This is a genomic window from Amycolatopsis sp. CA-161197 (assembly GCF_050942255.1).
Lineage (GTDB): Bacteria > Actinomycetota > Actinomycetes > Mycobacteriales > Pseudonocardiaceae > Amycolatopsis.
The window spans coordinates 7,540,784-7,652,751 of sequence record NZ_CP192059.1 but is presented as its reverse complement, the minus strand read 5'-3'; the positions used below and the strand labels follow the sequence as shown (position 1 = coordinate 7,652,751).

At 70.8% G+C, this 111,968-nt stretch carries 123 protein-coding genes and 1 tRNA gene (1 of these 124 cut by a window edge); 98 read left to right on the top strand and 26 right to left on the bottom strand.

Annotated elements, in window-relative coordinates; genetic code table 11:
- Positions 1-74 precede the first annotated feature (74 nt).
- The 18 genes from ACQPXB_RS36080 to ACQPXB_RS35995 all read left to right on the top strand — a co-directional run bounded on the left by ACQPXB_RS36080 (position 75) and on the right by ACQPXB_RS35995 (position 11,754).
- Entirely contained in the window at positions 75-413 is a 339-nt protein-coding gene (locus ACQPXB_RS36080; RefSeq protein ID WP_432846015.1) for a hypothetical protein, read from the top strand.
- The gene (locus ACQPXB_RS36075; protein WP_432846014.1) at positions 410-1,288 is read left to right on the top strand and encodes a DUF2303 family protein; all 879 of its coding nucleotides are present in this window, start codon (positions 410-412) and stop codon (positions 1,286-1,288) included. The genes ACQPXB_RS36080 and ACQPXB_RS36075 overlap by 4 nt, the downstream gene beginning before the upstream one ends.
- An 86-nt stretch (positions 1,289-1,374) precedes the next feature.
- On the top strand, positions 1,375-1,716 hold the full coding sequence (locus ACQPXB_RS36070; RefSeq protein ID WP_432846013.1) for a hypothetical protein: 342 nt from the start codon (positions 1,375-1,377) through the stop codon (positions 1,714-1,716).
- Positions 1,717-2,523, top strand: coding sequence for a hypothetical protein (locus ACQPXB_RS36065; protein ID WP_432846012.1), 807 nt, complete (start codon positions 1,717-1,719; stop codon positions 2,521-2,523).
- Positions 2,520-2,732, top strand: coding sequence for a hypothetical protein (locus ACQPXB_RS36060; RefSeq protein WP_432846011.1), 213 nt, complete (start codon positions 2,520-2,522; stop codon positions 2,730-2,732). Before ACQPXB_RS36065 ends, ACQPXB_RS36060 begins: the two co-directional genes overlap by 4 nt.
- Positions 2,729-3,103 carry a hypothetical protein gene (locus ACQPXB_RS36055; RefSeq protein WP_432846010.1) on the top strand — a complete coding sequence of 125 codons (375 nt, stop codon included), beginning with the start codon at positions 2,729-2,731 and terminating at the stop codon, positions 3,101-3,103. The genes ACQPXB_RS36060 and ACQPXB_RS36055 overlap by 4 nt, the downstream gene beginning before the upstream one ends.
- Positions 3,100-3,960 carry a hypothetical protein gene (locus ACQPXB_RS36050; RefSeq protein ID WP_432846009.1) on the top strand — a complete coding sequence of 287 codons (861 nt, stop codon included), beginning with the start codon at positions 3,100-3,102 and terminating at the stop codon, positions 3,958-3,960. Before ACQPXB_RS36055 ends, ACQPXB_RS36050 begins: the two co-directional genes overlap by 4 nt.
- Entirely contained in the window at positions 3,953-4,135 is a 183-nt protein-coding gene (locus tag ACQPXB_RS36045) for a hypothetical protein (protein WP_432846008.1), read from the top strand. Before ACQPXB_RS36050 ends, ACQPXB_RS36045 begins: the two co-directional genes overlap by 8 nt.
- 101 nt (positions 4,136-4,236) lie before the next feature.
- Complete coding sequence (locus tag ACQPXB_RS36040; RefSeq protein ID WP_432846007.1) at positions 4,237-6,234, top strand: DNA cytosine methyltransferase; 1,998 nt, start codon at positions 4,237-4,239, stop codon at positions 6,232-6,234.
- Positions 6,235-6,246: 12 nt separating this feature from the next.
- A complete protein-coding gene (locus ACQPXB_RS36035; protein ID WP_432846006.1) occupies positions 6,247-6,633 on the top strand; it encodes a hypothetical protein in 387 nt (128 codons plus the stop codon).
- Positions 6,630-6,791: a hypothetical protein gene (locus tag ACQPXB_RS36030; protein WP_432846005.1), complete on the top strand. Its 162-nt coding sequence runs from the start codon at positions 6,630-6,632 to the stop codon at positions 6,789-6,791. The genes ACQPXB_RS36035 and ACQPXB_RS36030 overlap by 4 nt, the downstream gene beginning before the upstream one ends.
- On the top strand, positions 6,788-7,150 hold the full coding sequence (locus ACQPXB_RS36025; RefSeq protein ID WP_432846004.1) for a hypothetical protein: 363 nt from the start codon (positions 6,788-6,790) through the stop codon (positions 7,148-7,150). Before ACQPXB_RS36030 ends, ACQPXB_RS36025 begins: the two co-directional genes overlap by 4 nt.
- Positions 7,147-7,644: a DUF6011 domain-containing protein gene (locus ACQPXB_RS36020; protein ID WP_432846003.1), complete on the top strand. Its 498-nt coding sequence runs from the start codon at positions 7,147-7,149 to the stop codon at positions 7,642-7,644. The genes ACQPXB_RS36025 and ACQPXB_RS36020 overlap by 4 nt, the downstream gene beginning before the upstream one ends.
- Before the next feature lie 200 nt (positions 7,645-7,844).
- Positions 7,845-8,318, top strand: coding sequence for a hypothetical protein (locus ACQPXB_RS36015; RefSeq protein WP_432846002.1), 474 nt, complete (start codon positions 7,845-7,847; stop codon positions 8,316-8,318).
- Positions 8,315-9,313, top strand: coding sequence for a hypothetical protein (locus ACQPXB_RS36010; RefSeq protein ID WP_432846001.1), 999 nt, complete (start codon positions 8,315-8,317; stop codon positions 9,311-9,313). The genes ACQPXB_RS36015 and ACQPXB_RS36010 overlap by 4 nt, the downstream gene beginning before the upstream one ends.
- Positions 9,310-10,152, top strand: coding sequence for a DNA adenine methylase (locus ACQPXB_RS36005; protein WP_432846000.1), 843 nt, complete (start codon positions 9,310-9,312; stop codon positions 10,150-10,152). Before ACQPXB_RS36010 ends, ACQPXB_RS36005 begins: the two co-directional genes overlap by 4 nt.
- On the top strand, positions 10,149-10,739 hold the full coding sequence (locus tag ACQPXB_RS36000) for a hypothetical protein (protein ID WP_432845999.1): 591 nt from the start codon (positions 10,149-10,151) through the stop codon (positions 10,737-10,739). Before ACQPXB_RS36005 ends, ACQPXB_RS36000 begins: the two co-directional genes overlap by 4 nt.
- A gap of 277 nt (positions 10,740-11,016) precedes the next feature.
- The gene (locus tag ACQPXB_RS35995; protein ID WP_432845998.1) at positions 11,017-11,754 is read left to right on the top strand and encodes a DNA-methyltransferase; all 738 of its coding nucleotides are present in this window, start codon (positions 11,017-11,019) and stop codon (positions 11,752-11,754) included.
- A gap of 55 nt (positions 11,755-11,809) precedes the next feature.
- On the opposite strand, the gene ACQPXB_RS35990 is transcribed toward ACQPXB_RS35995, so the two are convergent.
- Entirely contained in the window at positions 11,810-12,367 is a 558-nt protein-coding gene (locus ACQPXB_RS35990) for a hypothetical protein (protein WP_432845997.1), read from the bottom strand.
- Between the two features lie 129 nt (positions 12,368-12,496).
- Here ACQPXB_RS35990 and ACQPXB_RS35985 point away from each other — a divergent pair, with 129 nt between their 5' ends.
- The 38 genes from ACQPXB_RS35985 to ACQPXB_RS35800 all read left to right on the top strand — a co-directional run bounded on the left by ACQPXB_RS35985 (position 12,497) and on the right by ACQPXB_RS35800 (position 39,784).
- Positions 12,497-13,030 (top strand): hypothetical protein, encoded by a 534-nt coding sequence (locus ACQPXB_RS35985; RefSeq protein WP_432845996.1) that lies wholly within the window; start codon positions 12,497-12,499, stop codon positions 13,028-13,030.
- 489 nt (positions 13,031-13,519) lie between these two features.
- A complete protein-coding gene (locus tag ACQPXB_RS35980; RefSeq protein ID WP_432845995.1) occupies positions 13,520-13,777 on the top strand; it encodes a hypothetical protein in 258 nt (85 codons plus the stop codon).
- A gap of 13 nt (positions 13,778-13,790) precedes the next feature.
- On the top strand, positions 13,791-13,961 hold the full coding sequence (locus tag ACQPXB_RS35975) for a hypothetical protein (RefSeq protein ID WP_432845994.1): 171 nt from the start codon (positions 13,791-13,793) through the stop codon (positions 13,959-13,961).
- A 19-nt stretch (positions 13,962-13,980) separates the two neighbouring features.
- Positions 13,981-14,355, top strand: a complete 375-nt coding sequence (locus ACQPXB_RS35970; protein WP_432845993.1) for an HNH endonuclease — start codon at positions 13,981-13,983, stop codon at positions 14,353-14,355.
- Between the two features lie 16 nt (positions 14,356-14,371).
- Complete coding sequence (locus ACQPXB_RS35965; RefSeq protein WP_432845992.1) at positions 14,372-14,656, top strand: hypothetical protein; 285 nt, start codon at positions 14,372-14,374, stop codon at positions 14,654-14,656.
- A 360-nt stretch (positions 14,657-15,016) separates the two neighbouring features.
- Positions 15,017-15,292, top strand: coding sequence for a hypothetical protein (locus ACQPXB_RS35960; RefSeq protein ID WP_432845991.1), 276 nt, complete (start codon positions 15,017-15,019; stop codon positions 15,290-15,292).
- Complete coding sequence (locus ACQPXB_RS35955) at positions 15,292-15,537, top strand: hypothetical protein (protein ID WP_432845990.1); 246 nt, start codon at positions 15,292-15,294, stop codon at positions 15,535-15,537. The genes ACQPXB_RS35960 and ACQPXB_RS35955 overlap by 1 nt, the downstream gene beginning before the upstream one ends.
- Positions 15,537-16,019, top strand: a complete 483-nt coding sequence (locus ACQPXB_RS35950) for a phage terminase small subunit P27 family (protein WP_432845989.1) — start codon at positions 15,537-15,539, stop codon at positions 16,017-16,019. Before ACQPXB_RS35955 ends, ACQPXB_RS35950 begins: the two co-directional genes overlap by 1 nt.
- The gene (locus tag ACQPXB_RS35945; protein WP_432845988.1) at positions 15,991-17,796 is read left to right on the top strand and encodes a terminase large subunit; all 1,806 of its coding nucleotides are present in this window, start codon (positions 15,991-15,993) and stop codon (positions 17,794-17,796) included. The genes ACQPXB_RS35950 and ACQPXB_RS35945 overlap by 29 nt, the downstream gene beginning before the upstream one ends.
- Positions 17,793-19,280 (top strand): hypothetical protein, encoded by a 1,488-nt coding sequence (locus tag ACQPXB_RS35940; protein WP_432845987.1) that lies wholly within the window; start codon positions 17,793-17,795, stop codon positions 19,278-19,280. Before ACQPXB_RS35945 ends, ACQPXB_RS35940 begins: the two co-directional genes overlap by 4 nt.
- Entirely contained in the window at positions 19,255-20,271 is a 1,017-nt protein-coding gene (locus ACQPXB_RS35935; RefSeq protein ID WP_432845986.1) for a hypothetical protein, read from the top strand. The genes ACQPXB_RS35940 and ACQPXB_RS35935 overlap by 26 nt, the downstream gene beginning before the upstream one ends.
- An 8-nt stretch (positions 20,272-20,279) precedes the next feature.
- Entirely contained in the window at positions 20,280-20,705 is a 426-nt protein-coding gene (locus tag ACQPXB_RS35930) for a hypothetical protein (protein ID WP_432845985.1), read from the top strand.
- A gap of 100 nt (positions 20,706-20,805) precedes the next feature.
- The gene (locus ACQPXB_RS35925; RefSeq protein WP_432845984.1) at positions 20,806-21,552 is read left to right on the top strand and encodes a hypothetical protein; all 747 of its coding nucleotides are present in this window, start codon (positions 20,806-20,808) and stop codon (positions 21,550-21,552) included.
- A gap of 16 nt (positions 21,553-21,568) precedes the next feature.
- On the top strand, positions 21,569-21,973 hold the full coding sequence (locus tag ACQPXB_RS35920; RefSeq protein ID WP_432845983.1) for a hypothetical protein: 405 nt from the start codon (positions 21,569-21,571) through the stop codon (positions 21,971-21,973).
- A 14-nt stretch (positions 21,974-21,987) separates the two neighbouring features.
- A complete protein-coding gene (locus ACQPXB_RS35915) occupies positions 21,988-23,007 on the top strand; it encodes a major capsid protein (protein WP_432845982.1) in 1,020 nt (339 codons plus the stop codon).
- 13 nt (positions 23,008-23,020) lie between these two features.
- Positions 23,021-23,332, top strand: coding sequence for a hypothetical protein (locus ACQPXB_RS35910; protein ID WP_432845981.1), 312 nt, complete (start codon positions 23,021-23,023; stop codon positions 23,330-23,332).
- Positions 23,333-23,338: 6 nt separating this feature from the next.
- Positions 23,339-23,737 carry a Gp19/Gp15/Gp42 family protein gene (locus ACQPXB_RS35905; RefSeq protein WP_432845980.1) on the top strand — a complete coding sequence of 133 codons (399 nt, stop codon included), beginning with the start codon at positions 23,339-23,341 and terminating at the stop codon, positions 23,735-23,737.
- A gap of 10 nt (positions 23,738-23,747) precedes the next feature.
- Positions 23,748-24,113 (top strand): hypothetical protein, encoded by a 366-nt coding sequence (locus ACQPXB_RS35900; RefSeq protein WP_432845979.1) that lies wholly within the window; start codon positions 23,748-23,750, stop codon positions 24,111-24,113.
- A complete protein-coding gene (locus tag ACQPXB_RS35895; RefSeq protein WP_432845978.1) occupies positions 24,085-24,348 on the top strand; it encodes a hypothetical protein in 264 nt (87 codons plus the stop codon). The genes ACQPXB_RS35900 and ACQPXB_RS35895 overlap by 29 nt, the downstream gene beginning before the upstream one ends.
- 9 nt (positions 24,349-24,357) lie before the next feature.
- Positions 24,358-24,684: a hypothetical protein gene (locus ACQPXB_RS35890; protein WP_432845977.1), complete on the top strand. Its 327-nt coding sequence runs from the start codon at positions 24,358-24,360 to the stop codon at positions 24,682-24,684.
- Between the two features lie 3 nt (positions 24,685-24,687).
- A complete protein-coding gene (locus ACQPXB_RS35885; protein WP_432845976.1) occupies positions 24,688-24,996 on the top strand; it encodes an HK97 gp10 family phage protein in 309 nt (102 codons plus the stop codon).
- The gene (gene gp17 / locus ACQPXB_RS35880) at positions 24,993-25,457 is read left to right on the top strand and encodes a tail completion protein gp17 (RefSeq protein ID WP_432845975.1); all 465 of its coding nucleotides are present in this window, start codon (positions 24,993-24,995) and stop codon (positions 25,455-25,457) included. The genes ACQPXB_RS35885 and gp17 overlap by 4 nt, the downstream gene beginning before the upstream one ends.
- A gap of 134 nt (positions 25,458-25,591) precedes the next feature.
- Complete coding sequence (locus ACQPXB_RS35875; protein WP_432845974.1) at positions 25,592-26,146, top strand: hypothetical protein; 555 nt, start codon at positions 25,592-25,594, stop codon at positions 26,144-26,146.
- Between the two features lie 14 nt (positions 26,147-26,160).
- Complete coding sequence (locus ACQPXB_RS35870; RefSeq protein WP_432845973.1) at positions 26,161-26,592, top strand: hypothetical protein; 432 nt, start codon at positions 26,161-26,163, stop codon at positions 26,590-26,592.
- Positions 26,593-26,678: 86 nt separating this feature from the next.
- Positions 26,679-27,095: a hypothetical protein gene (locus tag ACQPXB_RS35865; protein ID WP_432845972.1), complete on the top strand. Its 417-nt coding sequence runs from the start codon at positions 26,679-26,681 to the stop codon at positions 27,093-27,095.
- Positions 27,096-27,120: 25 nt separating this feature from the next.
- Positions 27,121-31,164 (top strand): phage tail tape measure protein, encoded by a 4,044-nt coding sequence (locus tag ACQPXB_RS35860; protein ID WP_432845971.1) that lies wholly within the window; start codon positions 27,121-27,123, stop codon positions 31,162-31,164.
- Positions 31,165-31,175: 11 nt separating this feature from the next.
- Positions 31,176-31,910: a hypothetical protein gene (locus ACQPXB_RS35855; protein ID WP_432845970.1), complete on the top strand. Its 735-nt coding sequence runs from the start codon at positions 31,176-31,178 to the stop codon at positions 31,908-31,910.
- Between the two features lie 3 nt (positions 31,911-31,913).
- Complete coding sequence (locus tag ACQPXB_RS35850; RefSeq protein WP_432845969.1) at positions 31,914-33,326, top strand: hypothetical protein; 1,413 nt, start codon at positions 31,914-31,916, stop codon at positions 33,324-33,326.
- A gap of 18 nt (positions 33,327-33,344) precedes the next feature.
- A complete protein-coding gene (locus tag ACQPXB_RS35845) occupies positions 33,345-34,454 on the top strand; it encodes a DUF5047 domain-containing protein (protein WP_432845968.1) in 1,110 nt (369 codons plus the stop codon).
- Between the two features lie 12 nt (positions 34,455-34,466).
- Entirely contained in the window at positions 34,467-34,691 is a 225-nt protein-coding gene (locus tag ACQPXB_RS35840) for a hypothetical protein (protein WP_432845967.1), read from the top strand.
- Between the two features lie 111 nt (positions 34,692-34,802).
- Positions 34,803-35,198 carry a hypothetical protein gene (locus tag ACQPXB_RS35835; protein ID WP_432845966.1) on the top strand — a complete coding sequence of 132 codons (396 nt, stop codon included), beginning with the start codon at positions 34,803-34,805 and terminating at the stop codon, positions 35,196-35,198.
- Positions 35,179-36,030: a hypothetical protein gene (locus ACQPXB_RS35830; RefSeq protein ID WP_432845965.1), complete on the top strand. Its 852-nt coding sequence runs from the start codon at positions 35,179-35,181 to the stop codon at positions 36,028-36,030. Before ACQPXB_RS35835 ends, ACQPXB_RS35830 begins: the two co-directional genes overlap by 20 nt.
- 3 nt (positions 36,031-36,033) lie before the next feature.
- Complete coding sequence (locus ACQPXB_RS35825) at positions 36,034-36,981, top strand: DUF1906 domain-containing protein (RefSeq protein WP_432845964.1); 948 nt, start codon at positions 36,034-36,036, stop codon at positions 36,979-36,981.
- On the top strand, positions 36,968-37,243 hold the full coding sequence (locus ACQPXB_RS35820) for a hypothetical protein (protein WP_432845963.1): 276 nt from the start codon (positions 36,968-36,970) through the stop codon (positions 37,241-37,243). The genes ACQPXB_RS35825 and ACQPXB_RS35820 overlap by 14 nt, the downstream gene beginning before the upstream one ends.
- Positions 37,244-37,246: 3 nt before the next feature.
- Positions 37,247-37,873 (top strand): hypothetical protein, encoded by a 627-nt coding sequence (locus ACQPXB_RS35815; RefSeq protein WP_432845962.1) that lies wholly within the window; start codon positions 37,247-37,249, stop codon positions 37,871-37,873.
- 18 nt (positions 37,874-37,891) lie between these two features.
- Positions 37,892-39,118, top strand: coding sequence for a LamG-like jellyroll fold domain-containing protein (locus tag ACQPXB_RS35810; RefSeq protein ID WP_432845961.1), 1,227 nt, complete (start codon positions 37,892-37,894; stop codon positions 39,116-39,118).
- Positions 39,115-39,429 (top strand): hypothetical protein, encoded by a 315-nt coding sequence (locus ACQPXB_RS35805; RefSeq protein ID WP_432845960.1) that lies wholly within the window; start codon positions 39,115-39,117, stop codon positions 39,427-39,429. The genes ACQPXB_RS35810 and ACQPXB_RS35805 overlap by 4 nt, the downstream gene beginning before the upstream one ends.
- Before the next feature lie 13 nt (positions 39,430-39,442).
- Positions 39,443-39,784, top strand: a complete 342-nt coding sequence (locus ACQPXB_RS35800; RefSeq protein WP_432845959.1) for a hypothetical protein — start codon at positions 39,443-39,445, stop codon at positions 39,782-39,784.
- 77 nt (positions 39,785-39,861) lie between these two features.
- On the opposite strand, the gene ACQPXB_RS35795 is transcribed toward ACQPXB_RS35800, so the two are convergent.
- The 3 genes from ACQPXB_RS35795 to ACQPXB_RS35785 form a co-directional block, all read right to left on the bottom strand.
- Positions 39,862-40,182, bottom strand: a complete 321-nt coding sequence (locus ACQPXB_RS35795) for a hypothetical protein (RefSeq protein WP_432845958.1) — start codon at positions 40,180-40,182, stop codon at positions 39,862-39,864.
- A 908-nt stretch (positions 40,183-41,090) separates the two neighbouring features.
- A complete protein-coding gene (locus ACQPXB_RS35790) occupies positions 41,091-41,279 on the bottom strand; it encodes a hypothetical protein (protein ID WP_432845957.1) in 189 nt (62 codons plus the stop codon).
- Positions 41,276-41,461 carry a hypothetical protein gene (locus ACQPXB_RS35785; RefSeq protein WP_432845956.1) on the bottom strand — a complete coding sequence of 62 codons (186 nt, stop codon included), beginning with the start codon at positions 41,459-41,461 and terminating at the stop codon, positions 41,276-41,278. The genes ACQPXB_RS35790 and ACQPXB_RS35785 overlap by 4 nt, the downstream gene beginning before the upstream one ends.
- A 520-nt stretch (positions 41,462-41,981) precedes the next feature.
- Between ACQPXB_RS35785 and ACQPXB_RS35780 the strand changes: the two genes are divergently transcribed.
- Genes ACQPXB_RS35780 through ACQPXB_RS35770 form a run of 3 tightly spaced genes read left to right on the top strand, consistent with a single transcriptional unit; the run spans position 41,982 to position 43,551 of the window.
- A complete protein-coding gene (locus ACQPXB_RS35780; RefSeq protein ID WP_432845955.1) occupies positions 41,982-42,188 on the top strand; it encodes a hypothetical protein in 207 nt (68 codons plus the stop codon).
- A complete protein-coding gene (locus tag ACQPXB_RS35775; protein WP_432845954.1) occupies positions 42,185-42,715 on the top strand; it encodes a DUF6879 family protein in 531 nt (176 codons plus the stop codon). Before ACQPXB_RS35780 ends, ACQPXB_RS35775 begins: the two co-directional genes overlap by 4 nt.
- A complete protein-coding gene (locus ACQPXB_RS35770; protein ID WP_432845953.1) occupies positions 42,712-43,551 on the top strand; it encodes a helix-turn-helix domain-containing protein in 840 nt (279 codons plus the stop codon). The genes ACQPXB_RS35775 and ACQPXB_RS35770 overlap by 4 nt, the downstream gene beginning before the upstream one ends.
- 289 nt (positions 43,552-43,840) lie before the next feature.
- Here the strand turns inward: ACQPXB_RS35770 and ACQPXB_RS35765 are convergent.
- From ACQPXB_RS35765 to ACQPXB_RS35755, 3 genes are all read right to left on the bottom strand, one after another.
- Positions 43,841-43,914 (bottom strand) — tRNA-Arg (locus ACQPXB_RS35765).
- Between the two features lie 1,782 nt (positions 43,915-45,696).
- The gene (locus ACQPXB_RS35760) at positions 45,697-46,248 is read right to left on the bottom strand and encodes a peptidase inhibitor family I36 protein (protein WP_432845952.1); all 552 of its coding nucleotides are present in this window, start codon (positions 46,246-46,248) and stop codon (positions 45,697-45,699) included.
- A 168-nt stretch (positions 46,249-46,416) separates the two neighbouring features.
- Positions 46,417-47,484 carry a LacI family DNA-binding transcriptional regulator gene (locus ACQPXB_RS35755; RefSeq protein WP_432845951.1) on the bottom strand — a complete coding sequence of 356 codons (1,068 nt, stop codon included), beginning with the start codon at positions 47,482-47,484 and terminating at the stop codon, positions 46,417-46,419.
- Positions 47,485-47,567: 83 nt separating this feature from the next.
- Between ACQPXB_RS35755 and ACQPXB_RS35750 the strand changes: the two genes are divergently transcribed.
- Positions 47,568-48,749, top strand: coding sequence for an MFS transporter (locus tag ACQPXB_RS35750; RefSeq protein ID WP_432845950.1), 1,182 nt, complete (start codon positions 47,568-47,570; stop codon positions 48,747-48,749).
- Here ACQPXB_RS35750 and ACQPXB_RS35745 read toward each other — a convergent pair.
- Positions 48,723-49,361 carry a histidine phosphatase family protein gene (locus tag ACQPXB_RS35745; protein WP_432845949.1) on the bottom strand — a complete coding sequence of 213 codons (639 nt, stop codon included), beginning with the start codon at positions 49,359-49,361 and terminating at the stop codon, positions 48,723-48,725. The genes ACQPXB_RS35750 and ACQPXB_RS35745 overlap by 27 nt on opposite strands.
- A gap of 63 nt (positions 49,362-49,424) precedes the next feature.
- On the opposite strand from ACQPXB_RS35745, the gene ACQPXB_RS35740 reads away from it, so the two are divergent.
- The 8 genes from ACQPXB_RS35740 to ACQPXB_RS35705 all read left to right on the top strand — a co-directional run bounded on the left by ACQPXB_RS35740 (position 49,425) and on the right by ACQPXB_RS35705 (position 63,445).
- Complete coding sequence (locus ACQPXB_RS35740; RefSeq protein WP_432845948.1) at positions 49,425-51,443, top strand: cytochrome c oxidase assembly protein; 2,019 nt, start codon at positions 49,425-49,427, stop codon at positions 51,441-51,443.
- A 100-nt stretch (positions 51,444-51,543) separates the two neighbouring features.
- Positions 51,544-53,220, top strand: a complete 1,677-nt coding sequence (gene ettA, locus ACQPXB_RS35735; protein ID WP_366586672.1) for an energy-dependent translational throttle protein EttA — start codon at positions 51,544-51,546, stop codon at positions 53,218-53,220.
- A 14-nt stretch (positions 53,221-53,234) separates the two neighbouring features.
- The gene (locus ACQPXB_RS35730) at positions 53,235-55,817 is read left to right on the top strand and encodes a hypothetical protein (protein WP_432845947.1); all 2,583 of its coding nucleotides are present in this window, start codon (positions 53,235-53,237) and stop codon (positions 55,815-55,817) included.
- A gap of 495 nt (positions 55,818-56,312) precedes the next feature.
- Positions 56,313-61,298: an NAD-glutamate dehydrogenase gene (locus ACQPXB_RS35725; RefSeq protein WP_432845946.1), complete on the top strand. Its 4,986-nt coding sequence runs from the start codon at positions 56,313-56,315 to the stop codon at positions 61,296-61,298.
- Positions 61,295-61,717 (top strand): acyl-CoA thioesterase, encoded by a 423-nt coding sequence (locus tag ACQPXB_RS35720; RefSeq protein ID WP_432845945.1) that lies wholly within the window; start codon positions 61,295-61,297, stop codon positions 61,715-61,717. Before ACQPXB_RS35725 ends, ACQPXB_RS35720 begins: the two co-directional genes overlap by 4 nt.
- Positions 61,710-62,354: a hypothetical protein gene (locus ACQPXB_RS35715; protein ID WP_366586663.1), complete on the top strand. Its 645-nt coding sequence runs from the start codon at positions 61,710-61,712 to the stop codon at positions 62,352-62,354. Before ACQPXB_RS35720 ends, ACQPXB_RS35715 begins: the two co-directional genes overlap by 8 nt.
- A gap of 185 nt (positions 62,355-62,539) precedes the next feature.
- Positions 62,540-62,809 (top strand): hypothetical protein, encoded by a 270-nt coding sequence (locus ACQPXB_RS35710; protein ID WP_432845944.1) that lies wholly within the window; start codon positions 62,540-62,542, stop codon positions 62,807-62,809.
- Between the two features lie 231 nt (positions 62,810-63,040).
- On the top strand, positions 63,041-63,445 hold the full coding sequence (locus ACQPXB_RS35705; RefSeq protein WP_366586657.1) for a DUF6292 family protein: 405 nt from the start codon (positions 63,041-63,043) through the stop codon (positions 63,443-63,445).
- On the opposite strand, the gene ACQPXB_RS35700 is transcribed toward ACQPXB_RS35705, so the two are convergent.
- Positions 63,432-64,328: an acyl-CoA desaturase gene (locus tag ACQPXB_RS35700; protein WP_386955887.1), complete on the bottom strand. Its 897-nt coding sequence runs from the start codon at positions 64,326-64,328 to the stop codon at positions 63,432-63,434. The genes ACQPXB_RS35705 and ACQPXB_RS35700 overlap by 14 nt on opposite strands.
- 348 nt (positions 64,329-64,676) lie before the next feature.
- Positions 64,677-64,880, bottom strand: coding sequence for a cold-shock protein (locus ACQPXB_RS35695; RefSeq protein ID WP_366586653.1), 204 nt, complete (start codon positions 64,878-64,880; stop codon positions 64,677-64,679).
- A gap of 459 nt (positions 64,881-65,339) precedes the next feature.
- Here ACQPXB_RS35695 and ACQPXB_RS35690 point away from each other — a divergent pair, with 459 nt between their 5' ends.
- Complete coding sequence (locus ACQPXB_RS35690; protein WP_220242999.1) at positions 65,340-65,528, top strand: hypothetical protein; 189 nt, start codon at positions 65,340-65,342, stop codon at positions 65,526-65,528.
- Between the two features lie 19 nt (positions 65,529-65,547).
- Here the strand turns inward: ACQPXB_RS35690 and ACQPXB_RS35685 are convergent, their stop codons facing one another.
- From ACQPXB_RS35685 to ACQPXB_RS35675, 3 genes are read right to left on the bottom strand one after another with little or no spacing between them, the layout of a single operon-like run.
- Positions 65,548-67,146, bottom strand: a complete 1,599-nt coding sequence (locus ACQPXB_RS35685) for a glycoside hydrolase family 13 protein (RefSeq protein ID WP_432845943.1) — start codon at positions 67,144-67,146, stop codon at positions 65,548-65,550.
- On the bottom strand, positions 67,146-67,535 hold the full coding sequence (locus tag ACQPXB_RS35680) for a globin (RefSeq protein ID WP_360608026.1): 390 nt from the start codon (positions 67,533-67,535) through the stop codon (positions 67,146-67,148). The genes ACQPXB_RS35685 and ACQPXB_RS35680 overlap by 1 nt, the downstream gene beginning before the upstream one ends.
- A 33-nt stretch (positions 67,536-67,568) precedes the next feature.
- Positions 67,569-68,549 carry a mechanosensitive ion channel family protein gene (locus ACQPXB_RS35675; protein WP_366586647.1) on the bottom strand — a complete coding sequence of 327 codons (981 nt, stop codon included), beginning with the start codon at positions 68,547-68,549 and terminating at the stop codon, positions 67,569-67,571.
- Between the two features lie 398 nt (positions 68,550-68,947).
- Between ACQPXB_RS35675 and ACQPXB_RS35670 the strand changes: the two genes are divergently transcribed.
- The gene (locus ACQPXB_RS35670) at positions 68,948-69,400 is read left to right on the top strand and encodes an HNH endonuclease (RefSeq protein ID WP_366586692.1); all 453 of its coding nucleotides are present in this window, start codon (positions 68,948-68,950) and stop codon (positions 69,398-69,400) included.
- A gap of 144 nt (positions 69,401-69,544) precedes the next feature.
- On the opposite strand, the gene ACQPXB_RS35665 is transcribed toward ACQPXB_RS35670, so the two are convergent.
- On the bottom strand, positions 69,545-69,688 hold the full coding sequence (locus ACQPXB_RS35665) for a hypothetical protein (RefSeq protein ID WP_366586645.1): 144 nt from the start codon (positions 69,686-69,688) through the stop codon (positions 69,545-69,547).
- Positions 69,689-70,228: 540 nt separating this feature from the next.
- Here ACQPXB_RS35665 and ctaJ point away from each other — a divergent pair.
- Together ctaJ and ACQPXB_RS35655 are read left to right on the top strand one after the other, a co-directional pair.
- A complete protein-coding gene (ctaJ, locus tag ACQPXB_RS35660; protein ID WP_220242995.1) occupies positions 70,229-70,483 on the top strand; it encodes an aa3-type cytochrome oxidase subunit CtaJ in 255 nt (84 codons plus the stop codon).
- Positions 70,470-70,964, top strand: a complete 495-nt coding sequence (locus ACQPXB_RS35655) for a DUF5130 family protein (RefSeq protein WP_366586642.1) — start codon at positions 70,470-70,472, stop codon at positions 70,962-70,964. The genes ctaJ and ACQPXB_RS35655 overlap by 14 nt, the downstream gene beginning before the upstream one ends.
- A gap of 99 nt (positions 70,965-71,063) precedes the next feature.
- Here the strand turns inward: ACQPXB_RS35655 and pepN are convergent, their stop codons facing one another.
- Positions 71,064-73,628 (bottom strand): aminopeptidase N, encoded by a 2,565-nt coding sequence (pepN, locus tag ACQPXB_RS35650; protein ID WP_366586640.1) that lies wholly within the window; start codon positions 73,626-73,628, stop codon positions 71,064-71,066.
- A 181-nt stretch (positions 73,629-73,809) separates the two neighbouring features.
- Between pepN and ACQPXB_RS35645 the strand changes: the two genes are divergently transcribed.
- A complete protein-coding gene (locus ACQPXB_RS35645) occupies positions 73,810-74,430 on the top strand; it encodes a mycothiol-dependent nitroreductase Rv2466c family protein (RefSeq protein WP_386955890.1) in 621 nt (206 codons plus the stop codon).
- 4 nt (positions 74,431-74,434) lie between these two features.
- On the opposite strand, the gene ACQPXB_RS35640 is transcribed toward ACQPXB_RS35645, so the two are convergent.
- Together ACQPXB_RS35640 and ACQPXB_RS35635 are read right to left on the bottom strand one after the other, a co-directional pair.
- A complete protein-coding gene (locus tag ACQPXB_RS35640; RefSeq protein WP_432845942.1) occupies positions 74,435-75,238 on the bottom strand; it encodes an MBL fold metallo-hydrolase in 804 nt (267 codons plus the stop codon).
- The gene (locus ACQPXB_RS35635; protein ID WP_432845941.1) at positions 75,235-75,981 is read right to left on the bottom strand and encodes a 2-phosphosulfolactate phosphatase; all 747 of its coding nucleotides are present in this window, start codon (positions 75,979-75,981) and stop codon (positions 75,235-75,237) included. Before ACQPXB_RS35635 ends, ACQPXB_RS35640 begins: the two co-directional genes overlap by 4 nt.
- A gap of 45 nt (positions 75,982-76,026) precedes the next feature.
- On the opposite strand from ACQPXB_RS35635, the gene ACQPXB_RS35630 reads away from it, so the two are divergent.
- Both ACQPXB_RS35630 and ACQPXB_RS35625 read left to right on the top strand, forming a co-directional pair.
- The gene (locus ACQPXB_RS35630; RefSeq protein ID WP_432845940.1) at positions 76,027-76,500 is read left to right on the top strand and encodes a ribose-5-phosphate isomerase; all 474 of its coding nucleotides are present in this window, start codon (positions 76,027-76,029) and stop codon (positions 76,498-76,500) included.
- On the top strand, positions 76,500-77,309 hold the full coding sequence (locus ACQPXB_RS35625; protein WP_432845939.1) for an Fpg/Nei family DNA glycosylase: 810 nt from the start codon (positions 76,500-76,502) through the stop codon (positions 77,307-77,309). Before ACQPXB_RS35630 ends, ACQPXB_RS35625 begins: the two co-directional genes overlap by 1 nt.
- A 1-nt stretch (position 77,310) precedes the next feature.
- Here the strand turns inward: ACQPXB_RS35625 and ACQPXB_RS35620 are convergent, their stop codons facing one another.
- Positions 77,311-77,880: a TetR/AcrR family transcriptional regulator gene (locus tag ACQPXB_RS35620; RefSeq protein ID WP_386955894.1), complete on the bottom strand. Its 570-nt coding sequence runs from the start codon at positions 77,878-77,880 to the stop codon at positions 77,311-77,313.
- A gap of 71 nt (positions 77,881-77,951) precedes the next feature.
- On the opposite strand from ACQPXB_RS35620, the gene ACQPXB_RS35615 reads away from it, so the two are divergent.
- Positions 77,952-78,716, top strand: coding sequence for an SDR family NAD(P)-dependent oxidoreductase (locus ACQPXB_RS35615; protein ID WP_432845938.1), 765 nt, complete (start codon positions 77,952-77,954; stop codon positions 78,714-78,716).
- A gap of 445 nt (positions 78,717-79,161) precedes the next feature.
- On the opposite strand, the gene ACQPXB_RS35610 is transcribed toward ACQPXB_RS35615, so the two are convergent.
- On the bottom strand, positions 79,162-80,004 hold the full coding sequence (locus ACQPXB_RS35610; protein WP_432845937.1) for a hypothetical protein: 843 nt from the start codon (positions 80,002-80,004) through the stop codon (positions 79,162-79,164).
- A 142-nt stretch (positions 80,005-80,146) separates the two neighbouring features.
- Here ACQPXB_RS35610 and ACQPXB_RS35605 point away from each other — a divergent pair, with 142 nt between their 5' ends.
- A complete protein-coding gene (locus tag ACQPXB_RS35605) occupies positions 80,147-81,031 on the top strand; it encodes a TIGR03619 family F420-dependent LLM class oxidoreductase (protein WP_366586623.1) in 885 nt (294 codons plus the stop codon).
- 1 nt (position 81,032) lies between these two features.
- Positions 81,033-81,473 carry a nuclear transport factor 2 family protein gene (locus ACQPXB_RS35600; protein WP_432845936.1) on the top strand — a complete coding sequence of 147 codons (441 nt, stop codon included), beginning with the start codon at positions 81,033-81,035 and terminating at the stop codon, positions 81,471-81,473.
- Positions 81,474-81,488: 15 nt separating this feature from the next.
- Here ACQPXB_RS35600 and ACQPXB_RS35595 read toward each other — a convergent pair whose 3' ends face one another.
- Positions 81,489-82,100 (bottom strand): DUF6000 family protein, encoded by a 612-nt coding sequence (locus ACQPXB_RS35595; RefSeq protein ID WP_432845935.1) that lies wholly within the window; start codon positions 82,098-82,100, stop codon positions 81,489-81,491.
- A gap of 88 nt (positions 82,101-82,188) precedes the next feature.
- Here ACQPXB_RS35595 and ACQPXB_RS35590 point away from each other — a divergent pair, with 88 nt between their 5' ends.
- Both ACQPXB_RS35590 and ACQPXB_RS35585 read left to right on the top strand, forming a co-directional pair.
- Positions 82,189-83,316 carry an acyl-CoA dehydrogenase family protein gene (locus ACQPXB_RS35590; protein WP_386955896.1) on the top strand — a complete coding sequence of 376 codons (1,128 nt, stop codon included), beginning with the start codon at positions 82,189-82,191 and terminating at the stop codon, positions 83,314-83,316.
- Complete coding sequence (locus tag ACQPXB_RS35585; protein ID WP_432845934.1) at positions 83,309-84,700, top strand: NtaA/DmoA family FMN-dependent monooxygenase; 1,392 nt, start codon at positions 83,309-83,311, stop codon at positions 84,698-84,700. Before ACQPXB_RS35590 ends, ACQPXB_RS35585 begins: the two co-directional genes overlap by 8 nt.
- On the opposite strand, the gene ACQPXB_RS35580 is transcribed toward ACQPXB_RS35585, so the two are convergent.
- A complete protein-coding gene (locus ACQPXB_RS35580; protein ID WP_432845933.1) occupies positions 84,648-85,373 on the bottom strand; it encodes a maleylpyruvate isomerase family mycothiol-dependent enzyme in 726 nt (241 codons plus the stop codon). The two genes, ACQPXB_RS35585 and ACQPXB_RS35580, sit on opposite strands and share 53 nt — an antisense overlap.
- Before the next feature lie 42 nt (positions 85,374-85,415).
- Here ACQPXB_RS35580 and ACQPXB_RS35575 point away from each other — a divergent pair, with 42 nt between their 5' ends.
- The 4 genes from ACQPXB_RS35575 to ACQPXB_RS35560 all read left to right on the top strand — a co-directional run bounded on the left by ACQPXB_RS35575 (position 85,416) and on the right by ACQPXB_RS35560 (position 90,164).
- Positions 85,416-86,324: a MerR family transcriptional regulator gene (locus ACQPXB_RS35575; RefSeq protein ID WP_432845932.1), complete on the top strand. Its 909-nt coding sequence runs from the start codon at positions 85,416-85,418 to the stop codon at positions 86,322-86,324.
- A 15-nt stretch (positions 86,325-86,339) separates the two neighbouring features.
- Complete coding sequence (locus tag ACQPXB_RS35570) at positions 86,340-87,239, top strand: glycoside hydrolase family 6 protein (protein WP_432845931.1); 900 nt, start codon at positions 86,340-86,342, stop codon at positions 87,237-87,239.
- A 78-nt stretch (positions 87,240-87,317) separates the two neighbouring features.
- Positions 87,318-88,502: an LLM class flavin-dependent oxidoreductase gene (locus tag ACQPXB_RS35565; RefSeq protein ID WP_432845930.1), complete on the top strand. Its 1,185-nt coding sequence runs from the start codon at positions 87,318-87,320 to the stop codon at positions 88,500-88,502.
- A gap of 81 nt (positions 88,503-88,583) precedes the next feature.
- The gene (locus tag ACQPXB_RS35560) at positions 88,584-90,164 is read left to right on the top strand and encodes a cytochrome c biogenesis protein CcdA (protein WP_432856915.1); all 1,581 of its coding nucleotides are present in this window, start codon (positions 88,584-88,586) and stop codon (positions 90,162-90,164) included.
- Here the strand turns inward: ACQPXB_RS35560 and ACQPXB_RS35555 are convergent.
- Positions 90,151-91,128, bottom strand: a complete 978-nt coding sequence (locus tag ACQPXB_RS35555; RefSeq protein ID WP_432845929.1) for an ArsR/SmtB family transcription factor — start codon at positions 91,126-91,128, stop codon at positions 90,151-90,153. The two genes, ACQPXB_RS35560 and ACQPXB_RS35555, sit on opposite strands and share 14 nt — an antisense overlap.
- A 156-nt stretch (positions 91,129-91,284) precedes the next feature.
- On the opposite strand from ACQPXB_RS35555, the gene ACQPXB_RS35550 reads away from it, so the two are divergent.
- Positions 91,285-94,860 (top strand): helix-turn-helix domain-containing protein, encoded by a 3,576-nt coding sequence (locus ACQPXB_RS35550; protein WP_432845928.1) that lies wholly within the window; start codon positions 91,285-91,287, stop codon positions 94,858-94,860.
- Positions 94,861-95,025: 165 nt separating this feature from the next.
- Here the strand turns inward: ACQPXB_RS35550 and ACQPXB_RS35545 are convergent, their stop codons facing one another.
- Both ACQPXB_RS35545 and ACQPXB_RS35540 read right to left on the bottom strand, forming a co-directional pair.
- A complete protein-coding gene (locus tag ACQPXB_RS35545) occupies positions 95,026-95,541 on the bottom strand; it encodes a nitroreductase family protein (RefSeq protein ID WP_366586599.1) in 516 nt (171 codons plus the stop codon).
- A 239-nt stretch (positions 95,542-95,780) separates the two neighbouring features.
- Positions 95,781-96,398, bottom strand: coding sequence for a TetR/AcrR family transcriptional regulator (locus ACQPXB_RS35540; protein WP_366586597.1), 618 nt, complete (start codon positions 96,396-96,398; stop codon positions 95,781-95,783).
- A 124-nt stretch (positions 96,399-96,522) separates the two neighbouring features.
- Between ACQPXB_RS35540 and ACQPXB_RS35535 the strand changes: the two genes are divergently transcribed.
- The 10 genes from ACQPXB_RS35535 (at position 96,523) to ACQPXB_RS35490 (ending at position 108,817) form a co-directional block, all read left to right on the top strand.
- Positions 96,523-97,185, top strand: a complete 663-nt coding sequence (locus tag ACQPXB_RS35535) for a peroxiredoxin-like family protein (protein ID WP_366586594.1) — start codon at positions 96,523-96,525, stop codon at positions 97,183-97,185.
- Between the two features lie 365 nt (positions 97,186-97,550).
- Entirely contained in the window at positions 97,551-97,934 is a 384-nt protein-coding gene (locus tag ACQPXB_RS35530; protein WP_366586591.1) for a hypothetical protein, read from the top strand.
- Positions 97,935-98,006: 72 nt separating this feature from the next.
- Positions 98,007-99,014 (top strand): phosphate ABC transporter permease subunit PstC, encoded by a 1,008-nt coding sequence (gene pstC / locus ACQPXB_RS35525; protein WP_432845927.1) that lies wholly within the window; start codon positions 98,007-98,009, stop codon positions 99,012-99,014.
- On the top strand, positions 99,011-100,210 hold the full coding sequence (gene pstA, locus ACQPXB_RS35520; RefSeq protein ID WP_432845926.1) for a phosphate ABC transporter permease PstA: 1,200 nt from the start codon (positions 99,011-99,013) through the stop codon (positions 100,208-100,210). Before pstC ends, pstA begins: the two co-directional genes overlap by 4 nt.
- Positions 100,207-101,814 carry a phosphate ABC transporter substrate-binding protein PstS gene (pstS, locus tag ACQPXB_RS35515; RefSeq protein ID WP_366586584.1) on the top strand — a complete coding sequence of 536 codons (1,608 nt, stop codon included), beginning with the start codon at positions 100,207-100,209 and terminating at the stop codon, positions 101,812-101,814. The genes pstA and pstS overlap by 4 nt, the downstream gene beginning before the upstream one ends.
- Positions 101,811-104,204, top strand: a complete 2,394-nt coding sequence (locus ACQPXB_RS35510; RefSeq protein ID WP_432845925.1) for a hypothetical protein — start codon at positions 101,811-101,813, stop codon at positions 104,202-104,204. Before pstS ends, ACQPXB_RS35510 begins: the two co-directional genes overlap by 4 nt.
- A 150-nt stretch (positions 104,205-104,354) precedes the next feature.
- Positions 104,355-105,338 (top strand): hypothetical protein, encoded by a 984-nt coding sequence (locus tag ACQPXB_RS35505; RefSeq protein ID WP_432845924.1) that lies wholly within the window; start codon positions 104,355-104,357, stop codon positions 105,336-105,338.
- Positions 105,339-105,358: 20 nt separating this feature from the next.
- Positions 105,359-106,939, top strand: coding sequence for an Ig-like domain repeat protein (locus ACQPXB_RS35500; protein WP_432845923.1), 1,581 nt, complete (start codon positions 105,359-105,361; stop codon positions 106,937-106,939).
- An 83-nt stretch (positions 106,940-107,022) separates the two neighbouring features.
- Entirely contained in the window at positions 107,023-108,099 is a 1,077-nt protein-coding gene (locus ACQPXB_RS35495; protein WP_432845922.1) for a DUF916 domain-containing protein, read from the top strand.
- The gene (locus ACQPXB_RS35490) at positions 108,083-108,817 is read left to right on the top strand and encodes a hypothetical protein (RefSeq protein WP_432845921.1); all 735 of its coding nucleotides are present in this window, start codon (positions 108,083-108,085) and stop codon (positions 108,815-108,817) included. The genes ACQPXB_RS35495 and ACQPXB_RS35490 overlap by 17 nt, the downstream gene beginning before the upstream one ends.
- Before the next feature lie 496 nt (positions 108,818-109,313).
- Here ACQPXB_RS35490 and ACQPXB_RS35485 read toward each other — a convergent pair whose 3' ends face one another.
- Positions 109,314-109,838, bottom strand: a complete 525-nt coding sequence (locus tag ACQPXB_RS35485) for a hypothetical protein (protein WP_432845920.1) — start codon at positions 109,836-109,838, stop codon at positions 109,314-109,316.
- 4 nt (positions 109,839-109,842) lie between these two features.
- Here ACQPXB_RS35485 and ACQPXB_RS35480 point away from each other — a divergent pair, with 4 nt between their 5' ends.
- From ACQPXB_RS35480 to ACQPXB_RS35470, 3 genes are read left to right on the top strand one after another with little or no spacing between them, the layout of a single operon-like run.
- Positions 109,843-110,052, top strand: a complete 210-nt coding sequence (locus ACQPXB_RS35480; protein WP_366586563.1) for a hypothetical protein — start codon at positions 109,843-109,845, stop codon at positions 110,050-110,052.
- Entirely contained in the window at positions 110,046-110,933 is an 888-nt protein-coding gene (locus tag ACQPXB_RS35475) for a class E sortase (protein WP_366586560.1), read from the top strand. Before ACQPXB_RS35480 ends, ACQPXB_RS35475 begins: the two co-directional genes overlap by 7 nt.
- 10 nt (positions 110,934-110,943) lie before the next feature.
- The gene (locus tag ACQPXB_RS35470) at positions 110,944-111,747 is read left to right on the top strand and encodes a phosphate ABC transporter ATP-binding protein (protein ID WP_366586558.1); all 804 of its coding nucleotides are present in this window, start codon (positions 110,944-110,946) and stop codon (positions 111,745-111,747) included.
- 3 nt (positions 111,748-111,750) lie between these two features.
- Here ACQPXB_RS35470 and ACQPXB_RS35465 read toward each other — a convergent pair whose 3' ends face one another.
- A protein-coding gene (locus tag ACQPXB_RS35465; protein WP_432845919.1) for a cupin domain-containing protein crosses the window boundary here: on the bottom strand, positions 111,751-111,968 show its 3' portion. The gene runs 262 nt beyond the window's last position; only the last 218 of its 480 coding nucleotides appear in the window; its start codon lies beyond the right edge, outside the window — the gene reads right to left on this strand; it ends in the stop codon at positions 111,751-111,753.

Sequence of the window (111,968 nt, the reverse complement as noted above, 5' to 3'; positions counted from 1 at the left end):
GGGCTCACCCCCTTGCCTGGAGCCCTCGGCCGGCCACACCCCGAGACCTGGCACCACAACCGAAAGGAAGCCAGTTGTCCAACGAAACGTCCACACAGGACAAGGACGCGCCGAAACCGTTCGGCACGTTCCTCCTGCAGCACGCCAAGGGCCGCACCCACGACGAGCTCTCGCAGGCGCTGCAGGATGTCGTGCTCGCCTGCCGGGAGACCGGCAAGGCCGGCTCGATCACGCTCAAGCTCACGGTGAAGGCGCTCGACGACCAGGCGTTCGAAGTCGTCGACGCCATCTCCATCAAGGCCCCGCAGGGGGCACGCCCGAAGTCCATCTGGTTCGCCACCGACGACGGCGAACTCACCCGCGACAACCCGCACCAGCTCGCCCTGATGCAGACCGAGGAGAACGCCAGATGACCGCCCCCGACATCGAGAACCTCGTCACCACTGCAGCCGACCTCGGTCGCCGCGACGCCGAGCGCAAGCCGGAGCCGTACGAGCTCGACGACGAAAGCTCGATCGTCGTCGCCCGGGTGCGCAACGACGAGAGCGTCCAGGTTCATGACCTGGAGGTGCACCTGTTCGAGCCGCGCCAGCCCCGTGGCCGCGCCATCGTGCATGACCCCGGCGACTTCGCCGGCTACGCGATCCGGCTCGCCGACGAGGACACGACCACGGTCTGGGCAGACCTCAACGCCGGCACGGTGACTGCCGTGCTCGACGACCACGCGCACTCCGACCGCGCGGGTTGGCGCCGACACACGGTGACTCTGGACCTGCAGCCTGACCCCGACTGGCAGGAGTGGGAAGCGGCCGACAAGAAGTTGATGGGGCAGGCCGAGTTCGCCGAGTTCCTCGAGCAGCGGCTGCACACCATCGCTAGCCCTCCGGCGGCCGACCTCTACGAGGTGGCCGTGTCGCTGCAGGCGACCCGGTCGGCGTCGTTTCGCAGCGGTGTCCGGCTGGCGAACGGCGACACGCAGGTCGCCTACGACGAGGAGACCACGGCGAAGGCGGGCAGCAAGGGGAACTTGGAGATCCCCGACAGCTTCACGGTGAGGCTGGCGCCGTTCGCCTACACCGACCCGGTCGAGGTGGTCGCGAAGCTGCGGTACCGCATCGAGCAGGGACGTCTGAAGATCGGCTTCGTGCTCATACAGCCGCACGTCAAGCGCCGCGACGCTTTCGCGTCGATCGTCGGCCGGCTGCGGGACGAGCTGAAGCTCTCCGACGGCACGGCGCTGCCGGTGTACCTCGGCGCACCGCCCGCAGCGACTGCGCCACTGCGCTGACCCCGCTGCCCGAACGGGCAGTGCACGACCCGCGCGGCCCGGCCCACGCCGGCCGGGCCGCGGCCCACCAGAGAAGGGAGGCCCTCGTGTCCACCACCGAACTCACCGGCGACCGCTACCTGGAAACCCTCGTGCCCTCGGCCGAGAAGCTCGTCCAAGCGGTCCGCGAGGACAACCCGATGTTCGTCGAGGCGATGCTCGCCGACGCCGAAATGGTCTACGGCGACGCGCTCGACGGTGCCCGCGCCCTCGTCGTTCTTCTGGCCGGCATGGTGCCCGACGATCAGACAGCCGAGGAACTGCTTCGCTGGCGAGCCAACCCGGCCGAGTACCAGCGACTTCGTGCGACCGGCGTCTCCGCCCGCGAGGCCGCAGAGCTCGCCGCGCAGGTACCGCCGCCGCGCCGACCGCATCGGAGGTCGGCCTGAATGGCGCGCTCGCACGCCCGCATGCTGTTCACCATCTGGCAGGGACTGTCAGATGTGGACGGTGACGCCGCGAAGCTGGCGTACTTCGTAGTGATGTCGGAGCCGACGACCACGCAGTGCGGCAGCGGCCCTGTCCGGCTGGGCAAGTGGCTGAAGAACCTCGGCTGGGACGACGAGCAGAAGGTGCGCGACGCGCTCGACGAGCTTGAGAAGAAGCGCAAGGTACTGATCGACTGGGACACCGACGAGTTTCTGCTGCGCTCGTTCATCCGCTCCGACGAGGTATGGCGACAACCGCAGGTGCTCCGCGGTGGGCTGAAGGCCGCGCGGCAGATCGAATCGCCTCGACTGCGGCACGAGTTGGCGATCGAGTTGCGCCGGATCCACGACGAGTTCGTCGGCGAGGTCGACGGGCTGACGTGGGAGGTGCTGGCCAACGAAGTCCCGCGAGCAGCGGACCTGCTCGACGGCGGGAGCACCGAGGTCGCGCTCGACGAGGAGATCGCTGGTCGTGCAGCCGCAGCCGTGCTCGCGCCGCGAGTAGTGGAGGGCCGGCCGCCGGAGCGGTGCCCGAAGCACCTGGCGAAGCCGGCGGCGCGCGCCTGCCGTGCGTGCGGCGCGGCCCGCGACAAGGCGCGCGAGTGGTCGCGCGCGAAGGACGAGGAGAACGCGGCCGATGCGCGTGCGCGTGCGGAGGTTCGGCGCGCGGCGATCGACGCGTGCGCGCGCTGCGACTCGGAGGGCTACGCCGGCAAGGCGTTGTGCGATCACGCGCCGCGGCCAGTGCTGATCAGGAGGTCGTCGTGAAGCTGGACCGCACCGGCGACGAGGTCGTCGAGGGCGAGCACGAGTGCGACGGCGGGTTCGTCGACCGTGACGCCGACCCGCCGCTGCGCCCGTGTCTGATCTGCCGCCCGCAGCTGGCCCCGCACCGGCTGCGCGCGAGGACACATGGACTGCATGACCAGATCGCTCGCGAAACGCGCGAGCGCACTGAACGAAACGAGGAAGCATGAGCAACTTGGTGGAGCACGCCCGGACGGAGCTGCAGTTGCTGGGCGAGGACCCGGTCTACAGCGCGTCCCTCGTGGCCGCTGTCGCCGCGTTCGCGTCGTTCGGGCACAGCGGCGGGTCGTCGGCGTGCGCCCGCGAGCAGCTGCACGCGCTGCTCGCGTTCCAACCGCTGACACCGTTGACCAACGACCCCGACGAGTGGTGCGACGTTGCCGACCACGGCCCCGGCACGGCGTTGTGGCAGAACCGTCGCAACCCGGCCGCGTTCTCGAACGACGGCGGTAAGCACTTCTGGCTCACCACGGACCCGAAGGACGACCACGACGAGCTTCCGCGCTACGTGGCCGCGGCCAAGAAGCCGGCGAGATCATGACGGCCATCGACTTCCGCCGGTCCTGTTCGCGTGCCCTCGCGGTGCTGCTCGGCCACGCGTGGCGCACTTGCGCCGCGTGCGGCCGCGGATACAGCGACCGCGATAAGGCGACCACCGAGCACATCGAGACCATCCCTGGTGGCGAGGACGACCGTCGCCTGCTGTGCCCGTCGTGCACGGACGCCGGAGTCGGCTGCCGGGCGCACGGCGGCGCGTGGGTGCACGACGGGTGCGAGCACGTTTCGGACGCCGAGGTGTGGCCGGCCGACGACACCGACGAGGAGCCGGGGCGGTCGGGCCCGTACCGGATGACCGATGCGCCGACGAACCCGAACATGCCGACCGTCGTGAGTTTCGGCGGGCTGGTCGCTGCCGGCCGCGATGAGCCGGAGCTCTACATCCCGTTGTCGAGCAGTGTCCGGAGCCGTGAACTGTTGCGCCAGTTGATCGCGCCGACCGTCGTGGAGATCGCCGATCGGCGCACGCGTGCGGAGGAACGGGAAGCGAACCGCGCCTCCGAGCGCGAAGCGGTACTCGACCGCCATCGCGACGTCCTCGCCGCGATCCCGGACACCGACCAGAACGCCGTGATCCGCGACTTGCTGCGCGCGCACGCGCCGGTGCTGGGTGGCGCTGGCGAGCTGGAGTGCCGCGGCTGCGCACAGGTGCCGGGCTGGGACAGCGAGGACGACGAGTACGAGGCGCGTTGGCCGGAGGCACCGTGTCCAACGTGGACAACGATCACGCGCCTGCACGCCCGCGACAGCGAGACGAAGCAGACCACGCCGTGCGGGCGTGCGGACGCGGACTGCGGGATGCACGGTGGCACGGCCCACTGCGGAGGATGCCGTGGCTGAGCGCGAGTTCACGCCCGACCAGATCGAGCACGGCATCGCCTGCGCGGTCAAGGAACGGAACTTCGAGGTGATCCCGAGCCTCGTCGAGTTGCTCGCGATCCAGGACCCACGCCGCGCGCAGACGGTGCTCGACGCGCTCCACGGCCGCATAACGATCGAGGTGACCCGTGGCTGAGGACCGCACTGAGGAGGTCGTGACCGACCTCGTCGAATCCGATCGCCCGCCCGCCGACCTCGCCGACAAGGTGAAGAGCCAGATCCCCGAAGGGAATAGCCGTGCCTGACCAGACACGCACCGCCGTGCATCGTCCCGCGAAGCGCAGACGTCGATTCCGCCACGACGACCTGGTCGCGGTCGACCTCTTCAGCGGCTTCGGTGGTCTCACGCGAGGAATCGAGATGGCCGGATTCACGACGATCATGGCGGCGAACCACAACTCGTACAAGGTCGAGGTGCACGAGGCGAACCACCCGGACGCCGAGCACTGGATCGCCAACCTCGTCGACAAGGAATCCGCCGACTACCACTCGGCTCGCGACCTCCCGGCTGGGGACATTCTCGTCGCCGGCGTGAGCTGTGTGAACCACTCGCAGGCGAACACGCAGAAGGCTTACGAGCAGGGCATGAACCTGTTCGACCTCGACGATCCGGACTTCGACGCCCGGGTCACGCGGTCCGAGCGCGACCGGGCGACCGCGAACTGCGTGCTGCACTACGCGGCCCAGCACCACCCCCGGCTGATCCTCGTCGAGTGCACGACCGGACTCGCGTCCTGGGGCCCGGCGCTGCCAGGCAAGCCGAAGGTCGGTGATGGCTCGACGTACCGGTGGTGGCTGAAACAGTTCAAGAACATCGGCTACGAGTACAAGATCCTGTACCTGAACAGCATGTTTTTCGGCGTGCCGCAGTCACGCGATCGCGGTTACTGGGCGTTCTGGGACAAGCGCCTGCCGACTCCGGACCTTGAGCACCGGCCACCGTCGTGGTGCGGCCGGTGCTCCACGGTCGTCGAAGCCGTGTGGACGTGGAAAACCGGCATCCCTCCGACCGGATTGGTGCAGTACGGGAAGCAGTACAACTACCGCTGCCCGTCCTGCCGCAGCGAGGTAATTCCGCCGATGACGCCGTCGCTGCACGCGCTCGACCTGACCAACCTCGGCAGCCGCATCGGCGACAAACCGCTCAAGAAGCACCGGGACGGCTCGACCGGGCCGCTCGCGAAGGCGACCATGGAGCGCGCCGAGCGGTGTCGCCAGCGGTTCGCCGAGTTCCCCGCGGTGCTCATGCCGGCCAAGGCAGTGCACGGCACCGAGAAGCACCCGTGGCAGCCGATGGCGACGCAGACCAGCCAGCAGGAGACCGCGATCCTGTCGACCGGTGCGCTGATCGGCGCGGCCGGGAACACCTACGAGCGGCCCGGTTCCGACTGCCGCAGCCGCGGACTGGACCAGCCTCTGTGGGCGCAGACCGGCACGAACGGAACCGGACTCGTCACACCGCCGGTCGCGGTCGCCACGGGCGCGGTCATCGCGGCACACCGGCACAACGGCGACGGGCAGCACATCACGCGGCCCATGGACACGGTGACCTCGACCCACGAGAAGGCCGTGCTGCTGGCCATCGACAACTACCAGGGCGCGCCGCGCAGCGCTGCCGACCCGCTGCCGACGCAAGTCGGCTCGGAAACCCTCGGCTTGGTATCGGCCGGCATCGTGCCGTTCCGCCGAAACACCGTCCCGACCGTGCACGGCGAGGCGATGCCGACAGTGACCTCGGACCAGATCCCCGGCCTGCTCACGGCCGCGGGGACGATCAAGAACAACGGATCGATCCAGGAAGCCGGTTACCGCGCCCACCCGGTCAGCGCTCCACTCGGCACCGTCGTGGCCACCGCCGCGAGCCAGAGCTTGTTGTTCTCCGGCTGGTACAAGCAGAACGGCTCCGGCGCCGAGGCGACCGCGCCGCATCCCCTCACCGACCCACTCGGGACACTCACCGCGCGCGACACCACCGCGATCCTCGCCGCCGAATGGCGTGCTGCCCTCGCCGACCTCAAGCTCGAAGACTGCTACTTCCGCATGATGGCCGCCCACGAGATCGGTCGCGGCTGCGGCTTCGACGTCGACTTTCCCGGATACGACGGCAGCTTCATCGTGTGGGGATCCGCGCGTGACCAGACTGACGGCTTCGGCAACGCCGTCTCGCCGAACGTCGGCGCCTGGATCGGTGCCCGGCTGCGCGCCATCCTCCACCCCATCGAGAACGCGGCGTGAAAGGCAAACCCAGTGACCGATGACTTCTACGGCCGCGCCGAGCAGCAGTGGCGCGGCACCAACCAACGCCGAGACGCCGTCACCGGCCGCGTCGTCCCGCTCAGCGCCTGCGACCGCGTCGACATCGCGCAACTCGCCGAGCGCATGCGCGTCGCGGCCGGCGCCGTGCGCGTCGAGCGTTGCGAACGCACCGAGCTCCCGAAGGACTCCTGCGCGCACTGCCGCCCCGGCGGCGACCGGCCGCCGTCCAAGGTGGACAACCGGGCTCGGCTCTTCACCGCGTCCTACCCCGGAAACTGCGCCGTCTGCGGCCTCTCGTTCCGCCCCGGTGCCACCATCGAACGCCTGCCCGAGAAACAGGGCTTCGCGGGGCCGTGCTGCGCCGAGGTGAACGCGTGACCGTCCGAACCCAGACGACCGTCGGCCCCGGCCCGGCGCCGATCCCGCCGCTGCCGTGTGACGTCTGCGGTCAACGCGGACTTATCTTCCCGCGCGGCGAGATGCCGACGTGCATCTTCTGCACGCCGCGCCCCATCCAGAAACGAGCCGCCGCATGACCCGCAATCGCGCCTCGGCCAAGGCCGCCGGCACCCGGTTCGAGACCAGCATCGCCGCGTACCTCGCCGAGCACGTCGACGACCGCATCGAGCGCCGTGCGCGGAACGGCGGCAAGGACCGCGGCGACATCGGCGGGGTCCGCGCGCCCGGCGGCGGCCGGGTGGTCGTCGAGTGCAAGGACGTCGCCCGCACGGACCTGGCCGGCTGGACCAGCGAAGCCGAGATCGAGCGTGGGAACGACGATGCGATCGCCGGGTTCGTCGTCCACAAGCGACGGGGAACCGCCGACCCGGCACGCCAGTACGTCACCGGAACCGTGGCCGACCTCGTCGCGCTGCTCACCGGGGAGCGACCTTGACCGCGCGCTGCCAACGCCCGAAATGCCGCCGGCTCCTGCGTACCGAGGAGTCGATTCGCCGCGGTATGGGCCCGGTGTGCTGGCGCCGCGAGCACCCGCCCGAGCCAGCTGTCGCCTCGACCGTGGCCCGCCCGATCGACCCGAACCAGATCCCCTTACCCCTGGAGGTGCCCGTGGACGACGTCAACAGCCTCATCAACCAGCGGCTCGACGAGTTCCAGAAACTCGCCGACCAGACATCCCAGTCGATCATCTCCGGCGCTACCGAACCGCCTGCCGCGTTCGCGTTCATGCTCCGCATCTTCGTCGAGGCGACCTACCTGGCCGTGCTTGCCCAGGTGAAACCGGACCTCGCCGAGGCCACCGCCGCGTGGCTGAAAGACGCGACAGAAGCGGCCGACGGGACGGTGCTGGAGGTCGCCTACGAATGGCGCCAGCAGATCGCCGCCGGGGACACGCTGTGGCTGCCTCACGTGATCCTCGAGCGCCTGTAACCCGGCCCCCCAATCACCGTCCAGGAAGGACAGAACCAGTGATCGACATCGTAGAGTTGATCGACGAGGCGACGGCGCCGGCGTGCGGCTGGTGCTCGAAGCCGCTCTCACCGGACGGCGGGTCCCTGGACTTCTGCGACTTCGACCCGAGCCGGTCGGGCCCGGATCAGTGCCAAAGCCGTTGGTACGCCGAACGTTCCGTGCGGCTGGTCGGCTACCGGGAAGCCGGACACGACTTCTTGGTGGACGCCGTCCGCACACCTGGAATCCGTACCCAGCCGGTGCCGGGCACCGAGCGCGAGTGGCAGGAGTTCGGACACGTCATCGACGGACCGCCGAGCCTGATGTTTGCTCCTCCCACAAGGCGGGGCGGCCGGTCACCCGCGGAAATCTTCTGCAACATCACCATCGACCTCGCCCTGTTCACGGAGGCTATCGGACGGGCGTCGGCGCAGCTCGCACGCGCGTTCGCTGTACCGCTGCCGTTGCTGCTTGGCGAACCTGTCGACTTCGAAACCGCGATGCTGGGCGCGGAGCCCAGCGACTTCGTGGTCGACGAGCCGTGCCGCGCGGAGCAGATGCGGTCCGCGCTCGAAGCACGCCGGAACCGCAACACCGGGCCACGCCACCAACCCCGCGCCCCGCGGCGCATCGACGCGAGGAGGACCCGTTGAACAACCAGTGCGCCACCGGGTGCGGCCGGCCGACCGACACCGGCCTGTGCCGCAGCTGCCTCGACACCCTGCTGAGTGCGCTCCGCGACGTCGAATGGCTGCTCCCCGAACTCGACGTCACCGTGGCCCGACAGTCGAAGGCGTCCCGCGGCGGCATCGGGTTCGTCACCGGCAGTGGGGGGCAGGCTATGCCGCTGCACCTCGGCGCGTCGAACCTCGTCGACGACCTCCGCGATTTCCTCTCCGGCTGGGTGCACAACCTGTGGGAGGACTACAGCGTCCGCTGGTGGGTCTGCCAGGGCTGCGGCGCCGAGGACCACACCGGCGAACGCCAGCACGCTGCGCCGTTCGAAGGCACGGAGTGCGGCAGCACGCGATGGGAGCCGCACCGGCACCCGCTCGACCTCGCCATCCACCCGCTGCCGCTCTCGCGTTGGCTCCTACGGCATCCATCGTGGCTTGCCTCGGCCCCCTACGCCGAAGAGCTGAACAGCGAGATCCTCGGCCTCGTCGAGCGCGGAAAGCGGATCGTGTCCGGGCCCGTCGACCGCGTGTACCTCGGCATCTGCTCGGCAGACCTGCACCTCGGCGACGACGAAAACGGCGACCCGATCGCGTTGTGTCAGCGGGACCTGTACGGGCTCCCGAACCGCGCGTACGTCGTGTGTCCCGACTGCGGTTCGGAGTGGGAGATGCATGCCCGCCGGGACCACATGCTCGAGGCGATGCGGGAGCAGTTGCTCACCGCGACCGAGTTGTCGCGGGCGCTGCCGAACTACCTCGACCGGCCCGACGACAAGCCGGTGACGGCGGCGATGATCCGCGGGTACGCGAAACGCGGACGGCTCGTCGCCCACGGCGCATCGGCGGCGTCCGAGGACGACCTCATGGATGGCGTCGAGCAGCTGCGCCGAGGACACGCCTACGCCCCGCGGTACCGCGTCGGGGACCTCCTCGACTTGCTCGAGGCCCAGACGATCGCGGAGGCGTCATGAAGCCGCCGTTCGCCTACTTCGGCGGGAAGACACGGCTCGCCGAGCAGATCGCGGCCGCTTTCCCGGCGCACGAGCACTACGTCGAGCCCTACGGCGGATCGCTCGCGGTGCTGCTCGCCAAGCCGCGCAGCCGCATGGAGACCGTGAACGACCTCGACGGCGACCTCATGACGTTCTGGCGAGTGCTACGCGACCAACCCGCCGAGCTCGCCCGCGTGTGCGCGCTCACCCCGCACTCGCGCGCCGAGTTCCTCGAGGCATACGCGCTGGGCCTCGAGGCCCCCGACGATGTCGAGCGCGCCCGCCGCGTGTGGGTCCGGCTCTCGCAGTCGCGGTCGGGCACGCTGCTGCGGACCGGGTGGCGCCACTACGTCGACCCTGCCGGGTCGAGCGCGTCGATGCCGGGCTACCTCGCCGGGTACGTCGACCGCATGGCACCGGCCGCGGCGCGCCTGGCCGGGGTGTCGCTCGAGTGCCAGCCCGCGCTCGAGCTCATCACCCGTTATGGGCAGAGCCGGAACGTGCTGCTGTACGTCGACCCGCCTTACCTCGGCAGCACCCGCTTCTCCGGTGGCTACCGGCACGAGATGAAGGGTGAGACCGAGCACCGCGACCTCGCCGCCGTCCTCCGCGCATGCAAGGCCACCGTGGTCCTGTCCGGCTACGACTCGCCGCTGTACGCCGAGTTGTACCCCGAGTGGCACGTCACCCGCATCGAGACCATGACCGGCCAGGGCGGCACTCGGCAGGAGCGCACCGAGGTGCTGTGGTCCAACCAGCTCCCCGAACCCACGCTGTTCGGCGCGGTCGGCCTCGAGGTCTACGGGAGGGCGTCGTGACGGTCGCCGCTCGCCGCGGCCGTGAGCCCGGCCCACGGCCGAAGGGAATCTGCCCGGAGTGCGGCGAGCTTCGCCACCTCCGCGCGGATGGCGTGCTCGGCCAGCACAAGCGGATCTTCCGGCGGCACTACCGCGGACAGACCTGCGCCGGCGTCGACCAGATGCCAGCCATCTACGGCCCCGGACTTCCGGCGGATGAGGAAGTAGATAACGGCGGGGCCGAGCAGCTCGATCAACAAAGGCACCCTGCCCGCCGTGGGCCGGGAGAACGAAAGGAAACCATGTCCTACCACCGCAAGCCGAACAACGTGAACGAAATCCTGATCACCCCGACCACCAGTTTCAACGACGTCGCTGCACTCTTCGCCGATGCCGACCCCAATGCGTACGGCCTCTCGGCTGCGGCCTGCCAGAACAGCACGCTCATCGTCGTGGTCGCCGGCCGGGATGTGCCCGACTACTCGGTCACCCTTGTCATCCCGGCAGGCGCCTACCTCCGCGTCGAGACCACCCCGGCTGGTCGCGTCGTCGACACGCAGATCGCGACCGTCGCGCTCGCTGACGACCCGAACTACATGGCCGCCTGAGTTTCAGCTGGCCCCGGTGCGTTTGCCAGAGGCCAACACCCCGGGGACCGCTCGGCGACAGGCGGCGAGTCCGGATGATCCCGTTCCTCGAGGCCGGCGAGAACGCCTACTGGCCGTTCTGACGTCGCGCGGCCGCCGGAGATCTGCTCCCCGGCGTTGATCTCTGGCGGCCGATATGCGACGGTGGAAACGCAACGCCCACAACTGAATATCGTCAAGTCGACGTGTGGCCCGGCATCCCGTAGGTGCCGGGCCTCTCGTCTGAAAGCGAGCACCGATGCACCAGCTCCACCACGGCGACGCGCTGTCGCTCCTGTCCACTCTCGACGCCGGCTCCGTTGACGCGGTGATCACTGACCCGCCGTACAACTCCGGCGGCCGCACCATGTCCGAACGCACGAACACCAGCGCGCGCCGCAAGTACGTCAGCAGCGACGCGCAGCACACCCTCGCCGACTTCGGCGGCGACAGCCGCGACCAACGCTCCTACACCCACTGGCTCGCCCTTATCCTCGCTGAGTGCCTGCGCGTCTCCCGCGAAGGCGCGGCCGCGCTGGTCTTCGCCGACTGGCGCCAGCTGCCCGCAACCTCCGATGCCCTGCAGGCTGCCGGCTGGACGTGGCGCGGCGTCGTCGTCTGGCACAAACTGATCGCCCGCCCACGGCGCGGCGGCTTCAGCCAGAACACCGAGTACCTGCTGTGGGGCAGCAACGGGCCCGTCCTGGCCGACCGCAACCCCGTGTGCCTACCGGGCCTCGTGTCTGGCTCCCAGCCGCGCGGCGACGCCCGCCACCACATCACGCAGAAGCCCGTCGACGTCATGCGGCAGCTCGTCCAGATCTGCCCGCCCGGCGGCACCGTGCTCGACCCCTTCGCGGGCGCCGGCACGACGGGCGTCGCCGCGCTCACCGAGGGCCGGCACTTCGTCGGCGTCGAGCTGTCCGAGCACTACCACGACATCGCCTCGCAGCGGTTATCCGAGAGCGACACGGCCGATCCGGGCGGAGAGGACTAGACCGTCTCGCCGTAGCCCTCCCACCTCCACCGTGGCACGCGTCGAGGGGCCAGCCTCATGTGAGGATGCGCTGTGGCTCACCGTTGCGAATACGCCGCCATCGGCGTCCCCGGACGTCCGTGAAGGAAAACGCGATCTCGACATAGCTCGGATCCATTTTCACGCCCTCGTCATCTTTCTTGAAACTGACTGCGACGTTCTCCTCGACGCCCGGGCCCAGTATCGCAAGGCGGCGGGCGCCGTCGAGGTCCGCTTTGACCGCTGTCGACTTCGGCGAAACGGCCTCGATCTCGACCTCCAAGACGGCGTCGCGGCCGTGGTTGGAGAGGACCACGGTCTGACGAGGAACCGACGCGACTTTCCCGGCCCAGGTGATGTAGTGAGACCGTTCTGCGAGTACGGCGGTGACTGTTCGGGCCTGGGCCCTCTCTTCGTCGCGCCTCTCGCGGTCTCGCAACCTTGTTTCGCGAGCCGCCAAACCGAGAGCAACCAGGACGGCGAGGACAGACGCGATCGCGCCCGCCCACTGACCCCAGCCGGCGAAGACATCGGCGTCGATGCCCCAAACGGTGGCGGCGTGGGCAACCTGCCCGAAGGAGAGGTGATCGTGCACCGACAGATATTCGCATTCGCGGAGGCGGGGCAGTGGTCACGATCGTGTCAACCCGCTGCCCTCTTCGGTAACAACCGGCATGCGCTGGCCGACCCACCGGCGGACACGACACGTGGAGGAGCCGCCACCATGATCTACCCGTCGGAAGCTGTGCTCGTCGAGCTCGGCCGCGTCACGTGGGCGGCGATCAACCTCGAAGACATGGTCGGGTATGTCTGCCGCTGGATCAACCAGGCGGACCGCGACAACGCGCCTGCGAGCGTCCGGATCGACGATGCTCGTGCCGTGGTCGACTCGACCGGCGGCGGCAACGAGCAGGACCGTCTTCGTCGATGGTTAGACGGTGCGCGTCAGGTACTTGAAGACGAACGGCATCAAATCCTCCACGCGCGACCTCTCACCTTCATGTCTCCCGACGGGACAGAGACGGACGTCCTCGGCGTGATGCCGCGTCCGACGAAGAAGGGACGGCCCGGGCGGGAGTACACGGAGCGCCCGCTGACCGTGGCCCACCTGCGGGAATCGCATGACGCGATCGTTGCTGTGGCTGAGGGTTGGCGGGTAGCGATGTTCGATGCCGACGTGGTCCGTGATCTCGCCGGCCGGCAGACCGAAGAGGGTCTGCCGAACCCTTCGGCGAATCCTTCGAATGGGGGATGCTGACCACAACATCTTGTGGTGCCGAACCCTTCGCGAACCCTACGCGAAGGGTTCGGCGAACCCTTCGAAACACTCACCCATACGAAGGATTCGGCGAACCCTGAGTGGTAGTGGTAGTGGAAGTGGTTCTCTTACGTCCCGTAGGTGGTTGAGTTTCTGGGTCGCGCGCGCACGCGTGCATGCGCGAGGCGCCGAGTCGAGCATCAGTCCGCGGCTCAGCCTCGAGTCCGTCGGCGATCCGATGTGGACACCAGGGCGTGGCCCGAATCCGTTGCCGCGTGGTAGATTCACCAACGTGATCAAGCCTGGCGACGACACCGACACCCCTCAGGGTGAGTCCGTTGAGGAGATCAACCCCGCCGCTTGACAACGCCACCTCGGCGAACGCAAGATGTTTCTACGCTAACGCGTGACCCAGGTGGACAGAGGGAAACCCCGGTGCCGCAGATCCGCAAGAACCGAACCAGCAGTCGATGGTCCAACCCACTCGGAGTGATCTACTACCTCCAGGTCGGAGACCTCCTCAAGATCGGACACAGCGGCACCACCGACACCCCGCGACGCAGCCCAGGCGACCGGCTCATCGCCACCGAACCCGGCGACACCACGCTTCACCGGCAACGCCACATGCAGTTCCGCGACCACCGCGACGGCGACGGCGACGGCTACCAGCCGGCACCCGAGGTCATCCAGCACCTCAACCACCTCCGCGCCAAAGCCGGAGCACCCGCCATCCGCCGCTTCGTCTGACCGGGAGAAGCGCATGACGGCCAGCCACCCCGCCGCCACCACGAACCAGCCGGCCGACCACACCCACGTCCCCGGCCCGCCCTACCACGACGACCACGAGTGCGACGCCGTCGTGTGCAGCATCTGCGGCATCCCCGGACGCGTCCTCGAAGACGGCACCTGGGCAGACCTCGACCTCACCTGACCGACCGGGAGGCGACGTCGTGCCGGTCAACACCTGCACCCGCCCCGGCTGCGGCCAACCATCCGACACCCCCGGCCGGCGCGGACCCTGCGAACGCCACCGAGCAGCCGACCAACGCCACCGCGCCCGCACCACCCCCACCAAACGCACCCGCGACTGGACCGAGATCAACCGCCGACGCGCCGCAGTCCGCGCCCACCGCGCCATCTACGGCGACTGGTGCCCCGGCTACCGCGTCGCCGGACACGAGACCGCCGACCTCACCGCCGACCACGTCGACGAGATCGCCACCGGAGGCCGACCTGACGGCAAGCTCGCCGTGCTCTGCCGCAGCTGCAACAGCCGCAAGGCACAGCGCGCCACCCGCCAACCCGGGCCACGCCCACGAGGATGAGCAGGAGGCTGACGCCATGCACTCCACCGCCACCCCGATCAAGCGCCACACCGCACAGCGCGTCGGACTTCGGCACGGCGTCGTCACGGTCGAACGCGGACGCCGCTACAGGGGATTGCACCAGCCCGACACCACGCAGCCAGGCCAGCCCGTCGAAGGCCTCATCCTCGGAGACAAGGCGCACGCCGAGGACTGGCCACACGGCATCGCCTGGCTGTGCACCGACGACGGCACCATCATCCCCGTCGCCACCACCTCCCTCTCCGCCGTCGCCGACCCGCAGAGCCAGGGCGCACGCTGAGCGGGCCTGAGCGCGACGCACCACTGATCACCGGCCAACCACACCAGCCGACCCGCACGACGCGGCACACGGCACAGGTGGGCCACCACCACGGGCAGCACGGGCAGGCCAGCACCACCCACCACGGCCAGCGCCCACGGCTCAGCACCCGAACCTAGATCAACAGCACGGCACATGCACCGCGCTGACCAGCACAAACAGAGCGAAGCAAGATCGAGAACCGAAGTCGATCAAGGCTCTGACCTGCACAAACGTGGTGGGGGGGAGCCCCCTCCCCCCGGCCTAATTGACCTTCGCCTCGGGCAAGGGCAGATCTCGCGCGGACGACTTTTCCGACTTCCCCCAAGGCGGTGATCACTGATGCGGCCTGCCCCGATTCCCGACGACGCGGTGTGGCCCGGTGCCCGGCGCGTCGTGCTCGCCGCCCCGAACGGCGACCTGACCGACCCGGACATCGCGCCAGTCGAGATGGTTGCGGACTGCCCGCCGTCGCTCGGCGCCGTCCGGTACAGCGCGCGGTGCATGCTCGAACCGGGCGACCTCGAGAAGCTCGTCGACGGCGGCCACGTGTGGGTTTCCTTCTACGGACGGGTTCCGCCGTTCTGCGTGGACGTGACCGACAAGGACGGACAGTGATGACGGCAGCCAGCGACCACAGCCCGCGCAGCGCGTCCGTGCTGCTGTCCGGTGCCCTTGCCCACCTCGACGTAATCCAGCCGCCGGACCTCCGCGGCCCGGTGCGGGACATCCTGCGCGCCGGCATCGAGGTGTGTGTCACGTCCCGGTCGCTGCTGGGCAAGCCGATCCGGCCCGCGCTGGATCTGGCCCAGGCGGTCATGAACGCGGCGGCGTTCCAGGACGACGACGAGGCTGGCCGCTGATGGGCAAGCGAGGGATCGCGCCGGCGCCGACCGCACTGAAGGTGCTGCACGGTGTGAAGCCGTCGCGGATCAACCACACCGAGCCGAAGCCGGACACCGGGCAGGTTGTTCCGCCGCGGGAGCTCGATCCGCGGGCTCAGGCGATCTGGGACCGGCTCGCGCCGGACATGATCCGCAAGGGCGTACTGACGCCGTGGGACGTCGACTCGTTCGCGACGTTCTGCTCGATGGTGATCGTCAACCAGGATGCGATCGCCGATGTGGAGCAGAACGGCACGAGCATGACGACGGTGGTGCGCGAGTTGCAGAACGGCGAGGTCATCTACGACCTGCGGAAGAACCCGGCGTGGCAGGTGGCTCGGGAGTCGGCGGCGCTGATCGTCACGCTCGGCGGCCGGTTCGGGCTGAACCCCTCTGACCGCTCCCAGCTGTCGATGGGGGAGGCGTCCCGCGATGCAGACGACGACCTCCTCACCGGCTGACTACGACCTCGACGGCCGGTGGCGTCCGGACGACGATTCAGGCCCGGTGTGCGGCTACACGTTCCGCGAGAAGACCTGTCCGAAGTCAGGCGCGCACTACTGCGAGCCGCGCGCTGACCGGGTGGTCACGTTCTTCGCGCGGATGCTGGTGCACGTCAAGGGCCCGCTGAAGCGCACACCGTTCCTGCTGCTCGACTGGCAGGAGTTCGAGATCATCCGTCCGCTTTTCGGCGAGGTGGAGTGGTCGAGCGAGTGGGGCACGTACGCGCGCCGCTACCGGATTGCGTACATCATCGTCGCTCGGAAGAACGGGAAGTCCGAGATCGCGGCGGCGATCCAGCTGTACATGCTCGTCGGCGACGACGAGGAGTCCGCGGAGATCTACTGCGCGGCCAAGGACACGAAACAGGCCGGGAAGGTCTTCGAACCGGCGCTGCGCATGGTCCAGCTGTCGCCGAAGCTGTCGAAACGCCTGCAGCACATCAAGAACGCGCGCCGGCTGATCGACGAGAAGTCCGGTTCGCACTACGAGATCCTCACGGCGGACGCCGAGGGCGAGCTCGGCCACAACCCGCACGCGTTCAACCTCGACGAGGTGCTGTCGCAGCCGAACGGCGACATGTGGGAGGCCATGACCACCGCGGCCGGCGCCCGGCTGCAGGAGCTCAACTTCGCCACGACGACCGAGACCAACGACCCCTCGTCGTTCGGCGCGGACCTGATCGACGAGGCGGAAAAGACGCAGGAGGACCCGGCCCGGGCACCGCACGTCTTCGCGTTCGTCCGGAAGCTGCCGAACTCGCAGGACGAGCTCGACCGACTACACGCGACGTTTCCCGGTCACCCGCACCTTCCGGTCAACCTCGATCCGTTCGACGAGCGCAACTGGAAGTGGCCGAACCCGGCGCTCGACCAGTTCAAGTCGCGTGCCGCCATGCACCGGCAGAAACTCGACGCGCAGAACGACCCGGCGAAAGAGAACTCGTTCCGGCAGTTCCAGACCAACCAGCGGGTACAGCAGAAGTTCCGCTGGATGCCGATGCACCTCTACGGCGCGTCGGGCGGGGACTCGAACGACATCTGGCTGCGCCCGGACTACCACCGCGAGCGCCTGCTCGGGAAGCCGGCGTGGGGCGGGTTCGACCTCGCGGCCACGTCGGACCTGACGGCCTGGTGCACGCTGATCCCCGAGGACGGATGGATCCACGCGCTGTGGCGGTTCTGGCTGCCCGAGGCGGCGCTGCGGGAGCTGGACAAGAAGAACGACGACAAGTTCTCCCGCTGGGTGAAGCAGGGCTGGATCGTCGCGACCCCGGGCACGGTGCTCGACTACGAGCAGGTGTATGGCGACATCGCCGAGGAAGCGCGCGACTTCGACCTGCTCGCGGTCGACGCGGACAAGTGGTCGTCGGCGCCGGTGATCCAACGCATCGAGCAGGACACCGGGATGTGGGAGATCGAGGCGTACGCCAACGACTTCAGCTCGATGTCGCTGGGGATGAAGGAACTCATGGCGCTGGTCACGACCAGCCGGCTTTTGCACCACGGCAACCCCGTCGCCGAGTTCTGCTTCGACTCCGTCGAGGCACGGAAGGCACCGTACAACCCCGACCTGCTGCGCCCGGACAAGCCGGACCGCGGCAAGACCGGGAAACGAATCGACGGTGTGGCCGCGGCGATCATGGCGTGCAACGCGAAGCTCCGCGAACCGCTCGACGATGCCCCACCAGCCACCGAACGCAAGATCGTGATTTCGAGCCGGGGGAGGTCCGCGTGAAGCTCTCCGACCTGACCCCGAAGGAATGGTACGACCGCCTCCGCTCAAAGATCTTTTGGCAGCGCAAGAGCGCGCTGCAGTGGTGGCAGTACATGGACCTCGAGCAGCCGCTCGTGTACGTCGCCCGGATCCTCGCCGAGCAGGACGACCGGTTCCCGCCGCTGCTGGTGCCCTGGCCGGAGCTGGTGATCGAGACGTGCGTCGAGCGGATGAAGCTCGAGGACTTCCTGCTCGCCGACGAGAACCCGGTCGAGGAGCTCGGTTCTTGGTGGACCGCGAACGAGATGCCGATGCACTCGTCCGAAGCGTGGACTGCGGCCAGCGTCGGCGGCGAGCACTTCTTCATGATCGGACCGGACGGACCGGCCGGCACGCCGATGCTCACGGGCGAGTACGCCGACCAGGTCGCTGTCGAGCTCGATCCGCGGACCCGGCAGCCGATCGCCGGGTTGAAGCTGTGGGTCGAGGAGGAGAGCGACGGCAGCCTCACGACCTACGGCGCGCTGTACCTGCCGAAGTGGCCCGGGCCGACCGAGCGTCGCTTCGGAAACGGCGAGGTGCACGAGTTCGAGGACGGCGAGCTGAAGAGTTCGCGCACGTTGGAGGCGTGGTCGGCGACGATCGCGAACGACCCGACGTTGCCGTCCGTGCCGTTCGTGTCGATCCTGACGCACCCGCGGCGCGGTGAGGGCCGATCCGACCTCAAGCAGGTCAAGCACCTCGTCGACGGCGTCAACCAGTTCGCAACGAACATGATGGCCGGCGGGGAGCATCACTCGGTGCCTCGGAAGTACGCCGTCGGTGTGTCGAAAAAGGACTTCGTCGACGAGCAGGGGAACGAGATCCCACTGTGGAAGGTCGCCATGGGCGACGTCTGGGCCGTTCCCCACCCGAAGCGCGAAAACCGCAACGAGACCCCGCTGCCGGTCCAGGTCGGTCAGTTCTCCGCGTCGGACCTTCGGAATTTCCACGAGAGCATGAAGGTGCTCGCCCAGTTCGTCGCCTCCAAATACGGGCTGCCGCCCGGGTACATGGGCTACACCTCCGACAACCCGCCGTCGGCCGAGTCGATCCTGTACTCGCTGGAGCGGCTCGTGCTACGCACCGAGCAGCACCACACCTGGTACGGCGGATCCGCGGTGCGCGCGGGCAGGGTCGCGTGGGCGATTATGGGCGAGGACCCGAAGAAGCTGATCGGGATCGAGTCGAAGTGGAAGAGCGCTGCCACGCCGACGATCGCGTCGGCGATGGACGCTGCGGTCAAGGGCTTGCAGGGCGGCGTCTTCGACGATGAAGAGGCGTGGGACATCCTCGGGTTTTCCCCGCAGCGAAAGGCCCGGCTCCGCGCACGGATGGCGAAGCGTTCGGCGACGTTCCAGCGCGCGGCGCTGAACCTCCGCAACATCGACGTCAACGCCGGTGCTGGCGCGGACGCTACGGCCGGCGCCGAGGTGGGCGATGGCACTGCCGTCGTCGGCGCGTGACATCGTCCAACGCGAGGCCGATGCACAGACCGCGCTGACGCAGGAAGCCCTGGCCCAGCTCGAAGCCGCGAGCCGTGCTGGCGCGACGAACCCGGAGCGGTGGCGCGACGCCATCGCTGACGCTGCCGAGGCGCTCCTCTCGTTGCAGGTGCAGATGGTCGAGGGCGCTGACGACTACGTGACCGCGCTCCTCGAGGAGCAGGGCGCGCCGATCCTCGACGCGCCGGCGCTCAACCTGGACGGGTTCGCCGACATGACCGCCGGTGGTGGATCGTGGCTGAAGAACCTGATCTATGCGCCGATCTCCGTGGGCCGGCAAGCGCGCGAGCTCGGCGTCGACGAGGCGCGGCGGCACGCCGACCTGGTCGCGATGTCGATCGTCGCGAGCGGGATGCAGGACGCCGGCCGCGCCGCGGTGACGGCGATGGGAACCGGCCGCGGTGCGACCCGGTACGTGCGGATGCTCAACGGCAAGTCCTGCGCCCGCTGCGCGATCCTGGCCGGCCGCGTCTACCGGGTGTCGGCGTTTCCACGGCACGACCGGTGCGACTGCAAGAACGTGCCGACCGTCGAGGACACCGCCGACGACTGGCGTACGGATCCGAAGCAGTACTTCCGGTCACTGTCCACCGAGGACCAAGACCAGGTGTTCGGCGAGGCTGGCGCGCAGGCGATCCGCGACGGCGCCGACATGTCGCAGGTCGTCAACGCCTACGACGGCGTCACCGTCGCGACCGCGTTCGGCCGCGAGGTGCGCGCCACGACGACGGGCACGACGCGGCGCGCGCTGTTCGGCGGGTACGAGATCCGCGCGGACGGCACGCTGCGCAAGCGCACCGATGCCGAGCTGCAGAAGGTCAAGGGCTCGCGGTACCGCCGGGCGAAGGCGCCGCGGCTCCTGCCGGACGAGATCTACTCGCTCGCCGAAGAGTTCGACTGGAACCGGGACGAGATCCTGCGCCAGCTGAGGCGCTTCGCCTACCTGCTGTGAGGTGAGCGATGCGCCGGTTCGCGATCTCGACCGACCGAATCGGCCCCGTACGGTGGTGCTGGGTCCGGATCCACCCCGACCTCGACGACTTCCGCGCCGCGGCGCAGCGCACGGCGCCGTGGCACGGCGCCGGGTACTGGGACGGCTGCCTCGGCTGCTTCCAACCGGTCAGCTACCGCGAGCGCTTCGTCGACGGCCACTGGGTCGGCCGCTGGCCGGCCAACGGTTACGCCGGCGTGCTGCGGCTGATCGACGGGCACGTCACCTCGGAGATCGTCGCGCACGAGCTCGTCCACGCGGCTGCGCAGATCTACCGGATGAACGTCCGGTCGGACGTCCGCCTTGGCAGCGACTGCGGCGAGCACGAGGAGCAGTTCGCCTACCTCTACGGCGAGCTCCACGGCTCCCTGATGAGCCACCCCGACTTCCCCTGAGCCGCGACGGCCGGGGGAGAACACCCGCTCTGACACGCGACGTGCAGGGCAGCATCCTCGACGCGCGACGCGCGAGGACGTCACCACGGAGGAGCGCGCCATGCGCACGAACACCCTGCCCACCATGACCGACCGCGAGGGCAATCCCGTGCTCCATCCCCTCACCGGGGAGCCGATCACGGCGATCGCGTGGAAGAGGAACGGGCAACCGCTCTGGCCCGTCATGGGCGGATCCGGTCCGATCCCCGGCGGCGGCCAGCCCCCGGTGGCGCCTGCCGCCCCGGCAACACCGACCGCGCCCGGCACCCCGCCGGCCGCACCCGCCGCACCGCCGGCCACCCCGCCGGCGGCGACGCCACCCGCGGCACCGGCCGGAGGCGCGACGCCCACGCCGCCCGCCGCGGGAGACACGCCGCTCGGCCCCGCCGGCGAGAAAGCGCTCGAGGCCGAACGCGCCCGGGTGGCCGAACTGACGCGGCAGCTCGCGGCCGCGAACGGGAAGGTCACCGAGTTCGAGCAGGCCGGCATGAACGACCTGCAGAAGGCGCAGGCCGAAGCGGAGAAGCTGCGGACCGACCTGGCGACCGAGAAGACGGAGCGACTCCGCCTCCAGGCCGCCACAGACCACGGCATCCCCTCGACGCACCTGCACCTGCTCACCGCCACCGACGAGGCCGCGCTGAAGGCACAGGCCACCTCCGTGCAGGAGCTGCTCACGAAGGCCGGTGTCGCTACGGCGGCGCCCGCGCCGCTCCCCGGGCAGGGGACACCTCCGGCTGCGCCCGCGCCGACCCTCGCGGCGGGCGCGGCGCTCTACAAGTCGCCCTACAGCAAGCCCACCACCTGATCCCGGAAGGGGAATCATGGACCTCAGCATCAAGACTGAGGCGTTCCAGCAGGACGACCAGTCCTGGCTGGGGTCGGCACACGGCACCAATGCCGCGCGCACGGTCACCCTGGACGCCTCTACGTTCGCCGGCCTCTACCCGAACGGCTACATCCCGTCGGGCACCGCGCTCGCGTACATCGTGGGCAGCACCACGAAGCTCGGCCCGTACGACCCGGCGAACACCACGACCGAACCGGGCGTGTTCATCGGTCACCTCTTCACGGCAGTGAAGGTCCCGACCGACACGTCGAAGCCGATCGGCGCCGCGCTCTACGAACACGGCCGCGTCCGCGCGGCGAAGCTCCCGTTCACGTCCGGCAAGGGCTCCGTCGACGCCGCCGCAAAGGCGGACGTCAAGGGCCAGATCATCTACGTCTGAGAGGGGTGAAATAGATGCTGATCAACACCGACTACATCACCCCGGTCGAGCTGACGGGGTTCGTCCGCACCGCCTTCGCGGACTTGCAGGTCAACCAGTTCACGCTGAGCCAATACCTGCCGAACCAGATGGTCGACGACCTCGACTTCCGCCTCGCGCGCGGCGGCGCCGGCCTGGTCGAGGCCGGCGAGTTCCGCTCGTACGACGCCGAGTCGCCGATCGGCTCGCGGCCCGGTATCGCGCGGATCTCCGGCGAGCTTCCGCCGCTGTCCCGCAAGATCCGGCAGGGCGAGTACGACCGGCTCCGCCAGCGGAAGCTCGACGGGTCGATCCGTCAGGCGATCCTCGACGACGCGCTCGCGATGACCCGCGCGCTGTCCGCGCGGATGGAGCTCGCGCGCGGCGACGCCCTCGTCAACGGCTCCGTCACGATCAACGAGAACGGCCTCGCCGGGTTCGTCGTCGACTTCGGCCGCAAGGCCGGCCACTCGGTCACTGCTGGCACGCTGTGGAGCAACGTCGCGTCCGCGACCCCGGTCACGGACATGATGTCCTGGCGCGACACCTACGTCGCCACGAACGGCAGCGAGCCGGGCGTCGCGGTCACCTCGCGCCGCGTCGTCGCATACCTGATGCAGAACCAGCAGTTCCGCAACCTCGTGTTCCCCGGGGCGAACCAGCCGTCGCTGGTCACGCAGCAGATGCTGCAGGACGCTCTCGCCGCCTATGGCCTGCCGCCGATCGAGGTGTACGACGCCCAGGTGTCGGTGAACAAGACCGCGCAGCGCGTCATCCCGGACGACCGGTTCCTGTTCCTCCCGCCGAAGGATGGCGCCACGCAGCTTGGCCGCACGATGTGGGGCACGACTGCGGAGTCGCTCGAGACCGAGTTCGGTCTGGCTGGCAGCGAGCCGGGCATGGTCGCCGGCGCCTACACCGAGAAGGACCCGGTCGCGCTGTGGACGAAGGCTGCGGCGATCGGCCTGCCGGTCATGGCGAACCCGGACCTGTCGTTCGTCGCCGACGTGGCGTAGGGAGGCGGCTGACATGGCAGAGCTGAAGAGCTACGTGCACGTGTCCGACGAGGACGGTCGCCACGGTGTGTTCGGGCCGGGCGACGAGGTGCCCGAGTGGGCGGCCGCGCGCATCACGAACCCGAAGGCGTGGGTCGACGGCGAGGTGCCGGCGGACGATGCCGACCAGGGTGGTGGCGAAGGTGATCAGGTCGAGCCCCCGCGTAGCGGGAAGGGATCCGGTCTCGACGCGTGGACCGCGTACGCCAAGGCGCTCGGCTACGAGGTCGCCGAAGGCACCAGCCGCGACGACATCATCGCCGCGATCGACGCCGAAAAGGAGTGATGCCGGGTGGCCACGTCGAAGTACGCCACGGCGCAGGACGTGGCCACCCGTCTCACCGTCGAGTTCACCGAGGCCGAGCAAGCACGCGCAGATCAGCTGATCCGCTACGCCTCGGCGATCATGCGCAAGCGCCTGGCCGACCTCGGCGCGAACCTCGATACCGGCCTCGCGACCGGCGCCATCGAGGCCGATCTCGCTGAGTCGGTGTGCGTCGACGTCGTCACGCAGGCCATCACGGTGAAGCAGGGTGTGAAGAGCGAGGCGCACCCCGAGTACACGATCGTTTTCCAGGACGCCGCCGACGCCGGGCTCGACCTCACCGACCGGCAGATCGAACTCCTCACACCGGTCGCCGAAAGCGCGGACGCGGTGCGCGGCAAGGCGTTCTCCATCCACCCCGGGTAAGGAACCAGCGATGGCCGACGAACAGCAGGGCATTGAACCTGAGCAGACCGAGGACCCAGCGACCGCGTATCAGCCGCCGGCGACCGTTGTGACCGTGTACGACCGTGACGGCCGGGAGCACTTCGCCGCGGCGACGTCGCCGTTCGTCGTGGACGGTCTCGCCGCCGGCACCCTCACCACGGACCCGCCACGGAAGACCGACGGGGACGCGGCCACCGGCGGCGGGCAGAGCACCGAGGAGGTGCCCAGTGGCGCCCAAACTGGATCAGCGGGTGACGATCAGCAACCCGGGGCCACCAACGGGAGCGACGGACCCGACAACGGGGCTGCCGATTCCACCGGCGCCAGTGACCGTCGTCGAACCGGCAAGGCTTAGCCAGAAACCCGTCATCGACGTCAGCTCGGCGTCCGAGTTCCGCGGCCAGCAGTCCACTGTCCTGTCGAACTGGACGATCCTCGTTGGCCCCGGATCGGCGCTCACGTCCGAGTCCACAGTGATCGACGAGCTCGGCCAGCGGTTCGAGGTCGTCGGCGCCGTTGCCCGCCGACCGCAGCACAGACCCGAGTTCCTCGCCGCGGCAGCGCGGCTCATCTCCGACTTGCAGACCTAGGAGCCCGCGATGCCCGCGACCCTGATCACCCCGACCTACCTCGACCACAAGACCGCCGTCGTGAAGCCGGTCCCGACGGCGTGCGATGCCGTCAACGGCAACCGCATCCCGAACAGCGGCACGCTGTCGCTGGAGATGACCAGCACCGCCGGCGGCACCGTGACCGTGGCGTTTCCGAACAAAGTGGACGGACAGACCGTGCCGCCGCTCAGCTACACCCTCACCGGTGCCCAGACCAAGATGGCCGGCGGCTGGCCGGTCAGCTTGTACGGCTCCGAGGTGCTGGTGACCGGTTCGGTGAACACGATCACGCTTGTCGCGACCGACGCGGGCTGACCGATGGGCGTCCGCATCACCCTGTACCGGGCGGAGTTGCTCGCCGAGGCGCGGCGCCTGTCCACCGAGCAGCGCGTCGAGATCGCGCACGAAGCTGCCGGAGACGCCGTCGCCGACGCGCCCGTGCTCACCGGCGAGTATCGCGACGGAATCAGCGTCGAAACCAACGGCGACCAGGTTTCCATTGTGGACAGCGACCCGGAGGCTGTGTACAAGGAATACGGCACTTCGGACACGCCAGCGCACATGACGCTCACCGAAGCCGCGTCCAAGTACGGCAAGTACACCGGGTGGGGAGCCCGCGGCCGATGACCGCCGCATACACGCTCCCGGACCTGCACGAGCCGATCCGGGCACTGCTGCTCGCCGACGCCGAGTTCGCTGCGCTCACCGGCGGCCGGCTCGCGACCCGCGCCCCGGACGACGTCACCGCCCCGTACGCGGTCTTCCTCTGCGAAGCGAATCCGCTGTCGGAATCGAGTCGCTCGGTCGGCTGGCGCGGCACGGTACGTCTCAACGGCTGTGCGACGCGGCCAGTTGGCGCCGTGCTTCCCGAGACGCTCGCGTGGCGGATTTGCGCCGCCGCGGCTCGTGTGCTCGACCGCAGTGGCCAGCAGACCTGGGCTGAAGACGACCCGGATGGCCGGACGGTCACGTACACGCCGCGCCTGACCGATGGGCCACTGGCGATGACCCCGGACACCAGCCGGGGCCCGGAGACGGTCGTGTACTGGCGCACGATCCGCGCCACGTTCCCGATCCACCTGCGATAGACCCCGGTCCGCCGTTTCGGCGGGGGCGCCCTGGCGGCGGACCGGCCTTACCCCCTTCCACGCCCCCAGCCCGTATCCAGGGCGCCCCGAACCTGTAACCGACGCCCGCGTTGCGGGACACACCAGGAGGACCCATGTCCACGTATGCGGACAGCTCCAAGGCCCGCGTGTGGGAAGACGGCGACGCCTTCCGCGCGCCCGCGGGAACCACGCTCCCGACGGACATCTTCGCCCCCAGCCTGCCCGGCTGGGACGCGTTCGGCGGCATCCGGGCGGGCTTCACCGTCACCAAGGACCAGACGATCACCCCGCTGGACATCTGGAACAACAAGTCCGGCGCCGCCTACAAGAACAAGAAGGAGCCGGTCAAGCCGACGATCGCACTCGAGCCCGTCGACTACTCGAAGGCCACCATCCTCACGCTGCTGCGTGGTGGCTCCATCGTCGCCGGCGCCGGCGGCTTCGAGCACATCGACGGCGACGACGAAGAGTTCGCGCTCATCGTGCGCGTCTACGACGGCACCGAGCAGAAGGCGTACTACATCGAGCGCGGCGAGCTCGGCGCGATCCCCGAGGAAAAGATGGACGGCACCGACATCGAGGGCTTCCCGCTGTCGGTGACACCTCTCGCGCCGGCATCCGGCGGCGACGCGGTTCGCAAGTTCACCAAGACCAACCCGCTCGCCTGAACAGGAGCAGAAATATGACGCAGGGCGCCCCCAAGAACACCCGCACCGCCGCGAAGAAGACCGTCGAGCCGGGGCCGGGTGACGAAGCGTTCGACCTCGATGCGTGGCTCGGGCAGCGCGACCTCCTCGGCCGCCGGCTGATGAAGATCGGCGGCGAATGGTTCGAGTTCGACCGATCGGCTACCTCCGACCAGTTGATCGCCTACAACCAGACTCGCGGCGAGAAGGGCATGCTGATCGCGCTCGGCGAGTTCCTGACCGACCCGGCGAACAAGGACGGTCTCGGCAAGGCAATCGACCGGCAGCGGCAGCCGATGGATCAGGAACGGCAGGACGCGTTCCTGATCAGCATCGCCGACTTCATCATCCACGGCGACGCCGAGTACTCCGCGAAGGCCTCTCAGGACAGCAAGAAGCCCACGACGGGGGAATCCTCGGCGTCCTGATCGGGGTCATCGGACCCTGGTGGGACGCCGTCCTCACCGACTTTCGCCAGTATTTCCAGCTCGACCTGCGCGCGGCGTGGCGAACCTTGCCCGCCCTCGACCTCGTCGCGCACGTCCACCGGCTCACCCGCATCCGCGACGCCGCCCTTTACGACCTCCTCTCCGACGGCCTCTCCCACTGGGGACCGCACGAGGAAAACACCGCGCTGCTGCTCGAAGCGCAGTCGTACGCGCTCGAATTGTCCTGGGTGGACCGCATCACCGACCCGGACGACCCAGCAGTTAAACGGGAACGGGCACAGGCGAAACGCGCCGGCATCAAACCGCCGCCGCACCCGCTGATCCCGCCGATCGCGCACCGTCCCGACTCCGTCGCCGAGCAACGGCTGCGCGAGTACCTCGACGCCGTGGCGCGATACCAGACCGGACCACCCCCCGACGTGCGGCACCTCACGAGCGTCGAGTTCGACCGCGAACTCGGCCTGATCGACGAATCAGCCTGATCAAACCGCCAGGAGGTGATTCACCATGCCCGGCGGCAAGATCGAAATCGACGTCGAACCGAACCTCAGGGGATTCGACGGAAAGGTTGCGTCCGGTCTCCGCGGGATCCAGGGAACCGTGGGGACCGTCGCGAAGGGCATCGGGGTCGGGATCGCCGCCGGCGTGGGCCTTGCCGCGGTGGGGTTCAAGAAGGCCATCGACGTCGGTATCGAGTACCAGTCGAGCCTGAACGAGCTGCAGGCCGTCAGCCATGCCACCGGCGAGCAGATGGCCCGGGTGGGCGACACCGCGAAGGCGCTCGGCTCGGACATGTCCTTGCCGGCCACCTCCGCGGCCGACGCCGCGGCGGCGATGACCGAGCTCGCCAAGGGTGGCCTGTCGGTCGACCAGGCGATGACCGCGGCGAAGGGCACGCTGCAGCTCGCCGCAGCCGCGCAGATCGACGCCGCGGGTGCTGCGGAGATCCAGTCGCAGGCGCTCAATGCGTTCGGCCTGTCCGCGGACAACGCGGGTCACGTGTCCGACGTGCTCGCGAACGCGGCCAACGCCGCGTCCGGTGAGATCACGGACTTCGCCCAGGCCATGGGGCAGGTCGGTGCGGTCGCGCACCAATTCGGCCTGAGCATCGACGAAACCACCACCGCGCTGGGCCTGTTCGCGAACGCGGGCATCAAGGGCTCCGACGCTGGCACTCTGATCAAGAGCGCGCTGCTCGCCCTGGCGAACCCGAGCAAGCCGGCCGCGAAGGCGATCCAAGAGCTCGGCCTCAAGACCTACGACGCGACCGGCAAGTTCGTCGGACTGAAGTCCATCTTCGAGCAGCTGCACGACGCGTCCGGCCGCATGACCGACGCCCAGTACCAGCAGGCAACCGCCACCGTGTTCGGATCCGACGCGGTCCGCCTCGCCGGCGTCGCCGCGAACACCACCGGCGAACAGTGGGACTCGATGGCCACGGCCATCGGGCACGCCGGCGGCGCCTCCGAGGTCGCGGCCGCGAAAACCAAGGGCCTCGGCGGTGCCATCGAGGGCTTCAAGAGCCAGCTCGAAACGACGGCGATCGACATCTTCGAGGCGATCGGCCCGCCGCTCGAGAACGCGGTGCGCTTCGGCGCGGACGCCGTCGCGAAGTACGGGCCGGTCGTCTCCGACGGCTTGGCCAACCTGGTGCAGCGTGCGGCCGACGCGGGCAAGGAATTCGGGCCTGGCATCGCGAAGGGTGTACTGGCGGGCGCCGCCGAGGTCGAGCAGGCCGCCGAGCGGCTCATCGCGCCGTTCGAAGACTTCGGCAAGGATCTTGCCGCCCGTGGGCTCGACGTCGGCGAGACGATTCTCAGTGGCTTCGTTGACGTCGCGCGTGAAGCGGTGGACGTGGCGGAACCGCTCGCGAAGGGCGCCGCCGCGATCGGTGAGGGTTTCGCCAGTGCCGGCGGCCCGATCGGCGCGGCGCGCCAGGCGCTCGAGCTCGGCTACGACGCGGCGAAGCTCGCTCTGACGATCGTGAAGCCGCTCGCTGAGGGCGTCGGCGAACTTGCCCAGTTCTTCGGTGAGCTGCCGGGCCCGATCCAGAGTGCGGCGTTCGCGATCCTCGCGCTCAAGGTCGGCCCACCGCTGATCTCCACCCTCCGCGACCGGATGTCCAGTCTCGGCGGCGAGGCCGACGGCACCTCGAAGAAGCTCGGCGCCGTCGGCAAGACCCTCGGCACACTAACGGCGCCGGTCCGCGGGGTCACCTCGGCGATAGGCGGCGCCGTCGGAGTGGTGCGGCAGTTCGCCGACGAGGCGCGCGTTCAGGGCGATCTGGCGGCGAAGTCCGGGCAAGAGGTCGGGAAGCTCGGCGCGGCAATGTCCGCGTTCGAGTCGTCCACGATCCCCGCCGTCGCCGCAGCGCGGAACTTCCGCGACCAGACACGCGCGATCTCCGAGGGCGCGGCCGCCGCGGGCGAGCCGATCAGCAAGCTCGGCGCGACGTTCAGCACCCTCGTCGAGCGCTCGAGCGCCCTATCGAAGGCGCGCGACGCGTTCAACACCGCAGCGTCTGGCGCAGAGCGCCTGGGGAAGCTCACCGGTGCCGCGGCAGCGAGTGGGAGTCTGCTCAAGTCGGCAGCCGGCGGTGTAGTGAACGCCCTCGGCGGCCCGTTCGGAATCGCAGTGGCAGGCGCCGGGATTCTCCTGTCGAACCTTGCGCAGAAGCAGCAGGATGCCGCGGACAAAGCGGCCGCGTACAAGGAGAAGGTCGACCAACTTACCGACGCCTACCAGAAGTCGGGCGGCATTGTCGACCAGAGCATCCGCGACACGAACAATAAAGCGCTGGCGGATTTGAACGCGGCCAACAATGCGAAGGCAGCGGGGTCGTCGTTCGCCCTGTTCTCTTTGGCAGCTAACGGAAATAGCGACGCTCTCGACGAGGTGACGAAGTCCTCGGATTCCGCCATTGATTCGATCGCTCACCAGGCGGGCCTGAACCAGAAGCAGATCGGCATCATTAAGGGTGTCAACCATCAGTTGCTGGAAAACGGTGGTGCCTGGTCGGATGTGAAGGACAAGGTTCTCGCCGCGACCGCAACGATCGACAAGAACCACAAGGTCACGTCGGCGCTCACTGACCAGCAGAAGTCACTTGTCGAGCAGCTGTTCAACGGTACTGGGGCTTTGGGTCAGCAAGTGAAAGCAAACCGGGACGCGCAGGAAGCGTACGAGTTGCTCGCTTCCACCGAGGCGAACGTGTCGACCCAGACCGTGAAGCTGTACGAGGCACAGCAGCAGCAGGCGCAGTCGGCATTGTCGGCTGCCGACGCGACCCTCGGTTACAAGGACGCGGTTGCTCAGCTTGGTGAATCACACCAGAACAGCGCTGACGCCCTGAAGCAGTACGGCCCCAACTCGAAGCAATACCAGGATGCGCTCCGCAACGAGGAGCACGGCATCCTGAATGTGATCGCGGCGAAGAAGAAAGAAGCCGAGGCAAACAGCACGGCCTCATCGGACATCCTGAAGCAGCAGGAGGGCGTTCAGGCCGCGAACGCCGAAGCCGTCCGATTGGCGGGAACGTACAAGGGCCAGCTTCCGGACGCCTTGCAGACCTACATCGCCAGCCTGGACGCGACCAGTGCGGCAGCGGCCGGCCTGCACGTCAGCTTCAACGACCTCGGCGAGGCCGTGTACAAGCTGCCGAACGGCAAGGAGATCAAGGTCAAAGCGGACGTCGTGGCCGCGCAGTCCGCGATCGACAAGCTGCCGCAGTACGCGGCTGGGGTCACGGGCACGATGCCTGTCGACGCCAACGTGGATCCGGCCACGGGCAAGGTAAACGCCACCGTTCAGTACGCCGACGGATCGATCGGCGTGATGGACCTGGACGCGAACCGCAACCCGGCGACGAACCAAACAGAAATCGCGGTCCAGTACGCCAACGGCGCGCACGGGTACATGACCGTGGACGCCTTCAACCAGGCGGCCAAGGACAAGACGATCCAGGTCGTTCGGTTCGCCGACGGCAGCGTGGGTGTCATCAGCGTCGACGCTGCGACTGGTGCGGCGAACGCAGCGATCGACTACGCAGCTCGCCCCCGCACGAGCGTCATCACGATCAAGACGCAGGGCGGCGGCTTCACGAACCTGCCCAGCGGATATCTCCCGGCCGGAGGCCACGCCCAGATGGCAGCCGGTGGCCTGCTGAAGGCGTACGCCGGCGGCGGCATCGAACCGCGTCCGATGCGCGGAGGTCTTGCCGACATCGTTCCGCCGAACACGTGGCGGATCATCGGCGACCGCGTGCGTGACGACGAGGCGTACATCCCGATCAACCGCTCGAACCGGTCCCTCGCGCTGCTCGAGGAGACCGCGCGGCGGATGGGATTCGGGTTGCTCCGGCGATACGCCGCGGGCGCGATCGCCACGCAGAGCGCGCAGGTCCCGCTGTCGGTGGGGTCGTTCGGTGGGCCATTCCAGATCACCGGGTCTCTCGACATCGGCGGAGTGCTAGTTCCGCTGGTCGACGCCCGAATCCAGGCAGCAGACCACGAGTCCGGTGCCGCGTTCACTCGCGGCCGCAGAACCAATTAGAGGGAGGCCCCGTGGCGAACGAGCAGCGGGTTCCGATCGACTACTTCTCGACGGCGCTCCTGTCCCAGCTCACGATCTCTGGCACGACCATGCAGTCCGCGGACTTCGTGAACCTGCCGACGGACTACTCGACGAGCCGGTACCTGCCGTTGGTGCTGCATGACGACAGCCTCGGCGTGTACGAGGTCGTCTGGGTGACGGGGCACACGTCGTTGTCGAACACCGTCACCATCGCTCGCGGTAAGGAGGGTTCGAGCCCGCAGCCGTGGGCGGCTGGCTCGCGGATCGAGTGTGCGCCGTCGCAGTACGACCGGACCGTCGTTCGGGCGGCTGCTTCCCTGCCCTCGGATCCGTGGATCGGGATGCGGGTGGAACGCTCCGACACGAAAGACGTCGTGCAGTGGACGGGAAACCAGTGGGCGCCGGCGGCCGGCTTGGGTATCGCGTCCGACCAGGGTCCCAACATGCATGCGATCCAGCCGCCGGACGGCGCGGTGTTCACCATCCGCGCCGGCACTGCGGGCGGCACTACGGACGCTTCGGGCAAGTTGCCGTGTACGTTCCGCACGCCGTTTCCCAACGGGTGTCTCGGCATCGCTCCGGTGTCGACGTTCTTCAACGCCAGCGGCATCCTCATCGTGTCAGCGGTGCGCACGACCGGCGCGGACGTGAGCTTCCTGAAGGGCGACGGCAGTCGGCTGGCGAGCGCGACGGCGTCCTACGCCTATGTCGCGTTCGGCTGGTGACCGGTGGCAAGGGTTCCGCCCGGCTGGGCCCGCGGCGCCTACGCTGCGCGCGGTAGCGGCGCCGCCCGCCCGCCGGGCCAGCAGACCATCCCCCCGCCCATCCCCGGTGGCACCGCGTCGTGGACCTACCAGCCCAACCGGACGCTCATGTGGACGGTCCGCGGCTGGGCCGGCCGCATGTCGCCAATCAACTACCCCGGCGGCGGCGTCAGCATCCGCCCCATCGCCGAGCGCGGCGTCATGCGCGTCACGGCCTGGTGGCCGGACGCCACCGCCCTGGCCCTGATCCGGATCGAAGAAGACGGGACGATGTACCCGGTCCGCGGCGCCGACTCCGTCACGGTGTCCGGCACGACCCGCAGGAACCTGTGCCAGAACCCGTCGTTCGAAGCAGGGATCAACGGCACCGTGCCCGACGCCGGCTCGCCGACACTGAGCAACCCCACCACGGGCGCGGCGCGCGGCACTGCCTACCTGCTCGCCACCGTCGCCGCGGCCGGCAGTTGCGGCGTCCTGGTGCCGACGACCTTGAGCCCGGGTTCCGACCTGACTGTCGGGCTCGACCTGAAGCTCTCGGCCGTGGCCTCCTCGGTCACCGTGGTGGCGAACTGGTCCGACGCCAACGGCTCCGCTCTCGTCGCCGCGACCGCGGCGCTGTCGGCGGACGACATCAACCGCAGTGTCGCTACGTGGGGGCGGCAGGTTCTGCACCTGCCGATCCCGCCCGGCGGCGCCACCGGCACGGTGAAGGTCGTCGCCGCCGGGCTGCCCGCAGGCGGTTCGATGGGTCTCGACGGGGTGGTCATCGAGCGCGGCTACACCGACGCGTCCTTTTTCGACGGTGACACTTACGGCGCGACGTGGCTGGGCACGAGCGCGTTGTCCAGCTCGGTGCTGGCGCCGCTGGCCACCATCGACGACGGCGAGTGCCCCGTCGATCAGCCCGTGCGGTACAAGCTGGTCAACGCCGGCCGGACCGGCGGCAGCATGACCTCCGACCCGGCGACGCTGAGCTCGGGTGGCCGCGTGTGGCTGACGCACCCGTCCGATCCCGGCAACCCCGTGGAGATCTTCGTCGAGGCCCGGCCGCGGCGGGGCCGCAAGGCCAACCAGGCAGTGTTCCAGGCGATCGACGACCCGCTGCCGATCACCGTGGCGCCGCGCCGCCGTTCTGGCTGGCAGTCCACAGACGACATCAGCCTGTGGACGTTCGACGAGGCCGGCACCGAGCAGCTCTGGGCGCTGCTCGACGACAACCGGCCGATGCTGTTCCGCGCGGCCGCTGACCTCAACTACGGGTCCAGCGTGTGGAAATCGTTCGGCGACATGGCCGAAGACCCGGACGGCACTGCGGTCTGGCAGAAGTACCTGAAGATCAGCGGCTCGTGGACCGAGGTCGCGGCGCCGGCGGTGTAGGCGGGAGGGGGCGCGGCGATGTGGTCGCTGAGCAACGAGGCAGTCAAGGAGCTGGGCGCGAGCCACACGATGGACGTCAAGGCCGTCGTGAGCTCCCCCTACACCGGCACCCGCGAAGTCCCGGTGCTCGACGGCGGCGTCGACGTCGACTCCGGCAGCCAGGTCCGCCGCACGGCCACGCTCGTCACGGACCCGCGCGAGTGGCCCGGTGACCCGACAGCGCTGCTGACGCCGTTCGGCTCGACCTGTGCGCTGTACCGCGGGATCGTGATCCCCGGGCAGGACGAGCCGGAGTGGGTGCCGCTCGGAGTGTTCGCCCTCGACAAGACCGGGCGGAGCCGCTCGGCGGAGAGCCGCAGCGCGGTCACGGTGAAGCTGGTCGACCCGTCGCAGCGGGTTGCCGAGGATCGCTTCGACGCGCCGACCCAGACCCTGCCTGGCGCCACCTACGTCTCCGAAATCACCCGGTTTATCCGTGGCACCCTCGGCGCGGGTTACCCGGTCATCGACCTCACGGGCAACACGAGCGTCGCACCGGTGATGGACATCGAGAAGGAACGCTGGGGCGACGGTGTCGAGAAGCTGGCTGACGCGATCAGCGCCGAGGTGTTCTTCGACCAGATTGGGCAGGCGATCATCCGGCCGCAACCCACGCTGTCGGACCCGCCCGTGTGGTACGCCCGCACTGGGCGCTCCGGAAACGTTCTGACCACTGACGAAGAGTGGAACCGGGACAACGTCTACAACCGGTGGGTCGTCACCGGCACCCGCTCCGATGGCACGACACCCGTGCGGGCGGTCGCCACCGACGACGACCCGGCCTCGCCGACCTACATCGGCGGTCCGTTCGGCAAGAAGACCCGGTACTACAGCACGCCGCTGATCACGACCAGCGACCAGGCGGAAGCCGCGGCCGCGGCGTTCCTGTCCAAGTCGCAAGGTCTGTCCTGCACCGTCGATTTCAGCCTCGTCGTCAACCCGGCGCTCGACGGCGGTGATGTCATCGAGCTCGCCGATGCCGACCTCGGCCGCGGCGTGCACATCCTCGACAGCGTCTCCATCCCGCTGACCGCCGCAGGCGCGCTGACCACGAAGACGCGGTCGCTGCTCCTGCCCGCGGAGTCCTGAAAGGACACAGCCATGGCACTGGGTGAGGCGGTCGCCGCCGAGATCGACGACCGGTTCCGCGCGCTGCGCAAGGCAGGCACCGTCTCGGCGATCAGCGGGATCAAGCTCTGGGTGCTCGTCGACGGCGGATCGATGCTGCTGCCCAAGTACCGCCACGTGTCGGCGGTCGTGGGGGACGAGGTCGACGTCGACACCTCGCGCGCCGGCGCGTGGGTCGTCGTGGGGGTGTTGGGTTGATCCGGCGACGTTCCCGATTCCCGCTGCCGCCGTGGAGCGGCGCAGCGATCGCACGCTCGCCTGACGGCTTGCAGCGACAGATCGAGGTGATGCCGAGTACGAGGGGGTCACGTGCTGCTCGCTGCCGACGAGGTCGATCCGACCGCGGGACCGCCCTGGCTGGCGATCCTCCTTGGGGTTCTCACTCTGATCGGCGTTCTGATCACGGCCTACGCGCCGGTCCTGCTCGAGCGAATCAAGCAGCGGCGGGGAAAAGCGCCCGCGAGGCCCGACGAGCCGCCAGCGTTGCCGGCGGCGCCGGTGGTGCAGCGAACGGATCAGGCACTCGACTTGGTCAGTGACGCGATGGCGGATGCGCGCCGCGAGAGAGACGAAGCGCAGGACGACAACCGCCGGCTGCTCAAGGACAACACGAAGCTCATGCAGGAGAACGCGGCCCTGAAAGGGCTGGTGTACCGGCTGGATCCGACGTGGGACGGGGAAATCCGTGGACGATCACCGAACTGAGGACGCTCTCGGACAGGTCCGGGACGGCGTGCACGAGCTCGCCGACACCGCCCCCAGGGAGGCCCGCCGTGCCGCGCGCGCCGAGGTGAAGACCGAGCTGCGGAAGTTCTGGCCCCGCATCATCATCGCGGTGACCGCGGTCGTCGTGCTGATCGTCCTCGTCGGCGGCTGGTCGGTCGCGACGCTCTACGTTCGGCAGGCCGCGAGCGAATCCGCGATCACCTCGCTGCGGCAGCAGGCCGACACCGCGAAGGCGGCCGGCGAGAAAGCGAACACGGAGCTGCAGGCGCGCGGCCAGCCGACCGTGCCGATCCCGAACCCGGGCACCGCGCCGGACTCCGACGTGATCGTGCAGTCCGCAGCCGCGCGGGTCCTCGCGTCGTTGTCGGGCCGGTACGTCACCTTCTCCGAACTCGGCGGCGGCATAGCGCAGTACTTCGCGGCGAACCCGATCACCCCTGCCGGGCCGACGCCGATGCAGATCTTCGCCTCGCTCGCCGCCTACTTCGCCGCGAACCCGCCACCGGCCGGGCCGCAGGGCCTGCAGGGCGAAGCGGGCCAGCCGGGCGCGCAAGGGGAGAAGGGCGAGAAGGGCGAGAAGGGGGACAAGGGCGACCCGCCGACCGTCGACGAGATCCAGGCCGCCTTCGTCTCCTACCTGCACGACCACCCCGACGCCCTCTGCCCGAACGGCGGGAGCTTCGCACAGATCCGCGTGCAGCTGGCCGATGGCGGTGCCGCCGACACCTGGCAGTGCGTCGTCGCCACCTACCCAGCACCCAGCACCACGGCGGACCCGCCTTCTGACACACCCACCCCGACCGGAGGCTGACCTATGGCAACCGTTCTCGACTACTCCACCGGCCGCCCGAGCGGCGCGGCGGTAGCCGACGAGGGGCACGCCGGCGTCGTGCGCTACATCGGCACGCCCGGCCGCCCGAAGAACCTCACCCGAGCCGAGTACCAGGACATGGCCGCGCACGGCCGCGGCGTCGCGCTCGTCTACGAAAACCACGGCGGAGACGCCGCCGGCGGCCGCTCCGCCGGCGTGCTGGCCGCGCAGACCGCGCGCGCGGACGCCGACGCCTGCGGGTTCCCGCGCGACCGCCCGATCTACTTTGCGGTCGACTCGGACCAGGTGAGCCAGGCGCAGTTCGCCGCCGTCATGGCCTACCTCGACGGCGTCGCGTCGGTGCTCGGCGCCGCCCAGGTCGGCGTCTACGGCGAGTACGACGTGATCGAGCAGGCCGTCGGCCCGCACGCCCGTTACGGCTGGCAGACCGCGGCGTGGTCCAAGGGCAAGAAGTCCAGCAAGGCCGCGCTGTACCAGAAGATCGGCACCGTCGTCGTGGGCGGCGTCGAGTGCGACGAATCCGACGTGCTGGCCGCCGACTGGGGCCAGCACAACTACACCGCCCCCGTGGCGCACAACGAGGAGGACGACGACGTGAGCAGCGACGTGATCATCGGCACCGGCACCGGTGCGGACCAGCCGTGGCAGGACCTGGTGGTCCCGGTCAACGGCCACCAGTACTTGCGGATCGCCAGCACGTACCAGCAGGACGTGATCGTCGAGGGCATCTCGATGGTCGACGACACCCCGGGTGGGAAGGGCACGCACGGCGTCACCGTCCAGACGGGCGGCGAGGTTGACGCAGACCGGCCGGGCCCGTGGAACCTCGCCGGCGCCGACAAGGCGTTCGCGAACTACTCGCACGTCGTCGCCCGGGTGAAGGCCCCGGCTGGCGCGAAGGTGAAGGCGTGGATCAATGACCGTCCCTGAGCAGACAACGACCGCGGCCACCGAACCCGTCGCGATCGCCGAGGGGGTGCGCGCGCTGCTCGTCGCGATCGTCGCCACCGGGTGGGTCGTCATCCCCGACACCACGATCAACATCGTCGTCTCGGTCGTCGGGTTCGCGATCTCCGTCGTGTCCACGATCCTCGCGCGCCGCAAGGTGGTCCCGCTCGCGAAGCTCGGCCCCGACGGCGTTCCCGTCATCACCGTCGTCCCGCCGGCGCCCGACGCCCCGAAGGAGAGCTGACCCGTGGCGACCCCGTACCGGCAGTTCCTGAAGAAGGTGCTGAACAAGGAGATCGACCTCGACAGTGACACCCTGCGGGCGACGCTGCACACCGCCAGCTACGTGCCCGACCTGACCGCGCACGACTACGTCGACGACCTGACCAACGAGCTGGCCACCGGCGGCGGCTACACCGCCGGCGGGGTCGCGCTCACCGGCGTCGCCGTCACCGTCACCGCGGCCAACTCGTGGGCCACCGTCGCCGCGGTGTCCACGGCCTACACCGTCGGGAAGATCGTGCGGCCCTCGGCCGGTAACGGGTTCGTGTACCGCGCGGTCACGGCCGGCACGTCTGGGGCGAGCGCGCCGGTCTGGCCCACCGTGATCGGCCAGACCGTCACCGACGGCGGCGTGGTGTGGGAGTGCTTCGGTGCCGCGGTGCTCGCGGTCGACTGGGACGACCCGACCTGGCCGGCGCCGTTCACCGCGGGCCCGTTCCGGTACCTCGTCGTGCACGACCACACCCCGGCCACCGACGCGACCCGGCCGCTGGTGTCCCTCACCGACTTCGGGACCAACCAGACCGGCGGCAGCGGCCCGTTCTCCTCGGCACTCGACCCGGCCGGCGCGTTCGTCATCGGCCTCGCGTAGCGGCGGAAGGGCGGGGCGATGTCGTTCCGATTCGGCGCCGACGGCACTGGCGACTCCCGGGTCAGCCGCGCCGGCGGCGCCCTCGACCCGCAGGCGGCCGGTGGGTGGACCGTCTGCGGCTGGTTCTACCTCAGCGCCGACCGCAACGACTTCTCCACGATGTTCCGCTGCCACGCAGGCTCCGGCAGCACCACCCGGCTGACGCTGGCCACGAAGACCGACGGCACCACACCGGCCGTGTTCACCCCCGGGAACACGGCCGGCGTGGCCGCCGTCGACGCCTTCACCGTCGACAGCTGGCTGTTCATCGCCGTCGTCCAGTCCGGCACCACCGCGACGATCTACACGTGCGCACCCGGCGGCACGATGCACAGCGCGAGCGGCACCTCCTCTGGAGGGTCCGCGCCGGACGGATACACCATCGGTGGCCGCTCCTCGTCGGACGCATCCGAGTGGTTCAACGGCCGCGGCCGATGCGTCCGGCAGTGGGCCACCACCCTCACCCCGACCGAGCTCGCCGCCGAACGCGACTCGCTCACCGCCGCGGTGAAGGCCGGCGCCTACAGCGACCACCCGCTCGCCACCGGCACCGACTTGTCCGACGCCTCGCCCAACAACCGCACCCTCACCGTGGGCGCGGCCGCCGGCACCTCCGAAGCCGACCCGCCCATCGGCACCGCGGTCGCCGACACCCTCGCCAGCCTGCGGGTGGGCGTCCTGCCGGAAACCCCCCGCGTCGGCCTCACCCGGTCGGACGCGCCCGGGGCGGCCCAGCTCGCCGCGCTCGCCGAGACGCCCGCGGTCGGCCTCAGCCTCCCCGACACCCCGGCCGCCGCGCGGGCCACCAGCCTGGCCGAGTCCGCCGCGGCCGGCATCACCCAGCCGGACGTACCCGGCCATGCGCGCGTCGCGCCGCTCGCCGAGCAGCCGACCAGCAGCGTCGTGATCCTCGACGTCATCAGCCACCTGCGCGGGGCCGTGCTGCCGGAGACCCCGAGCATGGGCATCGCGCCACAGGACGACGCCGGCGCGCTCCGCGCTGTCCCGCTCCCGGCCGTCCTCGCGCCGGCCAGCCTCGCCGTGCCCGACGTGCTCGGCGCGCTCCGGGTGACGGGCGTGCCGGACACCCCCACCGGCACGGCGCCCACCGTGCCGCGCGACGTCACGGTCACCGCAACCGTCCTGCCCAGCCGCCACCGCGCGGCGCTGCTTCCATCCCGCTGGACCGCCCAGGAGGCGCGATGAAAGAGCAGTCCGCCCTCTCCACCGACCGCGTCGAGGTCCAGATCACCGCCACCGCCCCGGACGGCACGGAGATCGACATCGACGCTCTGCCCGTCGACCTCGCGATCATCCCCGCCGAGCAGCAGCGCGACCCGGTCGAAGGCGATTGGGCACCGGCCGAGCACCTCCGGCCCGGTGTTGTCGGCCTGCTCGTTGGTCCCTACGGCGACACCACGCGCGTCCTCGACCGCGGCGACTATCAGGTCTGGCACCGCGTCACCTGCAGCCCGGAGCGCATCGTCGCGTCCGCCGGCAAACTCCGCATCACCTGACTAGGAGGACCTCGTGACAGCACTTGGCGACCACGCGATCTACGAGCTCGCGTACCAAGGGATCACCGGCACCGACGCCACCAACATCACCACGATCGTCGGCACGTTCGCCGACTACACAGACCCCGACGAGCGCGCCCAGATCCTCGTCAAGGTCCAGACCCTGCTGCAGTTCAAACCGCTGAGCCCGCTCACCAGCGAGCCGGCCCAGTGGATCGACCGATCCGACCTCTCCGGCGAGCGCGAGCTCTGGCAGTCCAAACGCGACCCCGACGCCTGGTCCCACGACGGCGGAGTGACGTACTACATGCAGTCCCAGACCGGCTCGACCTACGAATCGGCCACCGCCCCGTAGCCCACAAGGACTCAGCCGCAAAGAAGCCCCCGCGCTCCCGCCACTTGTGGCGGGAGCGCGGGGGCTTCTTTGCGGCCTCAGGACTTGGTGAGTTGGCTCGGCGGCTGCCCAATGGGAACCCGCTTCAGCGTTACGGTCGCGCCGACGTAGCCCGGCGCGGAATCTCCCTCGTGCTTGATCGTGGGAAGATCGAATCCGCACGGCGTTGAAGTGAGCTCGGCATCGCGCTGACCGACGAACTTTCCGTCGGAATCGGTTACCTCACACACCAACTTCGTGGGTGTGGCATCGGCAGCGTCCCCGCTCCCGGGCAAGGTGAGCGCCAAAGTGACGGCGACGCCGGCAGCGACCAGGATTCCGAGGATCGTGAGCACGAATGTTCGTCGCGAGATTGTCACGGTGACTCCTCCTGGGGCGCTAGATCGTCTGCCCTCTGTACTCGTGTTGATCACGTTGGCCGTTACAACAACCCTGGCGACGCCGGGCGGGTCCGGCGACCCGAGGGGGGAGGGTGGGCGCCGGACCCGCGCCCGAACCGTACCGGTGGCGCTGTCTGCGTGCACCGCAGCAACGCGTTCAGGGACGCACGCACGTGTACAGGCCCACCCACTGCCATCCGGACGGGCAACCCGGTTGGGGGAAGGCGATGCAGCAGTACACGACGAACCCCACGAGCAGCACCGCTGTGGGCAAGCCGTAGCGCAGCCACCACCGGGTCAAGCACGGCCGCGTCTCGCAGTGCGGCCATTCGCCTTCCCACTGCGTGGTGCCATGCTCGCACGTCGGTTGGAATCGGCCACGTTTCTCATTCGCCGCGTATCGGTGGGCCGGTGCCGCCTCACTGGCGCGGGCGTGTTCCGTAGCCCTCCTTGTCAGCAGTGGCACGGCGGCCCGCAGATGATGCAGAACGCGGAACCGTTGCTGTGTAAGCAACTGTGGTCATAGCCGAGAAGCCAGCGGATCAAGCCGCGCAGACGGTTCACGTCGGACTCCGTTTCTGGGTGATAGGCGGTGCCTCGCGGGGTGGCCGGTGGCTCCGCGAACACCGGGCCCCGCGAGGCGAACCACCGCGCAGCAGGGGGATCTGCGCGTGGCCTCCCGTCGCACGCCCTGGTGCAGACCTCGGGGGGTTGGGCTGCGACGCGTGACGGAAGTTGATACCCCGGCCGCCGTGCCCGCTCGGGGACAAGCGCAGCGGCCAGGAGTGAACGGCCGACGAAACAACTGGGGATGATCCGCCTGCCCATCGAGGCGGTCTGGAACCCGGCCGCCGCGCCAGCCCGAAGCAAGCGCGGCAGCCGGGAGATCAAGGGATGGGGTAGTGGTAGTGCTCGCACTGATCGGCGTTGCCACCGTTGCGGTAAACGGTTTTGCAGAACTGGCAGGTTCGGGCCGACAGCTGCCAGGCGGTGTAGTTCGCGATCTCGTGCGGCTCCGCGCGTTGGTGCGCCAAGGACGGCAGCGGCGTCGCTTTCGTGATCCCCGGGCCGGTCATCGCCACTTCTCCGGAAGCTCGTGTGGGCGGCCGCCCTTCGGCCAGTAGGCGCGCACGATCCGCAGGGCCGCCTCGTACTGCTCCTCCGTCGGCACTTCGCCGCACTCGAGCGGGGTCGCGATGATCGCGAAGTCGTCGTCGATCGACCTGACCTCGCCGCGGCGGGGCCTCGGCGACAGCACGCCGAGGGACCGTCGGTACCCGCAGCGCCGAATCAACTCACGCCGCTGCGCGCCTGACGGCCGGTGGCGGACTGAGGAGCGCATCACGCACCTCCCAGGTGCTCGACCAGGTCGGCGAGAGACGCTCGCAGGTTCGCGATCAGCCGACCGCCTGTGCTTTCCGCGCCGTCGATCCGAAGTACCGCGGACGGCCCATCGCCGATCGCCAGCCCGACCGCGTCTTCGCCTTGCGCCGTCTTCGTGAGTCCGGTGGTTACCTGGACCGGCCGGCCCGCAGTGTCGGATGTTTGTACGGCTCGCTCTTTCCGCCATCCCCGTTCCACGGGACTGAGCATCGGTCACGCGCGAGCATGGAGCAATAGAATCCATAGAATTCTTGCGCAAGTACATCCGAATGGACGGTAGTTTGATCACTCTCGGTAGCTGAAATCGGCCACTCTTGCCACCGGTGGGCGCTGCCTGCGCGGTGATCAGTCGTGGAATTCTGTAGATTCCACGAAACGCACCACGGAGGACACCGATGGAGCTCACGCACCTGTACTCGACCTCGAAAAACGGCGGTTGCCCCGAGCTGTACGAGACCGACCGGGGTACCTACGTCGTTCAGGGGACGCGCATCACCGACCCGCAGGCGCTCGCCGCGCTGCGCAAGCGCGGCTTCCCGGATCACGAGACCGCGGTTGAGGTCCCGAAGGGTCTGCTCGACTTCCTCAAGGGCGGCGCGTGACCCGCCGACTGCTGAACGCCGACGACGAGTTCGCCGCACTGCTGCAGTCGGTGCGGCGCTCGTCGTGGCGGTGGGAATGCCAGGGCGAATACGCCGTCGACCTCCCCGAGGTCGAGCGGTGGCGCGCCGGGTTGCCCGCCGAAGAGACCGAGGACGACCGCGCGTGGCTGGCCCACCTGCGGAGGTTGCGCGCCGACGGTATCCCGTTCCAGCGCGTGCGGATGTTCACCGAGCCGCTCAATGACTACCTCGCGTGGATGCGAGAAGCGATCGGTCCCAACGTCGCCGCCGGCGAGGACGTGCGCTGGCTCGCCGAGTCGACGGCCCGTGCGCATGGCCTGCCGGGCTACGACTTCTACCTGCTCGACGACGAACGGGTCGCGATTCTCGAGTTCACCGATGCGAAGGTGCTCACCGGTGTGCTCGTTGACGATGACCCCGCCGTGCTCGACGAGCACCGCGCCTGGCGCGCCACGGCGTGGCCCATCGCGATCCCGCACGCGGAATACGTCACGATAGCCCTGTGATCGAGCGCGAACTCCAGATCTTCGCCAGCGAGCTGCGGCGTCTGCGCCTCGCGGCCGACTTCAGGACTGGCAAGGAGTTCGCTGCTGCCATCGGCTGGATCGCTTCCAAGGTCTCGCGGATCGAGAACGCGCGCACTCTCCCCTCGGATGATGACCTCGTTACGTGGCTGAACAGCGTCCGGGCCGACGAGGAGACCTCGACGCGGCTGCGCGACCAGCTCGTCGACATCAGGGTCGAACGCGACCGCTGGAAGCAGCAACTGCGTCACGGGCACTCTGACCGCCAGCGCGACGAGGCGATCGCCGAGCGCGACGCCACGCGCATCGTGTCAGTGGAGCTGTTCCTGGTGAATGGTCTGGTCCAGATCCCGGCGTACGCCCGGTCGGTGTTCGAGCTCGCCGCTGGCATGCACGCCACCCCGGCCGACACTGACGCCGCGGTGCGCGAGCGCATTCAGCGCCAGGACGTGCTCTACGACCCCAGTAAGCGGATCGAGGTCCTCATTGGAGAGTCCGCGCTGCGGTACCCGATCGCGACCGTCCCGGTCCTGCGCGCGCAGATCGACCGGTTGCTCAACCTGATCGGCCTCGCGCATGTGCGGCTCGGCATTGTGCCGCTCGACGCACTCCAGCCGACGATCACCATGCACGGCTTCACCATCCACGACGACACCGTGATCGTGGAGATCAACCACGCCGAGCTCACCGTGACCGACGCGGACGACGTCGCGCTGTACAACGACATCGTCGACCGGTTGTGGGACGTCGCCGCCGAGGGCGAGGATGCGCGTGCGGTGTTGATGCGTGTGCAGAGAGCCATTTACCCGTCCGGGTAACGGTTCGGACTCGGCTGTTCCCCGTGCTGCTTTGGCTCGTGCATCTGGCGTAGCTGTCGTCGCCGTTCGGCTCAGCACGTGGTGGGCTGTGTACGGTGCGCGGTCCGTCCACTCTGCACTCTCGATGCCGGCGTGCTGTGGCACCCGGGCCGTGGTCTGGGTTCGGATCGTCGACCCTGCGACGCGTGCGTCGTGTGGAGAGCTGAATCGAAAGTGGACCGTAAAAGGACCATTCGCGCTGGTTGGCTCGGCTGGGCCTGGTCAGAAGTGGCTCTGACCAGGCCCAGCGTGCCCCCGGCAGGACTCGAACCTGCGACCTAGAGATTAGAAGGCTCTTGCTCTATCCAGCTGAGCTACGAGGGCCCGGGTCGACGACGGTTGCCGATCTCCAGCACCGGCAGCTTAGTCGTCGCCATCCTCTCGATCGTTCGACACCGTCGAATCGTTTCAGGTCTCGTTCGCCGGATTCGCCGGATGCCACGCCCCTGCCCGGTCCCCGCGCGGGTGATCTTGGTCGTCGCCACGGGGACACGCCGGCGGCGCGTTCACCAGGGGTTCATCGGGCACTCCGGGCTCGCTCGCGGCCGTTGCCCGCCCACGACATCCCGCCCGAATGGGTGGGATCGCCACGACTCCTCGGCAGGGCCTCGGCCGGGCGGGGAGAGGGGTGGTTTCGGCAGGTCGGTGGACGGGGGTCGGGGTGCACGGGGAGCTCCTCGCGGGGTCGGGGCCGGGACTTCGGCCAGACGTGATGAATGGGTGGTTGATCGGCGCGCCGGGCTGGCGCGCTGCGACGGTTGCTGCGGGTCGAAACCGATCAGGGCGATCGGCCGCAGCCGGAGCGGATCTGGCCCGGCGGTGCGCGGGGAGAGCGGCTGGAACCGGGTTAAGGCCCCGTGGGCGCGCTGGACACGGGGAAGGTGGCGCGCCCACGGGGGTGGGGCCGCTCGGGGGACGGCCCCGGGGGCCGGCGATCGGTGTGGCGGCGCGGTGGGGGCCGCGGGATGACCGATCAGCCGGTCCCGGTCGGGTGGTCGAGGTGATGGCAGGTCAGCGGCACGGTGGTGTGCGTGCTGTCGGGCCTGGTGGGCAGGGTTCGGCGTCTCCGGCGAGGGCAAGGCAGGGCGCCGCAGGGTGAGATCGCTGGTTGGAAGTGCCCTGTGGTGACCCGCCAGGTGAACTGCCTTTGGTGGACTCGCTGGTTGCGAAGCCCTGGAGGGGATCGAGGCCGGTGGGCGTATGGGCGCGACGGGGCGGGGTGTTGGTTGGGCGAGCCGTGTGGTGGCTGGTTGGGTGAGCTGTCTGGGGTGGGGTCGCTGGTTGCGAAGTCCCGGAGGAGATCAAGGTCGGTGGGCGTGCGGGCTTAGCGGGGTGGGGTCGCTGGTTCGGAGTGCCGTGTGGTGGCTGGTTGGGTGAGCTGTCTGGGGTGGGGTCGCTGGTTGCGAAGTCCCGGAGGAGATCAAGGTCGGCGGGCACGCCGGCGCCGCGGAGTGGGTCGATGGGTTGGAGCGCGCTGCGGTCCACCCGCCGGGTGAACCGACCGGGGTGGGTTCGCTGGTTGCGAAGCCCTGGAGGGGATGGAGGCCGGTGGGCGTATGGGCGCGCCGGGGTGGGGTTGTTGGCTGGGAGTGCCGTGTGGTGGCTGTCTGGGGTGGGTTGGCTGGTTGCGAAGTCCCCGAGGGGATGAAGGCCGGTCAGCGTGCGGGCACCATGGAGTGAGGTCGCTGGTTGGGAGTGCGCTGCGGTCACCCGCCGGGGGAGCTGCCCGCGGTGGGCTTGCTGGTTGCGAAGCCGCAGGGAGTGCGAGTCCGGTGGGGCACGGGTGCGGTGGGGTGAGGTTGTTGGTTGGGCGCGCGTCGCGGTGGACGAGTCGGGTGGGCCGGCCCGGGGTGGGCTCGCTGGTTGCGAAGCCCCGGAGGAGAGCAAGCGCGGTGAAGTCGCCCCGGGGAGATCTCGTTGGTGAGGGCGCTGCGGAGTTGGCAAGTCGGGTGGCTGTGCCATGGGTGAGGCGCCCGGCGGTCAGCGAGCAGAGAGCGTTCGCCGTGCGGCGACCGGATGAGGGCGCACCCGGGTGGCAAGCGTGGGGCGGTGGGGCGCCCCGGGGTGGCAAGCGGGGGTCGTGGCACCCCGGGGCGCGGTGGGGCGTCAGTTCCAGATTTTGATGGCGCGGACCACGAAGGGGGATTGCGGAACGTAAGTGCCGCCACCCGGATAGGTGGTGAAGTCTCCCTCGGTCGTGCATTCTTCGCTTTGGTAGATGGTGACGTCGCGGGTCAGGCGGTTGACGAAGGAATGGCCTTCGAATCCCTCGGGCAGGGGAATGCAGTCTTCGGGATTGGCGGTGCGGAGGTCGTAGTGCTGAGTGGTGCCGGAGTAGCTTTCGGTGGTCCAGAGGCACAGTTCGCCGACGGTGCAGGACGGGTCCGGAGTGGCGGAGGCGTGGGCAGAAGGCGCAGTGAAAGCTGCCTGCGACGAAGGAACAGCAGAAGCCGCAGAAGGTGCAGCAGGAGTCGCGGAAGGCGCAGCAGAAGTCGCGGAAGGCGCAGCAGTAGCCACCCCCGTCCCGGCCAGCAAACCCGCCGTTGCCAGCAGGAGTACGCGGGGCAGGCGCGGCAGGCCGGGCAGGCGGGACGGCGTGGTGGGCCGGCCGGAGTGGCCGGGGAACGTGGGCAGCTTCGGCAGCAGGCGTCGGAACATCGTGGGAACTCCCCCCTCGGTGGCGGCCGGAGGGGCCGCCGTGGAATGTGTGAGTTCCACGATGGCGGGTGGGGGTGGGTTTGTCTGCCCGCATTCCTACGTCTGTGGACAAGTAGTATTCCGTCGCTCGAACGGCGCGAGTTGTCCACAGATCGGTGAACGGTATTGCTAAACCTCGGCCGTGCTGTTTCGGCGGATCAACGACACCGGGAGCACCACCGGCGGAGGCGGATTGTCGCCGGCCAGCAGGTGCAGGATCAGCTCGCCCGCGGTGCGGCCCTTGCCGGCGAGATCCTGGCGGACGGTGGTGAGCGGCGGCTCCGCCCAGGCGGCCTGCGGGGTGTCGTCGAAGCCGACCACGGAGACGTCGTCCGGCACCCGCAGGCCCAGCTGCCGGGCGGCGGCGACGGCGGCCAAGGCGAGCTGGTCGGACATGCACAGCAGCGCCGTCGGGCGGGGCGTGCCGGTGAGGAGCTCCGCGGCGCTCGCCCGGGCGGTGTCCGCCGACAGCCACGGCGCCTCGGCCACGGCGACGTCGGTCACGCCGGCCGTGGACAGCGTCGACAGGTAGCCCGCCAGGCGCTCGCGCGTGCCGTGGAACGAGCTCGCCCGCGCGGACTCCAGGCCGGAGGGGCCGTCGGGCGACAGCCGGGGCGCGGACAGGATCGCGAACCGCCGGTGCCCCAGCTCCAGCAGGTGCCGCGCCGCCAGGGCGGCCCCGCCGCGGTCGTCGCAGCCGACGCGGGCCGTGTCGGGCAGCAGGGGCTGGTCGATGACCACGAGCGGCAAACCGCGGTCGTGCACGGCCTCCAGCGCGGGGCTGCCGTCGGCCAGTGAGTAGGCCACGGCGATGTCGGCCTGCGCCGCCAGCACGCGCTCGGCCGCCGGCCCGCCGTGCGCTTCGCCGCCGGGCAACAGCAGCAGCGCGTGGCCGGTCGGCTCCACGGCCTTCGCGAGCGCGTCGAGCGTGATCGACAAGGCCGGGTCCGAGAACGCCGCCGACAGCGACGCGTCGAGCAGGAACGCGATCGCGCCCGTCCGGCTCGTGGCGAGGCTGCGCGCGGTCGGGTTCGGGCCGGGGTAGCCCAGCTCCTTGGCCGCGCGCAGCACCTGCTCCCGCAGCTGCGCGGACAGCTGGTCAGGCCGGTTGTAGGCGTTCGAGACGGTCGCGCGGGACACCCCGACCGCCTCGGCGACGTCGTCCAGCGTCGGACGCCGGCGCCGGGTGCTCGTCATCGGCGGAGCATAGCGCGGCCTTGCCTTGCTGAAGCGCTTAAGTCATTCTGGGCCAAGGACTCCCGGCAGAGAGGCGGCGGAGGATGCGCGATCGGACGGCGGTGTTCGCGGTCTTCGCGCTCAACGGGGCCGCCCTCGGTTCGTGGGCCCCGCGCACGCCTGCCATCGCCGCGCACGTGCATGCCGCGCCCGGCGTCTTCGGGCTTGCGCTGCTCGGCGCGAGCGTCGGGATGCTGTGTGCCGCACCGGTTTCCGGCCGGATCACCGAACGCGTGGGTGCCCGCGCGGCCGTCGCGGGCAGCACCGTGGTGGCCGCCGTCGCGCTCGCCCTCGTCGGGTTCGCGCCGAACGTGCCGTTGCTCGCCGGTGCCCTGTTCGTGCTCGGCGCGGGCGTGGGGTCCCTCGACGTCGCCATGAACATCGCGGGCGTCGCCGTCGAGCGTCGCACCGGCCGCGCCGTGATGCCGACGCTGCACGCCGGATTCAGCTTCGGTGCGCTCGGCGGCTCCCTGCTCGCGGGCCTGGCCGCGGGCCACGGCTGGTCGCCCGCGCGGCACCTCTCCGTGGCCGCCGTCACCGCCCTCGTCGTGCTCGTCGTCGTGGTCAAAGCGGTGCCGGGGGTCCGGCCGCCGAAGGAGACCACACCGCCGCAACGCGGGAAAGCGCCGATCCGCCGGCCCGCCCTGTGGCTGCTGGCGGCCGTCGCCTTGTGCTCGGCGATCGCCGAGGGCGCGAGCTCCGACTGGTCGGCCCTGCTCATGGTCACCGTCCACGGCGTCGGCCAAGGTGCCGCGGCGCTGGCCTACTCCGGGTTCTCGCTCGCCATGGCGCTGGCCCGGCTCGGCGGCGCGTGGAGCCAGGAACGCTTCGGCGCAACGCGTTCGCTCGCCGTCGGCGCGGGCGTCGCGGCGATCGGCCTCGTCTGCACCGCCGTGTTCACCCCGGCCGCCTTCGCGTACGTCGGCTTCGCGCTGGCCGGCGCCGGACTCGCCGCGGCGTTCCCACTGGCGCTGAGCCTGGCCGGCAGCGCCGGCAAACGCGCCGACGGGGGAGGCGGCGAACGCGAGCTGGCGTTCGTCAGCACCATCGCCTACTCCGGCTTCCTCGCCGGTCCGCCGATGATCGGCGGCATCGCGCAGGCGACGTCCTACTCCGTGTCGTTCGTGGTCGTCGGCCTCATCGCGGCGCTGATCGTGCCGGCTGCCCTCGTCGCGGCCCGCGCGCGGCGGCGCGAGGACCTAGCCCTGGGTCTCCCCGTCCGGTGACTCGCGCCACTGCCCGAACGGCCGGTCGAGCGACCACTTGTCCCCGTCGTGCTCCAGCACGCGGTACTCGCACGTGCGCAGGTTCGACAGCGACTCGAACAGGTCCACGCTCCAGCCGAACAGCCGGCGGCACAGCAACCGCAGCGTGAGGCCGTGGGAGACGACCAGCACGCTGCGGGGGTGAGTTCCGCCACTGTGCAGCAGCTCGGCGAGGAAACCGGCCACGCGGTCGTCCACATCGGCACCCGACTCGCCGAAGGGCAGCCGGTAGAAGAAGTGGCCGAACTCGTGCCGCCGCTGCCGCTGCACCTCCTGGTCCTGCGGGTCCTGGAGGTTGCCCCAGTCCTGCTCGCGCAGCCTCGGTTCCTGCACCACGCGGTCGCAGTCGCTTTCGATGTCCAGCAGCCGCAGCGTCTCGCGTGTACGCAGGTAGGGGCTCACATACACGGCAGGGCGCTCGCCGCGTAGCAGTTCCTTGATCTCCGGCCCCGTCGCGGCGGCCTCCGCCCGGCCCTTTTCCGTCAGCGGGATCGCGTGGTCCGGGATCCGGGTGTACGCGAGTTGGTCGACGCTCCCGAGGGACTCGGCGTGACGCAGCAGGATGATCCGCACGAAACCATCATGCCTGGCCGCACCCCCGTGCCGCGGAAAACGAGACCGGCCTAATCTCGAACGGTGAGCACCGACGCAGTGACGAAACCCGAACCGGCAGCGCGACGCAGGACCAGTGTGCTGCCGCTGCTCTCGGTGGGCGTGGTGCTCGCCGCCGTCGTCGCGGTCGGGCTCGTGGCGCTCACCGGCGGCGCCGGCTACCTGATCACCGGTCTGCCCGACCCGGGGCTGGTCACGCGCTACGGCATCACGGTCGTCCGGGTGCTCGCCGAAGCCGCGTCCGTGATCTGCGTCGGCGCGCTGCTGCTGGCCGCGTTCCTGGTGCCGCCGCAGAAGTCCGGCACGCTCGGGCCCGAGGGCTACGCCGCCGTGCGCGCGGCCGGCATCGCCGCCTGGGTGTGGTTCGCCTCGTCGCTGCTGTCGGTGGCCTTCACCGCGGCCGACGGCGCCGGCAAGCCGTTCCTGGAAGTCCTTTCACCCCAAACGCTCCTGGACCTCGTCGACGCGATCGAGCAGCCCAAGGCGTGGCTGTGGACGGCGCTCATCGCGGTGCTGCTCGCGCTCGGCTGCCGGCTCGTGCTCACGTGGGGCTGGACGGCCGTGCTGTTCTTCGTGGCGGTCGCGGGCCTGGTGCCCGTCGCCGTCACCGGGCACTCCGCGAGCGGCGGCTCGCACGACATGGCCACCAACAGCCTGCTGTTCCACCTGATCGCGGCCGCCCTGTGGGTCGGCGGCCTCGTGGCGCTGCTCGCGCTCGGCTGGCGCCGGGGCGCACACCTGTCGCTGGCCGCCCGGCGGTTCTCCAAGCTGGCCCTGGTCTGCTGGGTCGTGATGGCGATCTCCGGCGTGATCAACGCGCTGGTGCGCATCAACCTCGGCGACCTGTTCACCACCGACTACGGCCTGCTCGTGGTCGCCAAGGTCGTCGCGTTGCTGCTGCTCGGCGTCTTCGGGCACCAGCAGCGCCAGCGCGGCGTGCGCGACCTCGTCGACGGCAAGGGCGGCGGCCAGCTGCTGCGGCTGGCGGCCGTCGAGGTGCTGATCATGTTCGTGACGCTCGGAATCGCGTCCGGCCTCGCCCGCACGCCACCTCCGGCCGACGCGGTCACGCAGCCCTCCACCACCGAACTGCTGATCGGCTACAACCTCGACGGCGCGCCCACCTTCTGGCGCCTGCTCACCGACTGGCGCTTCGACCTGATCTACGGCACGGCCGCGATCGTGCTGGCCGGGCTCTACCTCGCCGGCGTGCGGCGGCTGCGCAAGCGCGGCGACTCGTGGCCCACGGGCCGGATCGTCGCGTGGCTCGCCGGCTGCCTGGTGCTCCTGATCGCCACGTCGTCGGGCATCGGCCGCTACTCGCCGGCGATGTTCAGCGTGCACATGGGCACGCACATGCTGCTGTCGATGGTCGTGCCCGTGCTGCTGGTGCTGGGCGGGCCCGTGACGCTCGCGCTGCGCGCCCTGCCGGCCGCCGGTGCCGGCGCGCCTCCGGGGCCGCGGGAGTGGCTCCTGGCGGCCGTGCACTCGCCCGTGTCGCGGTTCCTGACGCACCCGATCGTCGCGCTGCTGTTGTTCGTGGGCTCGTTCTACGCGCTGTACTTCTCCGGCCTGTTCGACGCCGCGCTGAACTACCACTGGGCGCACCTGGCGATGAACGCCCACTTCCTGCTCGCCGGCTACGTCTTCTACTGGCCGGTGATCGGCGTCGACCCGGCGCCGCGCAAGATCCCGCCGGTCGGGCGGCTCGGGATGATGTTCGCCGCCATGCCGTTCCACGCGTTCTTCGGCGTGATCCTGATGAACATGCAGGCCGTGATCGGCCAGGAGTTCTACACGTCACTGCGCCTGCCGTGGGTCGGCGACCTGCTCACCGACCAGCGCCTCGGCGGCGGCATCGCGTGGGCCGCGGGCGAGGTGCCCGTGCTGCTGGTGCTGATCGCGCTGCTGGTGCAGTGGGCGCGCGCCGACGAGCGCGAAGCCAAGCGCAAGGACCGCCGCGAGGAGACCACCGGCGGCGAAGAGCTGGCCGCCTACAACGCGATGCTCAAGAACCTGGCCGACGGCAAACGGGCGGAATGACCACGCGGATGATGTCGTCCGCGTGATGTGGGCATGACCCTCGGTAGCGCGGTGGTGACCGCCGTCAGGGCGCGGATCGGGCCACTCTACGATCGATGGCATGGCCGAGTTCATCTACACCATGAAGAAGGTGCGCAAGACCGTCGGGGACAAGGTCATCCTCGACGACGTCAGCACCGCGTTCTACCCCGGCGCCAAGATCGGCGTGGTGGGGCCGAACGGTGCCGGTAAGTCCACCGTTCTCAAGATCATGGCGGGGATCGAGCAGGCCAGCAACGGCGAGGCGTTCCTGCAGCCGGGTGCCACCGTCGGCATCCTCATGCAGGAGCCGGAGCTGGACGAGACGAAGACCGTCCGCCAGAACGTCGAAGAGGGCCTCGGCGAGACCAAGCAGAAGCTCGACCGCTACAACGAGATCGCCGAGCTCATGGCGACCGACTACAGCGACGAGCTCATGGAGGAGATGGGCCAGCTCCAGGAGGACCTCGACCACGCCGACGCGTGGGAGCTCGACTCCACGGTCGAGCAGGCCATGGACGCCCTGCGCTGCCCGCCGCCGGACGAGCCCGTGACCCACCTCTCCGGTGGTGAGCGCCGTCGTGTCGCGCTGTGCAAGCTGTTGCTGTCCGCCCCCGACCTGCTGCTGCTCGACGAGCCCACCAACCACCTGGACGCCGAAAGCGTGCTGTGGCTGGAGCAGTTCCTCTCGAAGTACGCCGGCGCCGTGCTGGCCGTGACCCACGACCGGTACTTCCTGGACAACGTGGCCGAGTGGATCATGGAGCTCGACCGCGGCCGCGTCGTCGGCTACGAGGGCAACTACTCCACCTACCTGGAGAAGAAGCGCGAGCGCCTCGAGGTCCAGGGCAAGAAGGACGCGAAGCTCGCCAAGCGCCTCAAGACCGAGCTCGAATGGGTGCGGTCCAACGCCAAGGCCCGCCAGACGAAGTCCCGCTCGCGCCTCGACCGCTACGAGGAGATGGCGGCGGAGGCCGACAAGCACCGCAAGCTCGACTTCGAGGAGATCCAGATCCCGCCGGGCCCGCGCCTGGGCAGTGTCGTGGTCGAGGTCGAGAAGCTGCGCAAGGGCTTCGACGACCGCGTGCTCATCGACGGCCTGTCGTTCGACCTGCCGCGCAACGGCATCGTCGGCGTGATCGGCCCCAACGGCGTCGGCAAGACCACGCTGTTCAAGACGATCGTGGGGCTCGAGGAGCCGGACGCCGGCACGGTCAAGATCGGCGAGACGGTCAAGCTGTCCTATGTGGACCAGAACCGCGCCGGCATCGACCCGAAGAAGACGGTGTGGGAGGTCGTGTCGGACAAGCTCGACTACATCCACGTCGGGCAGACCGAAATGCCTTCGCGCGCGTACGTGAGCGCGTTCGGCTTCAAGGGTCCGGACCAGCAAAAGCCCGCGGGTGTGCTCTCCGGTGGTGAGCGCAACCGGCTGAACCTGGCGATGACGCTCAAGCAGGGCGGAAACCTGATCCTGCTGGACGAGCCGACCAACGACCTGGACGTGGAAACGCTGGGGTCGCTGGAGAACGCGCTGGAGCAGTTCCCGGGATGCGCCGTGGTCATCTCCCACGACCGGTGGTTCCTCGACCGGGTCGCCACGCACATCCTGGCCTGGGAAGGCACGGACGAAGACCCCGCGAAGTGGTTCTGGTTCGAGGGCAACTTCGAGGGCTACGAGAAGAACAAGATCGAGCGCCTCGGCGCCGAAGCGGCGCGGCCGCACCGGGTCACCCATCGCAAGCTGAAGCGCGACTGACGCCGGGGGCGGGAGTGGAAGCCAGCAGGCACAACCGGTCGAGCTCGCCCGCACCCGCGGGCGGGCGGCTCGCTGCTGCCGGCGGGGCGACCCTCTCCGACCTCGGGCGGCTGATCGAGCGGGCGGACGCGCTGCACCTGCGCGCGCCCGAGCTCGCCTTGGTGCTCGGCGAGCGCGCGGCCGCGCTCGCCGAGGCCGCGGGCGCGGACGAGCAGTGGATCCGCGCCGAGAGCCTCGTGGTCGCGGCGCGCGTGCGCCTCGGCGGTCGCACGTCGACCGTCGGGCGCGCCGTCGCCGCCCTGCGGGCCGCGGAGCACGCCGGGTACACCGACACGGCCGCGCGGCTGCGGATCGACCTGGCCCTGTGCGCGCGTAGCCTCGGCACACCGTTGACCGGGCTTGCGGCGCTGCGGCCCGTGCTGTCGGAGCCGGCGGTTTCGGCCGTGCACCGCGCCGAAGCGCTGTGCCACCTGGTGGGCTGCCTCGCGCAGTTCGGCCGCAAGCCGGAGCTCGACCGCGTGCTCGTCGAGGCCGACAAGCTGGTGGTCGCCGACGAGTCGCTCGACGCCGACACCCGGCTGCTCGTGCGGGCGTTGCTGCGCAACGGAGCCGCGGCCCACCGGCGCCGCCACGGTGACCTCACCGCGGCCGCCGACGCCGCCCGCACCGGCCTCGGGTTCCTCGAGAAGCTCGACAACCCGGCCGACGACGGCGGTCTCGTGCGCGTGCGGCTCGTGCTGCAGCTCGTGAGCACGCTGCTCGACCGCGGCGACACCGACATGGCGTACGACATCGCCGAACCCATGCTGAACGAGCCCGTGCGCGCGGCGGGTGTCGCGCCCACGGCGTGGCTGCGGCTGGCCGTCGCGACGCGGATCCACCTGCCCGCCGGTGCCGGCGACGCCGCGTCCGAGCTGGTGCGCGAAGCCGTGGCGAGCACGGACCGCCACGGGCTGTCCGCGATCACCGCGCGGCTGTGGCTGGAGCTGGGGCAGATCGAGGAACGGTTCGGCAGCGCCGAGGAAGCCATCGCGTGCCTGCACCGCTCGCGCGCGGCGGAACACGTCCACTCGCGGGCTCGCCGCCAGGCGTGCGGGCTGCTCGCGGGCGAGTTCGGCGCCGGCACGGTGGCGCCGCTGGACCTCGACGACGTGATCGCGCGGTCGGCGCCGCAGGGTGGCCGTCCGGTGCCGATGGCCGTGGAGCCCCCGGTGCGCGACGTCGAGACGACGGCGCTGATCCGGGCGATCCCCGCCGAGCCGGCTGCCCCGGAACCGGTCGCCGCGAAACCAGTCGCCGCGAAGCCGGTCGCCGCGAAGCCGGCCGTGGCGAAGGCTCAGCGTCCGGAAGCCCAGCCGCAGAAGGAAACCCGGTCGCGGACGGAAACCCCGGCGCGTGCGGAAGCACCACCGCGGCCGGCCGCTCCGGCGGAGACGACGTACGTGCGCGCGGCCGGTTCGGTGCCGGAGAAGCCCGTTCGCAAGCCGGAGAAATCCGGGTCGAAGACGCCGACGTGGTCGTTCGGGCGAGCGGCCGCGGAGTCGGAGGCCGAGCGGACGTCGGTGATCCCGGTGATCCGCGACGAGCCGGAGCCCGTGGCGCCTGTCGAACCGAGCGAACAGGTCGCCCGCTTCACGCTGTCGGCGCCGCGCGCCGAGGCTCCGGACCGCCCGCGCGTCGCCGAGCCGCCCGCAGCGCCGGCCAAGCGGCCCGTGAACGGGTCGCACCCGGCTTCCCGCCAGGCTCCCGCGGAGACGGGCCGCCGGGCGGCACCCGAGCCGCCGGCGGCGTTGCCGGGCTGGGTGAAGCCGTTCAAGAAGCCCGGAGCCGTGCCGGCTCCGAAGCCGGAGCCCGTCGCCGAGGTCGTCCGCGAAGAGCCGGCCCCGCCGATCCCGGCCGTGGCCGAGGACCTGCCGCGCCTGGCGCTGCCGGACCTTTCGGACATCCTGCCCGAGCTGCCGATGGCCCCCGCACCCGCGGACGAACCCGCCGCGCCGCTGTGGGAGAGCGACGAGTGGGCCCGCGAGGAACGTGCCCGCCGCGACGAGATCTCGCGCGGCCGCAAGACCCGGCACGATGCGGAACACGGTTCTGTCGCCGCGCGCTCCGTGCTGGACCGCCTCGGGATCTCCGCGGGCGGCGGTGGCGGTCGCCGGCGAGCGGACGAGGCCGGTGCGCGCGAGGAAACCGCGCGCACGGAGGAGCCCGAGGCCGTCTCCGACGTGACGGACCCGCCGTGGAAGCGCGAGACGCCGGACCTGGCACCGGCGCCGCGGGACGAAGAGGTGTCCGAGGAAGCCGTGGACCCGTGGCTGCCGCGGCTGCGGATGCCGCCGGCGCTGGATCCGCTCGAGGACTTCGACTCGTGGACGCCGACGTCGCAGCCCTTCCCGGAGAGCTACGCGCGGGCGATCGCCGAGGACGAGCCGCCGCCGGACGCCGGGCTGGCCGAGCTGCTGGCCCGCGCGCTGGCCGAGCACCAGGCGGGAACGGCGAGCGCCGCCGCGCTGGTGAAGCGGCTGGGCTCCGAAGACGACAAGAAGCGCCGTCCGGTCAACGGGCACGCTTCGGGAGAGCGCAAGCGCAACGGCGACTGAGGCCGTCGCCGAAGCCCCAGCGCGGACAACACCCCCCTTCGCCGTACCCGAAAACCGGTGAGCTCCAGCGGGTTTGCCGACGCCGGCTTCGGGGCACCTCCACCTTGGACCGCCCCTGTACGGTCGCCCGTCCGGGCGGTTTCGGTGTGGGAATCCTCGCAGTGCCGGAAGGCAACCTTTTCCGGTTTGGCCGCGGGCTTCCGTGCGGCCGCGCGCGGACTGAACCGATCACGAACCCGGTCCGGCACCACCGGACACCCCGGGTGACCGCGGGGCGTGCCCGGGGCCAAGGGATTCCCCCCTGAACGGGGTATCACCCGACTCCCGGGTAGCTGAACCGATCAACGCCGAAAGTCCTCGTCCTGTAAGGCAAACGTAAGTCTGGACAACTCCTGGTCTTTGTCACGGGTCCGGCGGGGTCGGATTAGTGTGGGGGAGTCCGCCACGTTGTGGTGACGGACGCGTCTCGATCTCGAAACTGGAGAGTTGCCTCACATGAGCTCGACGGGAGTCTCGTCCCCGCCCGGAACAGATGTCGGTGCCGAGGTCGGCGCGTTGCGTCGCTCGGCCAGCCCGGAGCAGCTCCGGGACGAGCTGATCGACGCCGCGGCGGCGTTGGCGCCCGAGATCGGTGACCTGATCCGCCTGTACTACCGCCACATCCCGGCCGAGGAGATCGTCGGCGACGACCCCGTGGCGCTCGTCGGCGCGGTGCGCTCGCACCTGCAGCTGGCCAAGCAGCGCATGCCGGGACGCCCGGCGGTCCGGCTGCTCAACCCCACCGCGGCGCAGGACGGCTGGACCCGTGAGGCCACCGTCGTGCAGGTGGTCACCGACGACATGCCCTACCTCGTCGACAGCGTGGCGGCCGAGTTCGCGCGCGACGGCGTGCAGGTGCACCGCATCGTCCACCCGATCGTCGTGGTTAGCCGCGACGTCACGGGCGAGCTCGCGGGCCTGCACCCCGACGCCGACCCGGCGAACCCGCCGGCGATGTCGGCGGCCGAGTCGTGGATGTACCTGGAGATCGACCTCGTCACGGACCCGAACCGCGCCCGCGAGCTGGACAACCGGCTGGCCTCGGTGCTGGGTGACGTCCGCGAGGTCGTCGAGGACGCCGACAAGATGGCGCAGACGGCGTGCTCCGTGGCGGAGTCGCTGGAGCAGCACCCGCCGAAGCTGCCCGACCCTTCGCAGGTGGAAGAGGGCGCCCGCCTGCTGCGCTGGCTCGCGGACGGCCACTTCACCTTCCTCGGCTACCGCCGCTACGAGCTGGTCGAGAACCCGCACCCCGACTCCGACGAGCCGGCCCTGCGCGCGGTCCTCGCGTCCGGCCTCGGTGTGCTGCGCCAGGACAGCCTCGCCGCCCGCAGCCTCACCGCGGGCCCGGACGACTACGCCAGCGCGCTGTCCCCGACGCTGCTGGTGCTCACGCAGGCCAGCGCCCCCTCGACCGTGCACCGTCCGGTGTACCCGTACTACGTCGGCGTGAAGACGTTCGACGACGAGGGCACCGTGACCGGCGAGCACCGGTTCCTCGGCATGTTCACCACCACGGCGCTGCACGAGAACGTGCTCGACATCCCCGTGGTGTGCAAGCGCGTGCGCGAGGTCATCCACCGCGCCGGCTTCCCGATGGAGTCGTTCTCCGGCCAGCGCATGCTGGAGGTGCTGCAGAACTGGCCGCGCGCCGACCTGTTCTCCGCTGACACGGATTCGCTCTACGCCACCACCACCGGCGCCATCACGCTGTCGGACCGCCGCCGGCTGCGGCTGTTCCTGCGCCGCGACCCGTACGGCCGCTTCTACTCCTGCCTGGTCTACCTGCCGCGCGACCGCTACACGACGCGTTCGCGGCTGGCGATGCAGAAGGTGCTGCTGGAGGAGCTGGAAGGCACGCAGCTCGAATACAGCGCGCGCATCGGCGAGACCGTGCTCGCGCAGGTGCACTTCATCGTGCACACCGACCCTGCGCACCGGATCGAGCCCGACACGCTGCGGATCCAGGAACGCCTCAACACCGTCGTGCGCAGCTGGGACGACCGCATGGTCGAGGCGATCCTCGCCGAGCGGCGCGAGCGCGCGGGCGATGGCCAGCCGATCGGCGTGATGGGCGAGGAGTCCGCCGTCGACCAGGGCCAGCGCTTCGCCGCGGTGTTCCCCGAGGGCTACAAGGAGGACTTCACCGCCGACGAGGCGCTCGCCGACCTGCGCAAGCTCGACACGCTGGCCGACGAGGGCGACCTGGCGCTGTCGTTCTACCTGCCCGCCGACGCCGAGCCGGGCGAGCGCCGCTTCAAGCTCTACCTGCGCGGCGAAGGCGTGACGCTGTCGAAGGTCCTGCCGCTGCTGCAGGCGATGGGCGTCGAGGTCGTCGACGAGCGGCCGTACGAGCTGTTCCGCGAAGACGGCGGCGCCAGCTGGATCTACGACTTCGGCCTGCGCATCTCGGCGAAGTACCTCGACGAGAGCAGCACCGTCGCCCTCGACGCGCTGCGCGATCGGTTCCAGGACGCGTTCCACGCGGCGTGGCGCGGCGACGCGGAGGTCGACGGCTTCAACGGCCTCGTGCTGCGCGCCGGCCTCACCTGGCGCCAGGCTGCGGTGCTGCGCGCGTACTCGCGTTACCTGCAGCAGGCCCGCAGCCCGTTTTCCCAGGAATACATCCAGAACACGGTGCTCAAGCACACCGAAGTGGCCATGCGGCTGCTGAACCTGTTCGAGACGCGCTGCGACCCGCAACTGTCCGATGTGGACCGCAAGACGCGCGAGGACTCGCTCGTCGGCGAGATCACCGCGATGATCGACGAGGTCACGAGCCTCGACGAGGACCGCATCCTGCGCCGCCTCATGGCCGTGATCAACGCGACGCTGCGCACGAACTACCACGTGACCGGCGCGGACGGCGCCACGCGGCCGTACCTCGCGATCAAGCTCGACCCGAGCGGCGTGCCGGAGCTGCCGGAGCCGCGGCCGAAGTTCGAGATCTTCGTGTACTCGCCGCGCGTGGAAGGGGTGCACCTGCGCTTCGGCGAGGTCGCGCGCGGCGGCCTGCGCTGGTCCGACCGGCGCGAGGACTTCCGCACGGAGGTGCTCGGCCTGGTCAAGGCGCAGGCGGTGAAGAACGCCGTGATCGTGCCCGTGGGCGCGAAGGGCGGCTTCGTCGTGAAGCGCCCGCCGGCTCCCACCGGGGACGCGAGCCTCGACCGCGACGCGCAGCTCACCGAGGGCATCGCGTGCTACCGCATGTTCATCTCGGGCCTGCTCGACCTGACGGACAACCGCGTCGAGGGCAAGACCGTGCCCGCGCCGGGCGTGGTGCGCCACGACGCCGACGACAGCTACCTCGTCGTCGCGGCCGACAAGGGCACCGCGAAGTTCTCCGACATCGCCAACGAGGTCTCGGGCCAGTACGGCTTCTGGCTCGGCGACGCGTTCGCCTCCGGCGGCTCGGTCGGCTACGACCACAAGGCCATGGGCATCACCGCCAAGGGCGCGTGGGAGAGCGTGAAACGCCACTTCCGCGAGCTGGGCAAGGACACCCAGACCGAGGACTTCACCACCGTCGGCATCGGCGACATGATGGGCGACGTCTTCGGGAACGGCATGCTGCTGAGCGAGCACATCCGCCTGGTGGCCGCGTTCAACCACATGCACGTGTTCCTCGACCCGAACCCGGACGCCGCGTCGTCGTTCGCCGAGCGGCGCCGGCTGTTCGACCTGCCGCGCAGCTCGTGGGACGACTACGACCGCTCGCTCATCAGCGAGGGCGGCGGCATCTACCCGCGTTCGGCCAAGACGGTCCCGATCAGCCCGCAGGTGCGCGAGGCGCTGGGCATCGACGAGGGCATCACGCACCTGCCGCCGATGGAGCTCATCCAGGCGATCCTGCTGGCGCCGGTCGAGCTGCTGTGGAACGGCGGCATCGGCACGTACGTCAAGGCGGAGACCGAGACCCACGGCGACGCGGGCGACAAGGCCAACGACGCGATCCGCGTCAACGGCAACCAGCTGCGCGTGAAGGTCGTGGGCGAAGGCGGCAACCTCGGCCTGACCCAGCTCGGCCGGATCGAGTTCGCCCGCTCCGGTGGCAAGATCAACACCGACGCGCTCGACAACTCGGCCGGGGTGGACTGCTCCGACCACGAGGTCAACATCAAGATCCTGCTCGACCACCTCGTGGCGACCGGGGACCTCGAGCACACGCGGCGCAATTCGCTGCTGGAGGAGATGACCGACGAGGTCTCCGACCTGGTGCTGACCGACAACTACCGGCAGAACGCGGTGCTCGGCGTGAGCCGGGCGCACGCCGGTCCGATGGTGTCGGTGCACGCGCGGCAGGTGTCGTCGCTCGTCGCGAAGGGCGCGTTCGACCGCAAGCTGGAAGCCCTGCCGACGTCCTCGGAGTTCCGCGCGCTGGAGAAGGCGGGCGAAGGCCTGTCGTCGCCGGAGCTCGCGACACTGCTGGCCCACGTGAAGCTCGACCTCAAGGACGAGCTGCTGGCCAGTGAGCTGGTCGACTCGGAGGTGTTCACGCGCCGGCTGCCCGAGTACTTCCCGAAGCCGCTGCGGGAGCAGTTCTCCGACGCGATCACGCAGCACCCGCTGCGCCGTCAGATCATCACCACGCTCGTGACCAACGAGCTGGTGGACGGCGGCGGCATCTCGTTCGTCTTCCGCCTCATGGAGGAGATGAACGCGACGGCCACCGACGCGGTGCGCGCGTACGCCGTGGTCACCCACGTCTACGACCTGCCGAAGCTGTGGGCCGAGATCGACGGGCTCGACAACGTGGTGCCCACCGCGGTCGCCGACGCGATGGTGCTGGAGACGCGCCGGCTGCTCGACCGCGCCGCCCGCTGGTTCCTCACCAACCGCCCGCAGCCGCTGGCGCCGCTGGCCGAGATCAACCGCTTCGGCCCCGTGGTCGGGGAGCTCGGCCCGAAGCTGGGCGACCTGCTGCGCGGCCGCGAGCTGGAGTCCGTGGAGGAGCACGCCGGCAGGCTCGTGGCCGACGGCGTGCCCGCCGACCTCGCCCGCCGCGTGGCGCTGCTGCTGCACAGCTACGGCCTGCTCGACGTGGTCGAGGTCGCCGAGCTGGCCGAGCAGCAGGTGGGGCTCGACGCGCTGCACAGCCCGGCCGACACCGCCGAGCTGTACTACGCGCTCTCGGACCACCTGGACATCGACAAGATGCTCACCGAGATCAGCAAGCTCGAACGCGGCAACCGCTGGCACGCCCTCGCGCGTCTCTCGCTGCGCGACGACGTCTACGGCTCGCTGCGCGCCATCACGCTCGACGCGCTGCGCCACAGCGACCTGGACGTGGCAACCGACGCGAAGATCTCGCAGTGGGAGAAGACCAACGCGTCGCGGCTGTCGCGCGCCCGCGTGGCGCTGGACGAGATCACCCGCTCCGGGCGCCTCGACCTCGCGACGCTGTCGGTGGCGGCGCGCCAGATCAGGAGCACGGTGCGGTGACCTACGTTTCGCACGTCCGGCCGCGCTGGTCGGACATGGACGTCTACGGGCACGTCAACCACGCCAACATGGTGACGCTCCTGGAGGAGGCGCGGATCCCGGTGCTGTTCGGCGACGCGGTGAAAGCCGGCCTCACCGAGCTGCCCAAGGGCGTGGTCGTGGTGAAGCTCGGCGTGCACTACCGCGCGCCGATCGTCGTCACGCCCGAGACGTCGGTGCGGGTGGACATCACGCTCACCGAGGTCAAGTCGGCCACCATCACGCTGGCCTACGTCGTGCACACCGGGCCCGAGGAGTCGGACCCGGTGGCGGTGACCGCGGAGACCGTGCTGGCGCCGTACGACACCGTCAAGCTGCGGCCGCGGCGCCTTTCCCCCGAGGAGACCGAGTTCCTCAAGAAGGTGTTCGCCGATGCCTGAGCTGCGCATCCCCGACGCGGGCGACCGCGACACGCTCGGCGCGTTCGTCGCCCGCGCGGTGCGGCTCGACGGCAACACCGCCGTGCGGCTGCGCAACCGCGCTTCCGGCGACGGCGGCGTTGTCGAAGCGTGGACGGCCACGCCGTTCGAGGTCCTCGCCACCCGCGCGGTGGCGGGGACCGTGACCCCGGCCGACATCACCGTGTCGGGCAACGAGCTGCTGGCGGCCCTCACGGTCGCCGGCGGCGAGGTCATGGACCCCGGACCCGCGCGCGACCTGCTCTGGCACGCGGAGCTGCCCGCGCCGGGCCGCTGGCAGCTCGTGGACGACCTGCCGGTCGGCGTGGTGTCCGACCTGGCCGACCGCGGCGTCACGCTGGCCCGCGACAACGTCGGCCCGCACGGCACGCCGCCGGCGTCGCTGATGGACCAGGCCGTGCTCACGGTCACCGGCGGCGAGCTCGAGGTGAAGGTGCAGCTGCGCTGTTTGTTCGCCTTGTCCGGTATGGGGCTGTTCGACTCGTCGATCGACGGCGACGTCGTCCGCGTGACGGCCACGGACTCGTGGCTACGGCTGGATGCCCGATATGGGGCGGTGCTGAAGCGCAGGCACGCGTTGTTGCCCCTTCTGTTCTGAACTGATCTTCGCCATTCCCGGGACGAGCCTCGCCATTCCGCGGGGCTCGTTCCGGTCACATTGTCTGTTCGCTTTGTCTGGAATAAGCGCGCGGAAGGCACGCGCCATTGCCCGTTCGCTTCTGATTTCCTTGCGATTCCCTTGCGGCCGTGGTGCTTTCCCGGCGGCGGTGCGAGGGTGGGGACATGACCGACCCCGACGGTGACCCGACGGCGGATTTCCTCGCCGGCGTACGGGCCGAGCAGACACCGTGGCGCACCGACCGCCCGGTGGCTGCCGAGGGGCCCGAGCAGACGGGCCAAACCGTGCGCCCCGGGCGTTTTTCGCGGGTCGGCCGAGCCGTGGGTGAGGCTGCGCCGTATGTGCAAGCCGCATTGTTCGCGGCGTGGATCGCCACGTCAGTGGCCGAGTCCGGCGACGGTTCGGGCGGAATGAACGGAGGCCAGAACGGTTAGGTGGTCCCGTGGACCGAAACTCCGGGTAGAGTCGGTGCCGGATGAGCCGCCGATGTCCGATTCGGCGCGACCTCGAACACCGCACCGCCGGTTGTCGTGGCTTATTGCGCGCACGCGGTCCGCAGGCCGTTTCCGCCCGCCAGAGCCGAATTGCCGACGGTGGAGGGGAGACCCATGCTCCTGTCCGGTCCCGATCGTCTGACAACCGAAGCCGTACACGAAGACCCACTGGTGCTGAGACGCGCGCTGGTCGGCTACGTACACGCGGTGGCCGAAGCCGTGGACGTCTCCGCGGAGGGGACGTCGTGCGAGGTTGCCGACACAGTCACCGCCTATGTGGCGCTGAGCCGCCGCTCGCCGCGTTACCCCGGCCGTGACCTGATGTTGCTCTGGAACTCCCGGCAGGGCTGGACGCTTTCCGTGGAGACGAGGCCGGCCGAGGCGCCCCTCGTCGTCGCGCGCCTGGGCGGAGACGTCGTCCCGGAGCCCGCCCTCGTGGGCCGGTTCGTCGCCGAGGTCGTCTCGGCCCCCGGCAACAGCTCGTGGACCACGCCGCCCAGCCGTGCCGCCGCCGATCGGGGCGAGCTGGCGGCTCGGCTGGAACGACGTGTCCGTCCCGTCGTCAGGCGGTCTTGAGCTTTCGCGCCAGCCGCTCCGGGCGGGGCCAGCGAACCTGAGACGCCCAGTTCAGCTTCTCGAACAGCCAGATGAGCCGAGCCGAGGTGTCCAGCTGGCCCCGGCCCACGCCGTGGCGGGCGCCGGTCGGGTCGGCGTGGTGGGAGTTGTGCCACGACTCGCCGAACGACAGGATCGCCAGCGGCCAGAAGTTGGCCGAACGGTCCCGCGCCTCGAAGGGGCGCTCACCGATCATGTGGCACAGCGAGTTCACCGACCACGTCACGTGGTGCAGCGCCGCCACCCGCACGAGCCCGGCCCAGAAGAACGCCGTGAGTGCGCCCCACCAGCTCATCGTGGCGAGGCCGCCGATCAGGGCCGGCGCCAGCAGCGTCACGGCGGTCAGCACGGGGAAGAGGCTGTCGACGCGGCGGATGTCCGGATCGTCCAGCAGGTCCGGGGCGAAGCGGCGCGAGTTGGTCTTGTCGCGGTCGAACAGCCAGCCCATGTGCGCGTGCCAGAAACCCTTGGCCAGCGCGGCGGGCGTCGTGCCGTAGCGCCACGGGGAGTGCGGGTCGCCGTCGCGGTCGGAGTACGCGTGGTGGCGGCGGTGGTCGGCGACCCACGAGATCACGGGGCCCTGCATCGCCATGCTGCCCGCCACGGCGAGTGCGATCCGCAGGCCACGGCGGGCGCGGAACGAGCCGTGGGTGAAGTAGCGGTGGAAGCCGATGGTGATGCCGAGGCCGCTGAGGTAGTAGAAGCCGACGGCGAGGCCGATGTCGAGCCAGCTGAGCCCCCAGCCCCAGGCCAGGGGCACCGCGGCGACGACCGCCAGCAGGGGGAGCACGGCGAACAGCTTCACGAGGAAGGCTTCGGTGCCCGTCTTCTGCCCGGCGAGCATGGGCTCGGGTGCGGGCCGTTCACGGACGGCGGTTGCCGTGCTCGATGAGGTGGGGGCAGGGGAAGGAAGGGTGTCGCGAGGGGTGTCGATGCTGGAACGCTCCTGTCGAGCTGGTCCGATCACTGCACTCTGCAGGACCGAGGCCGGTTCGACGGTGTGCCCGGGCGGCATTGCCGTTGCGGGGGCGCACACCGTTCGTGCGGTCCGACCCCGGAGGGCCGGCCTTGACCTTCTCGGTCAACGAACGGTGCGCCGGCAAGGTTCCCGGCGGATTTCCCGGAACTTCCCCGAGAACGGCCGAAGGGCCGGTGCACGTGGCACCGACCCCTCGGAGAAACCGTTGTGACGTCAGAGAATCGTGACGGCAGTGGCCTGCGGCCCCTTCTGGCCCTGGCCGATCTCGAACTCCACGCGCGCGTTCTCCTCCAGGCTACGGAACCCGTTGCCCTGGATTTCGGAGTAGTGCACGAACACGTCGCCACCGCCGTTGTCCGGCGTGATGAAGCCGAAGCCCTTTTCGGCGTTGAACCACTTCACGGTGCCTTGCGTCATAAATGTCTCCACCACTGAAAACGATCGAGGTACCACTTCGGCACCCGGGTCGAAGACCGACGGTTTGATCTTCCGGTGAGGGAGAACCACTACGCCCGCGCATCTTGCGAGCGTGGCTGCGGGGAGTACCCACCGCACGAACACAAAATATGACCGCGGCCAGTTAACCACGTCCGACGCGGTCGCACCAGCCCACTGATCAGGTGGGCAACCGTGGCCGGAACCAGTCCACACTGTCTGTCCCTTGTGGACTCAAGGCGTGCCGGCGCTGGTGCTGACCAGTGCTTCATTGTGCCCGCGGGTGCACGTCGTGTAGCGTCGGTCACGTCGAGAGAGTTCTTCCGTGCGCCGGCAGCAGAGCCGGCGCCGTCTTCGGCCGACCGCGAGGCCCGAGCCGGCTGCTCGGTCCGGCCGTCGTCCCACCCGTCTTTCGACGACTGCATTTCACAGAGGAGCCTGATGCGCTCGGAACGTCGTCCGCTGTCCCCCGACACCAGTGAGTTCGCCCGAGCCCGCGTCTCCGCGGAGCTGGGCCTGCGCCACCAGCGCGACCAGGCGGCCCGGACCGTCGCCGGCCGTGCCCGCGACGTCGACGACCTGCGTGGCCTGCTGGCCATGCTCGGCCTCGAGGCCGGAGCCCGCGGCTAGCTCCTCCGGATCACCAGGTTCAGACCAGCCACGCCGCCGAGTCCGGCGGCAGCCTGCCGTCCACGAGCGGGGTGCTGGACAACAGCAGCTCGCCGGGCGGCAGGGCGATCGAGCTCGCCGACGTGTTCAGCGCGCAGATCAGCCCGCCCTTGCCGCCGCGGCGGAACGCGAAGCAGCCGGCGGGCGCGCCGTACCACTCCAGCTCGTCGCCGACGCGGAAAGCGGCGTGCGTCTTGCGCAGCTCGACGGCCCGCCGGTACAGCGAGAGTGTGGACGACGCGTCTTCCAGCTGACGTTCCGCTGTCAGCCCGGCCCACTCGGCCGGCATCGGCAGCCACGTGCGCGGGTTGCGCGAGAAGCCGAACGGCGGCAGCGAACCCTCCCACGGCATCGGCACGCGTTCGGGATCCCGGCTGAACTGCGGGCCCTGGCTGCGCGCCCGGGGGTCGGCCATCGCCTCGGGCGGGATCTCGACGTTCGGCAGGCCCAGCTCTTCGCCGTTGTACAGGTAGACCGCACCCGGCAGCGCCAGCTCCACCAGCGCCATGGCCCGCGCGCGCCGCAGCCCGGCCGCGCCGCCGCCGTAGCGGCTCACGGTGCGCCACACGTCGTGGTTGGACAGTGTCCACGTGGCGGGCGCGCCGGCCGCGCGCGGCACGGCCAGCGACCGCTCGATCGACGTGCGCATCGCGTCGGCGTCGAAGTGCGTGAGCACCAGGCGGAAGTTGAACGCCAGGTGCAGCTCGTCGGGCCGCAGGTAGCGCGCGAGGCGTTCCTCGTCGTGCACCCAGATCTCGCCGACGGCCATCGTGTCCGGGTACTCGTCGAGCACCTTGCGGATCATCTGGTGGACCTCGTGCACGCCGTCGTCGTCGAAGCGCGGGTCGAAGTGCTCGCCGCCGCCGAAGCCGGCCGCGCGCGGGTCCATGTCGGGCAGGCCGGGCGGCTTCGCCATGCCGTGGGCCACGTCGATGCGGAAGCCGTCCACGCCGCGGTCGAGCCAGAAGCGCAGCGTGCGCTCGAGGTCGTAGCGCACGTCGGCGTTGGCGTAGTTGAGATCCGGCTGCTGCGGGGCGAACAGGTGCAGGTACCACTGCCCGTCGGGCACGCGCGTCCACGCGGGCCCGCCGAACACGGAAACCCAGTTGTTGGGCGGTTCCGAGCCGTCGGGGCCGCGGCCGTCGCGGAAGACGTAGCGGTCGCGCTCGGCGCTGCCGGGCGCGGCGGCCATCGCGGACTTGAACCACGAGTGCTGGTTGCTGGTGTGGTTCGGGACGATGTCCACGGTCACCTTGATGCCGCGCCTGTGCGCCTCGGTGAGCAGCACGTCGAAGTCGCCGAGCGTGCCGAACATCGGGTCCACGTCGCGCGGGTCGGACACGTCGTAGCCGTGGTCGGCCATGGGGGAGCGGTAGAACGGCGTGAGCCACAGCGCGTCGACGCCGAGCAGCTCCAGGTACCCCAGCCGGCTGCGGATGCCTTCGAGGTCGCCGACCCCGTCGGCGTCGGAGTCTGCGAACGAGCGCACGTAGACCTGGTAGAAGACGGCGTCGGACCACCACGCCGGGCGGGGCCGGCCCTCCGGGGACCGCCGGTGGCCCGCCACCGGGCGTCTCATCAGACGAAGCTGTTCATCATGCTGTGCGCCGCCATCTCGAGGTAGGCCCACAGCTGCTCGCGGTACGGCTCGGGCAGGTTCTCCTCGTCGACGGCCACGCGGATGGCGCGCAGCCACGCGTCACGCTCGATCGGCCCGATCTTGAACGGCGCGTGGCGCATCCGCAGCCGCGGGTGGCCCCGGCGGTCGGAGTAGGTGTGCGGGCCGCCCCAGTACTGGATGAGGAACAGCCGGAAGCGCTCCTCGGCCGGGCCGAGGTCCTCCTCCGGGTACAGCGGGCGCAGGATCTCGTCGGTCGCCACTTCCTGGTAGAAGCGCGCCACGATCCGCCGGAACGTCGGTTCGCCGCCCACGGCCTCGTACAGGTTCGCGGGTTCGGAGCCACTCACAGTCGACACCCCTCCATCTTGCCCTTACCGCGGCTACTTGTCGGCGCCCGGTGCGGACAAGTACCGCCCGAGCGGCGGTTCGAAGCCCGCCTCTTCGAGCGCGGCGAGCAGGTGCGCGCGCAGCGCCCGCTGCACGGCCCACTGCTTGCCGGGCCGCACCTTCACCGTCAGCCGCAGCTGGATGCCCTCCGGTGTGACCTTCTCCACGCCCAGCATCTCCGGCGGCTCCATCACGTTGACGGCCAGCGCCTCGCTCTCGGCGGCCTTCGTGGCCGCCCCCATGAGCACGGTCGTCGCGAGGTCGACGTCGGCGGAGTAGCCCAGCGGCACGTCGACCACGGCCACGGCGAAGCCCTGGCTGGAGTTGCCGACGCGCAGCACCTCGCCGTTGCGCACATACCAGACGGTGCCACCCAGGTCGCGCAGCGTGGTGATGCGCAGGCCCACGGCCTCGACCGTGCCCGTCGCCGGCCCGATGTCCACGACGTCGCCCACGCCGTACTGGTCCTCGATCATCATGAAGATCCCGGACAGGAAGTCGCGCACGAGGTTCTGCGCGCCGAACCCGAGGGCGACGCCGACGATGCCCGCCGACGCGATGATCGGCGCCAGGTCGATGCCCAGCTCACCCAGCACGAGGATGAACGCCAGGCCGTAGATGAGGAACGTGGCCATCGACTTCAGGACCGAGCCGATGGTCGCGGCGCGCTGCCGGCGCCGCTCCACCACGGCCGGGCCGAGCACGTCGGGGGCGCGCTCGCGCAGCGGTCTCAACAGGGCGGGCAGCTTGCCGTTGCCGCCGCGCGGCAGCGTGGTCACGCGGTTGATGACCCGGCGTGTGAGGTACCGCACCACGAACGCGAGGACCAGGATCAGGATGATCCGCAGGGGCTTGGTGACGACCCAGCCCGCCGAACCGGCGAGCCACTCGTTGTGCGTGATCGAAAAGACCTGCGAGCACCACGTGCTGGGGTCGGAGATGCACGCTGGCGGGGCGCTGAGCACGGCGTTCACGGGGTCGAACAGTCCTTCCGTCGCTTCGGTTCACCCAACGGCAAGTGGATGTTGGGTCGCGGGCACGTGACACGTCACGTAACACACGTGCACTTTGGGGCTGATGTGTGGTCGACTATGCCTGCACCGGTGGAGGTGGTCGAGTGCCAGACCGACAACCCGTCCCCCTCGGCGGCGCCGGCCAAGCCATGGCCGAGCAGTCGCCGGAGACGGTCCTGCGCGCCTGTCCGGGAGGTTCCGCACCCGGCGGAACGAACCCGGCCGGGCCGGGGACCCGACCAGGGGGAGTTTCCCGTCCGCCCGGACAGCGTAGAGGCCGGGACCCGGCGACCCCGCCCTGGGGCCGCCGTCGCGTATTGCTGCTGAACGCCACCTTCGAGCCCCTCACCGCGTTGCCCATGCGGCGCGCGGTGGTGCTCGTGATGTGCGGGAAGGCGGAAGTCGTCCACGGCGACCCGGGTGGCGTGGAGCTGCACGCCGCGACCGTGTCGCTGCCCGTTCCGTCCGTGATCCGGCTCAGCACGTACGTGCGTGTGCCGTACCGCGCGAAGGTGCCGCTGACCCGGGCCGGGCTCATGCACCGCGACCGGTACCGCTGCGCCTACTGCGGTGGCCGGGCCGAGACGATCGACCACGTCCTGCCGCGCAGCCGCGGCGGACCGCACAGCTGGACCAACTGCGTGGCCTGCTGCGCCAAGTGCAACCACCGCAAGGCCGACAAGCTCCTCTCGGAGCTGGGCTGGCGCCTGCGCGTGGTGCCGAGGGCGCCCCACGGCCCGCATTGGCGCCTGCTGGCGCACTCCAAGGAGGCCGACCCGTTGTGGCAGCCGTACTTGGGTTCGGCGGCCTGACGGGCCGCTGAGACGTCGGCGCCCCGGCTGCCTGTGCGGCGGCCGGGGCGAGCCGATGAGTCGCTGAGCCCTGCCCGCGCGTGCTCCGCGCGGCGGCTTCCTCTCGCGCGCGCCCTCCGTCCGGGTGCGCGCGTTCTGCTTTCGTCAGGCGGCCAGCGCGAAGTCGGCCTGCGAGGTCACGCGGGTGCCGTTGGTCACGCGCGTGCCGCGGGTGACTCGCGTGCCCCTCGTGACCCGGGTGCCGCACGTGACGCGCGTGCCCCCGGTGACGCGGGTGCCCCGGGTCACACGGGTGCCCCTCGTGACGCGGGTGCCGGCCGTCACGCGGGTGCCGCCGGTGACGCGCGTGCCGCGGGTGACCCGGGTGCCGCGCGTGCCGCGCGTGACTCGCGTGCCCCCGGTGACGCGGGTACCGCGAGTAACCCGAGTACCGCGGGTAACCCTTGTGCCGGACGTCACACGCGTTCCGGTCAGGAATTCGGTCTCGCTGGGTGACGAAATCGGCTCGGTGATCGCCTGAGCGGGGGGCTGGACGCTCTGCATGAGGTGGCCTCCTGGGACCGGTGCGTGACCTGCTGGGGCTGAGGAGCGGACCGCAAGGCCCGTACAGGTGAAAAAGCTACGAGCATTTCAGTGCGCCGACAAGACGGGGGCGACCGGTACGGCCGCCTGTACGTTGAGTTGCAACCTTTCGGCCCGCCCGGCTTCGCCCCAACGTTCCAGCGCGGGCGAGCCAAGCGGCGGACGGACGGTCCCGCACGACGAGCGGTCGCCTTCCGGCGCGGCGCCGCGCGGTGGCCACCAGGGCCATCCGATACGCTCACCGGCGTGAACGTTGTCGAGACGATCCTGGTCTACGCGGTCATCCCCCTGGCCATCTACTTGGTGGTCGGTGCGGCCACCCTGCGGAAGAAGTTCTCGGGGACGCCGCGGTACCGGCCGGGACAGCCGTGGGAGTACCCCGCGATGTGGTGGACCGCCAACCCGGAGGGTGTCGGTGCGGGTCACCACGCCGTCGATCCGGACTCTGTGGTGCCCTCGGGCACCGTGACCGCTGCCGGAGGCGCACGTGGCAAGTGGTGAACTCGCGCACTCGGCCACTGCGGTCGACGTTGCGGAGAAGGACCTGCCCTTTGGTGAGGTGATCACCAACAGCGGCCGCCGTTCGGCGGCCAAGATGTACGAGCCGGCCGAGCCGACCAGCCCGTTCTCGGTGCAGCAGCTCGCTCGCCTGGACGAGGCGCTGACCTTCGCGACGCGCGAGTCCGGCGTCGCCTTCAGCGTGTACCTCGGCGATCTCGGCGAGGACACCCGCGCCGCGGCCGAGAAGCTGCTGGCGTCGACCGAGGACCCGGCCAACGCCGTGGTCCTCGCGGTCTCGCCTGCGCAGCGCGCGATCGAGATCGTGATCGGCGAGCGCTCGCACGTCCGCCTGCCCGACCGCGGTGCCAACCTGGCCGTGGCGAGCATGGTCGCGTCGTTCAAGGAGGGTGACCTGGTCGGTGGCCTCGTCAACGCCCTGCGCATGCTGAGCGACCAGGCCGGGCCGGACCCGAAGCACTGACGTCTTCCTGACGCACCGAAGGGGGCCTCCTCGAGAAGTCGAGGAGGCCCCCTTCGGCGTTTCCGGGTGGGCCGCTCGGGCGTGAGCGGCCCACCGCGGTCAGACCTGGCTGTCGAACTCCCGCGCGGCGAGCGCGCGGACGATGCCGGCGCGACCTTCGGACACGAGCCGGCGCAGCGCGGCCGGGTGCTCGCCCTTGAGCCATTCGTCCGACGCCGCCACCGTGGCGGGCTCGACGGCCCACGACGGGTAGAGCCCGATCACGGTCGGCTGGGCGCGCTCGCTGGAGCGGCGGGCCCACACCTCGTCGATGACCTCGAAGTACCGCGCGACGTAGCTGCCGAGCAGCTGCTTCTGACCCGGGTGCGAGAAGCCCGAGATGAGGGCGTCGCTGACGGCGTTGGGGATCTCGTCGTCGTAGACGGCGCGCTGCCACGCGTCGGCCTTGGCCTCGGCGGTCGGCTGCAGCGCGCGGCACCGCTCGGCGTGCCGGCGGCCCGCGGCCGTGTCGTCCTTGGCCAGCTCGGCCTCGATGTCCGCGGTGCCGGCCTTGCCGTGGGCCACGAGTGCCTGCAGCAGACGCCAGCGCAGGTCGGTGTCCACGGTGAGGCCGGGCAGCGGCGCGGAGCCGTCGAGCCAGCCCGCGACGACACCCAGCGTCGCCTCGTCGAGCACGCCACCGGCCAGCGAGTTCACGAACGCCAGCTGGTGGTCGGACCCGGCCTCGGCGTTCCGGGCGAGCTCCAGCAGCCGCCCGGTGAGCGCCGGCCAGCCCTGCTCGGCGGCCCACTTCTGGTCCGCGTACGAGTTGAGCGCCGTCTGCGCCTGCAGCAGCAGCCGCTGCACCACGCCGACCTCGCTCTCGGCGTGGATGCCGCGCGCCACCAGCGTCACGAAGTCGCGGGCCTTGAGCTCGGCCTCGCGCGTCATCTCCCACGCGGCCGACCAGCACAGCGTGCGGGGCAGCGGCTCGACGATGTCGGCGATCCGGTCGATCAGGGTGGTCAGCGACGCCGGGTCGAGGCGCATCGTGCAGTAGGTGAGGTCGTCGTCGTTGACCAGCACGAGCTTGCCCGCCGGCTTGCCGACGAGCGCGGGCACCTCGGTGCGGTCGCCCGACACGTCCAGCTCCACGCGCTCGGTGCGCACGACCTTGCCCTCGACGTCGTCGTACACGCCCACCGCGACGCGGTGCGTGCGCAGCTCACCGGCGCCCGGCTTGGCGCCCGTCTGCACCACGGCGAACGACGCGAACGTGCCGTCGGCCGCCACCTCGTAGCGCGGGCTGAGCGAGTTGAGGCCGGTCGTCTCGAGCCACTGCGCGCTCCACCACGACAGGTCGCGCCCGGACGCCTCTTCCAGCGCGGCCAGCAGGTCGGCCAGCGTGGCGTTGCCCCACGCGTGCTTTCCGAAGTAGACCTTCAGGCCGTCGAGGAAGTGCTCGATGCCCACGTAGGCCACGAGCTGCTTCAGCACGCTCGCGCCCTTGGCGTAGGTGATGCCGTCGAAGTTCACCTCGACCGCGTGCAGGTCGACGATGTCGGCCGCGATCGGGTGCGTGGAGGGCAGCTGGTCCTGGCGGTAGGCCCACGACTTCTCGATGTTCGCGAAGCTGGTCCACGCGTTCTTGTACTCGGTCGCCTCGGCCTGCGCGAACACGCTCGCGAACGTCGCGAACGACTCGTTGAGCCACAGGTCGTCCCACCAGCGCATGGTGACCAGGTCGCCGAACCACATGTGCGCCATCTCGTGCAGCAGCGTCTCGGCGCGGCGCTCGTAGGCGTAGCGCGTGACGCGGCTGCGGAAGACGTAGTCCTCCAGGAAGGTCACGGCGCCGGCGTTCTCCATCGCGCCCGCGTTGAACTCCGGCACGAACAGCTGGTCGTACTTGGAGAACGGGTAGGGCGTGCCGAACTTCTCGTGGAAGAAGCCGAAGCCCTGCTTGGTCTCCACGAACAGGCGGTCGGCGTCCATGTGCTCGGCGAGCGAGGCGCGGCAGTAGATGCCGAGCGGAATCGTGCGGTGGGCGTCGGAGAACTCGTCGCGCCACTCGGCGTACGGGCCGGCGATGAGCGCGACCAGGTACGTCGAGATCCGCTCGGACACGGCGAAGTTCGTCACGCGGGCGCCGTCGGGAGTGTCCTCTTCGGTCTCGACGAGCGCGTTGGACACGATCTTCCAGTCGCGCGGCGCGTGGACCGTGAGCTTGTACACCGACTTCAGGTCGGGCTGGTCGAAGCAGGCGAACATGCGCTTCGCGTCCGCGGTCTCGAACTGCGTGTAGAGGTACACGCCGTTGTCGACCGGGTCGACGAAGCGGTGCAGGCCTTCGCCGGTGTTCATGTACCGGCAGTCCGCGGTCACCACGAGCTCGTTGTCCGCGGCGAGCTCCGGCAGCGCGATGCCCTTGTCCTCGACGTAGGTGCTCACGTCGAGGTCGGTGCCGTTGAGCACGGCGGAGCGGACGCCCTCGGCGACGACGTCGATCCACGACGACTCGCCCGGCCGGGTGGCGGAGAAGCGCACTGTGGTGGTGGAGAGGAAGGTCTTCTCACCGGGACCGCCGTGGCCGTCGGTCAGGTCCAGCACGATGTCGTAGGACGCGACATCCAGCAGGCCGGAGCGCTGCTTGGCTTCGTCACGAGTCAGGTTGGGGGCGGGCACGGGCACCTCTGGTCTTCGATTCCGGTTGCGGTTTTCGGGCTGTCGAGCATCCAATCATGCGAAGCGGTCCTCGGGCGACGGGGAACAACCGGGCCTGTCGCGCGCGTTGGCCGTCATTGGGGGATACCCCGCTGAAAAAGGCATGCCTGCCGACGTCGACCCTCGCGAGGAGCTCGTTGAGATGACCGCTGCGTCCCAGCCCACCAAGGTGGACTTCTACTTCGATCCGATCTGTCCGTTCGCGTGGATCACCTCGCGGTGGATCCTCGAGGTCGAGAAGCACCGCGAGCTGGACCTGAACTTCCGGATCATGAGCCTGTCCGTGCTCAACTCGGGCCGCGAAGAGCTGCCGGAGCGCTACCAGGAACTGATGGACAAGGGCTGGCGTCCGGTCCGCGTGGCCACCGCGCTGGCCGCCGCGAAGGGCGAAGGGGTGCTGCGCGACTTCTACACGGAGTTCGGCACGCGCTACCACAACCAGGGCAACAAGGACTTCGACGTCGTCCTCAAGGAGGCCCTCGAGGCCGTCGGCGCGCCGCCCGAGCTGATCGAGGCCGCCGACTCGACCGAGTACGACGAGGCGTTGAAGAAGAGCCACCACGAGGGCATGGACCCGGTCGGCATGGACGTCGGCACGCCGACCATCCACATCGACGGCGTCGCGTTCTTCGGCCCGGTGCTCAGCTCGATCCCGAGGGGCGACGACGCCCTGAAGCTGTTCGACGGCGCCGTCGCGATGGCGAGCTACCCGGACTTCTTCGAGCTCAAGCGCACCCGCACGGGTGAGCTGAACTTCGACTGACGGCTCAGGGGGTCGCGAGTGCGGCCCTCGTGACGCCGGCGGGGTAGGGCGAAGCCGCGATGGCTTCGTCCGCCCCGCGGGCGCCGGCCGCCACGGCGGCCTTCAGCTCGTTGAGCCGGCGCAGACCGTCGCGGTGCTCCCGGACGAACCCGGGACCCACGGGCTCGCCGTGCCCGGGCACCACGATCCGCGGGTCGAGCGCGAGGATCGCCTCGAGCGCGCCCGGCCATTCGCCCAGGTGCGTCTCGTCGCTGAACGAGTACTCCGTGAAGCCTTCGGGCCCGTGCTCCACCACGTCGCCGGCGAAGACGACACCCGCGTCGGGCACGTGGACCACCAGGTCGTGGTCGGTGTGGGCGCGGCCGGGGTGCACGAGCGCGACGGTGCGGCCGCCGAGGTCGAGCTCGGCGCGGTCGGCCACGAGCCGATCGGGTGGCATGAGGCCGGTGCGGTCGAGGGCGTCGGCGGTCTCCGGCTTGCCTTCCGCACGGTAGTGCGCGCTCCACTTCGCTTTCGCGGCTTCGCCGTGGTCCAGCAACTCGCGCAGGCAGCGCTCCTGCGCCCAGACGTCGCACGGCAGGAACGGCGTGGTGCCGAAGCTGTGGTCGAAGTGCGCGTGCGTGTAGACGACGCTCCACGGCAGGTCCGTCAGCTCCCGCACGGCCGCGGCCAGCTCCGCGCCCTGGTCGACGTCGCCGCGCGTGTCGATCACCAGGCAGCGCTCGGTGCCGATCACCAGGCCCGTGGTCAGGTCGAGCTCCTCGTAGCGGCGCGCGTGCACACCTTCGGCCACTTCGGTCCAGGTCATTGCGCCTCCAGGATTTTCCCGCGCACGGTGGGCGCGGTGGTGCTGACGTCCGCTTGGGCGGCGAGCTCGACGTCGTTCGCGTGGCCCGCCGCGGCCAGTTCGCGGCCGGACGAACACGTGCGCAAGGCCTGGGCCACGTCGGTGCCCGCGTAGGCGGCGGCAGCGAGAGCGGCTTCCGCCGAGAGCGTGCCGCCGTGGCGGGCGAGTGCCGCGACGATCGCACCCGCGCCCAGCTGGTCCTCCACGCACGGGCGCAGCGGTCCGAAGTGCTGCTCTTCGCCCAGCAGATCGATGCCCCAGCGTTCGCCCGCCGGGATAACGCCGACGGGCCGCCCGGCCGCCAGCTCGTGCGCCTTCGCCGTGACGGCCGAGGCGTTGCGCAGGCAGCCGGCCAGCACGTGCGCTCTTGTGGCGGCGGCCGCGGCGATCAGGGTGGCGCCGTTGGGCGAGGGCAGCGCGAGGAGTGTGCCCGACGGGATGTCCGTCACAGAGGAGGGCCGCAGCGTCCACGCTTTGTCGCCCGCGACGACCGCTCCTGCGGCGCGCGCTTCGGCGACACCGCGGTCGTCGCGCCAGCGCACCGGCAGCACCCGTCCGCCGCGTGCGATGACGAGATCCGTGGTGGTGCAGAAGGAAAGCACGTCGACCACGACGAGCACCGCGCACGCGCCGCCGAGCGCCGTGATGCCTTCGGCGCCCCATTCGAGCCGCACGTCGTGTCCAGGCTGTTTCCATGTGTCCACCCCCAGAGCATGCCCGCCACCGGCGGTGATGGCAGACTCGCCGCTGTGCGTGTCTACTTGGGATCCGACCATGCCGGTTTCGAGCTGAAGAACCACCTGGCCCGCCACCTCGCGGGCCAAGGGCACGAAGTCGTCGACGTCGGTCCGCACACCTACGACCCGGTCGACGACTACCCCGCCTACTGCGTGGCCGCGGCGCTGCGCGTGTCCGGCGACGAAGGCAGCCTCGGCATCGTGATCGGCGGCTCGGGCAACGGCGAGCAGATCGCCGCCAACAAGGTGCCCGGCATCCGCGCGGGTCTCGGCTGGAGCGTCGAGACGGCGCAGCTGTGCCGCGAGCACAACCACGCCCAGGTGCTCGGCGTCGGCGCGCGGATGCACACCGTCGAGCAGGCCACGGAGATCGTCGAGGCGTTCCTGGCGACGGAGCCGTCGCCGGAGGAGCGCCACGGGCGCCGGATCCAGCAGCTGCTCGACTACGAGCGCACCGGCACCCCGCCGCCCCTGCCGGAAGCCTGATGCCCGAAGGGCACACCCTCCACCGCCTCGCCCGTCTGCACAAACGCCGCTACGCCGGCGCGCCCGTCTCGGTGTCCAGCCCGCAGGGCCGGTTCGCCGAGGAAGCGGCGAAGCTCGACGGGCAGGTGCTGGAGTCGGCCGAGGCGTACGGCAAGCACCTGTTCCACGACTACGGTCCACACGGGACGGTGCACGTCCACCTCGGCCTGTACGGCACGTTCGGCGAAACGCCGCTGCCCGAGACCGAACCGGTGGGCCAGGTGCGGATGCGCCTGATCGGCCGCACGCACTGGACCGACCTGCGCGGCCCCACCCGGTGTGAGCTGCTCGACGCGGCCCAGGTCGACGCGATCAAGGCGTGGCTCGGGCCCGATCCGTTGCGCCGCGACGCCAAGCCCGACCTCGCGTGGGACCGGATCTCGCGTTCGCGCACGTCGGTGGCCGCGTTGCTGATGGACCAGGCGGTGCTCGCCGGCGTCGGCAACGTGTACCGCGCCGAGGTGCTGTTCCGCCACGGCGTCGCCCCGATGGTGCCCGGGCGCGCGCTCGACCGCGGGCTGTGGGACGCGATGTGGGCCGACCTGGTGACGTTGATGCGCCACGGCGTGCGCATCGGCCGCATTGACACAGTGGCGCCGGAGCACATGCCGGCCGCGCAGGGCCGCGCGCCGCGCGACGACCGGCACGGTGGCGAGGTGTACGTCTACCGGCGCGCCGGGATGCCGTGCCTGGTGTGCGGCACGCCGGTGGCGCACCAGGAGCTCGTGGGGCGGAACCTGTACTGGTGCCCGTCCTGCCAGCCCGCCTGAGTCACGCGGTGAGGCCGTCCAGCAGCAGGTCGAGCCGCTCGGCCAGCGCGGCGGCCAGGTCGAACGGCGGCGCTTCGTCGGCGAGCCAGCGGCGGAGGGTGTCGCCGTAGATCGCGGTGACCACTTCGGCCACCGTGCGCGGCGGGAGCTCCGCGCGTAGTTCGCCGCGTTCCTGGCCCTGGTGGATCGCGGCGATCGTCGCGTCGGGCACCGGGTGCTGGTGGGCGACGACCTCGTCGTGGCGCAGGCTCACGTGCAGCATGCGGGTGAGGGTGCGTTCGCGCTCGTTGACGGCCGCCAACGCTCGGAAGTAGCGGTGCAGCCGCGTGCGCGCGGGTTCGTCGGAGTCGTCGACGGTGAGCAGCTGGTCACGGCGATCCTGGCCCCAGGCGACGAGGAAATCGCGCTTGTGGGGGTAGTGGTTGAGCACGGTCTGGCGCGCGACGTCGGCTTCGGCGGCGATGTGGTCGATCGTCGTCGCTTCGTAGCCGTGCGCCTCGAACAGCTCGAGCGCGGCCGTGAGCAGGCGCGCCCGCATCCGGGCCCGGTTCGCTTCCCGCCGTCCAGTCACGGCGCCAGCTTATCGAAGTTTGGTCTTGAGGCTAAACTTAGTCTGGAGACCAAACTTCGAAGGAGCTGACCATGCAGGTGGACATCCGCGACAAGGTCATCGTCATCACCGGCGCGGCGGAGGGACTGGGCCGCACGCTCGCGCTGGGCCTGGCGCGCGAGGGCGCGCGGATCGCGGTGCTCGCCCGCAGTGCGGCGAAGGCGGCGGGCACCGTGGACGAGATCGTCGCTTCGGTGCCGGACGCACCGAAGCCACTGGCCGTCGTGGCGGACGTGTCCGACGAGGACCAGGTCCGCGCCGCGGCCGAGGCCGTCGACGCGCACTGGGGCCGCGTCGACGCCTTGATCAGCAACGCCGGCTGGATGCCACCCGCGGGCACGATGCGCGTGCTGGACTTCGAGCTGGCCGACCTGCGACGCATCCTCGACAGCAACCTCGTCGGCTGCTTCCTCGTCACCAAGCATTTCGCGCCCCTCATGATCCGCGGGGGCGGCGGCCGCATCATCTACGTCGGCAGCATGGTCGGCACCCAGGCCGGCCCCGGCGCCGGCGCGTACGGCGCGTCGAAGGCCGGCGTGCACCTGCTGAGCAACGTGGTGCACCAGGAACTGGCCGACCAGGGCATCCGCACCGTCGCGCTGGCACCCGGCCTCACGGTCACGCCGGGCATGCGCGTGGCCGCCAGCGAGGAGCACATCGCGCGCGTCAGCGCCCGCTACCCGGGCGGCCGCGTCGGCCAGCCGGAGGACATCGTGCCCTTCGCGGCCTTCCTGTGCAGCCCGGCGGCCGAACACCTGTCGGGCACCCTGGTGGGGATCCGGCCGATCACGGGGTGAGTCCGATGTGGACTCGATGCGGGAATGGTTGGTGCGCCCCGGGTTTGCGCGGCGCGCGGCTGAGCTGGTGCGGGTCGGCGCGCGGTGGTCAGCCGCGGGTTTCCGCTGGGCCGTACCGGGGGTTGTCTGACTTGGCGCCGTTGATGGGCCTCGGATGTTGGCAGCGTCTGGTTGAGCCCTGTCAGGCCGGCGCCGGCGGTCAACTGTGCGCTCAGGCCGGGCGGTGTTGGGCTCGGCTGGTCGGCGCCGTTGCCGGGCCTCGGCTTTCGGCCGTGCTTGGTCGAGCCGGGCGGTCGTCGGTCTGGGCGCGGCCTGCTCGAGCCCGGCGTAGCCGTGGTTTTGCCGAGTACCCCGAACCGGCCCCGCAGCAGCCCCTGAATGCGGTGAAGGGCACCTCGCGGGAACCGGAGTCCCGCAAGGTGCCCTTCACCGACGTTGCCGCCGGCTAGAAGTCGAAGCCGCCGCCGCCGCCGAAGCCGCCGCCGTCAAAGCCGCCGCCGTCGAACCCGCCGCCGTCGAAGCCGCCGAAGTCCTGGCCGCCGCCGTCGTAGCCGCCGCTGTCGCCGCCGTCGAAGCCGCCGCCATCGCCACCGTCGCCGCCGTCGCCGCCCTGGTCGCCGGACTCGAGGGCGTCCTGCTGGCCGGCGTCGTAGCCCGATTCCCAGGCCGAGGCGCTCGCGATGCCGCTCATGCCGGAGAACATGGCGCTGAACAGGAACATCGAGCCCAGGCCCCACGCGCCGGCCACGAGCGCGGGCTTCCACCACGGCTCGCTGTACCAGCCCTGCGGCACCGGACGTCCCGCGACGCGGCCGCCGGGGTAGTAGTACGGCGTTTCCTGGCCGGGGTCGGGCGAGGCCTCGTAGTGCTGGCCCTCGACGTCGACCTTGCGGTGCTCGGTCACCTTGCCGGCGCGCTCGCGCTCGGCCTCGTCCGGCAGCGCCGGGCCCGGGTCGAGGCCCATGGCCGTGCGGGCGGCGCGGACGTAGTACAGGCCTTCGAGCGCGGTTTCCTTGACGAGCCGGGCCTGCTCGACGGTTTTCGCCTGTTCGAGCTGGGAGCCGGCGGCGTTGTAGCGCTCGCTGGCGTCGGCCATCGCCTGCTGGGACGCCGTGTCGGTGCCGGAGATGTTGAGGACCTGTCCGCCGAGGCGTTCGACGAGGCGGCGCGCGTCGGCCTTCGCGTCGTCGAGCTGCCGCTGCCGCGAAGCGGCCTGCGACCGGGCGAAGTACAGCCCGCCCCCGACGATCACGACGACGAGCACGATCAACAGGATCGCGGTGCCCATGGGTCACTCCACGTGGTGAGCTTGTCTCGGCGGCCCCGCGGCCGCCTTTGAACCGGACAACGCGGACAGTACGCTGAGGGTTCCCGAGAGGTGACGGGGAGCACCTCTGGCCGGGCAAAGTAGAACACGTTACAGTCGGGTCATGAAGTTCTCCCTGTCGATCGCGATGAACCCCCTCGATCAGCTGGGCGAGCTCGCCCGCGCCGCCGAGGAGGCCGGATTCTCCTCGATCGTCCTGCCGGATTCCCTGTTCTACTCGGAGAAGGTGTCGGCGGACTACCCGTACACGCCCGACGGCAGCCGGTTCTGGACCGAGGAGACGCCGTGGGTCGACCCGCTGGTGGCGGCCGCGTCGATGGGCGCGGTGACCGAGCGGCTCGAGTTCTACACCTCCGTGCTGAAGCTCGGCTCGCGCAACCCCGTGCTGCTCGCGCGTCAGGTGAACTCGGTGGCGGCGCTGACCGGCGGCCGGTTCGGTCTCGGGCTCGGCATCGGCTGGTCGCCGGAGGAGTTCGAGTGGTGCGGCGCGCCGTACGAGCGGCGCGGCAAGCGCTTCGACGAGGCCATCGAGGTGCTGCGCCTCATCCTCGACGGCGGCATGGTCGAGTTCCACGGTGAGTTCTTCGACTTCGACAAGCTGCGCATGAGCCCGACGCCGCCGAAGCGCGTGCCGTTCTACATCGGCGGCCACACGGACATCGCGCTGCGCCGGGCCGCGCGCGTGGGCGACGGCTGGTCGTCGGCGATGATGACGCTCGACCAGCTGCGCGATACGATCAAGCGGCTCAAGGAACTGCTCGCCGAACGCGGGCGCGAGGCCGATCCGTTCGAGTTCCAGGCCGTGTGCGTCGACCGCTTCGGGCTCGACGGCTTCCGCGAGCAGGCCGAGGTGGGCGTGACCGACGCGATCACCATGCCGTGGGTGTTCGAGGGTCTCGGCTTCGACGCCGAGGTGGGCCCGAAGGTCGACGCGATCCGCAAGTTCGGCGACGAGGTCATCGCCAAGTTCCGTGAATCGGGGGCGTGACGTGAGTGTCGAGGTCAGCTGGGACGTCGACGCGGACCAGCCGCCGGCTCGCCTGGCGTCGTTCCGGTCCATGACGTCCGTCGCGGCGGGCGACAAGGACGCGTGGCTCGCGCTGTTCGCACCGAACGCCGTGGTGGAAGACCCGGTGGGCCCGTCGATGTTCGACGAGCAGGGCAAGGGCCACCACGGCCACGAGGGCATCGGCTCCTTCTGGGACCTGACGATCGCCCACGTGGAGCGCTTCGAGTTCGTCATCCGCGACTCCTTCGCCGCGGGCGCCGAGTGCGCCAACGTCGGCACCATCACCACCTACCTGCCCGGCGGCTACCGCGTCGACACCGACGGCGTCTTCGTCTACCGCATCGGCGACGACGGCCTGATCACCTCGATGCGCGCCTTCTGGGAAACCGAACGCGCGATGGCGACGGCACGCCAGGTCTGAGCCTTTCCGATCGCTTCAGGACGCGCTCATGTGCTCGTCGGCGTAGGCGCATTGCGTTTCGATGACCTCGCGGAGGCGATCGAGGGCCGCCACCGGGTCGGCGAGCGGAGACCCCGTGCGCAGCCACCGGGCCCAGGCACCGTTTTCGCCGAGGAACGGGGCCGAGTGCCCGGTGCCGAGCCGCGCGTCCAGGTACGCGAGCGCGCCCAGGGCCGAGTCCTGCTCGCCGCGGTCGGTGCTCGGCAGGAACGCGCGGAGGTACTCGACCAACAGGCGCGCGTCTTCGTCCACGCCGAATCGGGCGAGGGCAAAGCAGAACCCGCGGCCGGCGTAGATGCGTTCGTTCGCGAGGAGCAGCTCGCCGATCCGGTCGCGGTGCGCTGCTCGCCGCGCGAAAGCGATGAGCCACGACGCCGTCAGCTGCGCGCGCCATTCGTAGCCGAGCAGCAGCTCGAGCTCGTCGTCGGTGATCCGGAGCGCGTCCTGCGCCAGCGTGCGCCCGAGCGTCTCGCGCTGCGCCGGGTCGCTCAGGAAACAGGGGTTGGCCAGGTGAAAGTACCGGCGGCCCGGCGTCACGTACTTCTCGACGACGGCGTTCAGCGCGGGCTCGTGCCGGTGGTCACGCATGCGGGAATTTGCCCGCGCTCGCCCCTGCCCGCGACGGTGTTTCCTGGCAAGATCGCCCGTCGGGAGTTGCCGAACACCGGGAGGCGTCATGGTTGCCGGACATCCGCTCGGCCCGCCGGCGCACGAGCAGCACTGGGTGGACCTCGCGGCAAACCTGGCGCGAGAGTTCGCGCTGACGGCCGCCGAGCGGGACCGGACGGGCGAGCTGCCCGTCGGGAACCTCCGGAGGCTGAACGCGAGCGGGCTCGACGTCGCCTTGCTGCCGGCGGAGTACGGCGGCCAGGACCTCAGCTACCGCAGCTACGGTGCGATCGTCCGGGTGCTGAGTGCGGCGTGCCCGTCGACGGCGTGTGTGTGGGTGATGCACATCGGCGCGGCGGCGGGGCTGGTGGAGATGGCCGAGCCGGACGTGGCGCGGTTCTTCGCGCAGCGGCTGGCGGCCGGGGCGCGGTTCGCGAACGCGTTGAGCGAGCCGGCCGGCGGGAACCTGTTCCTGCGGTCACAGCAGCCCGCGGTGGAGGTCGAAGGCGGGTTCCGGCTGAGCGGCGAGAAGCGCTTCTCGTCCGGGTGTGAGATCGCCGATCACTTCCTCGTCAACGCGAAGATCGACGGCGTCTCCACGTTCTTCGGGCTCGACGCCGACCCGGCGACGATGACGTTCCGACCGAGCTGGGACGCGATGGGCCTGCGCGCGAGCGGCAGCCAGCTGATCCGGTTCGACGGCACGCTCCTGCCCCACGAACGCCGCTGCCCGCCGTCGAAACGGCGGCGCCCCAACCACATCGGGGCGGGGGTGGCGGCGTTGTCGCTGGGGGTGGCCGACGGTGCGCTGGCCGCGTTGCGGGAGCACGCGCGCGCCCGGCAGGTGGTGCCCGGCGGCGGGACGCTGGCGGAGCAGCAGTGGGTGCGCTTCGGCGTCGGCGAGCTGGAGAGCCGGCTGCAGGCGGCCGCGATGTTCGCGCAGCACATGTGCTGGCTCGCCGACGAGAACTCGCCGGAGTTCCTGCCCGCGACGATGCGCGCGAAGCTGCTGGCCAACGACGTCGCGCGCGAGATCGCAGACCTCGGCGTGCGAGTGGGCGGGGGATCGGGCTACCTGAAGACGTCGCCGATCGAGCGGTGGTTCCGCGATGCGCAGGCGGGCTGGCTGATGGCCTACTCCGCCGAGGTCTGCAAGGACGTGATCGGCTCGCAGGTGCTGGGCGACGATGCCTGAGCGGATGCTGTTCAACGCGTTCCACATGTTCGCGGTTTCACACCACGCCCAGGGGTTGTGGGCCGAGCCGGACAGCCGCCAGCTCGGCTACACCGACCCTTCGACGTGGCTGGACCTCGCGCGGACGCTGGAGCGCGGCCGGTTCGACACGCTCTTCTTCGCCGACGTCCTCGCCCCGTACGAGACCTACCGCGGCTCGCGCGACGCGGCCGTGCGTGAGGGGATGCAGTTCCCGACCGGCGATCCCTCCGTGCTGATCCCGCTGCTCGCCTACCACACGGAACACCTGGGGTACACGTTCACGCAGAACATCCTGCAGGAGCACCCGTACCCGTTCGCCCGCAAAGTGTCGACTCTGGACCACCTGACGGGCGGGCGGGTGGCGTGGAACATCGTCACGTCGTTCCTGCCGGGCGCGGGCCGCAACCTCGGGTACGGCGGGCTGCCGGGCCACGAGGAACGCTACGGCCGTGCCGAGGACTTCACGCAGGCGGCGCTGAAGCTCTGGCTGCACAGCTGGGAAGACGGTGCGGTGCTGCGCGACCGTGTGCGGCGCGAGTTCGCGGATCCGGCCAAGGTCCACGCCGTGGTCCACAATGGACCCTACTACCAGCTCGACGGACCGCACCTGAGCGAGCCGTCGCCGCAGCGGGTGCCGGTGCTGTTCAACGCCGGCGTCTCGCCGGCCGGCCGCGCGTTCGCCGGGCGGTACGCGGAGTGCCTGTTCATCAACTCCCAGGACCCCGCCGAGGCGGCCCCGATCGTCGCCGACGTGCGCCGGGCGGCGGCCGCCGCGGGCCGGAACCCGGCGCACGTCAAGGTTTTCGTGCCGCAGTCGTACCTGCTCGCCGGCACTGAGGCCGAAGCCCGGCGGCGCCACGCCGAGCTGCTGGAGCGCCAGACGGTGGAGGGGAACCTGGCGCGCGCGTCGGTGTTCGCCGGCCACGACTTCGGCCTCGACGACCCGGACGCCCTCGTCGGCGACCTGCGCGGGCGCGAGGTGTCGGAGCCGGTGCGCAAGCTCCTCGCCACGACCACGCGGGACGACTGGACGCTCGGCGAGCTGATCCTCAGCCGCACCAACAACCGCGTTGTCGGGACGCCGGAGCAGATCGTCGAGAACATCGCGCGCTGGCGCGACGCGGGCGTCGACGGGATCAACCTCGAGTACGTGATCTCGCCGACGAGCTTCACCGAGTCCGTCGACCACGTCGTCCCGCTGCTGCAGGCGCGTGGTCTCATGCAACGCGAGTACCGGCCGGGCACGTTGCGGGAGAAGCTCTTCCCCGGCGCCGGCCCGGTGCCGCCGCGCGATCACCCGGCGTGGGCGCTCAGGCCGCGCTGTGGGCCAGCCAGTGGTCGACGAGATCCCGGTCGCCGGTGATCGTCACGTCGTCGGCCGGCCGGCGACGGGTGAGCACGAGCAGGAGGTCGGTCAGCGGGCCGGAGAGCGTGACGTCGGCGGGGGTGGTGGCGCGCGTCCACTCGATGCCGTCCGGGGTGCGGGTGACGTGCCAGCCCTCGGCGTGGTCGGGGAGGAACCGCAGGGTCTGCCCGGTGCCGCTGAGCCCGGCGACGTCGGGTTTGAGCGTCCGCGTGGCGGGGTTCGCGAGCAGGCCGAACCAGTCGCTGATCACGTCCTCGGCCAGGTCCGGGGCGACTGAGAACGCGGGGCCCGCCGCGTCGGCGTGGTGCACGACGGTGTCGTTGGCCAGGCGGCGCAGCCAGAACCCGGCCGGCCCCTGGCCGAAGAACGTCCACACGGGACTGTCGCTGGTGGACACCGCGTCGATGAGATCGGCGGCTCCGGCTTGCAGCCAGCCGGACCAGCCGGCCGGGTCGCCGGGGGCGGCGTCGAACGGGTCGGGCACCGGCGAGGGGCCGGAGCGCACGATGCCCGCCGCCCAGCGGTGCGCCTGGCCGACGTGGCCGACGAGCACGCGCAGCGGCCAGTCGGGGCACGTCGGCACGCGGGCTTCGGGGTCGGCGCCGGCCGTGGCGTTCGCGAGGGCGGCGGTGTGGTGGTGGAGCGCGTCGGCGAGTCGGGTGGTGTCCATGGGCCGTACCGTAGGAACTCCATCCGGCTGGAGGTTCTACCGATGGTGACCGGGGTCACACTGGGGATCGGCGACCTGGCGCGACGGACCGGCGTGCCCGTCCGCACGATCCGCTTCTACTGCGACGAAGGCCTGCTCGAACCCACCCGCAGCGCGGGCGGCCACCGCCGCTTCGCCGAGGAGGCCGTCGCGCGGCTCACGCTCGTGCGCCGGATGCGCGGCCTGGGCCTGGGGCTGCCGCTGATCACCGACGTCCTCGCCGGCCGCCGCTCCCTGGCCGACGCCGTGGCCGCCGAACGCGCCGCGCTGGACCGCGAGGTCGCGACGCTCGCCTGGCGCCGGTCCGTCCTGCGCGCCGTCGAGGACGCGACCCCGCTCGACCGCCCGGCGCGGCTGGAGCTGCTGTCGGCCGTGGAGGACGGGTACGCCGCCCACGACGTCCTCGTCCGCCTCTGGCACCCCATGACCTCCGGCCCCGTCCCCGCCGACTCGGCTCGCATGTTCCTGGCCATCAGCGCCCCGCCGCCCCCGGAGCTGCCGACGCCCGCACAGGTCGTCGCCTACGCGTCGCTGGTGCTGCTCGCCTCGGACCGCTCGTTCGTCGACGCCCTGCGCACCAGCACCCTCGTCAACCACGACCGGATCCCCGACCTCGCCGCCCTGCACGCCGAGGTCGCGCAGGCCTGTGAGCTCGCCTTCCCCGCCGTGACGTCCGGCACCCGCCCGGCGCCGGGCCCGGCCCTCGACCGCTTCGTCGCCGCCCACGCGGCCGCCCTGCGCACTACCGACACCCCGGCCTTCCGCCACGCCCTCAACCACCGCACGGCCCCCGACCGCGACCCGCGCGTGCGCCGCTACTGGACCCTGGCGGGCGAGGTCACGGGCGAACCGGCCCCGATGGGCGTCACGCACACCTGGCTGCTGGACGCGCTGAACGCTTCGGCCGGCTGAACGGAGCGAGTTCCGGTGAAAGTGAACCCGAGGGCCGTGCTGCTCGCGCCGGTTGTCGTGCTGCTGGCCGCGTGCGGCCCGACGGCGAAGGCGATCGATCCGCCCCAGCCGGGGTGGGCGCCGTCCGCGTTGCTCGCCGGCGCGGGCGACTTCTACGTCAATCCTGACAACCCAGCCGCGAACTGGGTGCGGACAGCGCCGCCCGGCCCGCGCACGGACTCGATCCGGGCGCGGATCGCCACGAGGCCCGCGGCCACGCTGATTGCTGAGCCCGCGGCGACCGCCCCCTCGCACGTCCGGGCCGTGGTGACCGCCGCCGCGGCGGTGCGGCGGCAGCCGATCCTGCTGCTCGACGCGGATCGGGCCGGTGCGTGTGCGGACGGGGGCGCGGGGTGGTTCGGCGAGGTGGCGCGAGGACTGGGGGACGACCGCGCGCTGGTCGTCGTCCGGGGGCGTGAGTGCCGACCGGGTGCCGCTGCCCACGCTCTGGCGGCAGCGGCCCACACGACCGTGCTGCTCGACGTGTCCGATGCACCGTCGCCGGACGTTGCGGCGCAGCGGGTCGCGGTGAGCGGACCGGACGTCGACGGGTTCGCCACCAACGTCGGCGGCTATGCGCCCGAACGCGTGGCCCTCGCGACCAGCCGCGCGATCGGCCAGGCCCTCGCCGCGAGCACCGGGAAACGCGACTACCTTGCCGTGATCGACAGCAGTCGCAATGGCCGGCCGGTGTCCGGTGCGTGCAACCCGGCCGGTGCGCGAATCGGGCTGTACGAGTCGCTCTCCGCCGACGGCGCCCCGCAGCAGCTGTGGCTCACCACGCCCGGCATTTCCGACGGGCCGTGCGGAACCGCCCCGGCCGGCCGGGCCGGCGACTTCGTCCCGGACCTCGCCGCAGCCCTCGCTCAGCGGTGAGTCCCAGATCTTGGACAGACTCGCCAGACGTCTGACGTCCAACCTATTCTCGCGGCGGACGAGGGCGAGGAGTGGTGCATGTCCGAACGTGATCGGGCTCGGTTGGCGGAGCCGGCGCAGCCGCAGGATTTCCCGGACAGCCCGTTGAGCCGGGTGTTGCGGCAGCCGTTGCTGCTGGGGGTGTTCCTGCCGCTGCAGACGGGTGGATGGTCGCAGTCGACGTTGCCGCGCGGGACGGACTGGACGTTCGACTACAACCGCGCGCTGACGCAGCAGGCGGAGAAGTTCGGGTTCGACATCGCGTTCGGGCTGTCGCAGTGGCTGCCCAAGGGCGGGTTCGGCGGGGAGACGCACTACCGCGAGAACTTCCTCGACCCGTTCGTCTCGGCGATCGCGCTCGCGTCGGCGACGGAGTCGATCCTGTTGCTGGGTACGGTCCACGTGCTGTACGGGCCGTGGCATCCCTTGCACCTGGCCAAGTTCCTCGCCACAGCCGACCACATCTCGGGCGGGCGCTTCGGGGCGAACATCGTCACGGGGTACGCCGACACCGAGCCCGCGATGTTCGGCCAGCTCAAGCCCGAGCACGACAAGCGGTACGCGATGGCCGACGAGTTCGTCGCCGTGTGCAAGGACCTCTGGGCGGGCGAGGACAACCTCACGTTCCACGGCGAGCACTACTCGCTGCAGGAGGCCTACGCGTCGCCGCTGCCGAAGTACGGGCGGCCGATCCTGGTGTCCGCCAGCGGTTCCCCGGCGGGTTTCGCGTTCGCGGGCCGCAACTCCGACCTCGTGTTCATCTCCAGCCCGGCGGGCGAGAACATCGACCGCGCGCTGGAGGCGTTGCCGGCGCACGTGGAAAAGGTCAAGCAGGCCGCGCGGGACCAAGGCCGCGAAGTGCGCGTGGTGATCAATCCCACGGTCGTCTCCGCGCCCACGAGCGCCGAGGCGCACGCGCGGTACCAGGCGATCATGGACCACGCCGACCTCGGGGCGATCGGAGCGTTCACCGACCGCCACACCGCGGGCGACAGCCAGTCGTGGCTCGAGCACTCCGCCCGTGGCCGCGCGGTCGGCGGGCACCTGCACATCGTCGGCTCGCCCGAGGAGGTCGCAGACAAGCTGCGCCGCCTGCACGAAACGGGCATCGACGGCGTTCAGCTGACGTTCTACGACTACCAGCCCGAACTCGACTTCTTCGGCACGCAGATCGTGCCGCTGCTGGAAGAGGCCGGGCTGCGCAAGAGTGTTACGAATCCCTGACTGTCCACGCGGGACCGGCCGCCGCGACCGGTCCCCGGCCTACTCTGTGCGAAGACAGAGGAGGTCACCCTGATCACGTTGGTGCTGATCGGCTTGGTGGGCGGGCTGATCACCGGCATTTCGCCCTGCGTTCTCCCGGTTCTGCCGGTGTTGTTCATGACGGGCGGGGCGAGCGGCGTGCGCAAGACCGGCACGGCACCGACGCGGCGCCGGCCGTTCCTCATAGTCGCGGGGCTGGCGTTGAGCTTCAGCCTCGTCACGCTCCTCGGCACGCTCGTGCTCGCCGCGCTGCACCTGCCCGGTGACGTGCTGCGCTGGGCGGGCCTCGTGGTGCTGGTGGTGCTCGGCGTCGCGATGATGTTCCCGCGCGTGCAAGACCTCCTGGAACGCCCGTTTGTCCGCCTGGGCCGCAAATCCGTGCCGGGTGACCGCGGTGCGTTCGTGCTCGGGCTGGCGCTCGGCACCGTCTACGTGCCGTGCGCGGGGCCGGTGCTCGCGGCCATCACGGTGGCCGGCGCGACGCACACGATCGGCGTGTCGACGGTCGCGCTCACCGTCGCGTTCGCCGTCGGCACGGCGATTCCGCTGCTGTTCTTCGCGATGGCCGGCAACCGCGTCGCCGAGCGGGTGAAGGCGTTCCGCGACCGGCAGCGGCAGGTGCGCATCGCCGCGGGGATCGTGGTGATCGGGCTGGCCGTCGCGCTCACGTTCAACGTCACCGACGCCCTGCAGCGCGCCATTCCCGACTACACCGCCGGGCTGAACCAGGCCCTCGGCGCGGACAAGGTCGGCGGCGGCAGCCTGCAGGCGTGCGACCCGTCCGACGAGCTGCAGGACTGCGGCACGGCGCCGCAGCTGGCCGGGATCAGCCAGTGGCTGAACACACCCGGCGGGAAACCCGCTGCACTGCAAGGGAAAGTCGTGCTCTACGACTTCTGGGCCTACTCCTGCATCAACTGCCAGCGCGCCATCCCGCACGTCGAGGCGTGGTACCAGCGCTACCACGACGCGGGCCTGGAGATCGTCGGCGTCCACACGCCGGAGTACGCGTTCGAGCACGTCCCCGCCAACGTCGCGGCCGGCACCGCCCGCCAGCACATCACCTACCCCGTGGCGATCGACAACGACTACGCCACCTGGAACGCGTTCAAGAACGAGTCCTGGCCCGCCGAGTACCTCGCCGACGCCACCGGGCACGTCCGCCACGTCTCCATCGGCGAAGGCGACTACGACGGCACCGAGTCGCTCATCCGTGAGCTGCTGACCACCGCCAACCCGAGCCAGACGCTGCCGCCGCGCACCGACGTCGCCGACGACACCCCCACGAACCCGTTGCAGAGCCCCGAAACCTACCTCGGCTCCGAGCGCAGCGGCGCCGGCGGCGCGCCCGTCGAGCTCCACGGCAAGTGGACCACCGCCCCCGAATACCTGACGGCCGGCGACGACGCCTCCCTCACCCTCACCTACGACGCCTCTGCGGTCTACCTCGACGTCGGCGGCACGGGCACCGTCACGGCCACCGCCGGCGGCGTCACGAAGACGATCCCGGTGTCCGGCAGCCCGGACATCCACGCCGTCGTGCAAACCCCGACGCCGCAACAGGGCACGGTGACGCTGAAGCTGAGCCCGGGGCTGCAGGCCTACTCGTTCACGTTCGGCTGACGTTCCGCAGCAGACCCGAGCCGAGGTCGGTGAGGCAGTGGCGCACCATCGTGCCCTCGCGGTGGCTGGTCAGGAGGCCCGCCGAGCGCAGGATGGAGGCGTGGTAGCTGGCCGACGCGGGGGAGACGCCGACGCGCCGGCTCAGTTCCGTGGTGGTGCGCCCGCCCGCGGCGGCGGTGAGCAGGTGGGCGCGGGTCTTGCCGAGGAGGGTGGCGAGGGCGGCCGAAGGGTCCGTCGCCGGGGCGTGGCCGAAGGGGTATTTCCGCGGGTCCAGGGCCATCGGGTAGACGATCACGGGCGGCAGCGCGGGGTCGGCCAGCACCGTCGGCGCGCCGTGGCAGAAGAACGACGGCACGAGCCGGACGCCGCGGCCGTCGAGGTGCAGGTCGCCGGTCACGTGGGTGCCGTGCAGGACCAGGGCGTCGCCGGAGCGCGTGAGCAGCGGGTGCAGGCCGGTCAGCAGGCCGTCGACGCCGGAGTCCAGCAGGGCGCGGGCGCGCAGGCGGCGGTCGTCCTGCACGGCTTCGGCCAGTAGCTCGGCGTGCGGGGCGATCGTCTCGCGGTGGAACGCCGCCAGCGTCGAGGTGAGCTCCCGCAGCAGCTTGCCGGACGCGAGCTCACGCGTCCACGGGGCCATCGGCCGCCCGTCGGCCAGCAGTGTCAGCTCGGACTTCAGCCGGGTACGCGGTGTGGCGCGCACGGCGTCGAGACCGGCGGCCAGCCCGCCGGTGCTTTCGGCCGGGGTCAGGAAGTCCGGCGAATACCCGCGCGCGGGCGCGATGGCCGCGAGGTGCCGCCCCGAACGCGGCCGCCCGGTCCGCGTCCGCCACCGCGAGAGCACCGGGCCGGGGTCGCGCACCTGCAGCGCGTGGACGCCGAGCAGCACCTCCCACAACGGGTCCGGCTCGGCCGCCACCCTCACCCGCGCGAGGTCGGCCGCGGTGAAGTGGATCTTCAGCGCCATCTCTCTCCTGTGCCTGCCGCCGGGGGTGCCGGCTCCGCTAGCCTGTGCCGTCGGCCGTACCCGATCTTGACAGCGGGCGCCCGCCGAACGCGACGGAATCGGGTTGCCTCTTGGGCGGTGCCCGGCGGGAAACTCGGTCTGACCAGGGGAGACGGGGTGACGCAGTTCGGGCGGGAGCTCCGCCGGATCCGGGGTGAGCGCAGGCTCACCCTCGCCGCGCTGGCGTCGGTCACGCACTACAGCAAGGGCTACCTGTCGAAGATCGAGACGGGTGCGAAACCGGCGTCGGCCGACCTCGCCCGGCGCCTCGACACCGCGCTCGACGCCGGCGGGCACCTCGTGCGGGTGCTGACCGCGGAGTTGGCGCGGCCCGGCGCCGACGTCTCGCCGTACCGCGGGCTCGCCGCGTTCTCCGGCGACGACAGCGCGTGGTTCTTCGGCCGCGCCGACTTGGTCGACGAAGCGGTCGAAACCGCGCGCGCCGCCGTGGCCAACCGCAAACCGGTCCTCCTGGTCGGGCCCTCGGGCGCGGGGAAGTCGTCGCTGCTGCACGCCGGGCTCCTGCCCGCGCTGGCCCGCGGCGGCGCACCGGGTTCGGCGAGCTGGCCCGTCCTCACGATGACGCCGACCGACGACCCGGGTGCCGAGCTCGCGCACCGCGCGGCGCTCGTGCCCGACACCGCCGCCGAGCGGATCGTGCTCGTGGTCGACCAGTTCGAGGAGCTGTTCACGCACTCCGTCACCGAGACCACGCGCACGGCGTTCGTCCGCGTGCTCGCGGGGGCCGCCGCCACCGGCCGCGCGCTCGTCGTGCTGGCGCTGCGGGCGGACTTCTACGACCGGTGCCTCGTTCATCCCGAGCTCGTGGATGCCTTGCGCGCCAACCAGGTCACCGTCGGACCGATGCGACGGGAGCAGCTGCGCGAGGCCATCACCGGGCCCGCCGAACGCGCCGGGCTGACCCTCGAGCCCGGCCTCGCCGACCTGCTGCTGGCCGAAGCCGAACCCGACGCACTGCCGCTGCTGTCCCACGCCCTGCTGTCGACCTGGCAGGAACGCGACGGCAGCACGCTCACCGTCGCGGGGTACCGGCGCACCGGCGGCATCGGCGACGCCGTGGCCGCCACCGCCGAACGCGTGCACGCCGCGCTGCCGCCGCGGGCCCGCGAAGCCGCGCGCGCCCTGCTCGTGCACCTGGTCCGCATCGGCGACCACGAACCCGACGCCCGCCGGCGCATCGAGCGTTCGACGTTGCGCCGTCAGCTGCCGGACCCGGCCGGGACCGAGCTGGCCGTGGCCGCGCTCGCGAGCGCCCGGCTGCTCACCGTCGACACCGGCACCGTCACGATCGCCCACGAAGCCCTGCTGCGCGCGTGGCCGCGGCTGCGCGGCTGGATCGACTCGGACCGCGCGGGTTTGCAGCTGCAGCAACGGTTGCGCGACGCCGCCCAGCAGTGGGAACGCGACGGCCACGACCGCGACCTGCTCTACCGCGGCCCGCGCCTCGACCTGGCCGAGGACTGGGCGCGGGCGCACCGCGACCGACTCGGGTCCGCCGAACGCGAGTTCCTTGCCGCCGCGCGGGCCGTCGAGCACTCCGCGCGGTTCGAAGCGCGGCGCCGGACCCGGCGGCTGCGCCGGCTCGTCGCCGGCCTCGCCGTGATGACAGTGCTCGCGGTGGCCGCGACGGTCGTGGCCGTGGCCCAGAGCGGCGCCGCGAGCCGGGCGCGCGACGAGGCTGTGTCCCGCGCACTCGCGAGCGAGTCGAACGAGCTGCGCCTCACCGACCCGTCGCTGGCCACACGCCTGAGTCTCGCCGCCTACCGCGTCGCGGACACGCCCGAGGCCCGCGGCAGCCTGCTCGATTCCTCCGGCGACACCCAGGTGCGCGAACTGGACGGGCATCCGTCGCCGATCCGGCGGATCGCCGCGCTCGCGGGCGGCGCCACCGTGGTCACGACCGGCGACGACGGGTCCACCCGCCTCTGGACGGTCACCGCCGACGCCTCCCTCGTCCCCGCCGCGACGATCGCCGGGTCAGCCGACGACCCGACGTTCGCCGAAGCCGGCGGTCTTCTGGTCACCACCGGGAAAACCGGGCCCACGCGCATCTGGCGTGACGGCTCGTGGTCGGCGCCGGTGGCCACGATCGCCGCGGGACCGGTCACCGCGGCCGCCCTCGGCTCCGACGGGGCGCAGCTCGCCCTCGGCCACCCCGACGGCTCGATCTCCTTGTGGGACACGGGAAATCCGACCGCACCGACGGCCACCCTCACCGGCCACACCGCCGCTGTGGTCTCGCTGGCGTTCGTGCCCGGCTCGCGCCGGCTGGTGAGCGGCAGTGAGGACTTCACCGCGCGGCTGTGGACTCCCGGGCAGCCGGGAACCGTGCTGAGCGAGCAGAAGGCGGCCGTGCGCTCGGTCGCCGCGGCACCCGGCGTGATCGCCGTCGCCGGCGACGACCACTCGCTCGGCCTCTGGTCGGCCGGCGGGGCCCGCACCGCGGTGCTGTCCGCGGACACCAACGACGTGCACGACCTCGCGTTCAGTCCCGACGGCCGCACCCTCGCCGCCACCGGCGACGACCAGACCGCGCAGCTGTGGAACACCGCCGACGGCACCCCGCTCACCGTCCTGAACCAGCCCGCGCCCGTGCGCGGTGCCGCGTTCGCCGGGCAGGGCCGCCTGCTCGTGACGGGCGACGACGTCGGGCACCTCTGGCTCTGGCACCTGCCGCCGCCGGTCGTCACGGTGACCTCGGGGGTGAACTCCGTCGTCTTCCGGCCGCAGGACGACGGGTTCGCGCTCGGCGAGGACAACGGCACCGTGCAGCTCCGTCTCGGCGGCCGCGTCACGGATCTGCCCACGGGCCCGGCGCCGATCCGCACGGTGGTGTTCACGCGAAACGGGGAAGTGCTCGCGTCCGGCGGCGAAGACGGCGTGGTGCACCTGTGGTCGCTGGCCGGGGGAAGCCCCGTGCCGCTCGCGCGGTTCGCCACCGGCGACGGCCAGGTCGGTGCGCTCGCCTTCGACCCGTCCGGGACCGTCCTCGCCACCGGCGGCGACGGGCGCGTCGTCCGGCTGTGGAGCGTCGGGAAGACGCCCGCGTTGCTCGGTGAGCTCAGCGGGCACGGCAACACGGTCTGGGGTCTCGCCTTCAGCCCGGACGGCGCCACCCTCGCCAGCTCCGGCGACGACTACTCGGTCCGGCTCTGGCACGTGCGCGACCCGCGCCACGCCGTCGCCGCCGGGAAACTGCCGTGGCTGCCGAACTCCGTGAACACGGTGGCGTTCTCGCCCGACGGCCGCACGCTCGCCACCGGCGGCGACGACCACACCGTGCGCCTGTGGGACCTCACCAGCCGGGCGCCGGTGCAGCTGGCCGAGCTCACCGCGCACGCGGACGCCGTGCAGTCCGTCGCGTTCAGCCCCGACGGCGGGCTGCTCGCCAGCTCCGCCGACGACCACACCGCGCGGCTCTGGGATGTCACCGACGTCCGCGCCCCGGTGGCGCTCGCGACGCTCACCGGCCACACCGACGTGGTCGGTTCCGTCGCCTTCGCCCCCGATGGCAGCCGCCTCGCCACCGCCGGCGCCGACCACGCCGTGCGCTTCTGGCTCACCGACGCCGCGGCCGCGGCGCGGACGATCTGCGCGTCGTCCGCGCCTTCGCTCACTCCGCAGGAGTGGTCGCGCTACGCCGCCGGCGCCGCCCCGCGCCCACTTTGCTGACCCCCTCCGACGCCGCACCGTCCCCCACCTCGGTGTGGCGTACCCCCGGCATCGGACGGCGCGCGGTCAGGCGCCATGGTCGAGCGGTCACGGGGCGGTCGCCGCGGCACCCATCCTGGGGACGCCACGGCGGGGGGACAAGCTTTTCGAGCGTGCTCGAAACGGTCACCACCGGCCGCGGTGCACGACCTCGTCGAACGGGCGGCGAGTGGGGTTCTTGATGGGCCGCAGCGGCCGGTCGGCGGGATAGCCGATGGCCAGCATGAGCGACACGACGTGGTCGGCCGGAACCCCGAGGATCTCCCGCGCCCGGTCCTGGTCGCCGATCGAGGAGTGCCCGGTGCCGATGCCGAGGTCTGCGGCCGCGAGCATCATGGCGTAGGTGGCCTGCCCGAGGTCGTACTGGTCGAGCACGCGTGTGCGGTCGTCGGCCGGTTCGGGCACCACCAGCACGATCGCGGCCTGGGCGCCGGCGAGGTGCCCGGCGCCCTGCCAGACCGTGGAGAGCTCACGCAGCTGCTCGCGGTCGGTCACGACCACGAAGTCCCAGTGCTGGCGGTTCGACGCCGAGGGCGAGCGCCAGCCGGCCTCGGCGATCCGCGTGAGGTGCTCTTCGGCCACCGGCTCGCCGGTGTAGCTGCGGACGTTGCGACGGGCGCGGATGGCGTCCCAGGTCTCCATGGCGTTCTCCTCTTCACGCGGCGGGCCGGTGCCGGACCAGGCTGTCACGGCGGGGTCGGAGAAGCCAGACGGCCGTTCGGCAGGACGACGCTGCCGGAGAACCGGTGCGGCGGTGCGAGGTGCGTCCGGCTCACGGCCTGCTGGAGAATGCGGTGGGCCGGCGTGGTCTCGCGTGGTCGGGCGGATTTCCGGCGACGGCTTTCTTTCGCGTGTGGACTGTCCGCTGTGGACGCGGGAGCTTACTTCGCCGCGTGGCGCTCGATGATCGCGATCATCGAGTCCAGGCCCGCTTCCAGTGCCTTCGTGGAGCGCTGCGCCTGGGCCAGCACGAGACCACCCTGCAGCGCGGCCAGCATCGCCAGCGACAGGTGCTCCGCGTCGGTGTCCGCGCGCAGCACGCCGTGGTCGATCATGTGCCGGAGCCCGTCGCGGATGGCCTCGGCCCAGAGGGTGAAGCTGTGGGCGAGGGCGGCGCGCGCGCCGGCGTCGTGTTCGGCGAGCTCGCCCGAGAGGGTGGCGAGCGGGCAGCCGCCCTGGCAGTGCAGGTCGTGTTGCAGCTGCACGAGCGCGTCGCGCCAGGCGCGCAGGGCGGCGAAGCTGTCGAGCCGGGACAGCAGGGCGTGCTGGCCGCCGACGATGCGCGTCGTCTGGAACTCGATGACGGCCCTGGTCAGGGCGCCTTTGTCGGCGAAGTAGTGGTAGATCTGCGACGAGCTGACCCCGGCGGCGTCGCGTACGTCGGGGGTGCTGGTGCCGGCCACGCCGCGTTCGGCCATCAGCTGGGCGGCCGCGGACACGATCCGGTCCCGGGTGGCCTGCCCACGTGCGGTCAGGCGGGCCGTCGCCGTCTCTGTCATGCCCCCAGTCTACGGAAAACCCGGCTAACTGGATTTGACTATCCAGTTCGTGGTCGGTACTACTGGATCGAGCTATCCAGTTCTGCCGGCCGGCGGAGCTGGCGGGGACGTCGAAAGGCTTGATGTGACCACCACCAGCAGCACCATCGCCGAACGGGTCGAGGCCCTGCAGGAGGGACTGGCGGGCAAGATGCCGGCCGGGGCCGTGGCCGCGTTCGGCGGTGAGCAGGCCGCGCTCGATGCCGCCGGCGTGCCCGCGGGCGTGCTGTCCGCCGGCGCGCCCATGCCCGACGGCGACCTGCTCGACGCGCACGGTGCCGCCACCACGCTGACCGCGGCGCGCGGCGGCAAGCCCGCCGTGGTCGTGACCTACCGGGGTGCCTGGTGCCCGTTCTGCAACGTCGCCCTGCGCACCTACCAGGAACAGCTCGTGCCCGCGCTCGCCGGCCGCGGCATCGAGCTCGTGGCCATCAGCCCGCAGAAGCCGGACGGCTCGCTGACCATGGCCGAGAAGAACGAGCTCACCTTCACCGTGCTGTCCGACCCGGGCAACCAGATCGCCGCCGGCCTCGGCGTGCTCACCGCCCCGACCGACGAGGTCCGCGAAGCGCAGCAGTCCCTGGGCCTCGATCTGGCCGACATCAACGCCGACGGCACCCGCGGCATCCCCATGCCCACCGTCGTCCTCGTCGACGCCGAGGGTTTCGTCCGCTGGATCGACGTGCACCCCAACTACACCACCCGCACGGAGACCTCGGACATCGTCGCGGCTCTCGAACTGCTCTGAACGGCGGCATGCGCCCGCTTTCCCGATGCGGGACCCGGGCGCACAGCCGTCCGCCGAAGACCGAAGGCACCGGGTTCGCCCGGTGCCTTTGTCGTCCCCGGCGCGGGCGAAAACCGTTGCGCCGCGGCGGTTATTGTCCGTCCACCCGCCGTCCTTTGACGGTGGCTCCCGCCCTGGCGGCGGCCACAGATCGTCTTTCGGGTCCACCACCCGGATCGCCGGATCCGGGGTGCTCGACCCGACTGTGCGTTTAATCCCCTGTGAACGGTTGGAGCACGTCCGCGCTGCCCGTTGTTCGGCTGGCGTATACCGACGTGGGTGAGCCTGAGCGCGTCGGTCGGGGACCGCTGGAATAAAGGAAAACGATGGCCGAGCCTCGGTTCGAGATGGTGTCCATCTCGGTTGCTGGACTGAATGGACGAGCGCATTCCGATTCGGGGTGGGCCGTCATGTGGCGTTTTCTCTCAGCCAACAACCGCAGCATCGCACAGTCGGTTAATTCCTTCCCTGACGGTGATTCCTGCGCCCACGCGGTGCAGACGCTCAAGGCCGGCCTCAAGCTCGCGCAAGTTCTGACCGTGCGCGACGAGCAGGGGATGTGGCTCTGGCAGCTGCGCCTGGACGGAACGCCGGTCGGCGTGTCCAGCCGCAAGTACCGCCGTCGTCTCCACGCGATCAATTCGGGTAGTTCTTTTCATCAACTGGCCGAATCCAGCCGCGAGATCAACCGAACGCGTGTTCGTCCGTAGTTAATGTTTTTGCCCGGCCTGCGACAGCTGTCCGGGTAAAGCTGCGCGAGCGTGATTCGGAGAGGAGGGGACATGACCGGTGTGCTCGAACACGCCGGCGGGGAAACTCAGGTCCGCCGGAAGACCGGAAGACCCGGCGGCGCCGACCGTTTCTTCCGCCTGGCACTGCTGGGTGCGGGGCTGCTGGTGCTCACGATCATGGTGGTGGTGGGCGGTTTTCTGCTGAAGAACGGAAGCCAGGCACTCGGCCGGGCCGGACTGTCCTTTCTCACCACTCAGGCGTGGCAGCCCGACTCCGGCAACTTCGGCATCGCCGCGGTGCTCGTCGGCACGCTGCTCATCGCCGCAACCGCGCTGTGTGTGGCTTTTCCGCTGGCCTGCGGGGTGGCGCTGTACATCTCGGAGTACGCACCGCCGCGGCCGAAGCGGGTGCTGATCAGCCTGGTGGACCTCATGGCCGCCGTCCCGAGTGTGGTCTACGGCCTCTTCGGCGCGGTGTTCCTGCAGTGGAACCTGCTCGACGTGCCGCGCTGGCTCTCGATCCACCTCGGCTGGTTCCCGCTGTTCACAGTGGACGGTTACGACGCGAACGACCCGCTGAGCAGCCAGACGGTGTTCGCCAGCTCCACCTTCTTCGCCGGCCTGGTGGTCGGGATGATGGTGATGCCGATCACCTGCTCGGTCATGCGGGAGTCGTTTTCCCAGGCCCCGCCCGGAGAACGGGAAGGCGCCTACGCGCTCGGCGCCACGCGCTGGGGCATGATCCGCAGCGTCGTGCTGCCCTACGGCCGCGGCGGGATGATCGGCGGCACCATGCTCGGCCTCGGCCGCGCGCTCGGCGAGACCATCGCGGTGTACATGATCATCGCGCCCGTCTTCACCATCCAGCCGCACGTGCTGCAGAGCGGGGCGAACTCCGTGTCGGCGCTCATCGCCCAGCAGTGGGGCGCGGCCAGCCCGTTCGGCCTCTCGGCGCTGATGGCGGCCGGTCTCGCGCTGTTCGCCCTCACGCTCGTCGTCAACTTCGGCGCGTCCGCGATCATCGCGCGCAGCCGCTCCGGACAGGGGAGTGAGGCATGACCGCCCTGGACACCCGGGAAACCCCGGAAATCCCCGAGCTCCCCGAGTTCGACGACGCACCCGAGACGCCCGAACGCCGCCGCGTCACCCGGCCCGGCCGGCGCGCCGACACGGTGAACGTGGTGGGCGCGCTCGTCGCGGCCATCGCGCTGACCGCGATCGTGTTCACCCAGCTCGCCCCCTTCGGCGGCGCCATCGGGTTCCTCGCGATCGCGTGGGTGCTGTTCCTCGGCCTCTACGCGCTGCTGGTCTCCTTGACCGACAACGCGCTGGCGGTCCGCGACCGCCTGGTCTCCGCGGTCGTGCACAGCCTCGCCGCGTTCGCCTTGCTGTCGCTGATCACGATCGTCGGCTACCCGCTCGTGCGCGGCATCGATGCGTTGAGCCACTGGAACTTCTTCACCGACGACATGGCCAACGCCGGCCCGCTCGACCCGCTGAGCCAGGGCGGGATCATCCACGCGGCGGTCGGCACCTTGGAGCAGATCGCCATCGCGCTCGTGCTCACCGTCCCCTTGGGACTCACGTGCGCGGTGTTCCTCAACGAGACCCGCGGCTTCTTCTCCCGGCTGGTGCGCACGATCGTCGACGCGATGACCGCGCTGCCGTCCATCGTGGCCGGCCTGTTCGTCTACGCGGCGCTGATCCTCTCGCTGGGCCTGGAGAAGTCGGGGCTGGCCGCGGGGTGCGCGATCAGCGTGATGATGCTGCCGATCGTGATCCGGGCCTCCGACGTGGTGATCCGGCTCGTACCGGGCTCGCTGCGGGAGGCGTCGCTCGCGCTGGGCGCCGGGCAGCTGCGCACGGTGTGGCACGTGGTGCTGCCGACCGCGCGCTCGGGCCTGACCACGGCGATCCTGCTCGGCACGGCGCGCGGCATCGGCGAGACGTCCCCGGTGCTGATCACCGCCGGGTTCACCGCCTACCTCAACGCCGACCCGCTCTCGGGCCCGCAGATCTCCTTGCCGCTCGCGACTTTCTCACTGGTCACCTCGCCGGAGGAGGCCATGAAGGCCCGCGGGTTCGGCGCCGCCGCCGTGCTGATGCTGCTGGTGCTCGTGCTGTTCGTGATCGCCCGGCTGGCGGGCGGCCGCCCGGCCGGGGAGCTGACCCGCGGCGGACGCCGGCGCCGCGAACGTGCCTCGGCCGCCGACCGCGAACGCTTCATTCGGAGAATGCAGGGGGAACAGCAGTGAGAAGCCGGATCTTCCGCTGGGTCGGGCTCGCGCTGGCGCTGGTGCTGCTCGGCCAGAGCACCGCGTTCGCGCAGGGCTACGTGCCCATCAGCGGCGCGGGGTCCACGTGGAGCTCGAACGCGCTGGACCAGTGGCGCAAGAACGTCGGCCAGTACGGCATGCGGATCAGCTACGCCGCGACGGGTTCCACGGACGGGCGCAACCAGTTCAAGGCGGGCCAGGTCGACTTCGGTGTGTCGGAGATCCCGTACGGCCTGACCGACGCCGGCGTCACCGACGCCGCACCGACCAACCGCGGCTTCGCGTACATGCCGATCGTCGCCGGTGGCACGGCGTTCATGTACAACCTGCACATCGGCAACACCCGGGTGACGAACCTGCGGCTGTCGGGCAAGACGCTCACCCAGATCTTCACCGGCGCCATCACCACCTGGGCCGACCCGGCGATCAAGGCCGACAACCCGGGCCTGACCCTGCCGGCCCGCAAGATCATCCCGGTGGTGCGCTCGGACGGTTCGGGCACCAGCGCGCAGTTCACCACCTACATGGCCCGCCAGTACGGCTCGCTGTGGGACGCCTTCTGCCGCAAGGCCGGACGCTCGACCCCGTGCGGGTTCACCTCGAACTACCCGCTCGTGCCACCGATGATCGGGCAGTCGGGCTCGCTCGGCGTCACCAACTTCGTGCGCCAGGACCAGAGCGAGGGCGCGATCACCTACGTCGAGTACTCCTACGCGCGCAACGCCGGGTTCCCCATCGCCAAGGTGCTCAACCAGGCCGGGTACTATATCGAGCCGAAGGCGCCGAGCGTCGCGGTCGCGCTGCTCTCGGCCCAGATCAAACCGGACCTGACCCAGGAGCTCGGGAACGTCTACACGAACCCCGACCCGCGCACGTACCCGTTGTCCAGCTACAGCTACATGATCCTGCCGACCACGCCGACGGCGCCGTTCACCGTCGAGAAAGGACGGACGCTGTCGGACTTCGCCTACTACTTCCTGTGCGAGGGCCAGCAACAGGCCGATCAGCTGGGCTACTCGCCGCTGCCGATCAACCTGGTGCAGGCCGGCCTCAACCAGGTGGCCCGGATCCCCGGTTCGACGAAGAAGCCCACTGACATCACGAAGTGCCACAACCCGACCTTCTCGCCGGACGGCACGAACCTGCTCGCCAAGAACGCCCCGCAGCCCTCGCCGTGCGACAAGATCGGCGTGGTCCAGTGCACCACCGGCACCGGCGGCGCGAAGTCCTCGACGCCGAACAACGGCGCGGGCAGCCACTCGAACACCACTGGCGGACCGGGCGGCACCGCCGGCAACGGCCCCGGCGGGACGGCCGGCACCCCCGGGAACACGAGCTCGACCCCGGGCGCGCCGGGCACCGCCAACGGTCCCGGCGGCGGCGCGATCGACCCCGACACCGGCCTGCCCGTCGGCACGCAGAACCTCGCCGACGGTGGCTCGTCGGTGCCCGTGTCGCTCGCCCAGCGCGACGACGCCACGGCGGCGCTGCTCACGTCCGTGGCCGTCGCGCTGCTGCTCGGGCTCGTGATTGGCCCGCCGTTCCTCGCCCGCCGCCTCACCAAGGACAGGGACCGGTCGTGAAGTACCTCAGACTCCTGCTGGCCGCCTTGCTCGCCCTGGCCGCGCTGCTCGTGGCCGCCCCCAGCCAGGCCGAGACCGGATCCGCGGTCACCGTGTCGGGCACCGGCGCGTTCTCCTCGCTGAAGGTGACGGTCAGCCAGACCACCGACCTGATCAACCAGACCGTGCGGGTGACCTGGACCGGTGGGCAGCCGACCGGCCCGTCGGGCAACTTCGCCACCAACTACCTGCAGATCATGCAGTGCTGGGGCGACGATCCGGCCGGTCCGAAGCGGGAACAGTGCCAGTACGGCGGTCTCGCCGCGCAGGGCTCGCCGGTCGCGGGCGCGTGGACGCGGCTGCGGCAGGTCAGCTACGGCACCCTGAAAGACGGGCTGGAGACGATCAAACCCGCGGACGGCAAGCAGGCCGTGGTCCCGTTCACGTCCGTCTCCGGCGTCATGACGACCTCGACCGGAGAGTTCTTCACCGCCGGCACCACCAACGAGGTCCCGCTCGCCAAAACCCGGCTCGACGGCGGCGGCGAGGTCGACTTCGAGGTGCAGACCGCGCTCGAGGCCGACGGCCTCGGCTGCGGCACCGTCGTCAACGGCGCGCCGCGCGGGTGCTGGCTGGTGATCGTGCCGCGCGGCGACCGGGAGGTCGACGGCACCGAGGTCGGTGTCGGAGACAACCGGCCGCAGCTGGACTCGTCGCCGTTGAGCCAGACGAACTGGAACAACCACATCTCGGTGCCGCTGAAGTTCCAGCCGGTGGGCGACTCGTGCCCCCTGGGCGCGGCCGAGCGGCAGACCTCGGGTGACGAGTTCCTGTCCGAAGCCGTGCTGCGCTGGCAGCCGACGCTGTGCGCCGGCGGCGGCACCGTCTACGGCTTCACCCAGGTGCCCGACGGCGTCGCTCGCCAGACCGTGGTGTCGGACAACCCCGGCCTCGCGTTCATGACCGATCCGGTGCCACAGGACCAGGTCACGAAACCATTGGTGTACGCGCCGATCGCGTTGTCCGGGTTGAGCATCGCGTTCATCACCGAGCGCCAGTCGGCCGGCGAAGGCGTGGTGCCGCCCGAGGTGTGGCAACGCGACGGCGAGCAGATCACCGAGATGAACCTCAACCCGCGGCTCGTGGCGAAGCTGCTCACGCAGTCGTACGTGCTGTCTTTGCCCACGCGCCAGGACTACCTCAAGGGCAACCCGGACTCGCTCACGCTCGATCCCGAGTTCCTCCGGCTCAACCCCGACTTCAAGGACTCCGGCCGGCTGATGTCCGCTGTGGACGCCCTTGTGCCCACTGTGGACATGGACGCCACCACCATGCTGTGGAACTGGATCAAGGCCGACAAGGACGCGTCCGACTTCGTCAACGGCGTGCCCGACCCGGACGGCATGAAGGTCAATCCGTCCTTCCGCGGCACGAACCTGCCGGTGTCCAACTTCCCTCGCTCCGACCTGACGTGCGCCGGCACGGGGCTGCTGGCCAGCTGCGCGCTCGACCTGCGCCCGCTCGCCAACGACATGCACGAGGCCGGCCGCGCCATCAGCCGCGGTGACACGCTCGGCAAGGCCCCCACCGGCTTCGCGACACCGACGGGCGCGCCGGAGCTCAAGGCCGTCGACCGCGAACCCCAGGGCCAGCGCAGCCTGCTGGCCGTGGTCGACACCCCGACGGCCGAGCGTTACGGCCTGCCCACGGCCAAGCTGCGCAACTCCTCGGGCGCGTTCGTCGCGCCGACCGACTCGGCGATGCTCGCCGCCGTCGCGGCCGCGAAACCCGGCGCGGTCAAGGATGTCCTGCACCTGGACCCGACGACGACCGCCGCCGACGCGTACCCGCTCACGAACCTCGCCTACGCCGCGACCGCACCGTCCGCTTTGGACAAACAGGCCGGGGCCGACTACGCCGCGTTCCTCAAGTACGCGGTGGGGAACGGCCAGACGCCCGGCATCGAGGCGGGCACCCTGCCGGCCGGCTACGTGCCGCTGCCCGAGGCGATGCGCGCGCAGACCGTGGCCGCCGCCGACACGATCGCGGCCCAGTCCGGCCAGACCACCCCGCCCCCGTCCGGCGACCAGACGTCCGGTGCGGGCGCGGGTGGCGCCAGCGGCGGCGACCTGCCCCCGGTGTCGGACGGCTCGGGTGGCACCGGCGGCGTGGGCGGCACGCCCGGCACCGGCGCCGGACCTCCGCCGAACGCACCGGGCGGTGCACCCCTGGCCGTCAAGGCACCGCCGACTTCCACGGCCGACCAGCAGAACGTGGCGCAGACACGGCCCACCCCGGGCTCGCCCGTCGGGTTCGTGCGCTACCTGCTGGTGATCCTGCTCGCGGCGGGCGCAGTCGCCGTCGCCTCCGGGCCCGCGCTGACGCGCCTGAGCAAGCGGATGGGGAGGTGATGTCCGCGGCCCGCCGGCCCGGGAGTTGCCGCTCCTGAGCTCGACGGGCCGGGTGCAACCGGCAAGACCGGCGTCACGACCGCAAAACGGCGACGCCGGCAGGTCCGGACGACGAGTCCGGGCATTCCTGCTGCGAAAAGGATACCTGAAGTGAGCAGAAGAAAAACCCTCGTCACGGTCGCCGCGGCGGCCCTGGTGCTCGGCCTGAGCGGGGTGGCGCAGGCCGACCCGAGCGGCACGCCGACCTTCCGCCAGCTCGCGGGTGTCGGCTCCGACACCACGCAGGGCGTGGTGAACGGCCTCTCCGACGCGATCACCGTCGGCGGCACCAAGATCATCGCCTCCTACGACGCGGTGGGCTCGCCCACCATCACCACGAACGACGCGTCGACGCCGAACTGCACCATCCCGCGCCCGGCCAACTCGGGTGAGGGCGTCAACGCCCTGGTCGCCTCGCTCGACAACGGCACCAACTGCGTGCAGTTCGCGCGGTCCTCGGCCAACAACTCGTCGAGCTACGCCGGCAAGAACCTCACCTACGTGCCGTTCGCCGTCGACGCCGTGACCTACGCGGTGCGCTCGGACAGCTCGATCTCGAAGAAGCTGACCACCGCGCAGCTCAAGAGCATCTACAACTGCACCGCCCCGGGCGTCGGCACGACCTACAAGCCGCTGCTGCCGAAGTTCGGCTCGGGCACTCGCGCGTTCTTCCTGTCCTCGCTGGGCCTGACGAACGCCGCGAACTACACCACCACGTTCCCGTGCGTGCACGACACCGACCCGACGAACGCGCCGATCGAGGAGAACACCGGCACGTTCCTGACGGACCCGGCGAACGTCGCGCCGTACTCGATCGCCCAGTACCAGAGCCAGATCAACGGCGTGGTCCCGGCCGTGCAGGGCAAGGCCGTGCTGGCCACGCTCAACGGCATCTCGCCGACGTCGCTGAACACCTCCTCGTCGTTCAAGCGGGACGTCTACAACGTCATCCCGAGCGCCCAGGTGGGCAACGCGCCGTACGCCGGCACCTTCGTCGGCCCCGACTCCGCGATCTGCGCCGCCGGCGACGTGATCACGAAGTACGGCTTCGGCAAGGCCGCCAACTGCGGCGACACCAGCATCGTCACGCCCTGACCCGGAAAAGGACCTCTTCCATGAGCACCAGATCCCTGCTGCGCCGCGTCGCCGTGGGCGGTGTCATCGTCACCGCCGCGCTGGCGGCGATGGGCACGCTCTCGACGGCCTCGGCCGCCGTTGCGCCGGGCACGCTCGGCACCCTGACCCTGAGCCCGGCCACGGGCGTCGACACCACCGCGGGCGTGGCCACCACGTCGGCGGGCTGCCCGGAGACCTCCGACGCGTACTACCTGTACGTCTTCGGCCCCGGCGGCTTCACCAACGGTCTCATCGCGACGACCACCACCGACGTCGGCCTGTCCCACACGGACGGTTTCCCCGTCCAGCTGGGCCTGTCGATGAAGGACATCGCGCTGGACAACAGCACCACCGTCCAGCCCGGCCGCTACGACCTGGTCGCGAGCTGCATCGACTCGTTCTCGCAGGAGGTGCAGGGCACCTTCACCCAGGCGATCTACTTCACCGACGCCACGCACTACCAGAGCACCGACCCCGACGCGCCGGTCTCGACCAGCACGTCGCTCGCGGTCTCGCCGGCTTCCCCGGCCACGCAGGGCAGCCCCGTCACCCTGACCGCCACGGTCACCCCGGCCTCGGCCGGCGGCACCGTGCAGTTCAAGGACGGCGCGGCGAACCTGGGCAACCCGGTCGCCGTCAACGGTGGCACCGCGGTGCTGACCACGTCGGCGCTGACCGCCGGCAGCCACTCGCTGACCGCCGTCTTCACCGGTGGTTCGCAGAACGTCGGCGGCTCGACGTCGGCGGCGGTGACCTACCAGGTCAACGCCCCGGTCGCGACCCCGACCACGACCGCGCTCTCGGTCACGCCGAGCGGCACGGCCCAGCAGTTCAGCACGGTGACGCTGAACGCGTCGGTCAACCCCGCGGGTGCGGCCGGCTCGATCCAGTTCACCGACGGTGGTGCGAACCTGGGCAACCCGGTCGCGCTGTCCGGTGGCACCGCGACGCTGAACACCTCGACGCTGGGCGTGGGCGACCACACCTTCACCGCCAAGTTCGTCCCGGCCAACCCGGCGGCGTTCGTGGCCTCGGAGTCGGCCGGTGTGCCGCTGTCGGTGACCGCCTTCGCGGGCGTGGCCACCTCGGAGAACATCACCACGACCGTCAACGCGGGTGAGCTGCTCATCAGCGTCGACAACGAGAACGTGACCCTGCCGTCGCCGACGATGCTCCCCGACGCCTCGATGCTGCAGACCTCGGGCCAGCTGAACCCGGTCACGGTCACCGACACCCGCGCCGGGAACCCGGGCTGGAACGTCTCCGGCCAGGCGACCGACTTCGGTGACGGTGCTGCGCACGCGATCAACGCCGCCAACCTCGGCTGGACCCCGGTCCTGGTCGACAAGGTGGCCGCGCAGAACATCACCGCGGGCCCGGCCGTCGGCCCGGCCGCGGCCGTGGAGCCGGGCGCGGCCGCTCCGGCGGGCCTCGGCCTGGCGGGTTCCCGCACCCTCGCCACCGCCGCTTCGAACGGTGGCAACGGCACGGCGCACCTCGGCGCCGGGCTCTCGCTGAACGTGCCGACGTCGACCGTCGCCGGCACCTACACCGCGGTGCTCACGCTCACCGCCATCTGATCACCGGGTCTCCGGCGGCGCGGTGCCGGCCGCCCGCCGGAGACCCGGCCCCCAGTCGTTCTTCCGTCCGAAGGGAAACGCCGATGCGCCTCGTGGCACTGGCCGCCGCGCTCCTGCTGGGTTTCGCGCCCGCCGCCACCGCCTCCGCCGCTCCCGCCGAGGCGCACCCGTCTTCTCACCTCGGTGCCCAGGCCGCTTTCCGCCCGGCCGCCCAGCCGCCCGCGGGGGACCGGCGCGTGACGTTCGGCGTGCGCCCCGCCACCGCGAAGGCGCCGGACAACCGGCCGAGTTTCGGTTACGGCGCCACACCCGGCGCCGTCGTCAAGGACTACGTCGCCGTCTCCAACGTCGGCACCACCCCGGTGACGCTGAAGATCTATGCGAGCGATGCGTTCAACACCCCGGAGGGCGGGTTCGACCTGCTCGCCGCCGGCAAGAAGTCGGTGGACGCCGGGGCCTGGACCAAACCCGCGCAGACCAGCGTCTCACTCAAGCCCCGGTCGGTCTCGATCGTCCCCTTCAGCCTGACCATCCCCGTGAACGCGACCCCCGGTGACCACGCGGCGGGCCTCGTCGCCGCGCTGACCACCGAGCAGACGGGCGCGAACGGGCAGCGGGTCTCGGTCGAGCAGCGCGTCGGCGCGCGCATCTACCTGCGCGTGACCGGGCAGCTCACGCCGCGGCTCGCGATCACCGGCCTCACCGGCACCTACGACCCGACGCCGTTCGGCCGCGGCGACGCGACCGTGAGCTACACCGTGCGCAACACCGGCAACACCCGCCTTTCGGGCACGCAGCGCGTGGGCGTGAGCACGCCGTGGGGGACCACTGTGGACAGTGCCGCGCTGCCGCCGATCCCGGAGCTGCTGCCGGGCGGGCTGTTCAAGGTGACCACGAAGGTCTCCGGCCTGCTGCCCGCGGGCTGGCTGAACGCGACCGTGCACGTCGACCCGCACCCGGTGGCCGGGTTCACCGACCCGGTGGAGCCCGTGGAGGAGACCCTGACGCTGAGCGCCGTGCCGTGGGCGTTCCTCGGCATCCTCCTGGTGCTGGTCCTCGGCGTGCTCGCCGTGGTGTTCACGCGGCGCAGACGTCGGCGTGGTGGCACGACCGAAGCCCCGCCGGCGGAGGAGGTGGCCGAACATGCGGCTGCGCACTGAGCTCCTGCTCGTCGCGGGCGGGCTGGTCCTGTTCACGGCGCCCGCCCAGGCGGCGCCGATCGGCGGCCTGGTCGTGACGCCCGGCGAAGGCCAGGACGCGTCTTCGATCCGCATGCACACCAGCGCCGGCTGCCCGGCCGACGCCGACGCGTACTACGCGAGCCTGCGCGGCAAGGGCATGCCCGCCGCGGGGCAGGTGGTCGTCGCGAACACCGACGTCGGCCTGTCGCACACGGGCGGCTTCGACGTGTTCCTCGCCCAGACGCTCAAGGACTTCGCCGCGGACAACGGAACCTCGCTTTCGGGCAAGTACGACGTGACGCTGTACTGCATCGACTCGTTCAGCCAGGAGAGCAAGGGCGAGTTCACCGCGTCGCTGAAGTTCGACCGCCCGGTGAAGTACGCGGCGCTCGGCGCGGCGAAGGGCCCGAACCGGGCGCCCGAGACCACATCTTCCGCGCCGCCGCCCTCGTCGCGCGTTGTGCCGCCGACGTCGGCCGTGCCGGCCGGGCCCGGCGCGGGTTCGACCCCGGTCCCGCTCCCGGGATCCGGCAGCAGCGGCGGGCCGCGGACGAGCGCTCCGGCGCCGGAAAACGCGGCCGCACCGGCGGAACCGTCGACGACGCTGATCGGCGCGTTCGCCCTCGTGGCGGGCGTGGGCCTGGTGGTCGCCGCGGTGGCGCTCGCCGCGTGGGTGGTGCGCCGGCGTGCCCGGTGAAGTGCGGTTGTCCCCTGAACAGCGGAAGGAAAGCTTTCATGCGTAAGCGTCAGCTCGTGGTGGCGGGTGCCTCGGCGGCCGCGGCGGCGATCGTCGTGGTGACCCTGGTGACCTCCACCGCCTCGGCCGCGCTGCCCCCGCCGGGCAGCCTCGGCACCCTCACCCTCGAACCGCCCACGGGCACCGGGGCCACGGCTCCCGTCGTGCGCACGTCGCAGGGCTGCACCCCGGACTCCGACTCCTACATCGCGCACGTCTTCGGGCCCGGCGGGTTCGCGCCCGGGCTGGTGGCGACGTTCGGGCTGCAGGACGTGGACTTCTCCACCACGCAGCCCTTCCCGGTGCAGTTCACCAAGGGCATGACCGACATTGCCACGGACAACCAGACCGAGGTCGTGGCCGGCACCTACGTGGTGCAGGTGTCCTGTATGGACTCGTTCTCGCAGACGTCGACCGGCACCTTCACGGCGAACATGTACTTCACGGACGCGACGCACTACCAGTCGACGGACCCGAGCGGGCCGCCCGTGTCGACGACGCCGACCACACCGACGTCGGTGAGCACCTCGCAGCCGACCTCGACCTCCACCACGACGTCGACGTCCACGGCCACCTCGACTTCTACGACGACTTCGAGCCCGGCGTCGACCACGACCACGCCGTCTACTTCGGACACTCCGACGACCACGGCGACCACGACGTCGCCGACCACCACGAGCACCACCACCACTGGCGCCACGGGCACGCCGACGTCGACCACGACCACGGGCACCACGAGCACGAGCGCCACGACCACGACCACGACAACTTCGACGGGTACCTCGGCGCCGACTTCCACCTCGACCCGCACGTCCACGAGCTCGCCCACCTCGACGACCACCACCCCGCGGACGTCCACGACTTCGCCCAGCACCACCACGCCGGCTTCCACGACCGCCACGACGACGTCCTCCGGCACGGTCTCCGACACCGAGACGACCTCGGCGACGGACACGTCGTCGAGCACGTCCACAAGCGACACTTCGGTGACCGTCCCGCCCGGTGACACCGGCACTCCCGGCTCGGGGGGCAGCGCGGGGGAGAACGTCGGTACCGACGTGCCGGGCCGCACGCTGGCCTACACCGGGTTCGACCTCGGGTTCTTCGTCCTGGCCGCGGCCGTGCTGATCGGGCTGGGCGCCGTGGCGCTCATCGCGGTCCGCCGGCGCAGGGCGGATGCCCGCCGCACATGGTGACCATCGAGACGGACGTCGCCGCACCGCCGACGGGGAAACCCGCGGCGGTGTGGGTGACCGGGCAGGCGCTGTCGATCGTCGGCGCGCTCATGCTGTGCCTGGTCGTGCAGATCGCCGTGATCGGGCAGCTGGCGCACAACCGCGACCAGGACCGCGCGTACGCGGCGTTCCGCGACCAGCTCGCGAACGCCACCGCGCCGGCCGGCGGCTACGACCCCGACGGGCACCCGCTGGAGCCGGGGACGCCGGTGGCGGTGCTGACGGTGCCGCGGATCGGGGTGCGCGAGGTCGTCGGCGAGGGGTCGACGTCGGAGGTCCTGAAGTCCGGGCCGGGGCACCGCCGGGACACGGTGCTGCCGGGCCAGGCGGGCACGAGCGTGGTGCTCGGCCGGCGCGCGGGGTACGGCTCGCCGTTCCTGGACATCGGCAAGCTCAAGCGCGGCGACCTGATCAGCGTCACCACCGGGCAGGGCAAACACGAGTACGAGGTGCTGGGCGTGCGCCACAGCGGCGACCCGCAGCCGGCCCCGCCCGCACAGGGCCAGGGGCGGCTGACGCTCGTCACCGCCGACGGCCCGCCGGGCCTGCCCGCCGACGTCCTGCGCGTCGACGCGCGGCTGCTCACCCCGGCCGTCGGGATCGGGGGCGTGCTGCCGGCGTCGGCGATGAGCGAGTCGGAGCAGGCGCTCTCGGGCGACCCGGCGGCGATGGTGCCGCTCGTGCTGTGGGGGCTGCTGCTCGTGGTGAGCGCGGCCGGAGTCGTGTACGTCCACCAACGCGTCGGCAAGTGGCATTCGTGGGTGATCGGGGTGCCGCTGCTCGGCGCGCTCGGCGTCACGGTGGCCGACCAGGCGGCTTCGCTGCTGCCGAACCTGTTGTGAGGAGACCAGGATGACCATGCTGCTGCCGTCGGTCGAGGAGACCACGTCGATCGAGGCGCGCGCGGTGTCCGCGTGGTTCGGCGACCGCAAGGTGCTCGACCGCGTGTCGCTGACCATGCCCGCGCGGTCCGTCACCGCGCTGATCGGCCCGTCGGGATGCGGGAAGTCGACGTTCCTGCGCATCCTCAACCGCATGCACGAGCTCGTGCCCAGCGCCACGCTCGCCGGTGAGGTCCTCCTCGGGGGCGACGACATCTACGACCCGTCGTGGAAGCTCACCGACGCGCGCCGCCACATCGGCATGGTGTTCCAGAAGCCCAACCCGTTCCCGGCGATGTCCATCTTCGACAACGTGACCGCCGGCCTGAAACTCACGGGCACCAAGGTGCGCAGCTCCGAAAAGGACGATCTCGTCGCCGAGTGCCTCATCAAGGCCGGCCTGTGGAAAGAGGTCCGCGACCGCCTCCGCCAGCCCGGCGGTGCGCTGTCCGGCGGCCAGCAGCAGCGCCTGTGCATCGCCCGGGCCCTCGCGGTCCGCCCGAAGGTCCTGCTCATGGACGAGCCGTGCTCGGCGCTCGACCCGACGTCGACGCGCCGCATCGAGCAGACCATCGAGGACCTCAGCGGCGAGGTGACCATCGTGATCGTCACCCACAACATGCAGCAGGCCCAACGGGTTTCCGCGCAGTGCGCCTTCTTCCTCGCCGAAGAGGGCGCCCCCGGCGGCATCGTGGAGGCCGGCCCGACCACCACGATCTTCGAGTCACCCCACGACGACCGCACCGCCGACTACGTCCACGGCCGCTTCGGCTGAGCCCTACTCGCCGTCGTCGTTGAGGATGACCGTCGGCGGCGTCCCCTTCGCCTTCACGTAGAACACGGCCAGCTTCGCCGGCTCCGTGGTGCTCGCGTTGCGACTCACGACGTGCACGTCGGTGGGGGACTCGAAGAAGACGCCCCCGGTGTTGACGGTCTGCAGCTTGCCGCCTTTCACCTGCGTGACAACACTTCCCTGGAGGACGTAGACGAACAGGT

Coding starts and splice junctions, on each gene's coding strand:
- ACQPXB_RS36075 (WP_432846014.1), top strand. CDS start 410: ATGACCGCCCCCGACATCGAGAACCTCGTCACCACTGCAGCCGACCTC.
- ACQPXB_RS36065 (WP_432846012.1), top strand. CDS start 1,717: ATGGCGCGCTCGCACGCCCGCATGCTGTTCACCATCTGGCAGGGACTG.
- ACQPXB_RS36055 (WP_432846010.1), top strand. CDS start 2,729: ATGAGCAACTTGGTGGAGCACGCCCGGACGGAGCTGCAGTTGCTGGGC.
- ACQPXB_RS36050 (WP_432846009.1), top strand. CDS start 3,100: ATGACGGCCATCGACTTCCGCCGGTCCTGTTCGCGTGCCCTCGCGGTG.
- ACQPXB_RS36025 (WP_432846004.1), top strand. CDS start 6,788: ATGACCCGCAATCGCGCCTCGGCCAAGGCCGCCGGCACCCGGTTCGAG.
- ACQPXB_RS36005 (WP_432846000.1), top strand. CDS start 9,310: ATGAAGCCGCCGTTCGCCTACTTCGGCGGGAAGACACGGCTCGCCGAG.
- ACQPXB_RS35995 (WP_432845998.1), top strand. CDS start 11,017: ATGCACCAGCTCCACCACGGCGACGCGCTGTCGCTCCTGTCCACTCTC.
- ACQPXB_RS35985 (WP_432845996.1), top strand. CDS start 12,497: ATGATCTACCCGTCGGAAGCTGTGCTCGTCGAGCTCGGCCGCGTCACG.
- ACQPXB_RS35975 (WP_432845994.1), top strand. CDS start 13,791: ATGACGGCCAGCCACCCCGCCGCCACCACGAACCAGCCGGCCGACCAC.
- ACQPXB_RS35965 (WP_432845992.1), top strand. CDS start 14,372: ATGCACTCCACCGCCACCCCGATCAAGCGCCACACCGCACAGCGCGTC.
- ACQPXB_RS35960 (WP_432845991.1), top strand. CDS start 15,017: ATGCGGCCTGCCCCGATTCCCGACGACGCGGTGTGGCCCGGTGCCCGG.
- ACQPXB_RS35955 (WP_432845990.1), top strand. CDS start 15,292: ATGACGGCAGCCAGCGACCACAGCCCGCGCAGCGCGTCCGTGCTGCTG.
- ACQPXB_RS35950 (WP_432845989.1), top strand. CDS start 15,537: ATGGGCAAGCGAGGGATCGCGCCGGCGCCGACCGCACTGAAGGTGCTG.
- ACQPXB_RS35945 (WP_432845988.1), top strand. CDS start 15,991: ATGCAGACGACGACCTCCTCACCGGCTGACTACGACCTCGACGGCCGG.
- ACQPXB_RS35935 (WP_432845986.1), top strand. CDS start 19,255: ATGGCACTGCCGTCGTCGGCGCGTGACATCGTCCAACGCGAGGCCGAT.
- ACQPXB_RS35930 (WP_432845985.1), top strand. CDS start 20,280: ATGCGCCGGTTCGCGATCTCGACCGACCGAATCGGCCCCGTACGGTGG.
- ACQPXB_RS35925 (WP_432845984.1), top strand. CDS start 20,806: ATGCGCACGAACACCCTGCCCACCATGACCGACCGCGAGGGCAATCCC.
- ACQPXB_RS35920 (WP_432845983.1), top strand. CDS start 21,569: ATGGACCTCAGCATCAAGACTGAGGCGTTCCAGCAGGACGACCAGTCC.
- ACQPXB_RS35915 (WP_432845982.1), top strand. CDS start 21,988: ATGCTGATCAACACCGACTACATCACCCCGGTCGAGCTGACGGGGTTC.
- ACQPXB_RS35910 (WP_432845981.1), top strand. CDS start 23,021: ATGGCAGAGCTGAAGAGCTACGTGCACGTGTCCGACGAGGACGGTCGC.
- ACQPXB_RS35900 (WP_432845979.1), top strand. CDS start 23,748: ATGGCCGACGAACAGCAGGGCATTGAACCTGAGCAGACCGAGGACCCA.
- ACQPXB_RS35890 (WP_432845977.1), top strand. CDS start 24,358: ATGCCCGCGACCCTGATCACCCCGACCTACCTCGACCACAAGACCGCC.
- ACQPXB_RS35885 (WP_432845976.1), top strand. CDS start 24,688: ATGGGCGTCCGCATCACCCTGTACCGGGCGGAGTTGCTCGCCGAGGCG.
- gp17 (WP_432845975.1), top strand. CDS start 24,993: ATGACCGCCGCATACACGCTCCCGGACCTGCACGAGCCGATCCGGGCA.
- ACQPXB_RS35875 (WP_432845974.1), top strand. CDS start 25,592: ATGTCCACGTATGCGGACAGCTCCAAGGCCCGCGTGTGGGAAGACGGC.
- ACQPXB_RS35870 (WP_432845973.1), top strand. CDS start 26,161: ATGACGCAGGGCGCCCCCAAGAACACCCGCACCGCCGCGAAGAAGACC.
- ACQPXB_RS35860 (WP_432845971.1), top strand. CDS start 27,121: ATGCCCGGCGGCAAGATCGAAATCGACGTCGAACCGAACCTCAGGGGA.
- ACQPXB_RS35845 (WP_432845968.1), top strand. CDS start 33,345: ATGTGGTCGCTGAGCAACGAGGCAGTCAAGGAGCTGGGCGCGAGCCAC.
- ACQPXB_RS35840 (WP_432845967.1), top strand. CDS start 34,467: ATGGCACTGGGTGAGGCGGTCGCCGCCGAGATCGACGACCGGTTCCGC.
- ACQPXB_RS35825 (WP_432845964.1), top strand. CDS start 36,034: ATGGCAACCGTTCTCGACTACTCCACCGGCCGCCCGAGCGGCGCGGCG.
- ACQPXB_RS35820 (WP_432845963.1), top strand. CDS start 36,968: ATGACCGTCCCTGAGCAGACAACGACCGCGGCCACCGAACCCGTCGCG.
- ACQPXB_RS35810 (WP_432845961.1), top strand. CDS start 37,892: ATGTCGTTCCGATTCGGCGCCGACGGCACTGGCGACTCCCGGGTCAGC.
- ACQPXB_RS35805 (WP_432845960.1), top strand. CDS start 39,115: ATGAAAGAGCAGTCCGCCCTCTCCACCGACCGCGTCGAGGTCCAGATC.
- ACQPXB_RS35790 (WP_432845957.1), bottom strand. CDS start 41,279: ATGACCGGCCCGGGGATCACGAAAGCGACGCCGCTGCCGTCCTTGGCG.
- ACQPXB_RS35780 (WP_432845955.1), top strand. CDS start 41,982: ATGGAGCTCACGCACCTGTACTCGACCTCGAAAAACGGCGGTTGCCCC.
- ACQPXB_RS35760 (WP_432845952.1), bottom strand. CDS start 46,248: ATGTTCCGACGCCTGCTGCCGAAGCTGCCCACGTTCCCCGGCCACTCC.
- ACQPXB_RS35755 (WP_432845951.1), bottom strand. CDS start 47,484: ATGACGAGCACCCGGCGCCGGCGTCCGACGCTGGACGACGTCGCCGAG.
- ACQPXB_RS35750 (WP_432845950.1), top strand. CDS start 47,568: ATGCGCGATCGGACGGCGGTGTTCGCGGTCTTCGCGCTCAACGGGGCC.
- ettA (WP_366586672.1), top strand. CDS start 51,544: ATGGCCGAGTTCATCTACACCATGAAGAAGGTGCGCAAGACCGTCGGG.
- ACQPXB_RS35725 (WP_432845946.1), top strand. CDS start 56,313: ATGAGCTCGACGGGAGTCTCGTCCCCGCCCGGAACAGATGTCGGTGCC.
- ACQPXB_RS35715 (WP_366586663.1), top strand. CDS start 61,710: ATGCCTGAGCTGCGCATCCCCGACGCGGGCGACCGCGACACGCTCGGC.
- ACQPXB_RS35710 (WP_432845944.1), top strand. CDS start 62,540: ATGACCGACCCCGACGGTGACCCGACGGCGGATTTCCTCGCCGGCGTA.
- ACQPXB_RS35700 (WP_386955887.1), bottom strand. CDS start 64,328: ATGCTCGCCGGGCAGAAGACGGGCACCGAAGCCTTCCTCGTGAAGCTG.
- ACQPXB_RS35695 (WP_366586653.1), bottom strand. CDS start 64,880: ATGACGCAAGGCACCGTGAAGTGGTTCAACGCCGAAAAGGGCTTCGGC.
- ACQPXB_RS35690 (WP_220242999.1), top strand. CDS start 65,340: ATGCGCTCGGAACGTCGTCCGCTGTCCCCCGACACCAGTGAGTTCGCC.
- ACQPXB_RS35685 (WP_432845943.1), bottom strand. CDS start 67,146: ATGAGACGCCCGGTGGCGGGCCACCGGCGGTCCCCGGAGGGCCGGCCC.
- ACQPXB_RS35670 (WP_366586692.1), top strand. CDS start 68,948: ATGCGGCGCGCGGTGGTGCTCGTGATGTGCGGGAAGGCGGAAGTCGTC.
- ACQPXB_RS35645 (WP_386955890.1), top strand. CDS start 73,810: ATGACCGCTGCGTCCCAGCCCACCAAGGTGGACTTCTACTTCGATCCG.
- ACQPXB_RS35640 (WP_432845942.1), bottom strand. CDS start 75,238: ATGACCTGGACCGAAGTGGCCGAAGGTGTGCACGCGCGCCGCTACGAG.
- ACQPXB_RS35625 (WP_432845939.1), top strand. CDS start 76,500: ATGCCCGAAGGGCACACCCTCCACCGCCTCGCCCGTCTGCACAAACGC.
- ACQPXB_RS35615 (WP_432845938.1), top strand. CDS start 77,952: ATGCAGGTGGACATCCGCGACAAGGTCATCGTCATCACCGGCGCGGCG.
- ACQPXB_RS35610 (WP_432845937.1), bottom strand. CDS start 80,004: ATGGGCACCGCGATCCTGTTGATCGTGCTCGTCGTCGTGATCGTCGGG.
- ACQPXB_RS35605 (WP_366586623.1), top strand. CDS start 80,147: ATGAAGTTCTCCCTGTCGATCGCGATGAACCCCCTCGATCAGCTGGGC.
- ACQPXB_RS35595 (WP_432845935.1), bottom strand. CDS start 82,100: ATGCGTGACCACCGGCACGAGCCCGCGCTGAACGCCGTCGTCGAGAAG.
- ACQPXB_RS35590 (WP_386955896.1), top strand. CDS start 82,189: ATGGTTGCCGGACATCCGCTCGGCCCGCCGGCGCACGAGCAGCACTGG.
- ACQPXB_RS35585 (WP_432845934.1), top strand. CDS start 83,309: ATGCCTGAGCGGATGCTGTTCAACGCGTTCCACATGTTCGCGGTTTCA.
- ACQPXB_RS35580 (WP_432845933.1), bottom strand. CDS start 85,373: ATGGACACCACCCGACTCGCCGACGCGCTCCACCACCACACCGCCGCC.
- ACQPXB_RS35575 (WP_432845932.1), top strand. CDS start 85,416: ATGGTGACCGGGGTCACACTGGGGATCGGCGACCTGGCGCGACGGACC.
- ACQPXB_RS35565 (WP_432845930.1), top strand. CDS start 87,318: ATGTCCGAACGTGATCGGGCTCGGTTGGCGGAGCCGGCGCAGCCGCAG.
- ACQPXB_RS35555 (WP_432845929.1), bottom strand. CDS start 91,128: ATGGCGCTGAAGATCCACTTCACCGCGGCCGACCTCGCGCGGGTGAGG.
- ACQPXB_RS35545 (WP_366586599.1), bottom strand. CDS start 95,541: ATGGAGACCTGGGACGCCATCCGCGCCCGTCGCAACGTCCGCAGCTAC.
- ACQPXB_RS35540 (WP_366586597.1), bottom strand. CDS start 96,398: ATGACAGAGACGGCGACGGCCCGCCTGACCGCACGTGGGCAGGCCACC.
- ACQPXB_RS35530 (WP_366586591.1), top strand. CDS start 97,551: ATGGCCGAGCCTCGGTTCGAGATGGTGTCCATCTCGGTTGCTGGACTG.
- pstC (WP_432845927.1), top strand. CDS start 98,007: ATGACCGGTGTGCTCGAACACGCCGGCGGGGAAACTCAGGTCCGCCGG.
- pstA (WP_432845926.1), top strand. CDS start 99,011: ATGACCGCCCTGGACACCCGGGAAACCCCGGAAATCCCCGAGCTCCCC.
- ACQPXB_RS35500 (WP_432845923.1), top strand. CDS start 105,359: ATGAGCACCAGATCCCTGCTGCGCCGCGTCGCCGTGGGCGGTGTCATC.
- ACQPXB_RS35495 (WP_432845922.1), top strand. CDS start 107,023: ATGCGCCTCGTGGCACTGGCCGCCGCGCTCCTGCTGGGTTTCGCGCCC.
- ACQPXB_RS35490 (WP_432845921.1), top strand. CDS start 108,083: ATGCGGCTGCGCACTGAGCTCCTGCTCGTCGCGGGCGGGCTGGTCCTG.
- ACQPXB_RS35475 (WP_366586560.1), top strand. CDS start 110,046: ATGGTGACCATCGAGACGGACGTCGCCGCACCGCCGACGGGGAAACCC.
- ACQPXB_RS35470 (WP_366586558.1), top strand. CDS start 110,944: ATGACCATGCTGCTGCCGTCGGTCGAGGAGACCACGTCGATCGAGGCG.